Here is a 115343-nt window from a genome sequence, read left to right as displayed (position 1 = left end):
GCGCACAGCTTGTGCTGCTCACTGGGGATCGCTTCTAGACTTTGCAGCAACAAGCGGCTGGCATAAGGCAAGTTAAACAGCACATGGGCGAGCAAAATACCGTTTAAACCATAAATCGAAAACGGCAGAGAAAGCCCAAAACTTTGGAGTATTTTGGCCAACCAACCGCTGTTACCGTAAATCGCAATCAAGCCAAAAATCGCCACCAACACAGGCAAAACCAGCGTCATCGCGAACAGTTTCAGTAGTAAACCACGACCGGGGAAACGGCGCTGACTGAGGGCATGAGCAACCGGAATGGCAAGCCCAACGCTGAGCACGGTTGACCAGAAAGCTTGGTAAAAGCTGAACTGGGTAACATGCCGATAATAAGCATCTTGCCAGATCAGATTCAGATTGAGCGGTGGCGCTTGCCAGAGCAGCGCCGCTAATGCAGCGAGGACAAAGGTCGCGACACCTGCCGCGACCCAAAAGCCTAATTGAGGAGTTCGATTCAACGCTTAACCTTAAAAGCTCAGCGCTTGCTGCCACTCACGAATCCATGGCTTACGCATTTGCGCCACTTCCTGTGCGCTGAAAGAAAGAGATTGTGTCGGTACCGCCAAAGTATCAAACCCTTTGGGCAGTTCAACCGCCGTCACGGGATACATCCAGTTACCCGTTGGGATCACGCTTTGGAACTCATTACTCAGGATAAATTGCAGGAACTTGTCCGCCAGCTCGCCATTTTTAGTGCTTTTGACTTTGGCGGCCACTTCCACTTGCAGGTAATGCCCTTCGCTAAAGTTCGCAGTGGCAAAACGTGCATCATTTTCCGCAATCAAGTGATAGGCCGGCGATGTCGTGTAAGAGAGCACCAGATCCGCCTCTCCACCAAGGAACATGGAGTAAGCTTCTGACCAACCTTTGGTCACGGTAACCGTTTTGCTCGCCAACTGCTTCCACGCCTGTGGCGCTTGATCGCCATAGACAGACTTCATCCACAGCAGTAAACCTTGTCCCGGCGTTGAAGTGCGCGGGTCTTGGTAGATCACTTTCAGATCATCACGCTTTTCCACCAACTCTTTCAAGCTGGCCGGCGGGTTAGCCAGCTTCTCTTTGTTGTACACAAAAGCAAAATAACCATAGTCGTAAGGCACAAACGTGTTGTCACTCCAACCATTGGGCAGAGTCACCTTGTTGGTATCCACACTGTGAGTCGCCAGTAATCCGGTTTGTTTGGCTTCTTCGATAAGGTTGTTATCGAGCCCTAGCACCACATCGGCTTTGCTGTTGCTGCCTTCTAGACGCAGACGATTGAGAATCGACACGCCATCTTCTAACGCGACAAATTGCAGATCGCAGCCACATTGTGCTTCAAACGCTTTTTCAATCGCAGGTGCTGGCCCCCAGTCGGCGGCAAAAGAGTCGTAAGTGTAAACGGTGAGGGTTGGTGCAGCAGACGCTGCAGAGGCAACACATAGGGTTGCTAACGCAACCGCAGTCAGTGGAAATTTCAAGGCTCGCTCTCCTTAATGAGCGGCACAGGCTTGAGGGAGGCAGAGAATCGTCCATTATTCCATTCTGCAAACCTAGCTCAATTCCTACGCCAGCATTATCTGGTTCAGGTTCAACCGCGAACATCGCAGTCATTGCGGGTCCCAAGCAGTGCTTGATCTCAGCGCCATTCGGATGAATGGGTGGCCCCCGTGAGTGGGTTGGATTGTAATGGGAAATCTTGTAATTAGCCAGTAGCGGAAAATCGCCACTGGCCATGTCATTACTCGCCGCGCGCGCGTTGATCATAACCCCAACGCGGCACAAGCGTTTGTTCGATCCCAAGATGATCGAGAATGCGCGCCACCATAAAATCGACCAGATCGTCAATCGATTGTGGCTGATGATAAAAACCCGGCGCAGCAGGCATGATAGTCACGCCCATGTGCGAGAGCTTAAGCATATTTTCTAAGTGCAAAGTGGAGAATGGCGTTTCACGCACCACCAGCAGCAGTTGTCCACGCTCTTTCAGCACCACATCAGCGGCGCGTTCAATCAGATTATCTGACATGCCATGAGCAATCGCGGCTACACTGCCTGCCGAGCATGGACATACCACCATCTGCTTGGGGGCAGCCGAACCGGAAGCCACTGGCGAAAACCAATCTTCTTTTCCACACACCACCAACTTATCACTGGCGCAGCCCAGATGCTCCACCAAAGCCGCTTGTGCCGCTTCAGGGTTGGCGGGCAGTTTCAAGCCGTGCTCAGTCGCCAGTACCACTCGCGCCGCCGAAGAGATCAGTAGGTACACCTGATAGTCTGCCGCTAACAAGCATTGCAATAAGCGCAGCCCGTAAGGCGCTCCGGAAGCGCCAGTCCAAGCCAGTGTAATGGTTCGATTGTTGTTCATGCTCACCTTAAATTATTTCTGTTGCAGTGCCGCGAGCAACTTGCCATGAATGCCTTCAAAGCCACCGTTGCTCATCACCAAAATCTGGTCACCGGCTTGGGCTTCTTTGGCAATCATAGCCACAAATTCATCCATATTGGCGCTCACTTGCGCAGGCTGTTGACACTGTTTCGCGACCTCTTCCACCGACCAAGGAATGTTAGACGGCTGGTAAAGGTAAACCGAATCGGCGCTGTGCAATGAAGCCGCCAAGGTTTCTTTGTGCACGCCCAGCTTCATGGTGGCAGAGCGCGGCTCAAGTACGGCGATGATTTTCTTATCGCCCACCTTGTTACGTAAACCGCCGAGCGTAAGTTCAATCGCCGTCGGGTGATGGGCAAAATCGTCGTACACCGTTACCCCATTGATTTCACCTTTCAGCTCTAAACGGCGCTTGGTGTTGACAAACAGCCCCAGCGCTTCACAAGCCAGCTCCGGCGCAACACCAACATGACGCGCTGCGGCAATCGCCATCAGTGCATTACTGACGTTGTGATCCCCCACCAAACTCCAATTCACTTGGCCTACACGTTCACCTTTGAATAAAACGTGGAACTGTGAACCATCAGCGGTAATTTTTTCTGCTTGCCACTCACCTTGCTCACCACTGAACTCGGTTTCGCTCCAACAACCGCGCTGTAAAACATCGGCTAAAGCGGTATCTTGCTTCGGTGCGAGAATACGACCGTTGCCCGGCACAGTACGTACCAAATGATGAAATTGGCGCTTAATCGCCTCTAAGTTATCGAAAATGTCTGCATGATCGAACTCTAGGTTATTCATCACTAAAGTGCGCGGATGGTAATGCACGAACTTAGAACGCTTATCGAAAAAAGCACTGTCGTATTCGTCAGCTTCGACCACAAAAAACATGCTTTCGCCTAAACGCGCAGAAATACCAAAATTACCCAACACGCCACCGACTAAGAAACCCGGTTGATAACCGCAATGCTCCAGAACCCACGCCACCATGCTTGAAGTGGTGGTTTTGCCATGCGTTCCCGATACCGCAATCACCCAGCGATCATGCAGTAGAAAATCTTGTAGCCACTGCGGGCCTGAGGTGTAGCGCAGGTTGTGGTTAAGCACATATTCCACACAAGGGTTACCACGACTCATTGCGTTGCCAATCACCACCAGATCAGGCTTAGGCTCTAATTGAGCAGGGTCAAAACCTTCAATAATCTCAATGCCTTGCGCCTCTAACATGGTGCTCATTGGCGGGTAAACATTGGCATCGCTGCCCGTCACTTTATGACCCAGTTGACGCGCTAACACCGCAACGCCGCCCATGAAAGTGCCACAAATTCCCAAGATATGAATGTGCATAAAAACCCAGCCTTTTTACTGTGCAATTAGAGTGGCTCCATTATCCCGATCCGCTCGCTAAAAGCGAGTGCGTCCGTTCAGCGTGGTGTAAATTCGAAATTGTCGACAATCAAAGTGAGATCTGTGTCGGTTAGTTCAATACCCGTAAAAAGATCTAAGTTTTACAATCCACACCAGACAAGATGCATAGTGCAATCGATTCCATTAGAGGATCCCATCATCTTGCTCAACTCGTTTGTTGCATTAAAGCAAAGAGAACGCAACAAACTGGCATACCCCCGACAAAATAGTGTTAAGGAATCAACATGCAGAAAATGCGCACCCTCGGTGAATTTATTGTTGAAAAACAACATGACTTCCCCCACGCCAGCGGTGAACTTTCCTCTCTTTTAGCGTCCATTCGTTTGGCTGCCAAAATCGTCAACCGCGAAATCAATAAAGCGGGACTGGCGGATATCATTGGCGCGTCAGGCAATGACAACATTCAGGGTGAAGAGCAGCAAAAACTCGACCTGTATGCCAACGAAAAATTCAAAGCCGCGCTGGAAGCACGCGATCAGGTGTGTGGTGTGGCGAGTGAAGAAGAAGATGAAGCGGTCGCATTCAATAAAGAGCTCAACAAAAATGCCAAATACGTGGTGTTGATGGATCCGTTAGACGGTTCTTCCAATATCGATGTCAACGTATCGGTGGGGACAATTTTCTCGATTTACCGCCGCGTTTCGCCAGTTGGCACACCTCCGACTCAGGAAGATTTTCTGCAACCGGGCAATAAGCAAGTCGCCGCCGGTTATGTAATTTACGGATCGTCCACCATGCTGGTGTACACCACGGGCAATGGTGTGAACGGTTTTACTTACGACCCTTCGCTCGGCACTTTCTATCTCTCGCACGAGAATATGCGCATTCCGGAAAACGGTAAGATTTACTCGATCAACGAAGGTAACTACATCCGCTTCCCGACAGGCGTGAAAAAGTACATCAAATATTGCCAAGAAAATGTGCCGGAAGATGGCCGCCCTTACACCTCACGCTACATTGGTTCACTGGTGGCCGATTTCCATCGCAACCTGCTCAAAGGCGGCATCTACTTGTACCCGAGCACACAGAGCCATCCGAACGGTAAGCTGCGTCTGCTTTATGAGTGCAACCCGATGGCATTTTTGATTGAACAAGCGGGTGGTCTGGCTTCTGATGGCGCATGTCGAATCATGGACATCAAACCCACCGAATTGCATCAACGCGTTCCTTTCTTTGTCGGTTCGAAGAATATGGTGCATAAAGTTCAAGAATTTTTAGAAACTTACCCTGATTAAGCTACTTAGCGCCGCGCAATGCGGCGCTTTTTCTCTTTGTCGGCTTGGGGATCCTTTATTTTGAGAGTAAACTCACCCCTTCGCTGACCGGTGCATTTTGCGCCATCGGCAAACTTGAATAATAATAAATCCCGAATTTGAAGTCCGGCCAACAGAAAAAAGGAAACCGTTAATGAGCTTAAACAATGTGCCAGCGGGCAAATCACTGCCTGATGATATCTATGTAGTGATCGAAATCCCGGCTAATGCTGACCCAATCAAATACGAAGTCGACAAAGAGTCTGGCGCAGTATTCGTAGACCGCTTTATGTCAGCGCCGATGTTCTACCCATGCAACTACGGCTACGTAAACCACACTCTGTCACTCGATGGTGACCCAGTAGACGTTTTGGTTCCAACGCCATATCCACTGATCCCAGGTTCTGTGATCCGCTGCCGTCCAGTTGGCGTGCTGAAGATGACGGACGAATCTGGTGAAGACGCGAAAGTGGTTGCGGTACCGCACACCAAGATCTCTAAAGAATACGATCACATCCAAGACGTGAACGATCTGCCAGCGCTGCTGAAAGCGCAGATCACTCACTTCTTTGAGCGTTACAAAGAGCTGGAATCAGGCAAGTGGGTAAAAGTGGATGGCTGGGAAGATGCCGCTTCTGCTCGCGCTGAAATCCTGAGCTCTTACGAGCGTGCGCAAAACAAATAAGCCCACGTTTTGAGCATAAAAAAGCCAGCTAAGCTGGCTTTTTTCTTTGTAGGTCAGAACTAGACACGCTGGCACCAATCTCCGGAATCGATCAGTGAATGTAAGCGATGGGTTTCTTGATAAATATAGATCCACGCGGTACCAAACGGTGTCTCAATGGTGTCACGCCGATACTCGATGGGAACATCTTCCAAAATATCCAGTTGAGCGAGCGTATGCTCATCCACTAGATAGACTTCACCATGCACCGATTGATGCCCTTCCACCAATCCTGGATACGCGCCTAAATCATACAGGGCATACTCGGGTTTGGTTTCAAATTGACCAAGCAACTGACTCTGCTGTAAGTAAGTATGGTTGCTCTCTCCGTGACGCAAAGTGCCATACACAAAAACAAGGTGCTGCACATCTCTCTCCTTAGTTGAATTCGAACTGATAGAGCAAGTCCACGGCGCTGTCGACACCGGAGACGGCCTCCAGATACAGATCCTGCATCAAGCGATAACGAACGGTAAATTCACCGACTGAGTTAAAAATACCTACGCCATATTTCACTTGCAAGCCGGGCAAAATATAACCGCTTACGGTCACTTGTGAATCATCGCCCGAGCCTGCCGTATCCAATTGTAAATCCTGCACGCCAAAGGCTTGGCCTATCTCGCCCACCAACTTGCCGCTTTGTGCCAAGCTCAAACCAATCAAGGTTGTCGTCATGGCGTTGCCACCCGTTTCACCATCGATGTTCTGTCCACGCAGCAAATACGAAAGCGCATTCGCTTGCGGCATCGCAGGTTCAGAGAAAATCGTCAGCGATGGCTCATCGGATGGTCCACTCACTCGCACCCCAGCGATCACATTATCTTGGGTGTTGTCTGGGTTACGGATCGCCGTGATCGCTAAATAAGGCTGATCCGCAGGACCATTCATCAAGATCTTCCCTTCTTTGATCTGTAGATCTTGCCCAAACGAGCGGTATTGACCATTACGAATGTTCACCTCACCTAAAATGAACGGGCCTTTATCTTTTTGCGCGACATTCAGCCGCCCGACTAAGTTACCTTGTAAACCAAAGGCATTGAGTTGGAAATCGTCGCCAATTTGCACGTTCACATCCGTTTCTACGGTAAACGGTAGCGACTCTTTCTCGCTCAGCGGTTGCAAGTCTGCATTCAGCAATACTTGATCTTTCGAGACACCAATTGCACTCGGCGGCAGCTCTTCCACGACGATCCGCCCCCAAGGTAAAGCGATATTCCCCGTCACACGTGCCAGTTGCGGCTGCATCGCCAGTGTGAGATCCGGTATCACTTTGACTTTCACCATCGGTGGCAGATCCACCATCATAGAGGGAGCATGCACTCGCGCTTTGAGTCGCCAATCCTCCAAGTATTGCCAGTTCGCATCCCCATCCACTTCCAGCAAGCCATCCGTGGTTTGGATATCGGCAGTTAACACTGCCTGATAACCATTAAATTTGAGTGACACCTGCCCTGATTGCACATCGACTGGCGAAATATCACCTTTGACACGGATATCATTGACCAACACTTCCCCTTCCAGTTGAGGATGCAGCATCGGCCCATGGAACTGCACATCGGCATTAATGCTTGATTTCGCCTCACTGTATTCCCCAATGAGTGGCTGCAAGAAATCAAAGTTAAACGTGGTTAGGTTGATTGCCCCAAGCATAGTTTTCTGCTCGGCACGCACATCCGCTATTTTGATATTACCGGTCAGGTCACCGTTATCTGTCGCGTCTAACAACCAACTGGCTTGCAGTTGGTTTTTGGCAAGCTCAGCAGAAAATTGTGCTTTATCCCAACCAAATGTAACGCTTTTTTCTAATTTTTGCGTAATGTGACCTGGGGTCAACACCAGGTTGGCTTTTAACTGTGGTGCCACTTTCGGAGCCCATTTCGCCCACACTTGCCCCTCTAAACCACCTCTGAGTTTCGTTTCCTTCGGTAATACGCTCGCCAGCTGTTTAAAGTCGAATTGTTTGATGGCTAAACGCGCTTTCCCACGCGCACCCAACTCCGCCTCTTCCTCCAAACAGAGTGAAGCCTCTTCTTGTTTCCAACAATGAGCGGCAACCTTAACTCGTTCGGTTTTTTGATCGAACGATAGCGCAGTGGCTTGTTGTAACAGCCATTGTCCTTGTGGAGAGCTTAACCACATACGTTCCAATTCGCCTTGCCAACGCAGTGACGGTTCCAAACGCAGTCGGCCGTTCAAAGCAAGACTGGTCGACGCCAACTCAGAAGCGACATCCAGCGTGACTGAATGCTTTTTCTGTGAGCCTTGGGCTTTCAAATCAACAGAGTCAATCCGCTGATCTTCATACTGAATATTGCGCACTTGCAGCGAGAGATCGCCTTGAGGGTCCGGTAGCGGCGCCACGTTGCCTTGTAAGGTCAAATGCCCAATCGAGACCAAATCTTGCCACTGCACACTATCAGCATCGAGCAAGAGTTTGACTTTCGGCTGCTTAAGATCACCACGCAGCAGCACATCACCAATGATTTTACCTTTGGCATCCGGCAGAGATTTGCTTAAATCCGGCACATCCAATTCGACCGACATACGCCACTGTTTCGTCAGTTGCCCTTTCGCCGTCAGCGAGTTAGGCCCGTGAACCAACGATAATCCTTTACTGATCAGCGCAATATCACCTTGCCCTTTCACATCCGATGCGCTGACTTCCCCAAGCACTTTAAGCGGGTAATCACGTAATATGCCGTTGATCGCTAAACGCGACACATCCACTTGCCAACCACCTTGCTCGGTCAACGATCCGGAGGTATCCAACTCACCGCTGATTTTCCCTTCCGCTTCAGGCCATTGCAGACCGGGTTGGATATTTTTCAGGTTTAAGCGTGCCGCCCAATTAAGCGGATTTTTCCAGTTCGCCACCGCATTACCCGTGACAGAGCCGCCCAGTGATTCCACTTTTAACGATTGCAGAGCAATTTCATCCACATTGCCTTGCCCTTTGAGGACAAGAGCGATATCGGGCAGATCCTTTCCTTGCAACGCGGCTTGTAACGCCAACTGATAACTCTTCAATGACCCCGTCGCACTCAATTGCGGGATCTGAACTCGATAATCGCCTTCACCATGCATTGGCCATTGTGCTTTGACATTTGAAAGTTCGAGGTCAAACGGCAACTCCGTATCCAGCAGATTAAAATGGGCATTGAGTTGCGCTTGCGCCAGTGTATCGAGGCTGGCTTGCAGATTGAGATCCGCCACACTGCCCTGTGCTGCTAGTGCTAACGTTTGTCCTTTGAAATCCTCTAAATGAATTTGGCTACGCAGATCCAACTGCAGTGGATAGTCGTTACTCAGCGTTGCTTCCGCACTCAGTTGAGCATCCAACTCCGGCATGCTTAATTCCAACGCTGAAATCGCCACTTGATGCCCAGAAGCACTGGCTTGCAAACCCAAGTGATTAACGATGATCGGTGTTTCTTGCTGCAAACGAAAATCGCGGATATCAAACCGCTCCAACTCAATTTGCAGTGGGATCAACACTTCAGGCAGAACTAATGGCTCGGAGTTATCCGTGGTTGTTTGGCTTGCTGGTTCTTTAGCCGCTTCGCTCTCTGCTAACGCAAGGCGGAGCGCTTGCCACTCGGTTTGCCCGATACGTAGTCGGCTCCCTTGCCAAGACGCACGAGTACGAAATTGCTGCCACGCCACTTGGTTACCCAGAATATTCAGTTGGATGTTGTCTAGCGCGAGCTTACCGATTCGAATTGGGATTGGCGTGGAAAGCTCACTGAGCGGCTCAGAGTTAGGCTCAATAGGGGGTTCTTCACTTTCAGGCAGAGCAGGCAGATCCAACGTTAAGCCGTTAATCGCCAACTCATTGATGCAGATACTCGGTTCCAGTAAGCAGTTAGGGTTAATCGCTAAACTCAATGTTTGAGTCGCCAACGTCAGGTCAAGCTCGTGATCAGAGTAAGAGACCCCTTGCAGAGTAAAGCGGGGAAACAGCGCGCCTTGAGCTTGTTCGACTTTCAACTGCGGCAGCGCTTGCTGCGCCCCCCACAATACGGCTTGCAAACCGGGGTTGGTAAACAACGCACCCGCCAATGCCAGCACCAAGAGAATCACCAACACCAACAGCAGCATGGAGAACCACTTGGTCCATTTTAGAGCCCGTTTGATCATAGTTCGGGCCCCAAGGTGAAGTGGATTTTAAACGCTTCACCCGGATTGGCATCGAGCCCCCATGCGAAATCCAAACGAATCGGGCCGACAGGAGAAACCCAGCGCACGCCGACCCCCGCACCTTTTTTCCAGTCTGGGTTATCGTTAAACGCATCCCCGACATCCATAAACATCGCCGCCCACCAATTACCGGTTAAGCGGTATTGATATTCGATCGAGCTCGTCGCAATGTATTTCGCTCCCGTTAATGCCCCACTGGCGTCTTTCGGTGAAATCGATTCATAGCCGTAACCACGCAAGTTGTTATCGCCACCAGCGAAGAAACGTAATGAGGGGGAAAGTTGATCAAATTGGTCAGCAAGGTTCGCACCACCATCCACTCGGATTAAGCCACGGTGATTGCGTGCGTATGTCCGCAACCATGATGATCCCGCTTGCACACGTGCAACCCGCGTTGCCGAAATCAGTTTCGGATCACCATATTCAAGAGTGATGGTTTGTTTGTCACCCCAGGTGAGCAAACTGCCAGAGCTGCGAGTCCGCGTGCGGGTGTAAGTCACCCCCGGCAGTAAAAACTGGCTATTATCGTCTTGCAAACCTTGCTCATAGTTTTCTAACAGATAGCGGATAAATATCGTGCGGTGCCATCCACCATCGAGCTGCCAATGCCGCTCTAACGCAAGGTTCGATTCCAAACTCTCGGTATCACGCTTATCGACATGCTTCATGCCATACTGAATGCGGTAATACTCATGCAACACATCATCCAAGGGTATTTTGTAGCCCGCCGTGATGGTTTGTTCTGGTGCCGAAAGGGAAAAGCTACTATCGAAACTGTGGCCTAGACTATTGACCCAAGGTTTTTTCCACTTTAATGAGCCACGTACCCCGACATCCGTCGAATACCCCAAACCGGTCTCCAATTGGTTACGCGCTTGTGGAGCGAGCGAGACTTTCATCGGTAACTCTCGACCTTGATCTAGCTGCGATAAATCGGGTTCCACAAACACCGAAGAGAACCAATCCGTATTGGAAAGATTTTGGTTAAATTCACCGACTTGCGAGACTAAATACGGATCACCTTGCTTGAAAGGGCGCAGCGACATCACTCGATTTTCATCAATTTGACTGCCTTCTACCGTTGTTGCACCAAATTGATAACGAATCCCGCTATCGAAATGCAATTTCACTCGCGCCTGATTCAGTTCAGGGATCACTTCCAGTCGGCTATCTTGAAAGTCACCATTAAAGTAGCCTTTTTGCAGTGCAAGATTGCGGATCCCTGATTTTAAATTGTCATACAAACTATGATTGAGCGACTGGCCCACTTTTAAACCACTGCGTCGGATTAGCCGTTGGAAATCACGATCATTTTCCGCTTCACCGCTGATCACAATATCCACTTCACTAAAACGGGTCACCTCGCCTAAGGTGACCGCCACACTTAAGCGCTGATTATCTTCTGACACCGTAAAATGCAGGCTAGCATGATAATAGCCGAGTGCATTCAGCGCTTCGGTAATGCTTTTTTCTAGCTGGGATTGAAAACGCAAGCTGGTGGAATAATCCTGAGGAGCGATCGACGACAGGTAGGCATCGACGTTATCTTTCTCTGCACCACTTAAGCCTGTGATCTCTAATTTCACATCGGCGTAAGATACGGCTGAAAACAACCAGAGCGAGAGTAAGGCGGGGAGTGATTTTCGTCTCATGCTTGATTTAAACTCGTTATACAACGGTGACATTTTTGCTACAGGGGCATCATAGCGTCAATGCATCGCTGCGTCTGTATGAAAACGGTTAAATCTCCGGTCTGTATCGAAGATAATCAGGACGTTGCTGCTTGCCATATTCAAAGAGACAGCACGTCACCCACTTCAATAAGGAAATATCATGCTCGACAAAAACATTATGGTTACAGCGCACACCGCCCTTCCCGGTCGTGATACCGCGATGAACGTTGAAGATACCCACTTCGTCAATGGCAGTTCACTCTCGGCAGAGCCGCAAGATGGCCAACAACAGATTTTAGTTGGCATGGGGTGTTTTTGGGGAGCAGAACGTCTGTTTTGGCAATTAGATGGCATCATTTCTACCTCGGTCGGCTACGCAGGTGGCTTTACGCCCAATCCAACCTATGAAGAAGTGTGTACAGGACAAACTGGACATACCGAAGTGGTACGAGTGGTATTTGATCCACAACGCCTACCACTGAGTGAACTGCTGCGAGCCTTTTGGGAGCGTCATGACCCAACTCAAGGTATGCGCCAAGGCAATGATCGTGGTACTCAGTATCGCTCTGCGATCTATTACTTCACCGAGCCACAACGAGACATCGCCGAAGCCTCAAAAGCGGAGTACCAAGCCCTGCTTGCAAGCCGTGAACGTGCATCGATTACGACTGAGATTTTGCCGGCAGGCCCGTACTACTTTGCAGAAACCTACCATCAACAATATCTGGCTAAGAATCCTAATGGATATTGTGGGCTTGGTGGTACTGGCGTGTGCTTCCCGCCACACACCACACTCTAAAGAGATCCTGATGAGGGGAATTTCTCTTTCCCCTCATTTGTGTGCTATACCTTTGTTTGCTCAACCTGAGGAAACAAAACCATGAAAAATAAAACACTTATCGCCTTACTCTTGGCATGCTCTCCTACTCTAGCGTTCGCGCACAACCTCACTCTCGGTAGCGCGGTGCCAGCCGTTGGCGTCGACAAGTACGGCGAAATCGTACTACAAGACAAAAATGTCAATTATCAGAAATGGAGCTCAGCCGATCTACTCGGCAAAGTTCGTGTCATTCAAGCCATCGCAGGGCGCAGCAGTTCGAAAGCACTGAACGCTCCGTTAATGACAGCAATTACCGCCTCCAAATTCCCGGCCGACAGCTACCAAACCACCACCATCATCAACCAAGATGATGCGATTTGGGGTACGGGGTCATTCGTAAAATCGTCGGCACAAGACAGCAAGAAAGAGTTTCCTTGGTCTTCCATGGTGCTCGATGAGTTCGGTTTGGTGGCCCAAGCATGGCAACTGCAAGCGGAATCATCCGCCATCATAGTGCAGGATAAACAAGGTAAAGTGCTGTTTGTCAAAGAAGGCGCACTGAGTGATGCTGAAATCCAAACCGTACTCGGCTTGATTCAACAAAACTTGTAACTGACCTACAGAACAAAGATAAGGGGTGAGTAAGGACTAACTTTCTCCCCTTATTTCTCGGCTACCAACTCATTCCAATACCTCTGAATCATCGCTTGCCTGATTTGAGAGTTGTTATATTATAACAACCGTCAATCACCCAAGGTCACGCACTATGTCGGTACACCAGCTACGTCCAACTCGCTTATCCATAGTGGCAATGCTCACTGTGGTGCTGGCGCTTTGGTTCAACGTGGCGGTGATTGACCACCAATTGGATCTGCATCCTGAGCACCACTTACAGCACGACTGTCAGTTGTTTGCTAGTGCCGCTCACGGCCTTAAAACTGCGCAGTGGGTACTTCCCTGTTGGCGCCAACAGGCTCCACAAGTGAGCGTTGAACGCCCCATCCAACGCGCCCAGTTACTGCTCTCCTATTTTGCTCGCTCACCGCCAGCGGCTTAAAACAAACCAAACCGATTGTTTCTTTTGTTTTAATTAGGAGTTATTCATGCATTACCCAACATTCCTCGCGCTGATGGTCGGCGCAACCCTGTCTGGCAACGCATTGGCTGATCATCAGCATCGCCAGCACGAAGCCCATGTTCACGGTCAAGTCGAGCTCAACATCGCCCAAGATGGTCACGATGTACTGATTGAAGTAACAGCGCCGGGAGCCGATGTGGTCGGTTTCGAACACGCACCACAAGATGACGCACAAAAGCAAGCGCTCGAAAATGCCTTAGAGGCACTACACCACCCAGAAAAACTGTTTGTGTTGAACAATAAAGCCCAATGTGAAACTCGCGATGTGCTGATCAAACACAATTTAGGCGGTGAGGAACATGAAGATCATCACTCTCATCAAGAGGGTGAAGCACATGACCACGACACTGCACACAATCATAGCGAACATGACCACGCCGCCCATGATCACCAAGGTCACGATCATGAAGCCGATGAGCATGATGAAGAGCATCAACACGGCACGTTCACTGTACAGTATCAATTCCACTGTGAAGCAATTGACGAGCTAAAACAAATTGATACCCAATGGTTCCAGCATTTCCCAAGCACAGAGAAAATCCAAGTTAATGTGCTAACCGAAAAGCAGCAAAGTGCGCTACAACTGAACGCGAAACAAACCCGCATCAGCTTGTAATAAACAGTGAGGGGTAAGTGACCACTTACCCCTCACAACGTTTGAAGTGCCAAAACATTAAGGAACCATGATGCCTGCTCACCGTTCTGATCCTGCTTCATCCGTCATTGAGTTGAATGAAGTGGTTTTCGGCTGGCCGGGTGCCAGCACTCCCACGTTGGAGATTGCCCATTTACAGGTCGCCAAAGGGGAACACCTGTTTGTCAAAGGCCCAAGTGGCTGTGGCAAATCCACCTTACTGAGTTTATTGACCGGTATTAACCTCGCAACACGAGGCAGCGTTGCTTTGCTCGGTTGCGATATGCGCACCCTAAGTGCCAGCCAGCGTGATCGCTTTCGCGCTGATCACATTGGCTATATTTTTCAGCAATTTAACTTACTGCCTTATCTCTCAGTCTTAGATAACGTGACCTTACCGTGCCATTTTTCCGCGCTGCGCAAACAGCAAGTCAGTGGTTCTTTGCCGCAAAAAGCGCAATCGCTCCTAGAAAGGTTACACCTGTCCAACGCGTTACTGAATAAACCCGTAACCGAGCTGAGCATCGGCCAGCAGCAACGTGTTGCCGCAGCGCGAGCATTAATTGGCGAGCCCAAACTGATCATCGCCGATGAACCCACCTCCGCCCTCGATTTTGATAACCGTGAAGCGTTTATTGCCTTGCTGCGCGAAGAGGCAGAGCGTGTCGGCTCGACTTTAGTTTTCGTTAGCCATGATCCAACACTAGAAAAACTCTTTGAACGCAGTATCCACTTACCGACGCTGAATCGTGCGGGAGGTTGGCAATGAAAGTGATCATCAATCTGGCGTGGAAAAGTTTACTCAATCGTAAAGCCACGGCACTGCTAACGGTGTTGACCGTTTCCATCGCCGTGGTGTTGCTGCTGGGGGTCGAGCGAATCCGCACCCAAGCCAAAGAGAGCTTTGCCAACACCATTTCGGGTACGGATTTGATCGTGGGGGGGCGCTCAGGGCAGGTCAATTTGCTGCTCTACTCGGTATTTCGCATTGGTAACGCCACCAACAATATTGATTGGCTAAGCTATCAAGAGTTTAGCCAACATCGCGCAGTCAAATGGACAATCCCCATCTCCTTGGGCGATTCACACAAAGGGTTTCGCGTTTTAGGTACCAATCACAGCTATTTCGAGCATTATCGTTACGGCAGTAAGCAACCTCTGACATTTTCTCAAGGTCGAGAGTTCAACGGCCTGTTTGAAACCGTGATCGGCTCCGATGTGGCCAAAGCTCTCGGTTATCAGATCGGCAGCAAAGTGGTTATTGCTCACGGCATCAGTGATGTCGGGTTTAGTCGCCACGATAATTTACCGTTTACGGTGGTCGGCATCTTGGCTCCTACAGGCACGCCAGTCGATAAAACCGTGCATGTCTCCTTAGAAGCGATAGAAGCGATTCATGTCGGGTGGGAGTCTGGTGCTAATCTTGGCCACCAGCCAAGTGCTGAGCAGCTCGCCAAGCGCGATTTTACCCCCAAACAAATCACCGCAATGCTGATTGGACTTAAATCAAAAATCCAAACTTTTGCCTTGCAGCGACAGATCAATGACTATCCGGCAGAACCGCTCAGCGCTATTATGCCCGGCGTAGCACTGCATGAGCTGTGGGGCATGATGTCGGTCGCAGAACAAGCCCTGATGGCCGTCTCGGTTTTTGTGGTGGTTGCAGGGCTGCTCGGCATGCTCAGTAGCTTGCTGACCAGTTTGCAAGAACGACGTCGAGAGATGTCCATCTTGCGGGCCATGGGAGCAAGACCACAGCATGTGTTTGCTTTATTGGTAAGTGAAGCCAGCGTGCTAACCTTACTGGGGATTGCGCTGGGAGTGAGCATTCTTTATCTGCTCCTCGCGGTTGCAGCCCCGATGATTGCAAGTCAGTACGGCATTCAAATTGCGCTGACCGGGCTCACGACTTATGAGTGGCAATTGCTCGGCAGTGTACAACTGGCAGGTATAGTGATTGGCTTTATTCCCGCACTGCGCGCTTATCGACAGTCGCTCAGTGATGGAATGACCATTCGCTTATAGAAATACAATGGGTGACAGACTCAAAATGAGATCAGTCACAAGGAAGCATTTAATGAAAATTTTTATGTTGATCGCGAGCCTTATCATGGCTCCGCTGTATTCAACGCCACTGTGGGCAAGTCAAGAAACGGCATCCGCGAGCGAGCAGGATGTACTGCAACTCGATTGGCTGGATTTGATCCCCGAGCAAGAGCGTAACTTGTTTGATCAACAAGGTATGCCGATGCCGGATCATAACGGTGATGAACCTGCCAAGCAGCAACACATTGGCAGCGTGCGAAGCGAACTCAATGGCAGCCGAGTCAAAATTCCTGGCTTTGTGATCCCATTAGAGGGCGATGATAAAAAAGTCACCGAATTTCTATTGGTCCCTTACTTTGGGGCATGTATCCACGTACCGCCGCCACCACCGAACCAGATCATTTACGTGAAGTTTCCAAAAGGCGCGCCCGTTCAAGAGCTGTGGGATGTGATTTATGTGATTGGGGAATTGAAAACCGAATCACTCAATCATGAACTTGCAGAAACCGCGTACACCATTCTAGGCACAGAAATCGCCGAGTACGACGATATGTAAAACAGATCCTCCCTGCGCCCGCGCGGGGAGGTTATACCAAATATTTCGATAAATACGCCAGTACCGAAAAATAGCCGATAAACAAAATAAATAGCGATAGGTACTTGGCCAATTTGCGCTCTTTCCAATACTTCATAGCCACCCCACAAACATTAATAACAACTTTAACAATTTATTATCATTTGTGATAGCACAAAATTGTGCGCTGAGTCCGAGAGTTTCACTGGCTGCTCAGCGGTGAACAGAGTAAATTTTAAAGCAGACTAAAAACCGTAGCAGAGGCCTTTAGGTAGCGCATGGCGGATAATATGACGCCTGTTGTGATCGAGCATGACTCTCAACAGAGCCAAGATAAACGAACCCACTCTCATTATGTCAAAGACAGCGGTAGCCGAATTTTGGTGATCGCGCGTCATCATGGCTTAGATGCTCAACTATTAACTGAAACGCCAGAAAACAGCGCGCTAGAACGTGCTGTGCAGCGCGAACGACAACGTAAAGAGCAGCGCCAGAAAAATCTAGAGCAGATCATCAAGATCGCACACAGCTCATGCCGTAATGAAACCGCAGGCGATCCAGACCAAGACTGGCTGTATCGCTTTTTCGATATGGCGCAGGATATTCACAACAGCTCCATGCAGCGGCTGTGGGCGCAAGTGCTGAAACGTGAAGTGACCAATCCCGGTTTCACTTCGATGAAAGCCCTGAAAGTGCTGCAAGATATGACGCCTAAAGAAGCGCAGATTTTGCAACGCGCCGCGGCGCTCGCGTGCAGTTTTGGTTCAGACACCAGTTTGAAATTGCTGATTGGCTATAAAGCGCAAAATAGTCTGTTTAGTCTTGGCAAACGCATTACCACCCAAGCGATCAATATTGGTAATCACCAACTGCCCTATTCCAGCTTGTTGGTGTTGATTGAGCTTGGCCTGCTTCACGCGACGGAATTGGAGTCTGGCGAAATTGAATCCGAACCCGCTCTGCTGCTCAGCTATCAGGGCAAAAATCTGCATTTGCAGCCAATGAGCAAAGGCGTACGCCTAATCTATTATCGCTTCAGCCCAACGGGCAATGAGCTGTGTCGTCTGCTGGGTAACAAACCCAACATGACGTACTACGATCAACTGGTAGCCTTGCTTACCCAAAAATTCACGATGCAGACCGAAGTGAGCAGCAGCTCGATTCACCACACAGTGTGAGTAGTTTTCACAAAGCAGGATCAAAAAAGCGACCGGATGGTCGCTTTTTGTTTTTTATTTACTTGTATTGACTTGATATCTAAAGAGTTAGCCTTGATGCTGAATGATATTACGCTCTGCTAACGCTTGTAGGCACTGCACCACCAACTCATCCACGCTTTTTTCACCCGCAGGCAAATCAATATCCGGATTGAGCGGAGCTTCGTAAGCGGAGTCAATGCCCGTAAACTGGCGAATTTCTCCGGCACGGGCCTTTTTGTATAAGCCTTTCGGGTCACGCGCTTCGCACACATCCAATGACGTGTTGACGAACACTTCAATAAACTCACCTGCTGGCAACAAATCTCGCACCATCTGGCGCTCAGCGCGATGTGGTGAGATAAATGCCGTCAGCACTATCAGCCCCGCATCCGCCATCAGCTTGGCAAGCTCACCAATGCGGCGAATGTTTTCCCGTCTATCCTGTTCAGAAAAGCCGAGATCGCTACACAAACCGTGGCGTACGTTATCACCATCCAGCAGATAAGTATGATAACCAAGCTCAGCTAAACGGTTTTCAAGCGCCCCTGCCACGGTTGATTTGCCCGCGCCAGATAAACCCGTAAACCAGAGTACCGCTGGGCGCTGCTCTTTCAGCGCCGCACGTTGCTCTTTGTCCACGACATGACGATGCCACACCACATTATGCTCATTGGCATCTTGTTCACGGCTCATGCTCTCTCCTTGCTTTACCATTAGCGCCTCGCTCATGCTTTGCCTAAACGGCTCAAATCAATCGCTTGCCAATGTGGGAAATGTTTACGCACTAGCGCATTCAACTCTAATTCAAAGGCGGAGAATTGCTCGGTTTGACCCGCAATATTTTGCAAACTGTCACGTACTAAGCCTGCGCCAACGGTAACGTTAGTCAGACGGTCAATAATGATGAAACCACCCGTATCCGCACAATCCAGATACTTATCGATCGCCACCGTTTGAGTCAAAGTCCACTCGCACAAACCAATTCCATTAAGCGGCAAACTCTCCGCGTGGTAGGTCGACAAGTTATTGATGTCGTACTGATGGCGCACAGCTTTCACTTGACCCACAGTTTTCTTACCAGCGATTTTGATATCGTAATCACGGCCAACTTTCAGTGGCTGCTCCGTCATCCACACCACATCAGCCAGCAAATGGTTAGTGCTGTCGACTTGTGCGCTTTCAAGCACAATTAAATCGCCACGACTGATGTCGATCTCATCAGCCAGAGTCAAGGTCACCGCCAATCCAGCTTGTGCTTGAGGCAAATCACCATCAAAGGTCACAATACGAGTCACGGTTGAGGTTTTACCCGATGGCAGTGCTTTGATCTTATCGCCCACCTTCACCACACCAGAAGCGATCGTACCCGCGAAACCGCGAAAATCGAGGTTGGGACGATTCACATACTGCACAGGGAAGCGGAACTCACCACCACTTTTGTCACGGTCAATATCGACATTTTCCAGTAGCTCAAGCAGTGATGGGCCTTGATACCAATCCATCAAACGGCTTTTTTCGACCACGTTATCGCCTTCCAATGCCGAAAGCGGGATGATCTGAATATCCGTTTCCCCCTGCAAATGCTTAGAAAACTCAAGGTATTCTGCGCGGATTTGTTCAAAACGATCTTGCGAATAATCGACCAGATCCATTTTGTTTACCGCCACGATAAAATGCTTCAAACCGAGCAGATTGGAGATAAACGAGTGACGACGCGTTTGATCCAGTACGCCTTTACGCGCATCAATCAAGATCACCGCCAGATCACAGGTCGATGCGCCGGTGGCCATATTGCGAGTGTACTGTTCATGCCCCGGAGTATCAGAAATGATGAATTTACGTTTCTGGGTTGAGAAATAACGATACGCGACATCAATCGTGATGCCTTGTTCACGCTCAGCTTGCAAGCCATCCACCAGCAGTGCTAAGTCTGGGCGACTGCCCGTTGTACCGACACGCTGGCTGTCGTTATGTACCGCCGCCAACTGATCTTCATAAATCTGTTTTGAGTCGTGAAGCAAACGACCGATCAAGGTACTTTTACCATCGTCGACCGAGCCACAGGTTAAGAATCTCAGTAAGGATTTGTGTTGATGCTGATTGAGGTAACCTTCAATACCGAGCTCAGCGAGCTGTTCTTTGACTGCATTGTTCATACGCTTTCCTTCGATCCTTAAAAGTAACCTTGACGTTTTTTCAGTTCCATTGATCCCGACTGATCGTGATCGATCGCGCGGCCTTGACGCTCACTGGAGGTCGCCACCAGCATCTCTTCAATAATTTCGGTCAGTGTGTTGGCTTGTGACTCAATTGCCCCAGTCAGTGGGTAACAACCTAAGGTGCGGAAACGCACGCTTTTATGTTCAATCTGTTCGCCTTCACGCAGTTCCATGCGCTCATCATCCACCATGATCAGCATGCCATCACGCTGCACAACCGGGCGTACATCGGCTAAATAGAGCGGAACAATCTCGATATTTTCCAAATAGATGTATTGCCAAATATCCAGCTCAGTCCAGTTAGAAAGAGGGAACACACGAATGCTTTCGCCTTTGTTGATTTGGCCGTTATAGGTACGCCATAGCTCTGGGCGCTGATTTTTCGGGTCCCAAGTATGGTTTTTATCGCGGAAAGAGTAGACACGCTCTTTGGCACGCGATTTCTCTTCATCGCGACGCGCACCACCAAAGGCCGCATCAAAACCATATTTGTTCAACGCCTGCTTCAAGCCTTGGGTTTTCATGATGTCGGTGTGTTTGGAAGAACCATGCACGAACGGGCTAATTCCTGCTGCGATTCCTTCCGGATTTTTATGCACCAACAGCTCAAAGCCGTATTTTTTTGCCGTTGCATCGCGAAATGCGATCATGTCGCGAAACTTCCAGTCGGTATCAACATGCAGCAAAGGAAACGGAATTTTGCCCGGATAGAACGCTTTGCGCGCCAAATGCAACATCACCGATGAATCTTTACCAATCGAGTACATCATCACCGGATTATCAAATTCTGCCGCCACTTCACGAATGATGTGGATACTTTCTGCTTCCAACTGTTTTAAATGGGTTAAACGTTGTTGATCCATTTTTCCTGCTTCCTTTTCGCTTGCCTGACGGCGAGACGCTGCGCCTTGGCAACGCCGTATCTTTTAAATCATGAGTTATGAACAAGAGGATGTGCGTTCACACTTAGGCCGATTGCGCAGCATCAAGCTGCTCAGCTTGATGCCTTTCACCAAACCAGTGCAGTTTGTCCGCCAGCGCCACCACTTCACCGACCACAATCAACGCGGGTGATTGCGCCTGAATCGCCAAACTTGGCAAGGTTTGTAGGGTGCCAATCAGCACCTTCTGGCTGGTTTGTGTACCACGTTCAATGATCGCTACCGGTGTGTTAGCATCGCGGCCATGTTGCTGGAGCTGCTCAGCAATCGCAGCGGCATTGCTTAAGCCCATGTAAATCACTAAGGTTTGTTGCCCACGTGCCAGAGTTGACCAATCCAAATCCTCGGCTTGAGCTTTTAAATGACCCGTCACAAATAAAGCGGATTGAGCGTAATCACGATGAGTCAATGGAATGCCGGCGTACGCGGTTGCACCTGCCGCTGCGGTAATGCCGGGGACGATCTGGAATTTCACGCCTGCTTCAAACAGCACTTCCAGCTCTTCACCACCACGACCAAACATGAAGGGATCGCCGCCTTTAATGCGCACGACTCGATAACCTTGACGGGCAAAGTCCACCAACAACTGGTTAGTTTTTTCTTGCGGCACACTATGGTGACCCGCACGTTTGCCAACGCAGACTAAAATCGTTTCTGTCGGAATCAACGCCATGATGTCATCGGAGACTAAGTAGTCGTACAGCACCACATCAGCTTGCTGTAGGTAGCTGAGGGCTTTTACCGTCAAGAGCTCAGGGTCACCCGGACCTGCGCCCACCAACGCCACTTCACCCGCTTGTAGCTGGCTGCGCGTCGCACGCGAATAATTTGAGCCTTCCACAACGGCTAAGCGAGGGGTTTTACGAAAGGGGGTCACCGCATCCTGCGCCATAATCTTGATCCTAAATTGGTCTGTTACAGGCATTATGAGCAGTTCTATTTATTACCTGAAATTCTATAATTTCATTTTTTATTCCAAAAGCTGATATAAGCGGAGCGAAATGGGCATATCGATATAAGATCAGCAGATTGCTCGACCAACTCTGCGCAAGAGCAGCATGCTAACTGGGAGCAAGGGGGCAATTTGGGATAAAGGTATCGCGCCACATCACAAATTAGTGATGAGTGAAATCGTTGTTTCACAGACTTTTGTTACATTTATCGAGTTGTTTTGTATTTTCCCCTCTAACACTCATTTTGGAGTCTGTGATGACCATGATGATCAAACCTGTTTCTTTAGCGGTTCTCGGTGGCCTGTTAGCCATGGCTGACCCTGCAATGGCTGATACGATCAAACTGCGTATTGTCGAAACCACTGATATTCATACTAATTTGATGGATTATGACTACTACAAAGATAAAGCCTCCGATCAAATTGGCCTGACGCGTGCAGCAACGCTGGTTAAGCAAGCCCGTGCCGAAGTCGATAACAGCGTGTTGGTGGATAACGGTGACTTGATTCAAGGCAGCCCAATGGGCGATTACATGGCGGATAAGGGCATTAAAGCGGGTGAAGTCCATCCGGTTTACAAAGCGATGAATCCACTGGGCTATGATGTGGGCAACATTGGTAACCACGAATTCAACTACGGCCTCGATTTCTTAAAAGAAACCATCAACGATGCCGCATTCCCCTACATCAATGCCAACGTGTTTGATGCCAAAACAGGTCAGCACCTGTTCACACCTTACGTCATTAAAGAGCACAGCCTCAAAGATACCGATGGTCAAATGCATACCATCAAAATCGGTTATATCGGCTTTGTACCACCGCAAATCATGGTGTGGGATAAGAAGAATCTTGAAGGCAAAGTCACCGCAGCCGACATCAAGCAAACCGCCGAAAAATTCATTCCAGAAATGAGAGCACAAGGCGCTGACGTGATTGTAGCCATCCCACACTCAGGGATCAGCACCGATGAATACCAAGCGGGCGCAGAAAACTCGGTTTACTACCTGACTCAAGTGAAAGGCATTGATGCGATTGCGTTTGGTCACTCACACGCCGTATTCCCAAGCAAAGATTTTGCGAACGTACCGGGCGCAGACATCGATAAAGGCACCATCAATGGTGTCACCGCCGTAATGCCGGGGCGCTGGGGTAGCCATGTTGGGGTGATGGATCTAACGTTGGAAAAACAACAAGGCCGCTGGACGGTCACTTCCGGTCAATCTGAAGCTCGCTCTATCTTCGATAAAGCCAATAAGAAAGCGTTAGTCGAAGCCGATGCTGCGATGGTGAAAGCACTACAAGAGGATCACAAAGGCACCCGCGATTTTGTTAACCAACCGATTGGCAAAGCCAACGATGTGATGTACAGCTTCTTGTCATTAGTACAAGACGATCCAACCGTACAAATCGTGAACTTGGCGCAAAAAGATTATGTGGAACGCTTTATTCAAGGCGATCCAAACCTTGATGGTTTGCCAGTGCTCTCCGCTGCTGCGCCTTTCAAAGCTGGTGGTCGTAAAGATGACCCGAACGGCTTTACCGAAGTGGAAGCGGGTGAGCTCACTTTCCGTAACGCAGCCGATCTTTATCTCTACCCGAACACCTTAGTCACCATGAAAGTGAGCGGATATGAGCTAAAAGAGTGGCTAGAGTGTTCAGCAGGCCAATTTAACCAAATTGATGTGACGTCTAGCGCACCGCAATCGCTCATCAACTGGGATGGTTTCCGCACTTATAACTTTGATGTGATCGATGGCGTCAACTACCAAATCGATGTGACTCAACCTGTGCGCTACGACGGCGATTGCAAACTGATCAATCCTAAATCACAGCGTATTGTGAAGCTGACCTATCAAGGTAAGCCGATTAGTGATAAACAGACGTTCTTGATTGCCACCAACAACTACCGCGCTTATAGCAATAAGTTCGCGGGAACTGGTGCTAAGTTTGTTGCGTTTGATTCACCGGATGAAAACCGAACTGTAGTGGCCGATTACATTGCGCGTGTAAGCAAAGAAAAAGGTGAAGTGACACCAAGTGCGGACAACAACTGGTCATTTGCTCCGATTTCCAGTAAAACCAAGCTGGATATCCGCTTTGAAACCTCACCAAGTGATAAGGCAACCCAGTTTATTAAACAAAAAGGCCAATATCCGATGACGCAAGTTGCGACCGATGAGGTCGGTTTTGCGGTGTATCGTATCGACCTACAAAAATAAGCACTGATAACCCAATGTTGAAGCGGCAACCAACACTGCTGCGGCTTCAAGTCCCCAGAGTTATCACGTAAAGTAAACAGCCACCCTGAGTGGCTGTTTCTCTTTTTCTATGAGGCTTTTATGCAAGCGCAGTTTCAGGCTTATCTCAAACAACATGGCTTTTCGGATGCCGAGTGCACACAGCTACAGAGCGTTGCCCAGCCATTAGAGTTACCCACCCGGCATATTTTGGTCGCGCAAGGCGAGCAAACACCGTTTGCGTATTGGGTGTTAGAAGGGCTGTGCCACGCTTGTTATCTCACCGAAGAGGGGAAAAGTTTCAGTAAAGAGTTCTACTGGGAGCAAGATTGGGCGATTGGTTTTGAAAACCTGATCCGCGACCAAGGTTCGCCATTTATGTTAGAGACCTTATCCCCCGTGCAATTAGTGGGAGTACCGATTGAAGTATTGCGCGAATGGCGTGCGAGTCACCATCCTCTTTATCAGCGTTTGCTGGAAACCCAACTGCTGTACAAGGAGCAAAAAGAGCGCTTTATGTTGCTTTATCGGCCTGAGCAGCGCTATCAAGTGATGTGCGCGCAATTTCCGGAATTGATGGAGCGGCTTTGCGATCACCACATCGCCGCTTATTTGGGGATCACGCCGATCAGCCTCAGCCGCATCAAAGCACGGCTGAGAAATCATTCGTGATGATTATTTGAGTAAACGAGCGCGGAACTGACGTCCCTTCATCTTACCGTTGGCGATTTTATTCAGTGCTTTATGGGCAATTTTCTTCTGTACGGCCACATAAGCGCGCATCGGGAACAGGTTGATCTTGCCGATATGCTCCGCAGTCAGTTCGCCATCACTGGTCAGCGCGCCAAGAATATCTCCTGGGCGTACCTTATCTTTCTTACCGCCATCAATCTGGATAGTCACCATGTTAGCGGCGTAAGGACGCGCACCTGCAACAAGCTGTGGCAAGCTAGAAGGCACAATCTCGATATCCATGTACTCATCAATTTGTGCTACGCGATAGCTCTCATTATCGCTAAAGAAGCTAAACGCCAAGCCTTTGCTGCCTGCGCGACCAGTACGACCGATACGGTGTACATGCACTTCAGGATCGCGTGACAAATCGTAGTTAAACACCGCATCGAGGTTATCCACATCCAGACCGCGAGCTGCGACATCGGTCGCGACCAGAATAGAAATACTCTTATTGGCAAACTGCACTAGAGCTTGGTCACGTTCACGCTGTTCCATATCACCATGCAGTTCAATCACGCTAAAGCCGCTTTGATGCAAAGCATCGGCGACATTTTGCACTTCACGCTTGGTATTACAAAACACCACTGAAGAGATCGGTTGATGGTGCAGCAGTAAAGTTTCCAGTGCTTCATCACGCGCAGCGCTGCCATCCACCTTATAAAAATATTGGCGAATACTCGAAGTATCATGCGTTGCCGCGACTTTAATCATCATCGCATTGCGAGTCACACTTTGTGCGATCTGCTCAATGCTGGCTGGGTAAGTGGCACTAAACAGCAAGGTTTGACGCTGGATTGGCGTGGCAGCGATGATCGCTTCCAGTGCTTCTTGGAAGCCCATTTCGAGCATGCGGTCAGCTTCATCCAACACCAGTGTATTGAGCTCACTCAGGTCGATACGATCTTTACTCAGGTGATCCAAAATTCGTCCCGGCGTACCTACCAAAATATGTGCGCCATGCTCAAGGGAACCGATCTGCGGCCCCATCGGCATACCGCCGCACAGAGTCAGCACTTTGATATTGTGAATAGTGCGTCCCAACGTACGAATGTCGGTTGCCACTTGGTCAGCTAACTCACGCGTTGGGCACAACACTAGGGCTTGCACGCGAAAGCGTTTCACATTGAGATTTGATAACACCCCAAGACCAAACGCCGCCGTTTTGCCTGAGCCTGTTTTTCCTTGGCCAATCACATCCTGTCCATTGAGGATTGCGGGAAGAGATTGCGCCTGAATCGGAGTCATAGAAGCAAACCCCATCGTATCAAGGTTAGCGAGTAATTCAGGCTTCAGATTCAAAGCTGCAAAAGAGTTGGCGTTCAAGGGGTGTCCTCAGTGTGACGAAAAAAGAAGCGCTATTATCGTCATTTTGCTCGCGAGCTCCAGTGAATCTTGATTTAAATTTTCCTCTCGGTGCTTAACCTTTGTTAACGCTTGTTTTTGCCTAGCCTGTTACAGTACCGCTATTCATATCCGTATCGATCTTATATTCAAGGAGATAACGATGCTTACCTGGCAATGCATCCCTTTTTGCCAATTAACCACCGAACAGCTGTACGATCTACTTAAACTACGTGTCGATGTTTTTGTGGTGGAACAGACCTGTCCTTACCCGGAGTTGGATAACAAAGATCGCGTCAGCGGTGTGCATCATTTACTCGGCTATCAAGATCAAGAGTTGGTGGCTTGTGCACGCTTACTGCCAATCGGCATCAGTTATCCAAGCGTCAGTATTGGTCGAGTGGCGACGAAGGCTAGCGCACGTGGTAATGGCTTAGGCCATCAGTTACTACAAACCGCACTTGAGCATTGCCAACGCTTATGGCCGCAACAATCGATTGAAATTGGTGCGCAGGAGCATCTGCGTGAGTTTTATGGTCGTTATGGTTTTATGGCCACCTCAGAGACCTATCTGGAAGATGGCATTCCCCACATCGATATGAAAAGAACTTAATCATGAGTCGTGCAACCTTGGCCGTGTGGCTGCTGATCTTGGGTAACTTAGCGGCCTCACTCTCTGATGTGGCGGTTAAAATGCTGCAAGGAGAGGTGGTGCCGTTCCAGTACATCTTTCTGCGCCAATTGTTCGCATTCGCTCTGATTTGGCCACTTTGGCGATGCCAACCCAAAGTCTTACGTCAACTGCATGATCCCAAAATCACTTGGGTACGCGCTCATCTGGTACTTTTCGGGGCCGGTTGCATGGTGGTCGCCATTTCGTATCTGCCTTTAGCCACCGCCAATGCGGTTTTTTACGCCGCACCACTGCTCATGCTGCCGCTTTCCATCTTATTTCTGAAAGAGAAACCCAGCCGCAGCAAGATAGTGGCAACAGTAACCGGGTTTATCGGGGTATTGATTGTATTGCGACCGTCGCAGTTCCATTGGGCCGCTTTATTTGCCCTAGGCACGGCATTTTCACTGGCGCTATTTAATCTACTGGCCCGCACGATCCCAGAACGCCAACCCGTGATCACGACATTAATGTGGACATCGCTTTTTTCATTACCGATTTCGGGGTTATTGGCCACAGCTTATTGGCAACCATTAACCCTAAATCAGTGGTTATGGATTGCCGCCAGCTCAGGGCTGATCTTGCTGTACAACGGATTTGCTGTTGCGGCCTATCAAAAAGCGCCAGCCAGTCAAATCGCACTGGCTGAATATTCCGGGCTGATTTTTGTCGCTGCCTTTGGGGCAATTGGATTTGGTGAGCTTTTAGATACGTTAACTTGGCTTGGCATAGGAATGATTATCCTGCCTTTACTACCGAGTGCACGGTTAATGAGGTGGTGGGGATTACTTACTGCGCCCAAAACCACCATCAGAAAGACGGAAGAACATTACTGATTGGTTATTACGCTCCAGTTGCAAAATGTCCAGTTGACCATTTTCAGCCAATTTGAAACGAATGAGTTGACCCGCTTGGATTTGACTCAAGGGTTTATCCGAACCTTCCACTTTGACCAAGGCATTGATATCGGTGAGTGGCAGCTCGTTATTGCGAAATACCTGAGACAGCGTATCCCCTTGGCGAACAACGTACTCTTGCCAAGCTGAAGATTTGAGTTCTGCTTGAGCTTGAGTGCGTTGTTCGCTCAAGCTTTGCGTATTCATCCCCACCTCAATCCGTTTCGGGGTCGAAGCGGCCTCATTCACCACGTCTTGCTTATCTGGCAGGGGGATCACCATCAAAACCAGTACCGCGGGTGTTAACACCATCAAACCACGACGATGGCGCAGCGGGAGCCGCAACCAAAGCTCGCGAAGTTGTTGGCGATATCGAGGCCAATCCAATTGCTGCCAGTACACTTGTACTTGGGCAAGATAATCAGTTTGCTGCGGCTTCTTGTGGCGGCGGTTCATGTTCAAAGTCCTTTAATTACTTGCCCACAGTATAAAAATTCATGAGGTTAGAGTATAGAGTCGAGTAACTTTAAAGCCAAAGCTTGACACAATCTTGATGTTTTTCGCTGAACTTTCTGCGGCACGTCACACCGAAACCCGTCAATCGATTTAGGGCTAAACGTTTCATCACACGATCTAACCTGTTATTCTGTCGCCTTTATTGAATGACCAAGAGTGACTTTTATGTCTGAAGTGAAATTTGAAACCGTAGAACAAAAAGCAAGCTACGGCATCGGCCTGCAAATGGGTCAGCAACTAGCAGGTAGTGGCCTAGAAGGTCTGAATGTAGCAGCCATTGCTGCTGGCATCGCAACCGCACTGGTTGGCGAACAGCCAGCTATCTCTATCGATGAAATCAACCAAGCACTGCACGCTATTCACATGCGCGCCGAAGAAGCTCGCCAAGAAGCAGCAAAAGCAGCCGCGTCTGAAGGTGAAGCTTTCCTGAAAGACAACGCTCTGCGTTCAGAAGTGACAGTCCTTGACTCTGGTTTGCAATATGAAGTGTTGGTTGAAGGCAATGGCGCTATCCCAACGGCAGACAAATCAGTTCGCGTTCACTACCATGGCCAGTTGGTTGATGGTACCGTTTTCGACAGTTCAGTCTCTCGTGGTCAACCCGCTGAATTTCCAGTGACAGGCGTGATCCGCGGTTGGGTTGAAGCGCTGCAACTTATGCCTGTAGGCTCTAAGTGGAAACTCTACATTCCACAAGACCTTGCATATGGTGAGCGTGGTGCTGGTGCAGCTATTCCACCATTCGCCGCTTTAGTGTTTGAAGTAGAACTGCTGGATATTCTGTAAGCGCAGTCTTCACATTCGCAATATTGTGACAAAGAGCGACCTTAACGGTCGCTCTTTTTTCATTACACTCTATCTTTCTCTTTGAAGTGACGGGTGAAGTGTTCATTGAAAATACCCGTCGCTTTAAGTAGTTTGGATAGACTTTTTGCTTACTGCTTTGTACTGAAACGTTAAACGGTAGGAAATAGTTACGCGCTTTATATGGGGAGTGATCATGCACTATCGCGTTACTGCTATATTAATCTCAACTCTTGCCAGCACGTCTGTACTGGCGTTTCCAAAACTCAACTCATTGGGCTCAGATGATCTTGCTGGATTGGTCGGTCAAACACTTTCACAATCCAAAGCTACGCAAGATTTGCTTACTCAATTTACTAGCCAATTACCACTCACCCCACAGCAAGCGGGCGGCGGCGTAGCAACATTGCTCACACAAGCACAAAACAATCTTACCGCTGATCAAAGCAATGAGTTAAACCAGTTAATTCCCAGCCTCAGTGAATTGAGCGGACTCATTCCTAATCAAAATCTCAGCACCATTTTGCAACGCAAAGAAGTTAACCAAGCCTTTAATGCTTTAGGGCTGGATGCCAGCATGGTCGAACAGTTTGTACCTGTTTTGATGCAATACTTGACGCAGCAAGGTGCTAGTCAAAACCTATTGGAATCGCTAGGCAAACTGTGGCAGTAGTACCACATAGCCTATCGAGATAGAGTGCGAGTAAGAGTAGAACACTCTACAAGCAAATAAGGCAGAAAGCAGAAATAAAAAAGCCGGGCTAGCCCGGCTCTTTTATTGCATGACGAACTGATTACTCAGCAGCAGCTTCAACAGCAGCTTCTGGGCGATCAACAAGCTCAATGTATGCCATTGGAGCTTTATCACCTGCACGGAAACCACACTTCAGAATACGAGTGTAGCCGCCTTGACGTGCAGCGAAACGTGGACCTAGTTCGTTAAACAGTTTTGCTACCACTTCGTTATCACGAGTGCGAGCAAATGCTAGACGACGGTTAGCAACACTGTCAGTCTTAGCTAGTGTAATCAAAGGCTCAACGACGCGACGCAGCTCTTTCGCTTTTGGCAAAGTAGTCTTGATAACTTCATGACGTACTAGAGAGCTAGCCATGTTGCTGAACATCGCTTTGCGATGACTGCTGTTGCGGTTGAGTTGACGACCACTCTTACGATGGCGCATGACCTAATCCTTCTAACTAATATCGATTAATCTTCAGCGATTGACGCTGGTGGCCAGTTTTCTAGACGCATGCCCAGAGACAGACCACGTGATGCAAGCACGTCTTTAATCTCTGTAAGAGACTTCTTACCGAGGTTTGGCGTTTTAAGAAGCTCAACCTCAGTGCGCTGTACCAGATCACCGATGTAGTGAATCGCTTCTGCTTTCAGACAGTTAGCAGAGCGAACTGTTAGTTCAAGATCGTCTACAGGACGCAGTAGGATCGGATCGAATTCTGGCTTCTCTTCCTTCTCCTCAGGTACACGTACATCACGAAGATCTACGAACGCATCCAATTGCTCAGCAAGAATTGTTGCTGCGCGACGGATTGCTTCCTCAGGCTCAAGAGTACCGTTAGTTTCCATATCGATAACAAGCTTGTCCAAGTCAGTACGCTGTTCAACACGAGCTGCTTCAACAGAGTAGGCAATTTTGTCTACTGGGCTGAAAGTCGCGTCAACAAGCAAACGACCAATTGGACGCTCATCTTCTTCAGTATGGATACGGGCAGAAGCTGGAACATAACCACGACCACGTTCTACTTTGATACGCATAGCGATCGCAGCATTGTCAGATGTTAAATGACAAATTACGTGTTCAGGGTTTACGATCTCTACATCACCGTCATGGGTGATGTCACCTGCAACCACAGGGCCCGAGCCTGATTTGTTCAGTGTAATGAACACTTCATCTTTGCCTTCGGCAACGCGAACAGCCAGACCTTTCAGGTTCAAAAGAATCTCAAGGATATCTTCCTGAACACCTTCTTTGGTGCTGTACTCGTGAAGAACGCCTTCAATCTCTACTTCAGTCACAGCACAACCTGGCATTGAAGATAAAAGAATACGGCGAAGTGCATTACCCAGAGTATGGCCGAAACCACGCTCTAACGGCTCAAGAGTTACTTTTGCGTGTGTCGTGCTGATTTGTTCGATATCAACAAGACGTGGCTTAAGAAATTCTGTTACAGAACCCTGCATTGTGTCCTCTCTTTAGTTTAAACCTTACTTAGAGTAAAGCTCGACGATCAATTGTTCGTTGATGTCAGCAGACAGATCAGAACGCTCAGGCAGACGCTTGAATGTACCTTCCATCGTGTTTACATCGACTTCAATCCAAGTTGGTTTTTCGCGTTGTTCAGCAACTTCTAGAGCTGCTTTGATGCGAGATTGCTTTTTCGCTTTCTCACGAATTGCAACAACGTCGTTAGCCGCAACATTGAAAGAAGGAACGTTTACTACTTTACCGTTCACTAGGATAGCTTTGTGGCTAACCAGCTGACGTGCTTCAGCGCGAGTCGCACCAAAACCCATACGGTAAACTACGTTATCCAGACGACCTTCCAGAAGCTGAAGCAGGTTTTCACCTGTGTTGCCTTTCAGGCGAGCAGCTTCTTTGTAGTAGTTACGGAATTGTTTTTCTAAAACGCCATAGATACGACGAACTTTTTGCTTCTCACGAAGCTGAACGCCATATTCAGACAGACGACCGCGACGAGCGCCGTGTACGCCTGGTGCGTTATCAATTTTACACTTGGTATCAATCGCACGAACGCCTGACTTAAGGAACAAGTCAGTACCTTCGCGGCGGCTAAGCTTCAGCTTAGGACCCAAATATCTTGCCATGATCTTTCTCCAATCTTCCTAGAAACGTTAAACGCGACGTTTCTTCGGTGGACGACAACCGTTATGAGGGATTGGTGTAGCATCAACGATGTTCGTGATACGGAAACCAGCTGCATTCAGAGCGCGAACAGTAGATTCACGACCTGGACCAGGACCCTTAACCATAACCTCTAGGTTCTTTAGGCCGTATTCTTTAGCCATTTCAGCACAACGCTCAGCAGCAACCTGTGCAGCGAACGGAGTAGACTTACGAGAACCGCGGAAACCAGAACCACCAGCGGTAGCCCAAGCAAGAGCATTACCTTGACGGTCCGTAATGGTTACGATTGTGTTGTTGAAAGATGCGTGGATATGCGCTACGCCATCAGCAACTTGCTTGCGTACACGCTTACGTGCGCGAGTTGGTTGTTTAGCCATTGTACTCTACCCTTCCCGATTATTTCTTGATCGGCTTACGCGGACCCTTACGGGTGCGAGCGTTGGTTTTAGTACGCTGTCCACGTAGTGGTAGACTGCGACGATGACGAAGACCACGGTAACAACCAAGATCCATTAGGCGCTTGATGTTCATGGAAACTTCACGACGTAGATCACCCTCTACAGTGTACTTAGCTACACCATCACGCAGTTGATCGATCTGCTCTTCAGTTAGTTCACTGATCTTAACACTTTCAGTAATACCCAGGTCAGCTAAGATAGCTTTTGAACGGGTTTTACCGATACCGTAGATCGCCGTTAGAGCGATTACAGCGTGTTTATGATCAGGAATGTTAATGCCTGCTATACGGGCCACTATGCACTCCTAGTACTTTCATCAAAGAATTACCCGCAACAAAGCCCGTCGAGGATACGTTGCGGTATACTACTTCTTTTGCACGCAAAAGGTAGGCCGAGGAATATACTCGACACTACCTTAATTTTCAAGTAAAAAATTTCTGCTAATTAGCCTTGGCGCTGCTTGTGCTTTGGCTCACTGCAAATCACGCGAACGACACCGTTACGCTTGATAACTTTACAGTTACGGCAGATTTTTTTAACGGAAGCACGAACTTTCATTGCTAAACTCCGTAAATCTATCTGAACTGCCTGCCGTATTAACGGCCGTAGCCTTTCAGATTTGCTTTTTTCAACACAGACTCATACTGATGAGACATCAAATGGGTCTGTACCTGTGCCATAAAGTCCATGATCACGACAACTACAATCAGTAGTGATGTGCCGCCAAAGTAGAAACGTACGTTCCACGCGACCATCATGAACTCAGGGATCAGACAGATAAAAGTAATATACAGTGCGCCCGCGAGGGTTAAACGTGTCATTACTTTATCAATGTATTTCGCTGTCTGTTCACCTGGGCGGATACCGGGTACGAATGCACCAGACTTCTTCAAGTTATCTGCTGTTTCACGCGGGTTAAATACCAACGCGGTATAGAAGAAACAGAAGAAGATAATCGCCGCTGCATAAAGCATTACATACAGAGGCTGGCCTGGGCTCAAAGCCAAAGACACATCAGTTAGCCAACCGAATGTGCTGCTTTCACCGTTCTGACCAAACCACTGCGCCAATGTTCCTGGGAACAGGATAATGCTTGACGCAAAAATCGCAGGAATCACACCAGCCATGTTGATTTTCAACGGCAAGTGAGTGCTTTGTGCTGCGAACACTTTACGACCTTGTTGACGCTTCGCGTAATTGACAACGATACGACGTTGACCACGCTCCATGAAAACAACGAAGTAAATCACAGCAAAAGCGAGCACTGCGATTAACAGCAGAAGAAGTACATGCAGTTCACCTTGACGCGCTTGCTCGATTGTTTGACCGATTGCTTTAGGCAATCCAGCAACAATACCTGCGAAAATTAGTATCGAAATACCATTTCCAATTCCACGCTCTGTAATTTGTTCACCTAACCACATTAGGAACATGGTACCGGTTACTAAACTCACGGTTGCAATCAGGGTAAACATGGTTTGGTCGATAACGACCAGATTGTTGACCATGTTTGGTAAGCCTGTTGCTATACCAATTGCTTGGAATGTTGCAAGTACAAGCGTGCCGTAGCGCGTATATTGGCTGATCTTACGACGGCCTGCTTCACCCTCTTTCTTGAGTTCCGCTAACGCTGGATGAACTACAGTCAACAACTGAACAACAATTGATGCCGAAATATACGGCATGATGCCCAGTGCGAATATAGATGCACGCGAAAGAGCACCACCAGAGAACATATTAAACATTTCAATGATGGTGCCTTTTTGCTGTTCGAACAAATCGGCAAGTACAGCAGCGTCAATACCAGGAATCGGCACAAAAGAGCCGGCTCGGAATACTAAAAGTGCACCAATTACGAAGAATAAGCGCGACTTCAGTTCACTTAAGCCGCTCTGAGCACTACGAAAATCTTGTCCTGGTTTTCTAGCCATCTGTACCTCAATCCTCGAGATTATTCCTCGATTTTACCGCCTGCAGCTTCGATTGCAGCTTTAGCGCCTTTAGTCACGCGCAGACCTTTTACAGTCACTGCTTTGTTAATCTCGCCAGAAAGAACGATTTTTGCAAACTCAATGTTTTTAGTAACAAGGTTTGCCGCTTTCAGAGCGTTCAGATCAACTACGTCACCAGTTACTTTCGCCAGTTCAGACAGACGAATTTCAGCAGACACAAAGCTCTTACGAGAAGTGAAACCGAATTTTGGTAGACGCTGTTTCAGAGGCATTTGACCGCCTTCAAAACCTGGACGTACTTTGCCGCCAGAACGTGACTTTTGACCTTTGTGACCACGGCCACCTGTTTTACCAAGGCCTGAACCGACACCACGACCTAAACGCTTAGGAGCATGTTTAGAACCCGCAGCCGGTGATAGAGTATTCAATAGCATTATGATTACTCCTCAACTTTAACCATGTAGTAAACCTTGTTGATCATGCCACGAACACATGGCGTATCTTCAAGTTCTACTGTGTGGTTGATTTTACGAAGGCCTAAACCGCGCAGTGTAGCTTTATGCTTTGGCAGGCGACCAATTGAGCTTTTAGTTTGAGTTACTTTAATAGTTGCCATTGTGTTCTTACTCCGAAATCGCTTCAACAGTTAGACCACGTTTAGCAGCAACCATTTCTGGTGACTTAACGTCTACTAGCGCATCAATCGTTGCACGAACGATGTTGATTGGGTTAGTAGAGCCGTACGCTTTAGATAAAACGTTGTGTACACCAGCAACTTCAAGTACTGCACGCATCGCACCACCTGCGATTACACCAGTACCTTCTGCAGCAGGCTGCATGTAAACTTTAGAGCCCGAATGGCGACCTTTCACTGGGTGGTGAAGAGTACCTTCGTTCAGCGCGATCGTAACCATGCTACGACGTGCTTTTTCCATTGCTTTTTGGATCGCAGCAGGTACTTCACGGGCTTTACCGTAACCGAAACCTACACGACCGTTACCGTCACCAACTACAGTCAGTGCAGTAAAGCTCATGATTCGACCACCTTTAACCGTTTTAGAAACGCGGTTAACTGCGATTAATTTTTCTTGCAAATCATTCGCTTGAACTTGTTGTTCTTTAGCCATCTTCCAACCCTACCTTAGAATTTCAGACCAGCTTCGCGAGCAGAATCTGCTAGCGCTGCTACTCGACCGTGGTATTGGAAACCAGAACGATCAAACGCAACTACAGTTACGCCTTTTTCAAGTGCGCGCTCTGCAACAGCTTTACCCACTGCTTTCGCTGCATCGATGTTACCGGTGTATTTCACTTGCTCACGGATCGCTTTTTCTACAGTAGAAGCGGCGGCGATAACCTCAGAGCCATTAGCTGCAATCACTTGTGCGTACACATGACGAGGAGTACGGTGTACTACTAGGCGAGTTGCACCCAGTTCTGCAATCTTACGACGTGCACGTGTAGCACGACGGATGCGAGATGCTTTCTTATCCATAGTGTTACCTTACTTCTTCTTAGCTTCTTTACTACGCACATTTTCATCTGCGTAACGAATACCTTTGCCTTTGTAAGGCTCAGGCGCGCGGTAAGAACGAATGTCAGCCGCAACTTGACCAACTACTTGCTTGTCGCAACCAGTTAGGACAATTTCAGTTTGGCTTGGACATTCTGCTTTAACACCCGCTGGCAGCTCGTGCTCAACAGGGTGAGAGAAACCCAGAGTCAGGCCTACAGCGTTGCCTTTCATAGCAGCACGGTAACCAACACCCTTCAGTACGAGTTTCTTAGTAAAGCCTTCAGTAACACCAACAACCATATTCTTAACAAGAGCACGTGCAGTACCTGCTTGTGCCCATGCATTGGCTACGCCTTCACGTGGACCAAAAGTCAGTTGGTTGTCTTCTTGTGCGATCACTACACCATTGTGGAAAGAGCGAGTTAATTCGCCTTTAGCACCTTTGATAGTGATCTCTTGGCCGTTCAGTTTCACCTCTACGCCAGCTGGAATAGCGACAGGTGCTTTAGCAACACGAGACATGTTCTACTCCTTAATTATGCTACGTAGCAAATGATTTCACCGCCAAGACCTGCTTTACGAGCAGCGCGGTCTGACATCAGACCCTTGGAAGTGGAAACGACAGCAACGCCTAGACCACCCATTACAGATGGCAGCTCGTCTTTCTTCTTGTAAACACGAAGACCTGGACGAGAAACGCGTTTGATTTGCTCGATTACTGGTTTTGCTTGGAAATACTTAAGAGTGATTTCCAGCTCTGCTTTCACTTCGCCTTCAACAGCGAAATCAGCGATATAACCTTCTGCTTTCAGAAGTGCAGCAATTGCAACTTTCAGCTTTGAAGAAGGCATTTTTACAGCAACTTTGTTTGCTGCCTGACCGTTACGAATGCGGGTCAGCATATCCGAAATCGGATCTTGCATGCTCATAAACTTTACTCCAAATGATTAAGTGGCAATTACCAGCTAGCCTTACGAAGTCCTGGAATCTCGCCTTTCATGCAAGCTTCACGAACTTTAATACGGCTTAGACCGAACTTACGTAGGAAACCGTGTGGGCGACCAGTTTGGTTGCAACGGTTACGCTGACGAGAACGACTTGAATCACGTGGAAGAGATTGCAGTTTAAGAACCGCGTTCCAACGATCTTCTTCAGATGCGTTTACATCGCTGATGATAGCTTTCAGAGTTGCACGCTTTTCAGCGAACTGAGCTACCAGCTTCGCACGTTTTTCTTCACGTGCTTTCATTGATTGTTTAGCCATAACAGTAACCCTTCACCTTACTTACGGAATGGGAAGTTAAAGGCAGCCAGCAGAGCACGGCCTTCCTCATCGGTACCAGCGGTAGTCGTGATAGTGATATCAAGACCGCGTACACGATCGACTTTATCGTAGTCGATTTCCGGAAAGATGATTTGCTCGCGAACGCCCATGCTGTAGTTACCGCGACCGTCAAAAGACTTGCCGTTAACACCGCGGAAGTCACGTACACGTGGTAGAGCGATAGAAATCAAACGCTCCAAGAAATCCCACATGCGCTCGCCACGCAAGGTTACTTTACAACCAATTGGGTAGCCTTCACGAATTTTGAAACCAGCTACAGATTTGCGCGCTTTAGTGATCAGTGGCTTTTGGCCAGAGATGATCGCCATATCAGACGCAGCATTTTCCAGTAGTTTCTTATCGTTGATTGCTTCACCAACGCCCATATTGAGGGTGATTTTCTCAATTCTAGGGACTTGCATGACGCTTGTGTAACTGAACTGTTTGGTCAGCTCAGCGACTACAGACGACTTGTAGTAATCATGCAGTTTCGCCATAGTAGAACTCCAAATTACTTCTAATTAGTTAGAAACGATTTCGTTGTTAGATTTAAAGAAACGAACTTTCTTACCATCTTCGAAACGGAAACCGATGCGGTCTGCTTTACCAGTTGCTGCGTTGAAAATCGCAATGTTAGAAACGTCGATCGCTGCTTCTTGCTCAACGATGCCACCTTGGACACCCATTGCAGGAACAGGTTTCTGATGTTTCTTAACTAGATTGATACCTTCAACGATAACTTTACCAGTTGCCAGAACCTTAGTTACTTTACCTTTCTTGCCTTTGTCTTTCCCAGCAAGAACGATTACTTCGTCATTTTGACGGATTTTAGCTGCCATTGTTGCCGCTCCTTACAGAACTTCTGGAGCCAGTGATACAATCTTCATGAATTTCGCATTACGAAGTTCACGAGTCACTGGACCAAAGATACGTGTACCGATAGGTTGCTCACTGTTGTTGTTCAACAGAACGCAAGCATTACGGTCGAAGCGAATGACAGAACCGTCTGGACGACGTACGCCTTTACGGGTGCGAACTACCACCGCCTTTAATACATCACCTTTTTTTACTTTACCGCGAGGAATTGCTTCCTTAACGGTAACTTTGATGATGTCGCCAACGTGGGCGTAACGACGGTGAGAGCCACCCAGAACCTTAATACACATTACGCTGCGAGCGCCTGAGTTATCAGCTGCATCCAGCATAGTTTGCATTTGGATCATGTTAGTGCTCCGCTAAATATTAAAAAAACTAGACCCATCTCGGGTCGGGCTGCCTCTTTAAAGGGACGCGAATTGTACCACCCTTTTTTTTGATTGGGTAGTCAAAAAACAAGCGGCTCCAAAAATAATTGGAGCCGCCTGATTTGCGAGAAAGAGTGGAGATTAGATCTTCGCTTTTTCTACAATTTTCACCAGAGTCCAAGACTTAGTCTTAGACAGTGGACGACATTCACGAATTTCAACAGTGTCGCCAATGCCACACTCGTTGTTTTCGTCATGTGCGTGTACTTTAGTCGTGCGCTTAACGAATTTACCGTAGATAGGGTGCTTCACCATGCGCTCGATAGCAACAACGATAGACTTGTCCATCTTGTCGCTAACAACACGACCTAGTTGAGTACGAATTTTGTCGCTCATTATGCGCCTGCCTTCTCAGTCAAAACAGTTTTCACACGTGCGATATCACGGCGTACAGCTTTCAGAGTATGAGTCTGCTGCAGTTGACCAGTCGCAGCTTGCATGCGCAAGTTGAACTGTTCTTTCAGCAAATTCAGTAGCTCAGAGTTCAGCTCTTCAACGCTCTTTTCGCGTAGATCTTGTGCTTTCATCACATCACCTGCTTAGTTACAAATGTAGTCTTGAATGGCAGTTTGCGAGCCGCTAGGCGGAACGCTTCACGTGCCAATTCTTCAGGTACACCATCAACTTCGTACATAACCTTACCAGGTTGGATTTGGGCTACCCAGTACTCAACGTTACCTTTACCCTTACCTTGACGAACTTCTAGTGGTTTTTCAGTGATTGGCTTGTCTGGGAACACACGGATCCAGATTTTACCTTGACGCTTGATATGACGCGTCATAGCACGACGTGCTGCTTCGATTTGACGAGCAGTCAGACGACCACGGCCAATAGCTTTAAGACCAAAAGAGCCGAAGCTTACTTCAGTGCCTTTCGCGAGACCACGGTTACGACCAGTCTGAACCTTACGGAACTTAGTACGTTTAGGTTGTAGCATCTGTCGACTCCTTACTTACGGCCTTTACGCGGCTTCTTGTTAGGCTTGTCAGCCTTTGGCTCTGCAGCTTCAGTTGCTGCTGGCATACCGCCTAGGATCTCACCTTTGAAGATCCAGACTTTAACGCCGATTACACCGTAGGTGGTGTGAGCCGAAGAAGTTGCGTAATCAATGTCAGCACGCAGAGTGTGTAGAGGTACACGACCTTCACGGTACCACTCTGAACGAGCGATTTCAGCGCCGCCTAAACGACCGCTTACTTCCACTTTGATACCTTTAGCGCCTAGGCGCATTGCGTTTTGTACTGCGCGCTTCATAGCACGACGGAACATTACGCGACGCTCTAGTTGAGACGCGATGCTATCAGCCACTAGCTGACCATCCAGCTCTGGCTTACGTACTTCAGCGATGTTGATTTGCGCTGGTACGCCAGCAATTTTTGCTACTGCTGCACGCAGTTTTTCAACGTCTTCGCCTTTCTTACCGATAACAACACCTGGACGAGCAGTGTGAATAGTCACACGGATGCTTTTCGCAGGACGTTCGATAACGATGCGTGACAGAGACGCGTTTGCCAATTCCTTAGACAGGTATTGACGTACCTTGAAGTCGCCGTCTAGGTTGTCAGCGAAATCTTTGGTGTTAGCAAACCATGTAGCATTCCAAGGCTTAACGATGCCTAGACGAATACCATTTGGATGTACTTTCTGACCCATTGCTTACTCTCCTAGTCTCTTAGCGATCTGCGACAACCACAGTAATGTGGCTTGAACGCTTCAAGATACGATCCGCACGGCCTTTAGCACGAGGCATAATACGCTTCATGACTGGGCCCTCATCTACGAAGATTTTAGCGACACGTAGATCGTCGATGTCTGCACCTTCGTTGTGCTCTGCGTTCGCGATTGCAGATTCCAGAACTTTCTTAACCAGTTCAGCCGCTTTTTTGTTGCTGAAGGTCAGAAGTTCTAGCGCTTGATCCACAGATTTACCGCGGATTTGGTCTGCAACTAAGCGAGCTTTCTGAGGAGAAATACGAGCAAAGTTATGTTTAGCGATAGCTTCCATTATTTACCCCTTATTTCTTCTTAGCTTTCTTATCCGCAGCGTGACCGCGGTAAGTACGAGTAGGTGCAAATTCGCCCAATTTGTGACCGATCATCTCGTCAGTTACGAAAACTGGAACGTGTTGACGACCATTATGGACAGCGATGGTCAAACCGATCATTGTTGGAATGATCATTGAACGACGGGACCAAGTCTTAATAGGCTTTTTGTCTCCGCTTTCCACCGCTTTCTCTACCTTCTTCAGCAAGTGTAGGTCAATAAATGGACCTTTCTTGAGAGAACGTGGCATGGCTTATCCTCTTAAATAGATTACTTATTACGACGACGTACGATGTACTTGTCAGTGCGTTTGTTACTACGTGTCTTGTAGCCTTTGGTTGGAACGCCCCAAGGAGATACTGGGTGACGACCACCAGAAGTACGGCCTTCACCACCACCGTGTGGGTGATCAACCGGGTTCATTACCACACCGCGAACGGTTGGACGAACACCACGCCAGCGCGCTGCACCAGCTTTACCTAGTTCACGCAGCATGTGCTCAGCGTTGCCTACTTCACCGATAGTTGCACGGCCTTCAGACAGCACTTTACGCATTTCACCAGAACGTAGACGGATAGTTACATAAGCACCGTCACGAGCGACTAGTTGCGCGTACGCACCAGCAGAACGAGCCAGCTGTGCACCTTTTCCTGGAGTCAATTCAACGTTGTGGATAGTTGAACCAACTGGGATGTTGCGCATCGGCATTGCGTTACCCGCTTTAATCGGCGCATCAGGGCCAGATTGGATAACGTCACCAGCACGCAGGCCTTTAGGTGCAATGATGTAACGACGCTCACCGTCTGCGTACAGAACTAGAGCGATGTTTGCGCTACGGTTTGGATCGTATTCTAGACGCTCAACTTTCGCTGGGATACCGTCTTTAGTACGTTTGAAGTCAACCAAACGGTAGTGTTGCTTGTGGCCACCACCGATGTGACGTACTGTGATACGACCGTTGTTGTTACGACCACCGTTCTTAGAGTTTTTCTCTAGAAGAGGGGCGTATGGCTTACCCTTGTGCAGGTCAGCGTTAACAACTTTAACAACGTGACGACGACCAGCCGAAGTCGGCTTACATTTAACAATAGCCATTTTTCAACTACTCCTGTTATTCCGCGCCGCCAACGAAGTCAAGATCTTGACCTTCATTCAAAGTCACGTACGCTTTTTTCACGTCTGAACGACGGCCTTGGCGCAGACCTTGACGCTTGGTCTTACCCTTGATGATCAGGGTATTTACAGACTTAACTTCAACTTCAAATAGCTTTTCTACAGCTGCTTTGATCTCTTTCTTAGTTGCATCTTTTGCTACTTTGAAAACGATAGTGTTCGCTTTCTCAGCAGACATAGTTGCTTTTTCAGAGATGTGCGGAGCACGTAGAACTTTTAGTAGACGCTCTTCACGGATCATGCCAGCATCTCCTCAACTTGCTTAACTGCAGCAGCAGTCATAAGAACCTTGTCAAATGCGATCAGGCTTACTGGGTCGATACCAGTTACGTCACGCACGTCAACTTTGTACAGGTTACGAGCAGCTAAGAACAGATTCTCGTCTACTTCGCCAGTAACGATGAGAACATCGTTCAGCTCAAGTTCTTTTAGCTTAGCTACCAGAGCTTTGGTCTTTGGAGCTTCAACTGAGAAGTTTTCAACAACGATTAGACGCTCTTGACGAACTAGCTCAGACAGAATGCTCTTCATAGCACCACGGTACATTTTTTTGTTTACTTTTTGGCTGTGATCTTGTGGTTTCGCAGCAAAAGTAACACCACCTGTACGCCAGATTGGGCTACGGATTGTACCAGCACGTGCACGGCCAGTACCTTTTTGACGCCATGGCTTAGCGCCACCGCCAGAAACTTCTGAACGTGTCTTTTGAGCACGAGTACCTTGACGAGCACCTGCTGCATAAGCAACAACTACTTGGTGTACAAGAGCTTCGTTGAACTCACGTCCGAAAGTAGTTTCGGAAACAGTTAGTGCGTTAGCACCTTTAACCATCAATTCCATTACTTACTCCTAGACGTTACGCTTTAACAGCTGGTTTGACGATCACGTTACCGCCAGTTGCGCCTGGGACTGCACCTTTAATCAGAAGCAGATTGCGCTCAGCGTCAACACGTACGATCTCTAGGTTTTGAGTCGTTACACGCTCAGCACCCATGTGACCTGCCATTTTTTTGCCTTTGAACACGCGACCTGGAGTTTGACATTGGCCAATTGAACCCGGTGCACGGTGAGACAATGAGTTACCGTGAGTCATATCTTGAGTACGGAAGTTCCAACGCTTAACAGCGCCTTGGAAACCTTTACCCTTAGATGTACCAGTAACGTCTACTTTTTTTACTTCGTTGAACAGTTCAACAGTCAGTTCAGAACCTACTGCAAACTCTTCACCGTTTTCCAAACGGAATTCCCAAAGACCGCGACCAGCTTCTACACCCGCTTTCGCGAAGTGACCAGCTTCTGGCTTAGTAACACGGTTAGCTTTCTTAGAACCAGCAGTTACTTGGATTGCAGCATAGCCGTCAGTTTCAAGAGTTTTCACTTGAGAAACGCGGTTTGCTTCAACTTCAACAACAGTTACTGGGATAGAAACGCCGTCTTCAGTAAATACGCGGGTCATGCCCACTTTACGACCGATTAGACCAATCATTCTTCTAATCTCCCTTAACCTAGGCTAATTTGTACGTCAACGCCCGCAGCAAGGTCTAGACGCATCAGAGCATCAACAGTTTTGTCTGTTGGTTCAACGATGTCGATTAGACGTTTGTGAGTACGGATTTCGTACTGATCACGAGCATCTTTGTTAACGTGTGGAGAGATAAGAACAGTGAAACGCTCTTTACGAGTTGGCAGTGGGATTGGACCACGAACCTGTGCGCCAGTGCGCTTAGCTGTTTCAACGATTTCCGCTGTAGAAGCATCGATCAGTTTGTAATCGAAAGCTTTCAGGCGGATACGGATACGTTGGTTCTGCATGAGACAGAGCTCCAATATTAAAAAATTACACAAACAATATCGCCACTCAAACTCGTCAAGACGAGTGAATGCCGATTGATTTATGTGAAACCGTAGCATCCAAGATTAGGACGCATTGTCAGCTAATAGGTGATTAACCTGAACTATCGCGAGATAGTAGAAAGCTAAATTTTTATTAACTGCGAACATAAGCTGAGTATACATTACCTAACCTATCAATAAGATGGGTCAGCTCCTCGCTGCTCATTGGTTCACAACTGGCTTAACCAGTGCGGGGCATTATACCGATCACAGTTTCAGTTGCAAGGGATGTCTGAAAAATAAACGGAATTAAATCCAATTGCCGCTGTAGCGGGAGAGATGGTAGAAGAAATAGATAAGGTTGGGAGAAGATAAAAATAAACGGGCACTTTCGTGCCCGCTATCAGAGGTATGCACCGTAAGCTTATTAATTAGCCATGCGCTGACGCACTGCTTCAAACAAGCAGATACCACAAGCTACTGAAACGTTGAGGCTGGATACACTCCCGGCCATCGGGATCTTAATCAGTCCATCACACGTTTCGCGGGTTAGGCGACGCATACCATCGCCTTCTGCGCCCATCACGATAGCCAGTGGCCCAGTCAGTTTGCTTTGGTAGATGTCGTGGGTAGCTTCACCGGCGGTACCAACAAACCAGACACCCTTTTCTTGCAACGCACGCATTGTGCGCGCTAAGTTGGTGACGCGCACTAGCGGTACGGTTTCAGCCGCGCCACACGCCACTTTACTTACGGTTGCGGTCATCGGTGCCGATTTATCTTTCGGCACAATGACTGCTGCAACACCTGCTGCATCGGCATTACGCAGGCAAGCGCCTAAGTTGTGTGGGTCAGTGACTCCGTCCAACACCAGCAGCAGTGGCTGTTCATGCTGAGCGAGGATATCGTCAAGATCATTTTCATTGAGTTGACGAGCGGGTTTAACACGGGCAATCAGTCCTTGATGGTTTGCGCCTTCCGCTTTGTCATCCAGCGCTTTACGGCTCATCTCTTGAATTGAAACACCAAGACGCATCAGTTCATTGAGCACAGGTAGCAGGCGATCATCCTGACGACCTTTTAGCACATACGCTTCGACAAAACGCGCGGGATCGCGTTGTAACACCGCGTTCACTGCGTGGATGCCATAAATCAATTCGTTACTCATGTTTTACCTATTTGGTTTTATCTCGTGCTTTACTGGTTTTCTTACGAGCTTGGTCTTTGCGTTTTTTCGGCGCTTTAGTCTTTTTCGGTTTACTCCGACCTTCGCCATCTGGGTAGCGTGTCACTTCTACCTGAGGTTTCGCCTCTGACTTCACTGGCGCTTTGCCACGGCCGCCTTTGGTTGCAGCCTCTTTTTTGCCTTGCGCTTTGGCTCTGGCTTCTTCGGCACGTTTCTTAGCCGTTTTGCCTTGGCCGCGTAGCTTACGACTTGTTTCAACCAATTCAAAGTCAATTTGGCGATCATCAAGGTTTACCGCTAACACTTTTACTTTCACTGCATCACCAAGGCGGTAGATGGCACCAAAGCTTTCACCAACCAGACGCTGTCCGATCGGATCGTAGTGGTAGTAATCGTTGGCCAAAGTCGAAATATGCACCAAGCCATCAATATGCAGCTCAGTCAGGCGAACGAAGAAACCGAAACTGGTCACGTTAGCGACCACACCTTCAAGCTCTTCACCCACATGGTCTTGCATGTACTCACATTTGAGCCAATCAGACACTTCGCGCGTCGCATCATCCGCTCGGCGCTCGGTCATGGAACACTGCTCGCCGTAGAAATCCATATCATCGAAGGAATAGTGGTAACCACCTGTGGGTGTCCAACGGTCTTGGTTACGTCCTTCATGCTTAGCAATCAAGTATTTGATCGCACGATGTAGCAGCAAATCCGGATAACGACGGATTGGCGAAGTAAAGTGCGCGTAACGTTTCAACGCCAAGCCAAAGTGACCCGCGTTATCCGCGTTATACACCGCTTGCTTCATGGAGCGCAGCAGCATGGTTTGGATCAGTTCTTTGTCCGGACGCTCCCCGATTTGTTTCATCAGATTCGCGTAATCGGTCGGTGACGGCTCAAGTCCACCAGAGAGATCCAGCCCTAACTCACCGAGGAAATCACGGAAGCCAGTGAGACGTTCTTCACCTGGTGGCTCATGGACTCGGTACAACGCCGCTTCTTTCGCTTTCTCCACCAAAGAGGCAGAGGCAATGTTGGCGAGGATCATACACTCTTCAATCAGCTTGTGAGCATCGTTACGGATCACCGGTTCAATGCTTTCAATTTTACGCTCAGCATTGAAGATGAATTTGGTTTCGACGGTTTCAAACTCAATCGCGCCACGCTCATCACGCGCACCTTTGAGCACTTGATACATTCTATGCAGCTCTTCAAGATGCGGAACCAGCTCTTTATAGCGCTCACGCAGCTCTTCATCCCCTTCGAGGATTTCGTGCACTTTGGTGTAAGTCAGACGAGCGTGTGAGTTCATCACTGCTTCATAATGCTTGTAGCCAGAAAGTTTACCCGTTTCCGATACCGTCATTTCACACACCATACACAAGCGATCCACTTGTGGGTTGAGTGAACAGAGGCCGTTCGACAGCACTTCAGGCAGCATTGGGACAACTTGCGATGGGAAGTAAACCGAGTTACCGCGATTGATCGCCTCTTTATCCAGAGCCGTATCAGGTCGTACATAATAACTCACATCGGCAATCGCCACCCATAAACGCCAGCCGCCACCTTTTTTCGCTTCACAATACACCGCATCATCGAAGTCGCGGGCATCTTCACCATCAATCGTCACCAATGGCAAAGCGCGCAGATCGACACGACCTTGCTTGGCTTCTTCAGGCACTTCTTCGCCTAGCCCTGCAACTTGCTGTTCAACTTCTGCTGGCCATTCATGAGGAATTTGGTGAGTGCGAATCGCAATTTGTGTTTCCATACCCGGCGCCATATTTTCGCCAAGTACTTCAACCACTTTACCCATCATGCCGCGATTGCGCGTGCCACGATCAGTAATTTCAATCACCACCACATTGCCCATGCGTGCTCCGGCACGCAAGTCATTTGGGATCAAAATGTCATGGTGAATACGTGAGTCATCCGGCACCACGTACGAATAGCCATATTCAAAGAAGAAACGCCCAACAATTTGGCCATTGCGCTCTTCTAAAATGCGTACCAGACGCCCCTCTTTGCGGCCACGTTTATCGGTACCGCTTGGTTGCACTAATACATAATCACCATGGATTAGCGTACGCATCTGATGATGAGGTAACAGGATATCGCCTTCTTTATTGAGGCTTCCTTCTGGACGTACCCAGCCATGGCCATCTTTGTGGCCAATCACATAGCCTTTCACCATTTCTAACTTTTCTGGCAAGGCATAGCATTGGCGGCGTGTGAACACCAGTTGTCCATCTCGTTCCATTGCTCGTAAGCGACGACGCAACCCTTCATATTGCTCTTCACCCTCGAGTTTCAGGGCTTCGAACATATCGTTGCGATTCATGGGAACATTGGCTTGGGTTAAAAATTCGAGAATGTACTCACGACTCGGAATTGGATTGTCATAATTGTCGGCTTCGCGATCAGCGAAAGGATCAAGATGTGTGGTATCAGACATAGGCAGACCTGCTTATCTAGGAAGGTGTTAGTTATATCCTACTGCGTTGTCACTACGAACAACTAATGACAACGCACAGAACCAGTTCATCATTCTAGGTAATGTGACTTGAGTCAACTTTTAAGTTATTATTTGCAACGATTTTGCTGTCCAACCAATCCCATTTGCTACGGGGATTCCACATGTTATTGATGATAAAAAAGAATATTCAGTGGCTTTTTAGTCACTTTATTTTGAATGCCGTTTTATTAAGCTTTTTAGGTCTACCTTATCTGAAATGGATGGAGGTCAGCGCAGGCAACACAACGGCGTATAGTTATCTCTTAACCACTCAATTTGGGTGGTTTGGTCTCTTTGCTTTTGCCATCACGCTCAGTTCACTCGCTCTGGTTTGGCTACCGAGTCGGCTGCTGCATGGTATTGTTTTTCTAGCTTCTTGGGCCATCAGTATTTTGTTGATGGTCGATATTGAAGTGTATCAGCAGTACCGTTTTCATCTAAGTGGCTTTGTGTGGGATCTGCTACTGCATGGCGGACAGCAAGTGATCAGTGTTTCTTGGTACACGTTGGTTATCGCTAGCCTGATCGTACTGGTTATTGGTTTTGCACAGTGGCTTATCATGAAGCTGGCACAACATATCCAAAGTCCGCGCTTAATTGGCGCTGTCTGTAGCCTGTGGCTACTGGCACTGATCAGCAGCCAGATGATTCATGCGTGGAAAGATGCCACATATGACAGCGAAATACCAAGCTACAGCTACTATTGGCCGCTCTATTATCCTTTGACGGCTAAGCGCTTTTTCAATCAACTGGGTGTCGTCGATGCACAAACAGCTCGCAATCAACAAGTGGTTTTTCATGCCCCAACCAGTAGCACTTTAAACTACCCTCTGCGCCCACTGCGCATCGAGCCCCCCGCACAGCGCCCTAACATTTTGGTGATTGGCATTGATGCTTGGCGTTTTGATGATGCCAATCGCGAAGTGACTCCAAACGTTGCAAATTTTGGACAGCAAGCAACGCGCTTTACGCATCACTTGAGTGGTGGAAACTCAACACAAGCGGGGCTGTTTAGTCTGTTTTATGGATTGCCTGCCACTTATTGGGAGAAGTTCCAAACCAGCCAAACTCGCCCATTGCTGATGCAAACTCTCGTGGATTTGAACTATCAGTTCGCCATTTACGGCTCGGCGCCATTGAATAGCCCACCGTTTGACCGAACAATATTCAGTAACATCCCACAGCTACGCACAGTCACACCTGGGAGCAATTCGCCACAGCGTGACGAGCGTATCACTGAAGATTTTCTGACTTTTTTAAATCAGCGCGATCGTAGCCAGCCTTACTTTGGTTTTCTGTTTTACGATTCAGCGCATGCGACAGATTTTCCATCCACGATGACGCCGCCATTTACGCCATACTGGGAGCGAGTAGATCACATAAAACTCAATAACGACTTTAACCCAGAGCCGTATCATAATCGCTATCGCAATGCGCTCTATTACGCAGATTCATTGATCGGTAAAGTGCTCAATGAGCTAAAAGCCCTCAATGAACTGAACAATACGATCGTGATCATCACTTCTGACCATGGTGAGGAGTTTAATGATAATCAGCAAAATTATTGGGGGCATGGCAGCAACTACAGCATGGCGCAAATTCATGTGCCGCTGTATATCTATATTCCAGAGAAGGAAGGGAGTGTTCTTACCCATAAAACTACCCATCTCGATGTGGCACCCATGTTGATGCAAGACGTGTTAGGGGTTCAAAACCCACTTAATGAATTCACGTTAGGGTATCCGCTTTGGCATGCAAGTCCGCAGAGGGAATGGACAATTATCGGCAGTTATTTTAACTATGCTTTGGTGAGTGATAAGGAAATATTGGTCAGCTACCCGAGTGGCCGAGTGGAGGCCTTAAATGCCGATCTAGTACCAGAGAAGGTGCGGCAGATTTCCAGTCAGCAAATTATGCAAGCACTGCAGGAAATGCGTCAGTTTTTACGTTAGCGGTAGCTCTACGTTCTGGTAAATATCGGTTACCAGAACGTTTCTCTTCGTTTGGCTCGCGCGATGATGTTTTCTGGCATGCGGCGTTCCAGCCCCTGTCGAAGCAGGGCAATGCGATTATGCATACGCTGATCGGCGGTTACAGAGTTATATAACCAACGATACGCATCTTCATAATCGAGCGGGCTACCGTAATCACGCAATAACAGTTCAGCCAACTGAATGCGTGCATTCAAGTTGCCCATAGCCGCCGCTTCACGCAGATATGGGATCGCCCGTTCTTTATCTTGTTGAACTAGCGTACCACGCGAGTAGTATCGCCCAAGCTGTTCTAATGCCGCAGGCAAACCTTGATGCGCCGCATTCTCCATATAATAGAGGCCAAGCTCAACATCCTGATCAACGCACACACCCCACGCCAGCATATCGCCATACAGAAACTCATACGAGGGCAGACTGATACGCGTAGCACGCGCGACAATATCTTCCACGATCTGGCAATTATCGGCTTTTACGCGCTCAAGATGCTTATTTTCTTCAATCAGTTTGATTAGCTCAGCTTCCGAATAGATAGGCACTGGCTCTCCTAAATCCACCGCATAAGCAGGATTGTATGAGGAGTGCCATGCAAGCAATAAGGAAGCGGCTACCGTTCGTAGCTTCATACCTGCACTCTTACATAACACCGGCAGCCACGACGTGCCGCATTGCACGTTGACCCGGTTCGCTCTCTATATCGGCATTCCATGCCATCGCTTTAGGCTTGTTTATCGTTTTGCGGCAACTTTTTGCCACAGGCGCACAAAATACCACCAACAGTATGGCAAAAAAAAGCCGACTCAGTGAGTCGGCTTACTGTTTTTTATCTCAAGATCACGCGCTGAATGGGTGAACTTTGATGATCGTTTCGTTGCGGTCAGGGCCAGTAGAAATAATGTCTACCGGAACACCAGTTAGCTCTTCGATACGCTTGATGTAATCCAGTGCAGTCTGTGGCAGTTCAGCCAGAGTTTTTGCACCGAAAGTCGTTTCAGACCAACCAGGCATAGTTTCGAAAATTGGCGTCACGTTTTCAAATGCGTCAGCTGCCATTGGTGAAACTTCAGCAATTGAACCGTCAGGCATTTGGTAACCTGTACAGATCTTGATCTCTTTTAGACCATCAAGAACGTCCAGTTTGGTCAGGCAGAAGCCGGTGACTGAGTTGATTTGGATCGCGCGGCGCATTGCCACAGCATCAAACCAACCACAACGACGCTTACGACCTGTAGTTGCACCAAACTCATGGCCTTTAGTTCCTAAGTGATCGCCCACTTCGTCAAACAGTTCTGTTGGGAATGGACCTGCACCAACACGAGTGCAGTAGGCTTTCGCAATACCAAGGATGTAACCTAGGTGACGAGGACCAAAACCAGAGCCCGCAGCAACACCACCTGCAGTGGTGTTTGAAGACGTTACATATGGGTAAGTACCGTGGTCGATATCTAGTAGTGTACCTTGCGCACCTTCGAACATGATTTTGTCGCCACGCTTACGCGCTGCATCCAGTTCGTTGGTCACGTCAATAACCATAGAAGTCAGGAGTTCTGCATAACCCTTCGCCTGCTCCAGTACCGCTTCGTAGCTTACTGGTTCTACTTTGTAGAAGTGCTCAAGTTGGAAGTTATGGAATGCCATCACTTCTTGCAGTTTCTCAGCAAAAGAAGCCATATCGAATAGGTCGCCAACACGCAGACCACGACGAGCAACTTTATCTTCGTACGCAGGACCAATACCACGACCAGTAGTACCGATTGCTTTCTTGCCACGAGCGGCTTCGCGCGCTTGGTCAAGAGCAACGTGGTATGGCAAGATCAGAGGACAAGCTTCAGAAATGAAAAGACGCTCGCGAACAGGAACACCACGATCTTCAAGACCAGACATTTCTTTAAGCAGTGCTTCTGGTGAAAGTACTACACCGTTACCGATGATACATTTCACGTTATTGCGAAGAATACCGGATGGAATTAAGTGGAGAACGGTTTTTTGACCGTCGATTACTAGTGTGTGACCTGCGTTGTGTCCGCCTTGGTAGCGAACCACGTATTTTGCATCTTCAGTTAAAAGGTCTACGATTTTACCTTTACCTTCGTCACCCCATTGGGTGCCAAGAACGACAACGTTATTACCCATCTTTCCAAGTCTGATTGCTAGTTAAAAAAGGATTCTAGCACCGAATTTGAATCCTTGCAGTCATTTTTTAAGCATGAAAAATTCATATAAAACGGCTTTGAAAATCCATTCAGTTATTAAGAAAAGGTTATTCGTCAGCGTAAATTTTCACACTGAATTGACCATGGCGATCAATCCCCGCGCGATACATGCCAGAACTGTTCATGGCAAAGTGAAGATCGCCCTGCGCATCAATAGCGATTAATCCCCCTTCACCACCTACGCTTTTCAGTTCACCTTGCACTACAGTTTCACAGGCGGTATGGACATCTTCTTTGAGATAACGCATGCGTGCCGCAATATCGCCTGCGACCGCATAACGGATGAAGTACTCGCCCATTCCGGTACATGAAATGGCGACATTGCCATTTTCAGCTAGCGTTCCAGCGCCGATGATTGGCGAGTCGCCCACACGACCAAAACGCTTGTTGGTGATCCCCCCCGTACTGGTCGCCGCCGCTAAATTACCCTGTTGATCCAGCGCCACCGCGCCTACCGTGCCAAATTTCTTATCATCGGGATATTCACTTTGCGGCTCTTGTTCCGCAGATCCAGATAGGTAGGTAGCTTCTGAAAGTGCGAAGCGATCTTGCTGCTTCATATTTTGCAGCTGTTCATAACGGCGCTCAGTAAAGAAATAATCCTGTTCGGTATAAACATGACCTTGCTGGAAGGCAAACTGCTCAGCCCCTTCACCGATCAAAAATACATGCTCACTATGGCGCAGCACATCGCGCGCAAGTTGAATGGGATTTTTGATGTGGCGCACGCCCGCAATCGCGCCCGCTTCACGCGCTGCACCATGCATGACTGAGGCATCCATCTCCACCATTTCATTGTGCGTCAGTACCGATCCTTTGCCAGCATTAAACAGCGGAGAGTCTTCCAATACCGACACCGCAGCAACGACCGCATCCAGAGCATCCATACCTTGTGTTAACAATTGATGTCCGGCTCGCACGGCCTGTTCTAAGGTGTTAAGAATGTCCGCACGCAGTGATTCACTCATCTGCTCGCGAAAAATCGTGCCAGCACCACCATGAATGGCAATCGCAAAAGGCTGTGACATGACTTGTATTCTCCAATAAGGTTAACCGTTTTATTTCGGTTTTTAGAATGGGCGTATAGTGCCAAAGTTCGCAATAAAAAAGCGCTAACCGGATCGCGGTTAGCGCTTTTCAAATCTATCGTACTACGAAAATAACGTACTACTTAGCGAGATGGGCTCACTATTAGTGAGAACCACAACCGCCGCCGCCACAGCAGCCGCCTTCTTTCTTACCGTGACCATGGTGATCGTGATCGTGGCCTTCGCCACCACAACAACCGCCTTCATGATCATGGTCGTGATCGTGGTCATGACCACCACAGCAGCCGCCACCTTGGTGGATATGGCCGTGAGCCATTTCTTCTTCTGTTGCAGCGCGAACAGCAACCACTTCAACGGTGAAAGTCAGTGATTGGCCAGCCAGCATGTGGTTACCATCAACCACAACTTCGTCACCATCCACTTCAGTGATTTCAACTGGGATTGGACCTTGGTCAGTATCCGCTAGGAAACGCATACCTACTTCTAGCTCATCAACGCCTTGGAACACTTCAGCAGGAACACGTTGTACCAGATCTTCGTTGTGCTCACCGTACGCATCTTCCGGTGCGATCGTTACGGTGAATTTATCGCCAGCCACTTTGCCTTCCAGCTCACGCTCAAGACCTGTGATCAGGTTGTTGTGGCCATGCAGGTAATCCAGTGGCGCATCAACAGTAGACTGATCCACTACCACGCCATCTTCGATAGTCAATTGGTAAGCAAGACTTGCTACCGTGTTTTTTTCAATTTTCATAACTGCTCCAGGGAGGTTGTCTCTTCGCCGTCAAATACGAACCAAGAGAGGAATGTTGCCGATATTATGAAGATCATGCGCAGAAACTCAATTACTCTGGCTTAAAAATCCCGATCATCTGTTCATTGGCATGCTGACTCTGCTCAACGGATTTAGGTTTACGCTGTTCATGAAACCCACATTCGACGCACTCTACTAGTTCGATGCTGTTCTCCATCCACCATTGCAATGTATCTGCCGTTTTACACTGAGGACAGGTTGCTCCGGCGATAAAACGTTTTTTCTGTTTCACGAGATTGTACTACTCCTTTTCCCAATACTGCCGCGAGAGCTGATCACTATCCATCTCTCGATTGAAAATCTCTTCAAGTTCAGTGCGTGCTTCTTTGGCGCGCAGTTCGAGTTGTTTATCTTCATTATGTTGCGGTAGCAGTTCTTTGAGCATGGTCTTATCCAGACGATGAAAATGCTCTTCGGCACGCTTCGCTTGATAAGGGTGCATCCCCAATTGGATAAGGGCTTTGCGCCCCAAATCCAGCGCACTTAAAAAAGTTTCTCGGGTGTAGTTTTGTACACCAAGACTCATTAATTGATAAGCCTCTACTCGGCTGCGAGCACGCGCCAGTAGCTTGAGGTTGGGGAAATGGTGTTGGCACAGCTCAACAATTTTGATCACTTGCTCTGGGTCATCGGTACAAATCACCAGAGCTTCGGCTTGCTCTATACCGGCAGCGCGCAGCAACTCAAGGTTACTCGCATCACCATAAAAGACTTTATAACCATACTTGCGCAGCAAGCGCACTTGGCTGGCATCGCTTTCCAAAATGGTCACTTTGATTTTGTTGGCGTACAGCAAGCGGCCGACAATCTGCCCAAAACGACCAAAGCCGACGATGATGACACGCGGCTCTTTGTTTTCTACATCCGGTGTGAGAGGGGCTTCTTCAGTATTGAGTTGGCGGGCAAACCAGTGTTTTTGAGCGCTGAGTAGTAAAGGAGTGGTAACCATAGACAAACTGACAACCACCAACAAAAAGGAGACTTGCGCATGGTTCAACAAGCCTTCTGTGTTGGCGGCAGTAAAGATCACGAAGGCGAATTCCCCCCCTTGGCTTAAAATCGCCGCCATTTTGCTGCGTGCTTTCGCAACGGTGCCGGAAAGCCGAGCCAGCAAATATAAGATCAGCCCTTTGATGATCACCAAGCCCAACACAGCTAGCATAATCTGCAGCGGCTTGACGAGTAACAACCCCACATCCACCGCCATACCGACCGAAATAAAAAACAGCCCGAGCAGCAGTCCTTTAAAGGGATCGATAGCAATTTCCAATTCATGGCGAAACTCGCTTTCTGCGAGGATCACCCCTGCTAAAAAAGTGCCTAGCGCCATCGAAAGACCAACCTTCTGCATCAGCAACGCGATACCCACCACCAGCAGCAAAGCCGCGACAGTAAACAGTTCGCGCACTCCGCTCAGCGCGATATAACGAAACAGTGGGTTCAGTAAAAAATGCCCGCCCAGCAATAAAGCTGCGATCCCGCCCATCATCCACAATGCACTCAGCCAATCGCCACTGCTGTTACCTGCGAGGATCGGCAGCAAAGCCAGCATGGGAATCACCGCTATATCTTGAAACAGCAACACCGCAAATCCAGATTGCCCGGCCTCAGTGCGTGTCAATTCATGCTCTTCGATGACACGCAGGGCAATCGCGGTGGAAGAAAGGGCCAGCCCCATGCCTATCACTAATGCGCTTTGCCAACTCAACCCAAGCAAATGTGCTACGCTGGCCAGCACAGCGGTCGTCACCACTACCTGCGCACCACCCAAACCTAAAATAGGCCCACGCAGATTCCACAATTTTTTCGGGTTCAGCTCTAAACCAATCAAAAACAGCAGCAGCACCACACCAAATTCGGCAAAGTGCATAATCGCTTCCACATCGCGGATTAAGCCCAATCCCCATGGACCAATCGCAACACCTGCGAGCAAATAACCCAATACGGTTCCTAAGCCCGCCCGCTGCGCGATAGGCACAGCAATCACCGCAGCGGCAAGAAACACCACGCTGCTACTGAGAAAATCACTGGTCAGTGGCGTCATAGAGCCCTCCTTGCCAGTGGGCGATCTCTTGTAACCATTGCCGATAGCGCCGCGCATGCTGCTCACGCTCTTCATCACTGATGTTGCGTGACCAATAGAGCACCAAAGGCTCTACCCAATTCATCTGACACAAAGCGGCACTGAGTTCAAACGGCTGCAGGATTTCATTCAGCGGATAACGGTTATAACCGCGTTGATCGTAAGCGGTGTGGTTGCCACCCGTGGTGATCACGCTGCGCCACAGTTTACCTTTCAGCGCACTATTTTTACCGAAAGCAAAACCTTTACTCAGAACGCGATCGATCCACTCTTTCAAGAGCGCAGGGCAGGAATACATATAGAGGGGATGTTGCAACACCAACACATCATGCTCACGCAAGCGTTGCTGCTCAGCGTGCACATCAATAAAGAAATTGGGGTAAGTGGCATAGAGGTCAACAATCGAAACATGCTCTAAATCCGCAATGTGTTCAATCATCACCTGATTGGCAACGGAGTGTTGTGGATCGGGGTGCGCATACACCACCAACACTTTGGCTTTCGTTTGCTCTCGGTTGACCAAGTTGCGCACTCCGCTGATTTGTTACTAATCCGTTACTCAGCATCATAACCCAATTTGTATAATGATCGACATTTATCCTTATTCCTCCTACTATTCCGAGCGAAAATTCAACGAGCGATAAAACGATTTTTATGATTACCTTCTCTGAGATTCAGCTACTGCGCGGCGGCAAACCACTCCTTGAGCAAGCTTCAGCCACCATTCATCCCGGCGACAAAGTGGGTTTAGTGGGTAAAAACGGTTGTGGCAAATCCACCCTGTTTGCCTTACTGAAAGATGAACTGACTATTGATGCAGGCTCCTTCAGCAAACCCGCCTACTGGGAGCTGGCTTGGGTAGCGCAGGAAACACCGGCGCTGGATCGCAGTGCACTGGAATACGTGATCGATGGAGATCGCGAATACCGCGAACTAGAACGCCAACTGATAGAAGCTGAAGCGGCAGACAACGGAACCAAAGTGGCCGAATTGCATGGCAAGATCGAAATGGTCGGTGGTTACAGCATTCGCGCCCGTGCCTCTGAGTTGCTTGACGGCTTAGGCTTTACTCAAGAACAAATGAGCTGGAGCCTGACCCAATTTTCTGGTGGTTGGCGGATGCGTTTAAACCTCGCGCAAGCGCTGATTTGTCGCTCTGACTTACTGCTGCTCGACGAACCGACCAACCACTTGGATTTGGATGCCGTGATGTGGCTGGAGCGTTGGCTGCAAAGCTACCCCGGCACACTGATCCTGATTTCGCATGACCGCGATTTCCTCGACCCGATCGTCAATCGCATTGTGCATATTGAAAATCAAACCCTGAATGAATACACGGGGAACTACTCGTCGTTTGAAACTCAGCGCGCACAAAAAATGCTTCAGCAACAAGCCATCTACCAAAAGCAACAAAAGCAGATGGCGCACATGCAAAGCTACATTGATCGCTTCCGCTATAAAGCTTCAAAAGCTCGCCAAGCACAAAGCCGGATCAAAGCGCTGGAGCGGATGGAAAAAGTGCTGCCTGCACAGTTTGATAACCCATTCAGCTTTGAATTTCGTGAACCCGCGGCACTACCTAACCCGATCCTGATGATGGATCAGGTCGCGGCGGGCTACGGCGATAACTTAATCCTTGAGAAAATCCGCCTCAATTTGGTGCCGGGCAGCCGCATCGGCCTGCTTGGTCGTAACGGTGCGGGTAAATCAACTTTGATCAAACTGCTCTCGGGTGAACTCAAACCGCAAGCGGGTGACTGCACTTACTCGCAAGGGGTGAAAATTGGTTACTTTGCGCAGCATCAGTTGGAAACTCTGCATCCGGAAGAGACGCCGCTGCAACACATGATGCAAATCGCGCCAGACAAAAATGAGCTGGAACTGCGTAACTACTTAGGCAGCTTTGGCTTCCATGGAGAGAAAGCGCTCGAAAAAGTCGCGCCTTTCTCTGGCGGTGAAAAAGCCCGTTTAGTGTTGGCGCTGATTGTGTGGCAAAAGCCTAACTTACTGCTGCTCGACGAACCCACCAACCATCTGGATTTGGATATGCGTCAGGCACTGACGTTTGCGCTACAAAGCTATGAAGGGGCGATGGTGATCGTCAGCCATGATCGCTACTTGCTGCGTGCCACCACCGATGATCTCTATTTAGTGCATGATCACCAAGTCGGCCCGTTTGATGGTGACTTGAATGACTACTACAAATGGCTCACCGATCAACAAAAAGCCGAGCGTAAAGAAACCCAACCGAACAATGCCGTGAATAGCGCGAACAGTGCCGCTGCGAAAAAAGAGCAAAAGCGCCGTGAAGCAGATTTTCGTAAGCTCACTGCGCCAATTCGCAAAAAGTTGACACAGTTAGAAGAGAAACTCGATAAGTTGAACCACGTCATCAGTGAGATGGAAGCACAATTGTCGGACACCTCACTGTACGAAGCACAGAATAAAGCGACACTGACTGAGGTGTTGGCTAAACAAGCCGCCGCCAAATCCGAGCTTGAGCAAGTCGAGCTAGAATGGATGGCCGAGCAGGAAACCTTGGAAGAGATGGAACAGGAGTTCAACGGTTAAATGAATGATGAGCACGTCAAACCAAGATTAACACTGGAAAGACTCTGGCAATTCAGCTTGCAGTATTACAGTGTGCGCGAGGTAAAAGAGGCGTGCTTACGATTACAAAATAGCCATCACGGCAATGTCAATCTGCTGCTGTTACTCAAATGGCTAGATGAACAGCAGCTCACTTTTGCGGAAGCCGACTGGCCAACGGTGCTGGAATGTTTGAGCCATTCGGAAACTCTGCTGCACGATTTTCGTGATTTGCGGCGACGCTTGAAAAGCCATTTGCCAGACACTCTCTATCGCGAAGCACTACAGTTTGAACTGCAACTGGAAAAGCAGCAGCAAGCGGATTTGGTTGATTGTCTCAATCGTTTAACGCTCTATCCCGCACAAGTGCTACCACTCACTCAGCAATACTGTAAAATGCTTGGCGCTGAATACTTAGCCGAGCAATTTTCTGCTCCGCACTGTGAACACGATAACTCAAAATCATGACTCAATTTATTGCTGCCAAGGGGCTTGCTAATCCCCACTTACAAACTCTGCTGCCTCGCTTACTGCGTAAACAGCCGCTGTTTAGTGCCGAATGGCAAACCCTATTCACGCCTGATGGTGATTTTCTCGATCTAGCTTGGAGCGAAGATTGGCGCACACCACACGCGCAGTGTAAGCCGCTGTTTGTGTTGTTCCACGGCTTAGAAGGCAGCTTCAAAAGCCCTTATGCGAACGGCTTGATGCACGCCTTTGCAAGGCAGGGCTGGCTCTCGGTGATGATGCATTTTCGCGGTTGCAGTGGTAAACCCAACCACTTAGCACGCGCTTACCATTCCGGTGAAACGGGTGATGCGCGTTTTGTGCTGGAGTATCTGCGTAAACAATTACCAGAGCGTCCGATCGTTGCCGTCGGTGTTTCACTCGGCGGTAACATGCTCGCGAACTATCTTGCGCAGTATCGTGATGATCCTATCGTCAGTGCCGCCACCTTGATTTCCGCGCCACTCGATTTAGCCGCCTGCTCACAACGTATCGAGCAAGGTTTCTCTAAAGTGTATCGCGCCTATCTACTCTCTTCATTGAAGAAAAATGCCATCGCGAAATACCCACTGCTGGAAAATGCTTTGCCACTGAGCCCGGAGCGGATCCGCGCTATCGCTAAACTCGCCGAGTTTGATGATGTGATCACCGCGCCGCTACACGGTTTTCATGATGCTGCCGATTATTATCAGCAGTGCTCCGGGATTAAACAGCTGACTCAGATCCGCGTCCCGACTCAGATCATCCACGCCAAAGACGATCCGTTTATGACCGAAGCGGTGATCCCAGATTTCCCGCTACCAGCGAACATCGATTACCGTTTGTTTGAGCATGGCGGCCATGTGGGCTTTCTAAGTGGATCATGGCTAAAGCCCCGCTTTTGGCTAGAGCAAACCCTGCCCGAGTATTACTCACATCTGCGTGATGACTTTCTGCATCAATCCTAACGCGCCCCTCCCCTTTTAATGCCGTATCATTGTAAGGGGAAAGACTCAAACGACTTGGAGTGAGCGCTCCAAGTCGAGTTGGGCTCTGTCATAAAATAAAGAGGTATTTATGATCATTCCATGGCAACAAATTGCTCAGGAAACACTCGACAATTTGATCCGTGAATTTGTACTGCGTGAAGGCACAGATTATGGTGATGTGGAAGTGTCGCTGGAGGAAAAAATTGCTCAAGTACGCGCGCAGTTACAATCTGGGCAAGCTGTGATCGTCTATTCAGAATTGCATGAAACCGTGGATATTAAATGCCATCCGTTTTAGCCAAGCAGTGACGGCTTCATTTTCCGTGCTATAGTCATTTCCGGGTGGTGCCTGAGTTAGCACCAAAATCAAGGACTTAAGGACAAGGTTTGTCATGTCAGCCAAACATCCGATTATTGCGGTGACGGGTTCTTCCGGCGCCGGAACTACAACCACCTCTGAAGCCTTTCGCAAGATGTTCAATATGATGAGCATCAAGCCTGCTTGGGTTGAGGGGGACAGTTTTCATCGCTTCACTCGTCCAGAAATGGATGTAGAAATCCGCAAGGCGCGCGAGCAAGGTCGCCATATCAGTTACTTTGGTCCCCAAGCCAACGATTTCCCAACCCTTGAAGAATTCTTCCGCCAATACGGAAAAGTAGGCACCGGCCAAGTGCGCCGCTACTTACACACCTTTGATGAAGCAGTTCCGTATAACCAAATGCCCGGTACGTTTACGCCTTGGCAATCACTGCCCGAAAACTCAGATGTGCTGTTTTATGAAGGCTTACACGGCGGTGTGGTCGATGGTGATGTCAATGTCGCGCAACACGTCGACTTTTTGATTGGTATGGTGCCGATTGTTAACCTTGAGTGGATTCAGAAATACGTACGTGATACACGCGATCGCGGCCATTCACGTGAAGCGGTGATGGATTCCATCGTCCGTTCAATGGACGACTACCTTAAATTCATCACCCCGCAATTTTCGCGCACCCACATCAACTTTCAACGTGTGCCCACAGTCGATACTTCTAACCCACTCAATGCTAAAGGCATTCCAACGCTGGATGAGAGTTTTGTGGTGATCCGTTTTCGTGGCATCAAAAATGTCGATTTCCCCTACTTACTGGCGATGATTGATGGCTCATTCATGTCACGCCACAACACCATCGTGGTGCCTGGGGGCAAGATGAGTTTTGCCATGGATTTGATTGTGCGTCCGCTACTGCAACAACTGATCGAAACCGGAAAAATCGGCTAGATCCGACCAGTGATGAATGCTTACTTTTCATACCGTGATCATGTGCACATTTTTGCGTAGCAAATTGGACTACTGACACGATTAAAATCAAGAAATCGATTTCGAAAAAGGATACTATTCTTAACCGAAACATAAGATAGCTTGCAGCCTTGGGTAACACCTCTTATTCTAGTAAGCCCAATTGAGGCTTCGCTAAAATATGGATAGCGGCAAGCGTACCCTGCAGAGGAAGTGAGATTATTATGGTTCTAGGTAAACCTCAAACCGATCCAACACTAGAGTGGTTTCTTTCACATTGTCACATTCATAAGTACCCATCAAAAAGCACACTGATCCACGCGGGTGAGAAAGCGGAAACGCTGTACTACATCGTAAAAGGTTCAGTTGCGGTACTGATCAAAGATGAAGAAGGTAAAGAGATGATTCTCTCTTACCTGAACCAAGGTGATTTTATCGGTGAGCTTGGCTTGTTTGAAGAAGGCCAAGAGCGTACCGCTTGGGTTCGTGCTAAAACACCTTGTGAAGTGGCTGAAATCTCATTTAAGAAATTCCGTCAATTGATCCAAGTAAACCCAGATATCTTGATGCGCCTTTCAGGTCAAATGGCTCGTCGTCTGCAAGTGACCAGCCAAAAAGTTGGCGACCTTGCGTTCCTAGACGTAACTGGCCGTATCGCACAGACTCTGCTGAACCTTGCACGTCAGCCAGATGCGATGACTCACCCAGATGGTATGCAAATCAAGATCACTCGCCAAGAGATCGGTCAAATTGTTGGCTGTTCTCGTGAAACCGTTGGCCGCATCCTGAAGATGCTGGAAGAGCAGAACCTGATCTCTGCCCACGGTAAAACCATCGTGGTTTACGGCACTCGCTAAGCATTCCCGATAAAAAATAGCCACCCTGCGGTGGCTATTTTTATTTGCATCATACGCTAAATTTAACGGTTCGTGCTTTCAAAAATCTTATCCGCCGAAGCTTCGACAAATCCGGGGTACAGCAATCCATTCGCCATTGGATAACGTTTGGCAAACTCATAAAAGCCACCGGGGATCATCTCCGCGCCTTCGTTAAAACGCACTAACACTTTATCAGCCATGGTCGAAGACTGTTCGAGCAAGACTTCTGGTGAGCCTTTTACTTCCCCACCCGATTCATTGATGCTAAAGCCATGTTGGCGCAGATGGTCATTGACCTGTTTCACTTCATGCAGCGCATTGAGCTGATTCACGCTGACTGTAAAGTGGTTTGCACCATAACCATGCGCCGCAAGCCAAGCGGCATACTCACTCTCTTTCGCCAAAGTAAGATAGTCGGCATGGCTTAAGCTCCATAAGCGACCGCCATACAAAAAAGCCTCACTGGCTAATGCTTGTGGCTGAACTTGTGCCACCAGCTTTTCAACAATCGCTTGCAGCTCAGGTGAACACTCTTCCACTTTCAGCTCACTAATGAAAACCTTAGGCTGCAAAGGATCGGGATGTTCAAAATGCTTAGCAAAGAGTTTTTTACTTTTGAATTCATACTCACCACACGCTTGATAGCCGAGCGCCAAAAACGGCTTCGCCATCGTTTCTAATCCTAGCGGCGCGACATTAAAAGTACGCAGCGCGATGTGATCATTAATCAGTGGCTCATCTTCTTGTAAGAGTTGATGTACTTTCTCTGCCGACGGGCAGAGGCGCTCAATATAATCATTCCAGAGCGATTGGAATAAAGCTGTTGGCGTCATAACGCCTCCTTGTTGATCCTATGAAACGCAAAGGGACTAAGGTTAGACACCGTGTAATTTATCCAGCGCTAACACGATAAAGCTTTCAACCTGTGACGAAAAAAGTGCCTACTTGGCTGCGCAGGCACAAAATAAATTATGATTAGAGTTCAACGCCCGGGCTCAAGGTAGCAGGAAGCAATGTTGTCTCCCCTTCCATTGAGGCCATTGGATAAGCGCAATAGTCGGCGGCATAGAAGGCACTGGGGCGTAAGTTGCCCGATGCTCCAGGGCCACCAAACGGTGCATCACCACTGGCTCCGGTTAATTGGCGGTTACGATTGACGATGCCCGCACGAATATGATCGACAAAGTAATCCCACTCGTCATCGTCAGTCGAGACGAGTCCAGCGGATAAGCCAAAGCGGGTATCATTGGCAAGCTCTACCGCTTGCGCCAAAGTCTGGTAACGCACCACTTGTAGCAAAGGTCCGAAATATTCATCATCCGGCAAGCGCTCAATCGCCGTGACATCAATGATCGCTGGTGTGATAAACGCCGCATGCAAAGCGCGAGCTTCAAGCAGACTTTTACCGCCTAATGCTTGTAGATGGGATTGCGCATTGAGGATCGCTTGTGCCGCAGCTTCGGAAACTAAGGGGCCCATAAAGGGAGCAGGCTCAGCAAAGGGCTGATCAATACGCAGCTTAGCCGTTACCGCAACCAGTTTCTCTAGCAACACATCGCCTTTCGTCCCTAGTGGCACATACAAGCGGCGCGCACAGGTGCAGCGTTGACCACTACTGATAAACGCCGATTGAATAATGGTGTAAACCGTGGCATCCAGATCGCCATAGTGCTCTGAAATCACCATAGGATTATTGCCGCCCATTTCCAGCGCCAGCATTTTGTCCGGCTGACCTGCAAATTGGCGATGCAGCAGATGCCCAGTATTGGCACTCCCCGTAAACAGCAAACCATCAATCCCGCGTGATTGCGCGAGCGCAATCCCCGTCTCTTTTGAGCCTTGAACCAGATTGATGACACCAGCAGGCAAGCCAGCCTGTTGCCATAACTGCATCAAGACTTCGCCAGTCCACGGGGTTTGCTCAGAAGGCTTAAACACCACGGTATTGCCCGCCAGCAGCGCAGGCACTATATGTCCATTCGGTAAATGGCCGGGGAAGTTATACGGCCCAAACACCGCCATCACACCCAACGGTCGATGGCGCAATACCAGCTGATTGCCCGCCGCTTCACGCACCGTTTCACCAGTACGCTCATGATAAGCACGAATCGAAATCGCGATTTTTCCGGCAATTGAAGCCGCTTCCGTGCGCGTTTCCCACAAAGGCTTGCCCGTCTCTTTAGCAATCACTTGCGCAATCTGTTCGCTGTTGGCTTTCACCAATTCCGCAAAGGCCAACACCTTCTGTTCACGCTCGGCAAATGGGCGTTTTTTCCAGTCCACGAACGCTCGGCGAGCCGCGTTTACCGCGGCTTCCACTTGTTCAACACTGGCACTGTAGCCTTGCCATAAAAGCTCATGGCTATAAGGCGTATGTGATTCCAACTTTTCACCGGTTCCCGTCACCCATTCACCGGCTATCCAATGTGTCATGACTATCCCCTACTGCGCCAAAATCCGTAAATAATCCCCAGTGCTCACTTCTAACGCCGCGGCGACTTTGGGGGAGATGATCACCGCGTTATCTTCTTGGCTGTATGCGGCTTTGGCCGCCGTAGCCCGGAAGTTCTCAAACGAGGTATTACACATAATGAAATTCTGCGAGCTCGAATGTTCTGCCACTTCAACAATAGCGCGTACTGAGTGGCGCACCGATTCGATATTGTTCAGCTCGCACTCCACGGTTGGACCCGCATCAAAAATGTCGACGTAATTGCGACAGGTGAAGCCCTCTTTCTCAAGCAATACCAAGGCAGGTCGCGTGTTTTCATGCACCTGACCAATCACCGCTTGCGCTTCTTTGCTCAGCAAGTTGACGTAAATTGGCAACTTGGGCATCAAGTCAGCGATAAAGCCTTTTTTGCCAATCCCAGTCAGATAATCGGCCAAGGTGAAATCAATCGAGAAAAAGTGCTCTTGCAGCCACTTCCAAAATGGTGAATTGCCATCGGCATCGGAAACGCCACGCATCTCAGCGAAAATGGTTTTGGAAAAACGGTGTGAGTGTTCCGCCATCATCAAAAAACGGCATTTAGACATTAAACGACCATTCAAGCCTTGGCGAAATTGAGGGCGCAAAAACAGAGTACAGATTTCGCTACATCCGGTGTAGTTGTTACCAAACGTCAACAACTTCACCACATTGTTGACACCCAATTTAGGTGACGAGTGGACTATGGTGCTGATGTGATAGGAATAAAACGGCACATCCCAACCAATTGAGGCTTCAATACCCGTGGTACCCGCCACTTGTCCGGTTTCGCTATCAACCCCGACCATCAAATAGCCTTCATCGCCGGGCGTGGTGACGTTCGGTTTGCTAAAGCTGTATTCAGAGTGGGTAATACGATTGGTCAGTAGCTCTTGATCTACTGGCAATGATGTGAAGCCATGGCCGGACTCGACAGCGCAGGTATGTAGCGCCTCATAGTCCGCCATGCTAATCGGACGAACAACTAGCATCTTTACTCCCTCCCGATGCGTAATCTCTGCATTTCAAAATAGGGCGAACGCTTTATCCCCGTTCGCCCTAGAACTGCAGTAAGTGATAGCGCAAACCTCCGAGGTTCGCAGTCAGGGCTTGCAGTACAAGCCCATCGCTATCACATCAGTGTGGCGATCGCCTTGTCTAAGCGAGCCATACCTTCTTCGATTTCTTGTTGGCTGATGATAAGAGATGGCGTAAAGCGAACCACGCTCGCCCCGGCCACCAACACCATCAAGCCTTGCTTACCCGCAGCGACCAGAATGTCACGCGCGCGGCCTTGCCATTCATCGTTGAGTGCCGCACCAAGTAACAAACCTTTACCGCGGATCTCTTTGAAAATGTGGTATTTCTCATTGAGCTTGGTGAGCTCAGCGCGCATCCACTGCTCACGCTGTTTCACACCAGCCAGTATTTCTGGTTGCGCGACGAAATCCACCACCGCTTCCGCTACGGCACACGCTAATGGGTTGCCGCCATAAGTCGAACCGTGTACACCGACTTTCATGTGCTCAGCAATTTTCGCGGTAGTTAGCATGGCACCGATTGGGAAACCACCACCGAGAGATTTGGCGGTGGCCAGAATATCTGGCGTCACACCAATCCCTTGGTACGCATAGAAATCACCAGTGCGGCCGTTACCCGTCTGCACTTCATCGAAAATCAGTAGTGCATTGTGTTTGTCACACAACTCGCGCACCGCTTGCACAAATTCAGCACTCGGAGAAACAATGCCACCTTCACCTTGCAGCGGCTCCATCATCACAGCACAAGTGCGATCGGAGATCTGTGCTTGCAGTGCAGCCAGATCGTTATAAGGCAGATGAACAATGTCGCCCGGCTTAGGGCCAAAACCATCGGAATAGGTCGCTTGACCACCCACAGAGACAGTAAAGAAAGTGCGTCCGTGGAAACCTTGGTTAAAGGCAATAATCTCGGATTTCCCAGGACCATACACATCGGCCGCATAACGACGCGCCAGTTTGAGTGCCGCTTCGTTGGCTTCTGCGCCGGAGTTGGCAAAAAAGACCTTTTCGGCAAAACTCACTTGAGTCAGTTTTTTCGCCAAGCGCAACGCCGGCTCATTGGTCATTACGTTACTTAAATGCCATAGCTTATTGGCTTGGGTGGTCAATGCTTGCACCATCACAGGGTGGCAATGCCCCAAACAACTCACCGCAATCCCACCAGCGAAATCAATGTACTCATGACCTTGCTGATCCCAAATCCGTGAACCAAAACCTTTTACCGGAATAAACTCCATCGGGTTGTAACAAGGCACCATCACCTCATCAAACGAACCACGATCCACACTCATTTCCACCGTCATTCCCATTCCCTCTCGATACCGCATGCTCTGAGATAAGCGATTCTTCCACAAAATGGCTCTGTGTTAGATTATGAATTTCCTTAAATCATTTGCAGCATTGTATTTACATTTATTTAACCATTTCAATGGTGGATTATCTCGTATGTACAGGACAATGCCATAAACATCACACCACGAACGACTATTTATGCAGCAAAACAGACTAATTATGAAGTAATTTTTATAAGGAAATTAGAAATGAATGGATGAGTCAGGAAAATCAAGGACTGGCAAAGACAGCACAATTCTCTATGAATAAGAGTGAAAACTTGCCAATCACAGATAAATATTTGATAGAAAGCGAAAAAAGTGATCGAGGTCAGAGCCACTCAAACGACACTTTGCGTGCAAAATGCTTAGCGGCGTAAAAAATTAGCAAGCAATTGGTGACCTTGCTCAGTCTTAATTGACTCAGGGTGAAACTGCACCGCCTCAAGCGCTAAGGTTTTATGTTGGAATCCCATGATTTCATCAATGCTGCCATCATTGAGCTCAGTCCATGCGGTCAACTCAAAGCACTCGGGCAGAGTGTCATTTTTAACTACCAAGGAATGGTAACGCGTCACCGTTAGCGGGTTATTCAATCCGCTAAATAAGCCTTGCCCCGTATGACGAATGGGGGAGGTTTTGCCGTGCATCACTTGCCGAGCGCGCACCACTTGCCCACCAAATGCTTGGGCGATCGCTTGATGCCCTAAGCAAACACCAAGGATCGGCAGTTGTCCTGCAAACGCTTCAATCGCCGCAAGTGAGATCCCCGCTTCATTAGGCGTGCATGGTCCCGGAGAAATCACCAAATGTGTCGGAGCCAGAGCACGGATCCCATCCAGATCGATCTCATCATTGCGCACCACTTTAACCTGCGCCCCTAACTCACAAAAGTATTGGTACAAGTTGTAGGTGAATGAATCGTAGTTATCGATCATCAGTAGCATAAGCATCCTTCTTGGTGACGAGAAATCAGTGGCATTCTACGAATCTCACCCACACTTTCAATCGAAACCTCCTCATCGCCCCCAACAGCCCTGCAGAAATTTCATTGATTACTAAAGAAAAATATGAAATCAATCACACATAAAACCACAAATAGCCACCTACACTTTAAGTCACTTGATGCTGTCGAAATGACGGAACTCACTGATCTGCATTTTCTTTATGGCAACCTGACTAATATCGACTAGCATTAATTTAGACTTAGCTAATATAGATAAAGCTTAAATCCATTAGGGGGCAACCATGAAAAGAACCATAGTGATCGGTGCAGGCTTAGGGGGAATGTCAGTCGTTTACGAGTTACGACAAAAACTCCCAAAAGATCATGAAGTCATATTGATCAATGAACACAACGAGTTTCACTTTATTCCTTCCAACCCTTGGGTTGCCTTAGGGGAAAGAACCAAAGAACAAGTGGTTTTGGATCTCACCCCTTACGCTAAAAAATTCAAAATCCCTTTTAATCCAACAGGGGTTACGCAAATCTTGCCCGATGAAAAGACCCTACTCGCGGGTGATGGTACCCAATATAGTTACGATTATCTGGTCATCTGCACTGGCCCTAAACTGGCCTTTGAAACTGTTCCGGGGGCAGGACCAGAAACGGGTTATACCCAGTCCATTTGTACTGTAGATCACGCCGTAAAAGCCTATGAAGCTTATCAAGCGTTAATCGAAAACCCCGGCCCGGTATTGGTTGGGGCAATGCAAGGCGCGAGCTGTTTTGGTCCTGCGTACGAATATATCCTGACCTTAGAGAGCCAGTTACGTAAACTGAAAATCCGCGACAAAGTTCCGATCACCTTTGTTACGAGCGAACCGTATGTCGGCCATATGGGGCTAGGTGGCGTCGGCGACTCGAAAGCACTGATGGAACATGAGTTCCGCGACCGTGGTATCAAATGGATTTGCAACGCTCGAACCACGAGTTTCGATCCCGATACCGCACACTTTGAAGAGCTGAACCGTAAAGGCGAAGTGGACTTTGAACACCATCTGCCGTTCAAAATGGCGATGTTCTTACCGCCTTTCAAAGGTTCTCCCGCGATTGCGGCGGTGCCGAAACTGTGTAACCCAAAAGGTTTTGTCTTCACTGATGAGTTCCAATGTAATCCGACCTATCGCGATATTTTTGCCGCTGGGGTTTGCGTTGCCATTCCTCCGTTAGAAGAAACCCCAGTCCCTGTCGGAGCGCCCAAAACCGGCTTTATGATTGAATCCATGACCACCAGTATTGTGGAGAATATCCTCAGTCTGGAAAGAGGCGAGCCGATGTCCACTCGTCCAACCTTGAATGCGGTGTGTCTTGCCGACATGGGTGACAAAGGGGCTGCTTTTGTGGCGCTACCACAAAACCCACCACGCAATACCAACTGGACCTCGATGGGGCAATGGGTACACATCGCGAAAATCGCCTTTGAAAAGTACTTCATTTATAAGGTCAAACACGGCACCAGTGAACCAATTTACGAAAAATACATCATGGGTGCGGTAGGAATTCATCGAACAAAATAGCAATGAGTTGTCCTCAACTTGAGGCGGCATTTCGCCGCCTCCTTTTTTGTCCGTTTTTTGTTCACTTTTTCCATTTCGCCTCTATTCAATTTTTTCTCGTCAGTTATAATTCGCCGACTTTTTAGACCCCGCTCACGTTCTCTGTTGCCTGCATCTGCAACATCGAATCGGCGGGCGAATAAACACAATTAGGTAGCACACAGAGCAATGACAGTTCAGACTTTTACGCCAAATCAAACCACGACTCTGGAAACGGCGAAAAAAACCATCGCAGAGCAAAGCCAAGGCAGCCAAACGACTGGCAATAAAATTGGTTTTGTTTCCTTAGGTTGCCCCAAAAATTTAGTGGATTCAGAACGCATTCTGACCCAACTGCGCACCGAAGGTTATGAAATCGTCAACAGCTACCACGATTCTGATGTGGTGATCGTCAACACCTGTGGTTTTATCGACAGTGCGGTACAAGAGTCTTTGGATACCATTGGCGAAGCGCTGAAAGAAAACGGCAAAGTGATTGTGACGGGCTGCCTCGGTGCGCGTGAAGATGAAATTCGCCAAGTGCACCCGAATGTGCTCGGCATTACAGGCCCACACGCTTACCAAAACGTGTTGGAGCACGTACACCAATACGCACCAAAACCAGCCCATAACCCGTTTACCAGCTTAGTGCCAGATCACGGTGTAAAACTGACACCAAAGCATTACGCCTACCTCAAAATTTCTGAAGGCTGCAACCATCGCTGTACTTTCTGCATCATTCCATCGATGCGTGGTGACTTAGTCAGCCGCCCAGTGGGTGAAATTATTGGTGAAGCGGAACGCCTGAAAAACGCTGGCGTGAAAGAGCTGCTCGTGATCAGCCAAGACACCAGTGCTTACGGTGTGGATACCAAACACAGCTTAGGTTTCGCCAACGGTTCTCCGGTGCGCCATAACATCAAAGCACTGAGTGAAGAGCTGGGCAAGATGGGCATTTGGATTCGTCTGCACTACGTTTACCCTTACCCACATGTGGATGAAATCATCCCATTGATGGCTGAAGGAAAAGTGTTGCCTTACTTGGATATTCCATTCCAACACGCCAGCCCACGCGTACTAAAAATGATGAAACGTCCGGGGCAAGCCGAACGTACTTTAGAGCGCATCAAAAAGTGGCGTGAGATCTGTCCAGAACTCGTGATCCGCTCCACCTTTATCGTAGGCTTCCCGGGCGAAACTGAAGAAGATTTCCAAATCCTGCTCGATTGGCTGAAAGAAGCACAACTCGATCGCGTGGGCTGCTTTAAGTATTCGCCCGTTGAAGGCGCAGCAGCAAACGAGATTGAAGACCAGATCCCAGAAGACGTGAAACAAGACCGTTTCGAACGTTTTATGCTGGTGCAGCAAGAGATCAGTGCCGCCAAACTGCAAAAACGCATCGGCAGCACCATGCAAGTGCTGATTGATGAAGTCGATGAAGAAGGCGCGATTGGCCGTACTTACGCCGATGCACCGGAGATCGATGGTTTAGTTTACCTCAACGGTGAAACCAACCTGAAACCGGGTGAACTGGTTAACGTTGTGATTGAACACGCCGATGAATATGACCTGTGGGGCAGCGTACTGCACGAAGCGCAGTAAGTTCACGCCATCAACTTAAGAAACTAAAAAGGCTAGCGCACGCTAGCCTTTTGTTTATCAAAAATGCCACTTTCTAGCGACGGCGGCGCCAAACACCAAGCCCCAATAGGCCAAGCAGTGCGCCTAAACCTAATGAACCACCGTAGATGTTAAGCTCCAGTACCGCAGGATCATGATCAGAGGCGCGGAATTGATCCTTGTATTTCGGCAGGTTGCCTTTGAACTCATCGTTGTAGTCAAACAAGGTCGATTCTGCACCGTTAATATGCCAATCGGTCGCATCCACGACTTTGTGTTTAAGGCTTGGACTGACTAACAGATGATCCAGCGCGCCGACTTCATCATTAAATGAGTAGCTCCAACTGTCTGGATGTTTGATGGCAACTGCGTTGAGATAGCCGTAGCTGTGTTTAATCTCTGCGCCTGCATCTCCAAACTGCTCCACACCGGCAATGTAGGTATTGCGTGCTGCACGAATGGTTTTGCCGTATTTCTCTGGTGTGTAGTCCGTCAGCACCAGCATAGGATCTTCCATGCCGTACGAGTTCATATCACCGAGAATCACTTTATGCCCATCGATTTTCGCCAGCGCATCACCCAACGCTACCGCGGCGGCGACGCGGAAGTTTTCACACGCACCTTGGTAATCCAAATCTTGTCCTGCTTGTCCGCCTTGTTCAACGGGCGCGGCATCTTCCCAACACGCTGATCCTTTGGACTTGAGGTGATTAACCGCGACGGTGATTTTCTCGTTGCCACCTTTGATTTTAAAGGTTGGGGCAAGCGTATCACGCTGATAGTTTTTGCCATCTTCAATCACTTTACCATTGGTATCTACCACCTCTGGTGCTTGCTGGCTTGGCATTGGGATGACACGATTTTGCGCCAACTTCACCACTTTATCGCGGTAGATAACACCTGTGGTGATCACATCGGTACCCAGTGAATCGGCAGCATCGGTTTTGCCATCGCCATTCGAATCAATCGCCACAAAGCGGTAATGTTTTTTCTTATCCGCGATTTGGCTATTGATCTGATTAACCAATTGCGCAATCGCCGAACCTTCACCAAAGCCGTTGTTCTCAATTTCCATTAAACCCACGATATCGGCATCCAAACGGACAATCGCATTCACAATCTTGGCTTGCTGCACTTCAAATTCAGCCAGATTGTTGGCGCCACGGTTATCACCATGTTGATTCGCATCGCCACCAAACGGCGAGTTGAAGTAGTTGAGTACGTTGAAAGTGGCAATGCGCAGATCGCCTTCATCCATATCCGGCTTAGCTTGACGCGGTGCGTTATGCACCAGATTTTCTGCCGAGATGGTGTTGGTCACAATCAGGCGATATTCGTTATAGCTGTAGCTCACAACCCCTTCGAGTCCTGAAACCGTATCATCAATTCGGATATAGTCTTCGGTTGAACCATCTTGATCGACATCAGTACGACCAAATGTCGGGTAATACGGAATTTGCCCATCAGGTGCTTTGGCATCGGATTCCACAAACAAGCGGCGCTGCGCGTTATCCAACTTCTGCTGCGAAGCTTGCTCTGAACCGGCTGGATGCTGCTGGTTTGGCTGCATGTTGATGCGGCCTTGTGCCAGCACCATGTTGTTACGGCGCGAATCATAGTCATAACCAAAGGTGCGAGTCACACGCATATCCAGCTCAGGCGTCGTTTTTACCAACATACCTTCGTAACGCTCTAGCGTCTGAGCAAAGTGTTCATCCGAAGGCAGGATCTCGATGGCTTGTGCTTGTGGGGCAGCTTGCTGGCCTTGTTTCACCCACTGATTGTTTTCCGCTTTGAGCTGCGTCAGGTTGTAATATTCCTGCACTTTGCCCTTCACGCACACCACATCGCCCGGAGCTAAGTCAGAACTGCTTTGGTTGGTAAACACAAACAGCCCTTCTGAGGTGTTCGGGTTGTAGTCATCTTCCAGCGCTTGCAGATAAAAGCCTTTAGTCAGTCCTGTCGTTACTGCACTCACCACACCTTTTACAAAGAAATCCTCATTGGTGATGTAGGGATAACCTTGGATATAGGGAGAAGTGCTGCCTTCACCTTGGATTTCTTGGATGGTGGTAAAGCTTGGTTCTCCACCATCAACCGTACAATTGAATGCGGTAGGTGGTGTGCTGGTATCAAGCGCGCCCAGACCATCAATATTGTCTTTGCCTTGGGTAGCCCAATCGGAAGCTTGGTAAGTGGCGCTTGGGGTGAGTGTAGTTCTGGCGAGCGTATTGTCTTTCGCGAAATCTGCACCGCCCATACTGCCGACCACGTCATGCACCGAACCATGGCTATTGAGCAGCGCAATCGGATCATTGCCATTAAAGTTGACTACCGTATTGTTGGTGATATCAGCGGTCGCAAGAATCGCACTGTTGGCGCTACCGTGGGCAATCACCAGCACATCGCGTGCCGCAATCACTTGCCCATCGAGCGGTAAAGTTTTATCCCACGTGCCGCTGCCGTTGGTCGACATCGCCAGTTGATAGCCATTTAGGCTCACGGCTTGATCGGACGTGTTGGCAATTTCAATTGCTTTATTGAAGCTGCTGCCTTCAACGTATTGAGAAATCAATAGGTCAGCGTAAGTTGGCGCAACTAAGCCAAAGCTAATAGCCAGAGCTAAAGTCGAGCGGGTTAAATTCGGGGTTGATCTCATTTCCATGATGCACCTTATCCTCCCTGCTTAGTGTTAATTGGTAAACAGGGTGTGTTGAGTCACTGTTTAGTATTAAAGCAAAACCACTTTGCGCGATGAGTGTTGCTGTTTTTCATGCAACACGGAAACATTCAGCATTCATATCGAGACATCTATCTCATCAATAGAGCAAATACTTGAATCAATCGCAAAGTTTCAACAAGCAGAGTAAATGGGCTTTACAACCATCAGATTTCAATAGGATTAAAATTTCACTTCACTTGGTGAAGCAAAATTCACAGCGAGCAAAAGGAATTAGTGAGCGAGTGGTAAAGAGAGGTAACGGTCAAACACGGTTTGTGCATGTCCCGTTTTTTGAGCATTGAGAAAGTACTGGTTCAAGCCGTTGATCAAAGGCGAAGCATTCGGCAAGCTGCGCCGAATCTGCACATGATACTGCTTATTTTTACCCAGCGAATGATGGATGATTTGGCGCTGCAGCACATAAACTCCTAGCTGAATACCACCATAAATCGGTTCAATTTCGCTAATAAACCAATCACAGCGTTCTTTTTGTAACATGTTCAGCGCTTGTTGAACTGAATTTAAGTACAACGAAGGTGCTCTTGATAAGGCAAATCGCTCATAGTTAAATCCGTTTACCCCACACAAGACCCCACTGTCTTTTGACGACTGTAAATCCTTTGTTTGCTCGGGCAAGGTGAAATACCCAAGTTGTATGGTGTAAAGCGGCACAGAAAAATAGCTATAAACTTCTCGTTCTGCTCGATGGCTTGCATCCCAAGTTAGGTCACAGCGGCCACTATCGTGGGCCAGCTCATGCTGGATACGCGCCCATGGCATAAAGTTTATTTGATAATCAATATGCTGAGCTTGTAACGCTTCCAACACCAACGTGGTGGCAGAGCCAGTTAATGATGCCACTTTCTCTTGATCTGATTCGCCTTGCCAATAGGTAAAAGGTGGCCAGACATTCATGTCACCCACGCAAATCCGCAGCGGCTCAGCCCAAGCATTCTGAGCAATACCAATCAAAAGCCATAACCAAAGTTGTCTCATCCACCAAACTCGTCACAGTTGCAATGCTGTAAAGTGTAGCCTTCAATCCTTCAAAACGGGGAAATCAGCCAAGTGCTTATCCCATAAAAATAAAGCTAGGAAACCTAGCTCTATTTTTATTCGGATTATAGTGCTGCCCACAACGCTTAAGGGCGAGCCACAAAACCAACGGCTGTATACACTTTTTTCAGGGTTTGCAGTGCTTTTTCCGAGGCTTTTTCTGCACCATCACGCATTACGCTGTTCAGGTATTCACGATCATTACGAATACGATGGTATTCCGCCTGAACAGGCTCAAGCATAGCGACAATCGCCTCACCCACATCTTTCTTGAATGGGCCGTACATTTCTACGCCTGCGTACTGAGCTTCGATTTCGGCGAAAGTTTTACCTGTCGCTGCAGAATAGAGTCCCATCAGGTTCGCGATGCCCGCTTTGTTTTCAACATCGTAAGCGATACGCGGTGGGGTTTCCGCATCGGTCTGCGCTTTATTGATCTTCTTGATAATCGACTTCGGATCTTCCAACAAGGTGATCACGTTTTTGCGGTTATCGTCTGATTTGGACATTTTCTTAGTCGCATCTTGCAGACTCATTACCCGCGCATTCACAGTTGGGATGTAAGGCTCAGGAATGGTAAAAATCGGTTGCTCTGGGCTGTAGATATTGTTGAAACGGGTCGCGATATCGCGTGCCAGTTCCAGATGTTGTTTCTGATCGCTGCCCACTGGCACTTGGTGCGCGCCATACAGCAGAATATCCGCCGCCATCAGCACCGGATAACCAAACAAACCCGCATTCACATCGTTAGCATAGCGTGCAGATTTATCTTTAAACTGAGTCATGCGGCTCAGCTCACCCATTTGGGTGTAGCAGTTCAAAACCCAACCGAGTTGAGCATGCTCAGGTACGTGTGACTGAACAAATAGCGTGCTCTTTTTCGGGTCAACGCCAACCGCGAGACAGATAGCCAAAGCATCCAATGTCGCTTCATGCAGTGCTTTCGGATCTTGACGAACCGTAATCGCATGCAAATCCACCACACAGTACTGGCAGTCATAATCGTCTTGCATCTGTTGCCATTGACGTAGAGCACCCAAGTAGTTACCGATACTTAGTTCACCTGACGGTTGAACACCACTCAATACAATGGGTTTGCTCATGGGTTTGATTTCCTTGAATGAAATTGAAATTACACAAAACAAAGTGACAAAAACCGCGCACGGAATCGGCGCGGTTCAAGCAGTGTACTCATTAACGAGTATTTTACTAGTATGAACGGCAACTTTTACGCCGAAACGAGCACCACTTCAAGCAGAGTACCAATGTCATCAGAAACGAAGTCTGGCTCTGCATTGGCAATCGGTTCACCGTGGTTGTAGCCATAGGTTAAACCGAAGGAATAACACCCAGCATTTTTTGCCGCCAGAATGTCGTTTTTCGAATCTCCGACCATCAACATTTGCTCAGCGTTCAACTGATGTTTCTCTAATAACCAATTCAGCGCCATCGGATCCGGCTTTTTATTCGGGAAGGTATCGCCGCCAATCACATCACTGAAAAAGTGCGCGATGCCGTGTTGCTTTAGAACATCTGGCACAAATTTAGAAGGCTTATTGGTCACGAGCGCCAGAATAAAGCCCGCTTGGTGCAGCTCTAAAAGCGTGGTTTTAACATTAGGGTACAGGTGGCTTAGTTTGTGCCCTGTTTGTTCATAAAACTCATCAAACAGGTGGCGCGCTTGTGCACGCAATTCTTCACTTAATTCAGGATTGATCGTTAAGCTCTGGCTGAGTGCGCGCGCAATCAACACATCGGCACCGTTGCCGACATAATCACGCACTTGCGCTTCACTTACCGCAGGGTAACCCACCGCACGTGCGGCTTGATCCGCCGCTACCGCTAAATCTGGTACGCTGTCGAGCAGCGTACCATCCAAATCAAAAGCAATTAATTTTATGGATTTCAAAACACGATCCTAAATCAGATTAAATTTTGGCTTTCGCCAGTTCAGCACGCATCTGCTCAATCACCGCTTGGTAATCAGGCTGACCAAAAATCGCCGAGCCTGCCACAAACATATCGGCACCCGCTTCCGCAATTTCTCGGATATTCTCCACTTTCACGCCACCATCAATTTCCAAACGAATTTGACGCCCGCTTTGCTTGATACGTTCACGCACCGCGCGCAGTTTATCTAAAGTATGTGGAATGAAAGATTGTCCGCCAAAGCCTGGGTTCACCGACATCAGCAAAATCAAATCGACTTTATCCATGATGTAATCGAGATGGTGCAGAGGTGTCGCAGGGTTCAGTACCACGCCCGCCTGACAGCCGCACTCTTTGATCAGTTGTAAAGTACGGTCCACGTGCTCTGAGGCTTCAACGTGGAAAGTGATCATGGAAGCGCCAGCTTTGGCAAAGTCCGGAATGATGCGATCCACCGGCTTCACCATTAAATGCACATCAATCGGTGCCGTAATGCCGTAATCGCGCAGGGCTTTACAAATCGGCGCGCCAAACGTCAGGTTCGGTACGTAATGGTTGTCCATCACATCGAAATGCACCACATCCGCACCAGCGGCCAGTACCTTGGCAACGTCTTCACCTAAACGAGCAAAATCTGCGGAGAGAATGGATGGAGCAATGAGAAAATCTTTCATACCGACCTCATGTGAAATGGAATGCGAGCTGAACACAATGTGGCCGCCATTCTACCTAAGCTCGAGATGAGATCCTAGCGTACAACTTACAGCTAAGCGGTGAAATCTGCCGCTTAGCCCACAAGATTACGCTTGCGATGAAAGATGAGGAGTGAAGAGTGCTAATAGCTCATCCACTTTATTACGCCCAGCACCATTACGACTGATGGTACGGTTAGCTTTGACCACATTGAGCTGCGCGCCGCGATACAAACGGCGAGTATGGGTAGTATCGTGATTGGAAATCAGCACCGAAATTCCACGCTCTTTGGCGGTTTTCTCGGCGATATCGGCTAACGCCGCTTGATCGTCTAAGGTAAAACCGTTGCCGGCATAAGAGGTAAAATTGGCCGTAGTCGACAGCGGTGCGTAAGGTGGATCGCAATAAATCACGCTATCGCTTTGCGCGCGAGCGAAGGTTTCACCATACGACGCGCAAATAAAGGTGGCACGCTGCGCTTTTTCAGCAAAAAACTCGAGTTCTTGCTCTGGGAAATAGGGTTTTTTGTAAGAACCAAAGGGGACATTGAAACCGCCTTTTTTGTTGTAACGGCACAGGCCATTAAAACCAAAACGGTTCATATACAAGAAAGCCAAGGAGCGAAACATCACATCATCGCTTTGGTTAAACTGCTTACGAATGTCGAGATAGGCTTCTTTGCGGTTATTTTCCGGCACAAACCAACGTTTAGATTCTGTGATATAAACCTGTGGCTGTACTTTCAGCAAATTGTAGAAATTGATCAGATCCGGATTGATGTCCGCCAGCAGATAACGCTCGAAATCGGTGTTAAGAAAAACCGAACCAGCGCCAACAAAAGGCTCCACGAGCTCACACGCCTCAGGTAGATGACGTTGAATGTCTTCTACTAGGCTATATTTACCCCCAGCCCATTTCAGAAAGGCACGCTGCTTTTTCATCTACTGCTCTAATCTTTCGCCACAAAATAAGGCTGCGGAATGTAACATATTTTTCAGTGAAGCTCAGGTTTATTTCTTACGCTCAATTTCCCGCTGTACTTGGCTAAGCGATTTTGCCCAAGGGCCAAGTGCTTGTAACGGTGCAGAGAGTTTTTCTGAAGCATCACGCGCCATTTGGATGGTCGGATAATTGCCCATGGTGACAATAAACCACTCAACCTCATTGCGTTGGGTTGGGTAGATATACACTTTATTTTGCAGCTTATGTTCATCAAGAAAGGCTTGAACATCCTGCATCGAATTCATGGCCGCTAACTGCAAAGTGTAACTGCGCGGTGACATGGCTTTTAGCTCATCACGCGCAAAAGAAAAACTCACCGGTTTAGACTGCGATGCTTGAGCAGGAGCGGTTTCTAACGTCTTGGTTTTCAACTCAGTCACCGCTTGCGTTGACTCAACGACGTTATTGATCGCTGACGTATCGGTGGCCTCTGCTTTGCCTTGCAGCAACGCGTCCACGACATCGGAATTGATCACTACGCGCTTACCATCATCCTCAATACCAACACTAGCGGTCGTATCGACCACATCTGGTGGTAAAGCGGCCGTATCATCATCCGCCCCACTTCCTTGACCATGAGTTGCTGAACCAGACTCACCATTGGCAGCATTGCCCTCTTGAGTAAGATCACCCGCACTGGCATTTGAATTGAGCGTTGGAATCGCCGTTTGCTCACCGGTAGCGTTTTCTGTGGTCTGCATCTCTTCCGGAACCGGTTTAGAGAGTAACCACCAGTAGCCACCACCAAGTAGCAACAGTAGTAGCAACACAACCAGAGCAATATTAAACGGTGAACCGATGATCGAGCGGATCACCACCCGTTTTTCATTTTTCGTTTCCGCCAACGCCATAATTTCCCCCGGTAATGGATTCACTTTTTTATAAGCATTACGCACTTTACGCTCAAGTTGTGGATCAACATAGCGCATGACTCGATTTTCGAATAAACGATCCGCTTCATCTTCGGAGAGCATCTCAATTTCTAAATCGACCGGCTTATGTTCTTGCCCATAACTTAGACGCGTCAGCAAAGCATCCAGACCATTGTCTTGAGCAAACAACACCACATTGACGTTCCAACGCGGGTTGCTTTGTGCTTCTAACACCAACATCCACAACTCAGACACCAATGATTCGGATAACAGATGCGCATCATCGACCACAATCGCGATATCACAGCTTTGCTCCTCAAACAGGCGAGTAAAACTCTCAGCTAATGAATCTTTCGGGTTATATAATGGCTCAGAAAAAAGCTGTGACAAGATAGTGACACGGCGTTGCTCATCATTTTGATTCGGATGACACATGAGTAACGACTGGTTTTTATCTTGTGCCCAACCCTCTAAAAAGTGCTGTGCTAGCCAAGATTTACCCGCGCCTTGGCGACCACAAACATTCACCAAGTTAGAACCAAAGCGGGTCAGCAATTGCAACCGCTCCAGTAATTCAGTTTGAGACTCTAAATCCAGTTCATGTGCCAAACTCATCGGGCCATCCTATGACAATTGTCAAAATTCAAAATGATTCGCAAAAACCTAGTTTATACCGTGCGGCAGAACTCAATGGCTTGGGCAATGATCGCTTCTGGTACACCTTTCACCACTTCAGAAGTACCGATGCTAGTCGGTAACACTAAACGCAGTTCACCCGCCAAGACTTTTTTGTCACGCATCATGTGTTGCATGAAATCGGCAAAGGTCATGTCGTCCGGCGTGCAGATAGGCAGTTGTGCTTTTTTCAGTATAGCCACGATGCGCTCAAACTGAGCCTGATCGATAAAGCCTTGTAATTGAGCAGTTTTCGCCGCCATTACCGTACCCGCAGATACGGCTTCACCGTGCAACCAATTGCCATAGCCCATGTGCGCTTCAATCGCATGCCCAAAGGTATGACCGAGATTGAGCAGCGCTCGGATCCCAGATTCCTTCTCATCTTGCGCCACCACATCAGCCTTGATCTGGCAACAACGTGCAATCGCGTAAGTCAACGCTTGCTCGTCCAACGCATACAACGCATCCATATGCTCTTCTAACCAGTAGAAAAACGCTTGGTCGTAGATGATGCCGTACTTGATCACTTCCGCCATGCCAGCGGCAAACTCACGCTTAGGCAAAGTGGCTAAGCAGTGGGTATCAATCACGACCGCTTTAGGTTGATAGAAAGCACCAATCATATTCTTGCCAAGAGGATGATTGACAGCGGTCTTCCCTCCAACCGATGAATCAACTTGTGATAACAAAGTGGTCGGCATTTGGATGAAATCAACACCACGTTGATAGCAAGCGGCAGCAAAACCGACTAGGTCACCAATCACACCACCACCGAGGGCTATGACTACCACATCACGGCTGTAATTGTGCTCAAGCAAAAAACTCAGCACCGTGTTAAAGGTTTCTAGGGTTTTGTATTGCTCGCCATCGGGCAGTTCCAGCAGCGCGTGCTGACAGCCTAACTGATCGAGTAAAGAGAGGATAGAAGCAGCATACAGAGGGGCAACCGTTTGATTGGTAATGACCACAACTTTCTGTTTTGCTGAGAGAGGAAGAAGGGCCGGATTGGTAAACAATCCGGCACCGATTGAGATTGGGTAGCTACGTTCACCGAGGTTGACCGTAATCCGCTCCATGGTTTTGCACTCCAATTCGAAGAAACATTACATTATGTGTTCTTCTAGCATTTTTACGATCTGATTGGCTACCACTTTTGCACTTTGATCGTCGGTACGTACCGTGATATCAGCAATCTCTTCATACAGAGGATTACGATCTTCTGCCAATTGCTCTAACACATCGCGTGGGCAATCGGTTTGCAGTAGTGGGCGCTTTTTATCGCGATTGGTACGTGCCAATTGTTTTTCGATAGTAGTTTCAAGGTATACAACGATACCGCGAGCAGACAGTCGGTTGCGGTTCTCTTTACTAATTACTGAGCCACCACCCGTCGCCAGTACGATACCCTGTTGCTCGGTTAGATCATTAATAACGGCCTCTTCGCGCTTGCGGAAGCCTTCTTCACCTTCAACATCAAACACCCATGCGATATCCGCTCCGGTACGTTCTTCGATAACCGTATCAGAGTCGATAAACTCCATGTGCAGTTGTTGAGCTAGGTGTCTACCAATTGTGCTTTTGCCAGCGCCCATAGGGCCAACAAGGAAAATATTGCGTTTCTCAGCCATGTTCAGCAGTAATTTACAACGTTAATTCAATGACATCGCCACAAGAGTTGTTGGACATCAGCCAACCATAGGAATGCTTGTGGCACCTATTCCTCACCGATATTTCGTGATAAGACCCGAAATTATCTAGATATGGTGCCACTATTGCAACTTTAATTTTTGTTCGCTTGTTACACACACGCTAAGTTATTGAATGACCACTTTCGGCGTGACGAAAATCAACAGCTCACTTTTGCCCATTTGCTCGTACGTTCGTCTAAATAGCGCACCTAAAACTGGCAGGTCTCCAAGCAGCGGCACCTTATCCACTGAATTATTGATGCTGTGCTGGAAAATGCCACCTAATACGACTGTTTCTCCATTATTCACTAACACTTGTGTGCCAATACGCTGAGTATCGATCGATACCGCTTCACCCGTACCGGTTTTCACCGTTTCACCGCGGCGGTCTTGAGTCACACTCAAATCCAGCACCAAGCGGTTATCCGGCGTAATTTGCGGGGTAACTTTCAAGCTCAATACCGCTTTTTTAAACGATACGGTAGACGCTCCACTCGATGATGACTCAAGGTATGGGATTTCCGTACCCTGCTCGATGTACGCTGGTTGTTTATTAGTGGTAATCAAACGAGGGCTAGAAATGATTTCTGCTTTCGACTCGTTTTGGAGTGCTGAGAGCTCTAAATCCAATAAGGTATCGGAACCAAGCTTAGCCACTTGGAAAGCGATAGAGGAAGCGTTCGCTGATGCTGACGCCAAGTTCACATTTAAGAACTGATCGACCGGAAATTCGTCGTCAGCCAAAAGTCCTTGTTGCCATAAGTTGCTTTCAATACTTCCACCAACGGAATGGCTACCGTTGGTTGACATCACCCCCCAACGCACACCAAGCTCATCCAAGTTACCCTCTTTGACAGTAACTATACGTGCTTCGATTTGCACTTGCTTGACCGGAATATCCAGCGATTCGATGATCTCGCGGATCACGGCAATATTATCGGGTAACTCTCGGATCAGTAGCGAGTTAGTACGCTCATCAATGCTGATCGATCCCCGCTCAGAGAGCATATTGACGTTGCCTTCTCCGCCAATCATGGCGGCGATATCTGAAGCTTTAGCAAAATTGATTTTGATGATTTCTGATTTTAAATCACCCAGTTCTTCCGCTAAACGCGCTTTCTCTAAAGCCTGCTTTTCTCGTAGATCCAACTCGTCTTTGGGTGCAATGAGAATAACGTTACCATCAACACGCTTATCCAAGCCCTTAACTTGCAAGATAATGTCGAGAACTTGCTGCCAAGGCACCCCATCCAAGCGTAACGTCAGGTTACCGACCACCGAGTCCGATACCACTAAGTTGAAGCCGTTATAATCGGCAATTAGCTGCAGTACGTTACGCACAGGAATATCTTGGAAGTTAATTGAAATCAGCTTGCCTTCTTTCTCTAGAATACTTTTCGGCTGTGGTTTTTCATCTGCTTTAAGCTTACTGATCACCACCTCCAAGTATTTTCCTTTCAAGCTGTAGTCATGTTTAAACTCACCATCAATGGTCGCAATCAACTGAGTGCTAGGTTCTTTGCGGAACACTTCTATACTTTGAACAGGAGTGGAAAAGTCCTTTACATCCAATAAGTAAAGCTTGTCATCTGCCACATCCGTTTTTAGCAGCTCAATACTCAGCCCTTCTTGGACTTTTTGAACATCCACGACAACAGAGGGGGAAGCTAACTCCACAATCAGCACTGCGGCTTTGTCTTTATTGACCCGAAAATCAATATTTTGCAGTTGATTGGTAGAAGCCGACTCCGCGCTATGCGCTACGGAAGCAGCACAAAGCACCAAACCAACCCATAAGGTCAGCCAAGCCTGTGCGACATAAGTTTTCAATCCATTTCTCATCGTTATATCTCTATACTTCAACCTATTATTTTAAAGCCAGCTTGACGTTACGCTGATTCCAACACCCTAAGCCATCAGGCAAAGTTTCATTAATTAACAAATAGTTATCGTCAACACGGGTTACTTTTCCGTTATTGTTACCTAGATATTGCCCTGCTTTTACTTTCACCACATTACCCGTTGGTGTCTGAACCAGCGCAGAGATGGAGCCACCGCTACTCATCACACCTTTTAAGCGCAATTGACTGAGTGGGTAACGTTCCAGAGGACCATTTTTAGCCCGAGGCATAGGCTGCCAGCAGTCAGCTTTAACAACAGGCTGACTTTGCACCAAGGCTTCTCGGGGCAACACAAACGGCTCGCGCGCTTTACGCTCTTGGTAAGTCGTCACTTGAAATTCCAAAATCGGCTTGAGTTTGCTGACATCCTTACGCGCATCCCGCTCGACTTGTGCGACAAACCCCACCAAATCATCTTGGTTGGCTTTGCATCCCACCAACAGCGACATCACCATCAGTGGTAGCCAGAATCGGTTATTTTTCATCTTCCACCTCCTGCTTAAACTGATAGGTGTAAGCTTTTACCCGAAAATGCAGCGTGCTACTTTCTTGGCTGACCCGCTGCCAATCGATGTCATCGAAGTTGATAATGCGCGGTAACTTCGCGATTGCCTCAGAGAAATCTCCGATATCGTGGTAATTCCCGGTCAGTTCAATATTGAGTGGAAGGCGATACAAAAACTCTTGAGCTTGACGCTCCCCCCAATCAATCCGAGTAAATGTCAGTGAATTATCCAGACCAAGTTGGTTTACTGATGCCAGCATACTGGCTAGCTCTTTTTGCACAGGCAGTTGGCGTAGTAAAAAATCGTAGCGCTCGTTCAATTCATCCAATTGAGCTTGGATCTGCGGCAAAGCAGCCACTTTGTTTGCTTTGATGCGTAACGTGGCTTTGACGGTTTCTTCCTCCTGCTTGAGTGCTGCGATCTCATCTTGTTTGGGCATCAGATAAAACCAGTATCCTGCGCCTTGCACCAATAGCATCAGCAGCAAGATCACCAGCAATTGGGGTAACACCGGCCATTCTGCCATTTCGTCCAGTTCTAACTCTTGAAAACTAGCCATTGTTCGCCCCACCTTGTGTCGAGTCTGACCTCAAGAACTGAAAGGAAACCTTGAAGCTCTGAAATTGCTTACCAAAGCGTTTGTTACCCGAGACAATTTCATGCATCTCTACGTCACTGAGCTTGGGGGATTTTTCTAAGTTGTCGAGCATGGTCGCTAAGCGAGCTGTAGAGTCACTGATCCCCGTTATCTCGATTTCATGCCCATTCATTTTGATCTTATCGACGTACACGCCTTCAGGGATCAGCATTGGCATCTGATTCATGAAGTCCGTGGTTTTATTGCGTTTTTGCTGTAGCTGCTCAACAACATTCAAGCGAGTCAACAATGCCTTGTGTTCCTCTTCCGTCACCTTGAGTTTGGCGATTTGCTGATCCAACGAAAAGATGTGTTGTTTCAAATAACCAATCCGTTCCTGTTGTTGCGCGACCTGACCACTTAAATATTCTCCAGCACCAAACTGCATCAGTACCGCCAACAACACGCCCAAAACCACAAGCCCCAGAAAGCGCCGTTTATGCGCTTCGCGCCGCTCATCTCGCCATGGCAATAAGTTAACGTTATGCAGCATGTTCACTCTCCAACCATGCTAAACCACGCAAAGCGAGTCCTGCAGCAGTGCTAAAACGTTGGCCATCAACGACTTGGCGTTTACGTTTTGAGACCTGCATTTTGAACAACGCAAAAGGATTCAACACTTCACAAGGCAAAGATAAACGCTGGGACAACGCTTCTGGCAATCCTTCCATCGCCGCACCACCGCCTGATAGCCACAAACCATTGAGGCTTTGTGCTCCATGCACCGACGTAAACAGTTGGATTTGACGCGCCACTTTATCCACCAATTCATTGATAAAACGCTGCGATGAGTCCTGCAATTGGGGAGGATTGAGCATGGATATGTTGGCAGATTCTAAATCGACCAATCGAGTTCCTAGTGGCACATCTTTGTAAAAAGGCATTTTGTCTGGAAAATCCAGGCACAAAGAGCTTTGTGTGTGTCCAATATCAATTAGCATCCAGTCAGCACGGCGATACGCGCGGCTAGCCAACTGCCACAAATGAAGCAAACTGTGTACTTGCACATCCATTAAGATCGGCTCAAAACCTGCTTTCCTACTGGCTTGCAAGCGGCTTTCAACCACTTCTTTCTTGGTGGCATAGACTTGAAACGTCGTCGTACTACTGCGTGCAAGATTTTTTTCCGCCACTTTGACGAAATCAAGGCTAAGATCTTCAACGGGAAATGGAGATTGATGAGAAAAAGCCTGATAAATAGCGAACTCCTGCTCTCGCAGCTCAAGATCGCTATCTATTTGTAATACTTTGCTAATTACCGCGTTATCCGGGATTGCAATCGCGACTTTCTGACTAAATAGAGGCAACCCCTTTTTTAGTTCTTTGAGTTTCTTTACAATTTTCTGATAATCGAGCGTGTGATTATCGGTGAAAATATCAGCGGTAACGAGCAACTCCTCATACCCCATAAGCGCATAGGTGTCGCCCATAGGTTTGAGCACCACGGCTTTAATGCTGTGGTGGCCGATATCAATACCCGTAACTAATGATTTACCCATGAGGCTAAGCTCCAGTAAAGAGTTTCAGCTCGACATGCCTATTTCTCAGTAAATAAGCAGATGATATTTTGCGAGCTAAGGTTTTAGCCTAGAGTACAAGGGTTTGCATTAGTGCAGCCTCAACTAAACAGGGATTCTCCGGTGAAGTTCATAAAGCGTTTATTAGTATTTTCATTGATTTGCATTATTCTTGGAGTCACAACAATCTTTGGTTTCTATTTTTATGTGAAATCAGAATTGCCAGATGTCGCCACTCTACGTGACGTCCAGTTACAAACTCCGATGCAAGTCTTCAGTCAAGATGGCAAGCTCATCGCCCAATTTGGGGAGAAGCGCCGTATTCCTCTCAAACTGGAAGAGATGCCCAAAGAGTTAATTGAAGCGGTAATTGCTACCGAGGATTCTCGCTTCTATGAGCACTACGGATTTGATCCGATTGGTATCACTCGTGCGGCATTTGCCGTAGTCGCATCAGGAAGTGCTTCTCAAGGTGCGAGTACCATTACTCAGCAGCTAGCGCGTAACTTTTTCCTCTCTAACGAGAAGAAAGTGATGCGGAAAATTAAAGAAATTTTCATTGCGATCCATATTGAAGAGCTGCTCAGCAAACAAGAAATCCTAGAACTTTACCTCAACAAAATTTACCTCGGTTACCGTTCTTATGGCGTGGGCGCAGCCGCTCAAGCCTATTTTGGTAAGGAAGTCAAAGATCTCACTTTAGGTGAAATTGCTCTGATTGCAGGTCTGCCGAAAGCGCCTTCCACCATGAACCCTATTTATTCGGTAGAACGTGCAACGAACCGTCGCAACGTGGTGTTACTGCGTATGCGCGATGAGAAATACATCACCCAAGCCGAATACGACGCTGCACGTGCTGAACCTGTCATCTCAAAATACCATGGTGCCGAAATTGAGCTGAACGCCCCTTATGTAGCAGAAATTGCTCGTGCTTGGATGGTCGAGCGTTATGGCGAAGAAGCCGCTTATACCTCAGGTATGAATGTCTATACCACGGTTGAATCCAAGTTACAGAAAGCCGCTAACCAAGCTGCGGTGAATAACCTACTGGCTTACGATGAACGCCACGGTTATCGCGGTGCAGAGAAAGAGCTGTGGAAAGCAAATCAGCCAGCGTGGGGCAGCTCACAACTCACGAATTACTTAAGTAATGAACCCACTTACGGCGACATGTTCCCAGCTGTCGTGCTTGCAGTTCACGATAAATCTGCACAAGTTTGGGTAAAAAGCTATGGCGAACAAACCCTAGCTTGGGAAGATATTAACTGGGCGCGCCGCTTTATTAATGACGACCGCCAAGGACCTCTGCCGAAAAGTGCCACTGAATTCTTAGCCGCTGGGCAACAAATTTGGGTTCGTCCACGCACGGGAGATACCCCCTTAAATGGCTGGAAGCTCAGTCAGGTTCCCAATGCCAACACAGCGTTTATCGCAATGAATCCGGATAATGGTGCAATATTAGCGCTGGTCGGTGGTTTTAACTTCGTGCACAACAAGTTTAACCGTGCCACCCAATCGGTTCGTCAGGTGGGTTCAAGTATCAAGCCGTTTATCTATTCCGCCGCCCTCAATAAAGGGATGACGTTAGCAACACTGATCAACGATGCGCCGATCAACCAGTGGGATGAAAGCCAAGGCACTGCGTGGCGACCAAAGAACTCGCCACCAACGTATACCGGCCCAACACGCCTGAGAATTGGCTTAGCCCAATCCAAAAACGTAATGGCGGTACGTGTTCTCCGCGAAGTTGGCTTGGATGAAACTCGCGAATACTTAACTCGCTTTGGCTTTGACTTAGAGCAGCTCCCCCGCTCTGAAACTATTGCGCTAGGTGCCGGTAGTTTAACGCCAGTCAAAGTCGCACAAGGGTTTTCAGTGTTTGCCAATAATGGTTACTACGTTGAACCGTTCTACATTAGTCGCGTTGAAGATCCATTTGGTAAAATCGAATTTAGTGCTACGCCGAAAGTGGTTTGCCATAGCCAATGCACTTCTGAACTGAACGAATTTGCTGAACAAGATGCAGCAAGCCCGTATGCACCGAAAGTCATTTCCGAACAAAACGCGTTTTTAGTTCGAGAAATGCTGTACAGCAACATATGGGGCGGTGGCGAATGGGGGCTGGTACTGGCTGGAATGGTACAGGCTGGCGCGCACAAGCACTTAAACGTCGTGATATCGGCGGTAAAACCGGTACCACCAACGATTCTAAAGATGCGTGGTACAACGGCTATGGCCCGGGTATCGTCGGCGTAACATGGGTCGGTTTTGATGATCACAGCCGTAACTTAGGTAAAACAGCGCCCAATCCAAATATCGAAGATGATGTTTCTGGTGCGGAGTCGGGTGGTAAAACCGCACTCCCAGCTTGGGTTGAGTTTATGTCACTCGCCTTAGACGGCGTTCCGGTGCAAGAGAAAGTCGTGCCAGACAATATTGTGCGTGTCCGAATCGATCGTGATTCAGGTCTCCTCACCAACAAATTAGATTCGAGTTCTATGTTCGAATATTTCGAAGCGGGGACTGAACCTACAGAATACGTCAGTGAGCATGTGAATGAATCGATTTATTCATCCAGCTCAGGTGAAGAGCTGTTCTAGTTTCACGTAAACCAATAAAAAAAAGAGGCTGATATACATACTATGCAGCCTCTTTTTTTGTCTTCTATTTCGCTCAATGAGCTTGTTGCAAACGCTGTTTGATCACCGAAGCTAATTGCTCGAAGCGTTGACGCAAAGGCGATCCGGGACGATAGACCAACACCAAGCGACGTGATGGAATGGGATTCACCGCACGCAAATAGCACACTCCATCTTTTTTCTTGTCTTCAGGCAATGCTAGCTGCGGCAGTAACGTAATACCGGCTCCCGCCGCCACCATATTACGCAAAGTTTCCAAACTGGTGGCTTTAAAGCGTTCATCATCTTTCGCTCCCGCAGCAAAGCAAAAACCTAACGCTTGATCGCGCAGGCAATGCCCATCTCCTAAAGCTAATACGGTCTTACCTTTCAGCTCCAGCATATCCACTTCATCACGCTCAGCCCAAGCATGATCGCAAGGTACTGCGATGCTCATCACTTCATCATACAGCTCTATTTCTTTAAACGGCGCGGTCTCTTCCACCGAAGCGAGCACCAAGCAATCGAGTTTGCCATCTTCAAGTTGACGCACTAATTGGCTGGTCTGCGCTTCATGCAGATAAAGCTCCAACTCAGGAAAACGTTCTTTCAGTGTTGGGATAATCCGAGGCAGCAAATAAGGTCCTAACGTTGGAATAAAACCGATATGTAAAGGCCCAGTCATGGCTCCGGTTTGCTGGTTGGCCATATCTTTGAATGTTTTCACCTCAGAAAGAATTTTCTTTGCTTGATCAACCAGTTGTAGTCCAGCTTCGGTAAACAGAACTCGGCGGCTACTGCGTTCAAGTAAGGTTGTTCCTATCTCATCTTCCAACTTGCGGATCTGGCCACTGAGTGTTGGCTGGCTGACAAAGCACGCCTCTGCCGCTTTACGAAAATGCTTGTGATCGGCTAACGCGACCAAGTATTCAAAATCACGAATGTTCATGGTTCACCTAGATAGAATGCATCTATCAAAACCATAGCATTAAACGATTAGAGCTATCAAAGAATTTCTTTAACAATAGCCAGCAACAAGAGAGCACATCTCATTGAATCTAAATTACCTATTACGAATGAGGCATAAAAATGTTTACATCTAAAGAAGGTCACACCATTCCACAAGTTACTTTCCCAACTCGCCAAGGTGACGCTTGGGTGAATGTCACTACCGATGAACTGTTCAAAGGCAAAACCGTTATCGTATTTAGCTTGCCGGGTGCATTTACTCCAACCTGTTCATCCACTCACCTACCGCGCTACAACGAGCTGTTCCCAGTATTTAAGGAGCATGGTGTCGACAGCATTCTGTGCGTATCGGTCAACGATACTTTCGTGATGAATGCTTGGAAAGATGACCAAAACGCCGACAACATCACCTTCATTCCTGATGGTAATGGTGAATTTACCGATGGTATGGGCATGTTGGTGGATAAAAATGACCTTGGCTTTGGTAAACGCTCATGGCGCTACAGCATGCTGGTTAAAGACGGTGTGGTAGAAAAAATGTTTATCGAACCGAATGAGCCGGGCGACCCGTTCAAAGTATCGGACGCCGATACCATGCTCAAATACATTGCCCCTCAATACAAGGTGCAAGAATCAGTGACTATTTTTACTAAGCCTGGCTGTCCTTATTGTGCCAAGGCGAAACAAGCACTGATTGATGCCGGTCTACAGTATGAAGAGCTAATTTTAGGTAAAGACGCCACCACAGTGAGTCTACGAGCTGTTTCAGGCCGTACTACGGTGCCGCAAGTGTTTATCGGTGGTAAACACATTGGTGGCAGCGACGACTTAGAAGTCTACCTAAATCAATAAGTTTCTGGGCTCCCACATGGGAGCCTAAAACTGCCCTTTCAGACTGAGAACAAACCGATTGAGGATCCTTAATGAAACAGATTCACGTTGATGTCGCCGTAATCGGCGGTGGTACTGCTGGCCTTGGCGCTTATCGTGCAGCGAAAGCTTACACTCAGAGTGTCGTCATGATTGAAGGCGGCCCTTACGGCACCACCTGTGCGCGTGTGGGTTGTATGCCCTCCAAACTATTGATCGCCGCGGCAGAAAGCGTACACCAAATTGAAAAAGCTCCGGGCTTTGGTGTTTACCCACAAGGTGAAATTGTGATTAATGGTCGTGAAGTGATGGATCGCGTCAAACGCGAGCGTGATCGCTTTGTCGGTTTTGTACTGGAAGGGGTGGATTCAATTCCTGAACAAGACAAAATTACGGGCTACGCGAAGTTTATCGATAACCATACGCTGCAAGTGGATGATCACACGCGTATTCATGCCAAACGTATCGTGATTGCGACGGGTTCTCGCCCTGCTTATCCAGCAGTATGGAATGAGCTCGGCGATCGCCTTGTGGTCAACGATGACGTCTTTGAGTGGGATGACCTACCACAAGCGGTCGCTGTGTTTGGTCCGGGTGTGATCGGTTTAGAGCTTGGCCAATCCCTGCATCGTTTAGGGGTGAAAGTGAAAGTGTTTGGCTTAGGCGGTCAAGTGGGACCACTCACTGATCCTGACGTCATGGCTTACGCGAATCGTGCTTTCCAACAAGAGTTTTATCTTGATGCAGACGTCAAAGTCGAAAGCATGAAACGTATTGATGGTAATAAAGTGGAAATCCAATTTATCAACCAGCAAGGTGAACTAGAAAACTTCATCGTGGATTATGTGCTTGCAGCGACAGGTCGTCGTCCAAACGTTGATAAGCTAGCACTGGAAAATACCGATGTTGCACTGGATGAACGTGGTGTACCCAAAGCGGATCACTACACATTGCAAACCTCGGTACCTTCGATTTTTATCGCAGGCGATGCCAGCAACCAAATCCCGCTGCTGCATGAAGCCGCTGACCAAGGTCGTATTGCGGGTGATAACGCTGGCCGCTTCCCAGATATTCGCGCTGGTTTGCGCCGTTCAGCAATTTCTGCTGTGTTTTCTGACCCACAAATTGCCATGGTTGGAGAAACCTATAAGCAGCTGACCCAGCGTCTGGGTAACTGTGGCTGCTTTGCCGTAGGTGAAGTGTCGTTTGAAAACCAAGGCCGTTCTCGGGTGATGTTACGCAACAAAGGTTTACTGCATGTGTATGGTGAACAAGGAACAGGCCGTTTCCTTGGTGCTGAAATGATGGGACCGAATGTCGAGCATTTAGCACACTTACTGGCTTGGGCGCACCAAAACCAAATGACTATTTCGCAAATGCTCGATATGCCTTTCTACCATCCGGTGATTGAGGAAGGGGTACGCACTGCTCTGCGTGACCTGAATGCGAAACTGCATCTTGGTCCAGAAATGATAAAACACTGTTTGGATTGTGGCCCCGGCTGTTAATTTACCATAGTCCAAAGCCCTTCCCGCTTTAAGTTGCAGCTTTAAGTGGGATAGGCATAAGCGAATGTTCTAACCCTAGTGAGCATAAAAGACCAAGCCTGACTTCAACGTCAGGCTTTTCTGTTGGGTTCAATCCACAGCGCTTACCACAAAACCCGTTGAGAGGAATGAATGCATCGTGCTTTTGGTGCGTTATACTCCCCTATGCCCTAGCGGCTTGGCATAGCCAACAAATTAGGAATGAGCTCGGTTAACTTAAGGTGGCATTTATGGCTTGTCGGGATTGTAGCGAACATTGGTTTTGGCAAAAAATCGGCCGCTGCCAGCGCTGTATGGATCAACTCACGGTATTGTCAGTTGTCGTCTGGATCGTTTGGTTCTGGGGTTTTAAGGACGATCCTACCAGTATTGAATCGATCACCCTGATCTTCGCCGGCTTTGCCTTTAACGGCTTACTGTTTCTGCATTTATGGATGAAGTACGTGATCTTGCCTTGGCGTAAACGACAAGGAAAAGAGGATTAGAACCCGAATTAAACTTTCTGCTACGCAGAAAAGAAAAAAGCCCTAAACCTAGTACAGATTTAGGGCCTTCTTAGAGTCTTCTAAGAAAAAGCAGTGGTACAGTAATAGACAGAGCTCTAAGCAAAAGGTTCATAAAAAAATGATCTTTTTTACGATCTTTTTTCTCCGAGATGATTCCTCTTATTACTCAAACAGTTGCACCACTGTTTTTTTCCATTTATCTCATAGGATCGACCAGCTCGCTGAAATGTTAAGACTTCACGCGCGCTTGAGCTTGCTGAAGAGCATGCGCCACTTGTTTGGGTGATACGCCACCGAGTGCGCAGCGTTTCTCTAAACAAGACTCAATGGTCAGGATCGGATACACATCTTGCTCGATCAACGATGAAAACTGTTGTAGTTCAGCCAGAGAAAGTTCCTCCAAAGCCACACCTTTACCGATTGCCGCGACAACAGCCACACCGACAATATGGTGCGCCTCGCGAAATGGAATCCCTTTCGCAACGAGGTAATCCGCCAATTCAGTCGCGTTCGAGTATCCTTGCTTAGCCGCTTCTAACGTACGCGCCGCATTGACTTTAATGCCATCAAAGCAAAGTCCCGCCATTTGCAAGCAATCAAACCAAGTGTCGAGCGCATCAAACAGCCCTTCTTTGTCTTCTTGCATATCTTTGTTGTACGCGAGAGGCAGAGCTTTGACTGTCATCATCATCCCAGCCAATGCACCGTAGACACGGCCCGTTTTACCGCGGATCAACTCCAGCGCATCGGGGTTTTTCTTTTGTGGCATCAGTGAAGAACCAGATGTCACTGTATCAGCTAATTCAATAAAGCCCGCTTCCCCTGTGGTGTAGAAGATCATATCTTCCGCCAAACGCGACAAATGCAGCATAGAGATCGATGCGACTGACATCAGCTCCATCACATGATCGCGATCGGAGACTGCATCCAGCGAGTTACGTGTCGCGCGAGTAAAACCAAGATCCGCCGCTAACACCTCACGATCAATCGCGTAAGCGGTTCCTGCTAATGCACCAGACCCGAGCGGTGATGTGTTTAAACGCGCTAGAGCATCGGTCAAGCGGGACTCATCACGCTCAAACATCTCCAAATAAGCCAAACACCAATGGGCAAAAGTCACCGGTTGCGCACGTTGCAAATGGGTGTAGCCCGGTAAAACTGTCGCCTGATGCTCAACCGCCACCGCCACCAACTGTTGTTGCAGCGTTTTAAGAGCAAGAAGCAGATGAACGCCCTGATCACGACACCAAAGCTTAAGATCGGTCGCGACCTGATCATTACGCGAACGCCCTGTGTGCAGTTTTTTACCGAGATCTCCGACTTGCTCAATCAGCTTCTGTTCCACCCAAGAGTGAATATCTTCCGCATCAGAAGCTAGGATTTGCTCCGGATCTTGCTGAACCGATTTCAGCAGGTGATTTAACGCCTGCTCTAACTGTTGTTGCTCCTGCACGCTCAAGACATTAACGGAGACCAAGGCTTTTGACCAAGCGATTGATCCAACAATATCTTGCTCAGCCAATCGATAATCAAAACGTAAGGAATCGTTGAATGCTTTGAACCGACTGTCTGCCGCTTGGGTAAATCTTCCGCCCCATAATGCCATGCTTAATCTCCTGCTTTCCTCTCACCGCAACCGCCGTCCGAGGATGTGATAACTGAAAATGTACCCAAACTAATTGGAGTTGTAGATAGGCGGCAAGTGAGTGAATCCCCATGAGCATAGATAAACTATGTGATTGGGGGGAATGAACGTAGCCAACACCGCTGCAACTTCAATTAGGAAGGGGATAAGGATCGCAGTGCGATCCTTATTATATAAACCGATGACTGCGCTGATTACTGCTTGTTTTGGCTCAGAGCGCGGATGCGGCTCGACAGCGAGTAAAGACGGATGAAGCCGCCTGCGTGGCTGTGGTCATACACTTCATCGGCACCAAAGGTCGCGAAATCTTCTGAGTAGAGGCTATTGGCTGAACGTTTTTGCGTTGCCACGGCTTGGCCTTTATACAGCTTGATCACCACTTCACCGTTGACATCTTTCGCCAGCTCATCGGCTGCCGCAAATACCGCCTGACGCAGTGGCGTGAACCAACGACCATCATAAACAAGGTGTGACGCTTTAATACCCAGCTCTTCACGGAATTCGAATGAGGTTTTATCCAGCACCAGTTGCTCAACCGCGCGCAGCGCTTCCATGATGATGGTGCCTCCCGGAGTTTCGTAACAGCCGCGAGATTTCATACCCACCAGACGGTTTTCCACGATGTCGATACGACCCACACCATGCTTCGCACCTTTTTGGTTGAGGTACAGCAGCGCGTTGTAAGGGGTCATGGTTTCACCATCAACGGCGACCACTTCGCCATGCGCAACTTGCAGCGTGACATATTCCGCTTCGTTAGGCGCTTGCTCAGGATCGACTGTCCACACCCAGCAATCTTCGTTTGGCGCATTCCATGTGCTTTCCAAAACGCCACCTTCGGTAGAAACGTGCCATGCGTTAGCATCACGCGAGTAGATCTTGGTCAATGATGCTGCACAAGGAATGTTGCGCTCGGCAAGGTAATCCAGACACGCTTCACGGCTACGCAGATTCCACTCACGCCAAGGCGCAATCACGTGCAGATCTGGTGCCAATGCCGCAAAGGCACCCTCGAAACGCACTTGGTCGTTACCTTTACCGGTACAACCGTGCGCCAGTGCATCCGCTCCCACTTTACGCGCGATCTCAACTTGCGCTTTAGCAATCACCGGACGCGCCATGGAAGTACCAAGCAGGTATTTACCTTCATAGTAAGCGCCGGTTTTCAGCGTTGGGTAGATGTACTCTTTAACAAACTCTTCTTTCAGGTCAACGATGTAACATTCCGAGGCACCCGATGAGAGCGCTTTGGCTTCAACGCCTTTCAGCTCTTCGTCACCTTGACCTACGTCAGCCACAAACGCCACCACTTCACAGTCATAATTTTCTTTTAACCATGGAATGATCACCGACGTGTCCAGACCGCCAGAATATGCCACAACTACTTTTTTAACTTGTACTTTACTCATTGATGTATCTCCATATTCCTGGCTCTGCGCTTGGCGGTCAGTGCTCAGGTTTAATCAAATTAGTGACTTAAAATCTTAAGGTAGAAAACGGGTGCCGATGCTTTCACCGCCAAATAACTTGGCGAGCTTCTCTGGGTAACGCCAGGTCGCCACTTCAATCGGACGTCCTAAATCTTGCGCCGCTTCCAAGGCTGCTTTCACTTTGACGATCATGCCGTCGGTAATCACTTTGCCGGCAATCAGTGCATCCGCTTGTTTGGCATCTAAGGTGGCGATGAGGTGGCCTTTGCCATCCAGTACACCGCTGACATCCGAGAGCAGTACCAATTCCGCATCCAGAGCACCCGCCACAGCAACCGCCGCTTGGTCAGCGTTGACGTTCATCATCTGCCCCTGCGCAGTTAGGCCTATCGAGCTAATGATGGGCATCGCACCGGTTGCCAAAATCGCTTGCAGCAAAGTGGAATCGCCCGGCGTTGCTTTGCCGACTGCGCCCAGTTCAGGATCTAACTCCTCGACATGGCACAAACCGCCATCCGCCAGTGACAAACCCACAGCATTGATGCCATCTTTGATCGCTTGTCCTTGCAGCATCTTGTTCGCTGTACCTGCGAGAGCTCCAGCAATGATCGGAATTTGATCATACGGAGTGACGCGCAAACCGTCTTTCTTGACCGATTTGAGTTGCAGCTTCGCCATCAACTCATCAACCAAGTAACCACCGCCATGCACGATCACAATGCGTCGTTGGGCTTGGTTCTGATATTGGGCAATCGCACTAAACAGTTTGCTAAGTGTCTCTGCGCAATCGAGCGCCGCACCACCTAACTTAATCACTAAAGGACTGAGCTTGAGATCTGACATGTTGAACCCTTACACCAACGCGGTTAATTCATCGAAACCGTAGTGAATATTTAAACACTGCATCGCTTGACTCGATGCGCCTTTCAATAAATTGTCGATAGCAGACACCACTATGATGTGACGTCCTTGTACCTTCCAGCCGAGGTCACAAAATGGGGTAAACTCGACATCTTGAATCCGTGGTAAACCATTGCTGAAACGCACCAACGGCTTATCTTGATATGCCTTGCTAAAGGCTTCTGCGACTTGCTGCTCGGTGACACCATCCGCCAGTTTCATGGTGATGGTGGCCAGAATGCCGCGCTTAAAGTTGCCAAGATGCGGGGTGAAGATCACTTCACAGCCTAGGTGAGTCGCAATTTCTGGTTGATGGCGATGGTTAAACACACCGTAAGGCTGCAAGCTCACTTCGCAAAAACTGTTGGTCATGGTGGCTTTACGCCCCGCACCAGAGACACCACTCACCGCGTTAATCACTGGCCATTGGGTCGTGTCGATTAACCCTTCCACCAACAGAGGCTTAATCGCCAGTTGCGATGCCGTTGGATAGCAACCCGCAACAGCAATCATAGGACTGCTTTTGATCGCTTCCGCATTCCACTCAGCAAGGCCGTACACCGCTTTTTCTAACCATTCAGAATGCTGATGAGCAAAGCCATAAAAGGTTGGATAAAACGCTTCGCTCTGCACCCGAAATGCACCAGACAGATCAAAGACCTGACAGCCTTGAGCGAGAAATTGCGGCGCGAGGTCATGACTCACTTCGTGCGCGGTAGCCAGAAAAACTACATCACACTCAGCCGCAACAGCATCTACATCGGTCAAGGCTTGCACTGGCATATCAATCAGCCCAGCCACTCGACCATGCAACTGCGCCAGCGATTTGCCCGCATCCACACTGTTGGCGGAAACGTATAAACCTGATAGCGTGAGTTGTGGGTGTTTGTGCACCATAAGAGCCAGTTCTGCTCCGGTGTAACCGCTTGCGCCGATGATGGTGGTTTTTAACATCAAAAACATCCGTATTAAGTGGTGAAAGAGAGCGAACAACGCTGACTATTCATCTTTCAAAATTGCGATTAATTGGTTTTTTATTCACTTAAAGTGATTTAATATGTGTTTTACCGTTTCGCCGACACTCTGTCAATAGCAGGAGCAAAGATAAAATGCCGTTACCCAGTTTCCTTGAGGTCTATGAAGGCCTGATTTCAACCTCTTCAATCAGTTCTACCGATGCGCGCTGGGATGAAGGTAATGAGCAGGTGATCGCAAAATTAGCCGATTGGTTAAGTGCACTTGGCTTTGCCATTCAGATTGAGCAAGTAGCGCCCAACAAACAGAATTTGATTGCCAAATTAGGCAATGGTGAAGGCGGACTGCTGTTGGCAGGACACAGTGATACCGTGCCTTTTGATCAAGGCCGCTGGAATTACAACCCGCATGCACTCACGCAAGCCAATAATCGCTTCTATGGATTAGGGACCGCAGATATGAAAGGTTTCTTCGCCTTTATTTATGAAGCGGTGAAAAAAGTCGATTGGAGCAAGCAAACCAAGCCGTTGTATGTACTCGCAACGTGCGATGAAGAAACTACCATGCTTGGCGCGCGCCATTTTACGGAAAATGCACCATTTAAACCGGATTACTGCATCATCGGTGAACCAACCAGCTTAGTGCCGATCCGTGCACACAAAGGCCATGTGGCGAATGCTATTCGCGTGACCGGTAAATCCGGCCATTCATCCAATCCAGCGCTGGGCGTCAATGCGATTGAGATCATGCACGAAGTGCTGTTTGCTCTCATGCAGCTGCGCGATCGCTTAATTAAAGAATATCACCATCCGGGATTTGAAATTCCGACGCCGACGCTGAACCTTGGTCACATTCATGGTGGCGATAGCCCGAACCGAATTTGTGGTTGCTGCGAACTGCATTATGATGTTCGCCCTCTGCCCGGCATTAGCTTGGATGGCTTAGATAACCTAATGCGTGACGCTCTACGTGAAGTACAGCAAAAGTGGCCGGGGCGCATTGAATTAATCCCACTGCATGACCCGATCCCCGGTTATGAGTGCGCGCATGACCATCCGTTTATTCACGGCATTAGCGAAATCTGCGAGCAAGAAGCGCAAACCGTGAATTACTGCACCGAGGCCCCTTTCTTGCAGCAAGTTTGCCCGACCTTAGTGCTTGGCCCAGGTTCAATCGATCAAGCTCATCAACCGGATGAGTTTTTGGCGTTTGAATTTATTGACCCAACGGTACGCGTGCTATCACGAGCCATGCAGAAATATTGTTTCTAAATTGATCGCCCTGAGTTCAACCTCAGGGCTTTTTTGTAAGAAATTTTCAATAATTTGGTGTTTTTAGTTAAACAATCTCTGCACCAACGCGGATGACAATAAATGGAATCTTAGTCTTAACCGCAAGCCCACTGGACAAAATGGTCAAGATTGTGTAATTAACTGGACTCACACTGGATGTAATTTTTTTTCAAGGCAGGATGACAATGAACGAAAAATACGCTGCGCTCAAAAGTAACGTAAGCATGTTAGGACGACTACTCGGCCAGACGATTCAAGCCGCCGATGGTGACGTTATTTTAGAGAAAGTGGAAACCATCCGAAAACTTTCCAAATCCGCCAGAACCGGCAACCAAGCAGACCGCGAGCTGCTGATCGAAGAGATCAAAAATCTTCCTAACCACCAACTGACTCCCGTGGCTCGCGCCTTTAACCAATTCCTGAACCTGACCAATATTGCCGAGCAGTATCACACCATCTCTCGCCACTGTGAGAGCCATGTGAATGAGCTGGATGCGATCGGTAGCTTGTTTGCCAAACTCGCGCAAAACTCGGTCAGTAAATTCGACACCGCACAAGCCATTCGTGATCTGAACATTGAGTTGGTATTAACCGCTCACCCGACAGAGATCACTCGTCGCACCATGATCAACAAGTTGGTCAAAATTAATGAATGTTTGTCCAAACTCGAACTGAGTGAACTCTCTTCAAAAGAGCGCCATAAAACGGAACGTCGCCTTGAGCAGTTGATCGCACAAAGCTGGCACTCGGATGTGATCCGTCAGCAGCGTCCAACGCCACTGGATGAAGCCAAATGGGGCTTTGCGGTAGTGGAAAATTCGCTGTGGAATGCCGTGCCAGAGTTTCTGCGCGAGTTGGATGAACAGGTGAAATCTCACTTGGGTGAAGGTTTACCAATTGATGCACGCCCTGTGCACTTCTCATCATGGATGGGCGGTGACCGCGATGGTAACCCATTTGTTACCCACACCATCACTCGCGAAGTGCTATTGCTGTCACGCTGGAAAGCGGCAGACCTTTATCTGACCGACATCAATGAGCTGGTCAGCGAACTTTCGATGACCAAGTGTAATGAGGCAGTACGCGCTTTAGCGGGTGAGGAGCACGAACCGTATCGCGCGATCCTCAAGCAGCTGCGCGGTTTGCTACAAGAGACGATTGATATTCTTGAAGCGAAACTGAATGGTCAAAAACTGGCAGTGAAAGCTCCGCTGCAAAATGTCGCTCAGCTGTGGGAACCACTATACGCGTGTTACCAATCACTGCATGAGTGTGGCATGGGCGTGATTGCGGATGGTTCTCTACTTGATACTCTGCGTCGCATCAAAGCGTTTGGCGTGCATCTAGTTCGTCTCGATATTCGTCAAGAAAGTTCACGCCATGCAGAAGTGATTTCGGAACTGACCCGTCATCTCGGCATCGGTGATTACAATCAGTGGAGCGAACAAGACAAGATCGCTTTCCTGACCACTGAACTGAATTCTAAACGTCCGCTGCTACCGCGCGACTGGCAACCGTCTGCACAAGTCAAAGAAGTGCTGGATACCTGTAAGATCATTGCAGCGCAATCCAAAGATGCATTTGGTGCGTATGTGATTTCGATGGCACGTACTGCATCGGATGTCCTCGCAGTTCACCTGCTACTGCAAGAAGCGGGATGTCCTTATCGTATGGATGTCTGCCCGCTGTTTGAAACCTTAGATGACTTGAACAACGCCGAATCGGTGATCCGTCAGTTGATGAGTATCGATCTGTATCGCGGCTTTATTCAGAACCACCAAATGGTGATGATTGGTTACTCAGACTCAGCGAAAGATGCCGGCGTCATGGCGGCAGGTTGGGCACAGTACCGCGCAATGGATGCCTTAGTCAAAGTCAGTGAAGAAGCGGGTATTGAGCTGACACTATTCCATGGCCGTGGCGGCACGATTGGCCGTGGCGGTGCTCCTGCGCATGCGGCACTGCTGTCTCAGCCACCAAAGAGCTTAAAGGGCGGCCTGCGTGTAACAGAACAAGGCGAAATGATCCGCTTTAAACTGGGTCTGCCAGAAGTGGCGGTGAACAGCTTCAACATGTACGCCAGTGCCATTTTGGAAGCCAACCTACTGCCACCACCAGAGCCAAAACAAGAATGGCGCGATCTGATGGATGTGCTGTCGGAAGTGTCTTGTGAGGCCTATCGCCATGTGGTGCGTGGTGAGCCTGATTTTGTCCCTTACTTCCGCCAAGCCACACCTGAATTGGAATTGGGCAAACTGCCACTCGGTTCGCGTCCATCGAAACGTAATCCAAACGGTGGTGTTGAAAGCTTGCGTGCGATCCCATGGATTTTCTCATGGAGCCAAAACCGCTTGGTATTACCCGCTTGGCTGGGTGCCGGTGAAGCGATTCAATTCTCGATTGATAAAGGCCACCAAGCACTACTTGAAGAGATGTGCCGTGAATGGCCATTCTTCTCAACTCGCCTTGGCATGCTGGAGATGGTGTACACCAAGTGCAGCGCGGAAATTGCGCGTTACTACGATGAACGATTAGTCGAGCCTGCTTTGCGTCCACTCGGTGAAAAACTGCGGGCGCAACTGCAAAAAGACATCAAAACGGTGCTCAATGTGGAAAACAACGAGAACCTGATGCAAAGCGATCCTTGGGGACAAGAATCGATTCGTCTGCGCAATATTTACGTGGAACCACTCAATATGCTGCAAGCCGAACTGCTGTATCGCACTCGCCAATCGGAGCACTTAGCACCAGAGCTTGAAGAAGCCTTGATGGTGACTATCGCGGGAATTGCGGCGGGAATGCGCAATACTGGTTAACAAATCGCAAAATATCAGTATAAAAAACCAAAAGGCTGCAACTTTGTGGCCTTTTGTTTTACATTTTCGTATTATTGAGAATAATGTCAGTTTTTTATTTATCAGACGCATTTGTATTCCACTTTATGCTTATTATTTAGATATACTACGTCCCCTCTGTGATAAGTACTGCAAACCAATTTCACAGTCAAAGTATGCAAAGACATACACCAATCTAGGTGATAACCGGCTTTATAAGGTGACATAAGCAGCCAGAACGTTGAGCTGCGGGTATTTAAACGAACTGATATGAGTGCCACAAGAAGCACAACAGACGTTTAGATAGAAGTTTATGTTGACTTAATTTTTGGATTGAAGACATGTCATTACCACACGTTATCCTTACTGTTCTTAGCACACGCGATGCAACCGGGTACGATATAACTAAAGAATTTTCTGCCAGCATTGGCTACTTCTGGAAAGCCAGTCATCAGCAGGTATATCGTGAACTCAATAAAATGGGGGAACAGGGTTTAGTAACTTGTGTTCTGGAACCACAGGAAGGTAAACCAGATCGCAAGGTTTATTCTATTACCCAAGCTGGTCGCAGCGCTTTAGGTGAGTGGTTTGATCAACCAACCGCACACCCAACCGTGCGTGACGAGTTCAGCGCTAAATTGATGGCTTGCTCAGTACAATCGGCAGAACCTTACCGTCTGCAATTGGCTGAACTGGTTGAAGAGTCGCGCAAACTGGTCGCTCATTATCAGGAAATCGAAGCCGCTTACTACGCGAACCCTTCCGTGTTAGATAAGCAGCAACGTTTAGAGCGTTTAACGCTACGTCGTAATTTACTGGTTCGCCAAGCATGGATTCAATGGGCGGACGAAGTGTTGGCAGAATTAAACGCGATGGCATAAGCCCACGCTACCTGCCTATGTGAAAAAGGATGATGTCACCATCATCCTTTTTTATTTGGGGCCATAACGCGGATATGGCGTTAAATGCCATCACCACCAATAAAGGTCTGTGACCGACCATTAAATTGCTGATCCATATCCAAAGATGGCTTATCCGATTGTGGTCGACCAACCACACGAGCCGGCACCCCCGCAACGGTGGTATGTGGCGGTACCGCTTGCAGTACCACGGAGCCAGAGCCAATTTTCGCGCCCTCTCCCACCTCGATATTACCTAAAATTTTCGCTCCCGCACCAATCATCACCCCTTCACGAATTTTCGGGTGCCGATCGCCGCACTCTTTACCTGTACCGCCAAGCGTGACGTCCTGCAAAATCGAGACATCATCTTCGACTACGGCGGTTTCACCAATCACAATGCCCGTCGCGTGATCGAGCATGATGCCGCGACCAATACGCGCGGCTGGATGAATATCCACCTGACAAGCGACCGAAATCTGATTTTGGAAATAAGTGGCAAGAGCCTTACGCCCTTGTTGCCACAGCCAGTTGGCGACCCGATAGCCTTGCAGTGCATGATAACCTTTCAGGTATAGCAGCGGCATAGAGTACATCGATACTGCCGGATCTCGATTCACGGTCGCGCAGATATCACATGCAGCCGCTTCCGTAATCTTGGGATCAGCCGCAAACGCTTCTTCGATCACTTCGCGCACCGCCATAGCCGGCATGGAAGCCGTGTTCAAACGGTTGGCGAGAATGTAGCTCAGCGCCGATCTTAAACTGTCGTGTTTAATAATGGTGGCGTGATAAAAACTGGCGAGCATCGGCTCCTGCTCGGATTGCTCGCGAGCTTCAGCGACAATGGTTTGCCAGACCTTGGTGTGTGCGCACTGTTTCATGACTTACTCTGTCCTAATCAAGATAGGGTAACCGGTACCCTATCGATTCAATTCCATCTCTTGCGCTGCGGATTAACGCTCCATCTTCTTATCTCGCGCCAGCAGATCCTGAGCCGCGAGTCGCGCATCTTTTCCTTGATACAATACTTGGTAAATTTGTTCAACTATCGGCATCTCAACGCCCATGCGTTTTGCCAGCATCCACACCTCTTTGGTGTTGCGATACCCTTCGACCACTTGGCCAATATCAGTTTGCGCGGTATCCACGTCTTTTCCTTGACCAAGCGCCAAACCAAAACGGCGGTTACGCGATTGGTTGTCAGTACAAGTCAGCACTAAATCACCCAATCCGGCCATGCCCATAAAGGTTTCCGGTTGCGCGCCTAAAGCGGCACCTAGACGCGTCATTTCAGCCAAGCCACGAGTGATAAGGGCTGTACGTGCATTCGCGCCAAAGCCAATGCCATCTGACATACCCGCACCAATCGCAATTACGTTTTTTACCGCGCCGCCAAGCTGCATGCCGATAAAGTCACTGTTGGCGTACACCCGGAAAGTTTTACTGCAATGGATTTTTTCTTGCAGGTCACGTACAAACTGCGCATCCGGTGACGCCACCGAAATCGCGGTTGGCATCCCCATCGCCAGTTCTTTAGCAAAGGTCGGCCCAGACAGTACCGCGAGTGGATAGCTATCCCCCAACACATCATGAGCAACATCTTGGAGTAGACGCCCTGTTTCAGGTTCCAAGCCTTTGGTTGCCCAACAAATACGGCTATCAGCGCGCAGATGCGGTTGTAAACTTTTCAACACGATGCCAAACACATGGCTCGGCACCACTACCAACAAGTCACGGCTAGCTTGTACGGCTTTTTGTAGGTCAGTTTCGATAATCAGAGTGTCAGGAAAAGCAATTCCCGGCAAAAACTCATGGTTAGCACGATCAGCTTCCAGACGTGCCATATGCTCAGCTTCATGTCCCCATAGGACAATATTGGCGCCATTGCGCGCCAAAGAGATCGCCAATGAAGTGCCGTAAGATCCCGCACCAATCACGGTCATTTCAACAGGTTTTCCGTAGCCGTTTTGGTTCTGTGTTTCGCTCATTGTTCCGCCTATCGATAACGAAGTTGTGCTCTATTCTATACCCAAACATAGGCTATTGCAGTCTGCACCCGATTCGCGACACATCTGTTAGATAAAGACTGCAAAAACCAATACTCGAATGATAAACAAAAAATGCACATCGCGGTGGCGCTGTGCATTTTGCTGTAGTGAAAACTCAATCGCGCGAATTATGCGTTCGCTGTTGTGCCTTCTTGAGCTTGCTGTTGTAGGTAGTTCATGAACAGCGCGTCAAAGTTGACTGGAGCCAAGTTCAGTTGTGGGAAAGTACCTTTCACCACTAGGCTTGAAATGGTTTCACGTGCGTATGGGAACAGGATGTTAGGGCAGAAAGCACCCAAGCAATGTGCCAATTGGCCGGCTTCCATCTGCTCTGCACTGAAGATACCCGCTTGTTGTACTTCACACAGGAATGCGGTTTCTTCTGCGTTTTTCACGGTTACGGTCAGACGCAAAACCACTTCGTAAACACCTTCACCCAGTTCACGGCTTTGCGTGTCGAGATCCAGTTTCACATCTGGATTCCATTCTTTTTGGAACATCACTGGTGAGTTTGGTGCTTCAAAAGAGACATCTTTCAGGTAGATACGTTGGATAGCAAACTGTTGTTGCGAGGCTTGTGCTGCTTCAGCCATGGTTTCATCCTTAATTCAGATAATTGGGTTCAAAGGTCAATATGTCCTGAGACTAACTGAGAGTGTGTGGGATCACTAGGTGGGCTAGCCATTACGTGGGTGACTTCACAACTCTTACCGTCAAGCGCTGACATTTTCGCCAGCACTGACGAAGTGCTCTAAGGATTTAGCGTTTGCCGCGTACCAAAGGCAGGTTAGCTTCATTCCAAGCAATCAGGCCATTTTTCAGAAGGCTCACCTTCTCAAATCCGGCTTTGGTCAGTAGATCAGCACTTTCACGTGCAGTTTGACCCGTTTTGCATACCACGATAATGGGGCTCGATTTGTGGCTTTCAAGTCCGGCCAAGTTTCCAGCCTTAATGTCTGACGGCAAAATGTGAATTGCGTCGGTAATGTGCCCCTGTTTGAATTCATCTTTACTACGAATATCAACCACGATGCCGTTTTCACGGTTGATCAGATGGGTCGCTTGGGTGGCGGTCACTTCTTGGTAAGCCGCGGTGGCCGATTTATAAATGCTGGCAATTAGCGCCACCAAAATACCGATCCAAGCCAGTGAAAGGATCATATTGTGCTGGAAAAACTCAATGTACTCTTGCATATCCTGTGCTCTTGCAATGGGGATTCAAATCAGACAAGGAGTATAACGAGGTTGGCTGCATGACGCGAGCGCTTACCTCGTTAAAACCGGGTCTGCAAAGGGTGAATATGTTGCAAACTGAGAAACCGATCAGGCTCGTGGAAATGGGAACGCGGTGACCTTATCAATATGGTCTTCACCCAACGCCAACATAATCAGACGATCGATACCCAACGCCACACCGGCGCATTCAGGCAAACCGGCTTCCAACGCTGCGATCAAATGGTAATCGATCGGTTGCTCTGCTAACCCCATTTCTAAACGCTTAGCGTTATCGGCTTTAAAGCGGGCCAACTGCTCTGTAGGATTGTCCAATTCATGGAAGCCATTCGCCAGCTCAATCCCTTTAAAATAAACTTCAAAGCGATCGGCTACGCGCGGATCGGTCGGATTAATTTTAGCCAACGCCGCTTGCGAAGCGGGGAAATCATACACAAATGCAGGTGTAACTTGGCCGATTTTCGGCTCAATACCAATGCTAAACAGCAGTTGCAATAAGGTGTCACGATCCTCTTCTGGCTCGGCAATATCACTTAACCCTAGCGTTTCAGCGACTTGTTTTAACTCACGCATCTGGCTTTCAAGTGGGCAAACGCCAAGCACATTCAAAAACGCTGCTTGGTAAGTCATTCGCTCGGCACTGCCACAGCGCAGCACCAATTGCAGCAAGGCGTCCATTTCATCCATTAAAGCATGGTGATCAAAGCCAATCCGATACCATTCCAACATAGTGAATTCTGGATTGTGGTAACGACCATTTTCCTCATTACGAAACGCCTTGCCGAGTTGATAAATACAACCGCTGCCCGCCGCTAATAAACGCTTCATATGAAATTCAGGGCTGGTCATTAGGTGCAGCGAACTGCCCTGTGCATAGCCTGGCCCCACAAATTCGGTTTGAAAAGTATGCAAATGAATGTCCGTTACCGTCGCGTGACTCATGGCTGGGGTTTCCACTTCCAATACATCACGTTCGGCAAAGAACTCTCGGATCTGGCGCAGTAAGGTAGCGCGTTGTTTTAATTGGCTTATTGATGCGGTTGGCATCCAGTCAGCAGTCATCATGATATCGCTCAGCAAATCAACAGAGATAACGAATTGTACTCGTTCAGAATAAAAAGCCAAACCCAATTGTGACACCAGTCACATATAGGGCAAATAGTATGCCTAAGTTTGCAATACCACAGCAAAAACCCAACAGAATCAATTTTTCCTTCTTCAAGCTCTTTTACACTACGGCTACCACTTAATGGGTGGGAAGGATGGCAGGAAAACCATGGTGACATGCGTTTGACCGCATCTGACGATTCCAGGAACCGGGTCTCAACCCAGTCCACACATAAAAATAATCACACTGGAGGATAACTGTGCAAATTATCACCACAGATATCGCAGTCATCGGCGCTGGCGGCGCTGGTCTTCGTACTGCTATTGCAGCGGCAGAAGCAAACCCTCATTTAGAAGTTGCTCTGATTTCTAAAGTTTATCCAATGCGTTCTCATACCGTCGCAGCCGAGGGTGGCTCCGCAGCAGTTATCAAGGATGAAGATAGTCTAGATAACCACTTCAACGATACCGTTGGCGGTGGTGACTGGCTATGTGAACAGGATGTTGTTGAATACTTTGTTGCCAATGCAACCCGCGAAATGATCCAGATGGAGCAATGGGGTTGTCCTTGGAGCCGTAAAGAAAATGGTGAAGTCAACGTTCGTCGCTTTGGCGGTATGAAAGTTGAGCGCACATGGTTCGCTGCCGACAAAACCGGCTTCCACATGCTGCATACCCTGTTCCAAACTTCTATCAAGTACCCACAAATCAAGCGTTTGGATGAGTACTTTGTGGTGGATTTGCTGGTTGATGAAGGTGAAATCCAAGGTTTGATCGCCATTCATATGTCGGAAGGCGAGCTGGTCACCATCAAAGCTAAGTCGGTTGTTCTAGCCACTGGCGGTGCAGGCCGCGTTTACCACTGCAACACCAACGGCGGCATCGTGACCGGTGATGGTATGGCGATGGCTTTCCGTCATGGCGTTCCTCTGCGTGATATGGAATTCGTTCAGTACCACCCAACAGGCCTACCAGGCACTGGTATTCTGATGACCGAAGGTTGTCGTGGTGAAGGCGGTATTATCGTCAACAAGAATGGCTACCGTTACCTGCAAGACTACGGCATGGGCCCTGAAACTCCAGTTGGCCAACCGAAGAACAAATATATGGAACTGGGTCCACGTGACAAAGTTTCCCAAGCTTTCTGGCATGAGCAGCAAAAAGGCAACACCATCAAACACCCACTGGGCGATGTGGTGCACCTAGACCTTCGTCATTTGGGCGAAGAATACCTGCAAGAGCGTCTGCCATTTATCTGTGAACTGGCGAAAGCGTACGTGAACGTTGACCCAGCGAAAGAGCCGATTCCAATTCGTCCAACCGTGCACTACACCATGGGTGGTATCGAAACCAATGGCGAATGTGAAACCCGCATTAAAGGTCTGTTCGCTGTGGGTGAATGTGCGTCTGTTGGTCTGCATGGTGCGAACCGTTTAGGTTCTAACTCGCTAGCGGAATTCGTAGTCTTTGGCCGCGTTGCCGGTGAAAAAGCCGTTGAGCGCGCCGCTGAGTTTAAAGGCTGGAATGAAACAGCAATCGCAGCACAAGTCAAAGCGGTTGAAGATCGTATCGCAGCCCTGATGCAGCAAGAAGGCGATGAAAACTGGGCAACCATCCGTACTGAAATGGGTCACACCATGGAAGCGGGTTGTGGTATCTACCGTCAGGAAGATCTGATGCAAGACACCATCAACAAACTGGCCGAGTTGAAAGAGCGTTACAAGCGCATCAGCATCAAAGACAAAGGCAAAGTGTTCAACACTGACCTGCTGTACGCGATTGAAGTCGGTTATGGTCTGGATGTGGCAGAAGCCATGGTTCACTCCGCTATCCTGCGTAAAGAATCTCGTGGTGCACACCAACGTCTTGATGAAGGTTGCACAGAGCGTGATGACGTCGATTTCCTCAAGCACTCTTTGGCGTTCTTCCAAGAAGGTCAATCACCAAAGATCGATTACAGCCCAGTGAAAATCACTAAGTCGCAGCCAAAAGCGCGTCTATACGGTGAAGCAGCAGAAAAAGCTGCGGCAGCTGAAGCGGCCGGAAAAAGCGTAGAGGAGCAAAAATAATGTCAGCACAACGTATTCAAAAAGTGGACATTCTGCGCTACGACCCAGCTAAAGATGCAGAACCACACATGCAACGCTTCGAAGTGCCGTTTGATGAAACCATGTCGGTACTGGATGCGATTGGTTATGTGAAAGATAACTTGGATAAAGATCTTTCTTACCGCTGGTCATGCCGTATGGCGATCTGTGGATCGTGCGGCATCATGGTCAACGGCGTGCCAAAGTTGGCGTGTAAGAGCTTCTTACGTGATTACCCAGAAGGCGTAAAAATTGAACCTCTGGCTAACTTCCCGATTGAGAAAGACCTGATCGTGGATATGACGCCGTTCATCGAACGTCTGGAAGCCATCAAGCCATACATCATCGGTAACGATCGTAAGCCAGAAGACGGCGCTAACCTACAAACTCCAGAGCAAATGGCGAAGTACAAACAGTTCGCTGGTTGTATCAACTGTGGTTTGTGTTACGCGGCCTGCCCGCAGTTCGGCTTGAACCCAGAGTTCATCGGTCCCGCTGCGCTAACTCTGGCGCATCGCTACAACCTCGACAGCCGTGATAACGGTAAAGCCGAGCGTATGAAGCTGATCAACGGTGAAAACGGCGCTTGGGGCTGTACTTTCGTGGGTTACTGCTCCGAAGTGTGTCCAAAACACGTTGACCCAGCAGCAGCCGTGAACCAAGGCAAAGTGGAGTCATCATTAGACTTCGTGATCGCGATGTTGAACCCAGACGGTTCACCGAAGAAAGTGGAGGCTTAAGGATGAGTAACCGTAAACCTTATGTTCGTGAAATGAAACGTACTTGGTGGAAGGATCATCCTTTCTACCGCTTCTACATGGTGCGTGAAGCGACGGTTCTACCATTGATCCTGTTTACCTTGTTCCTAACCATTGGTTTAGGTTCTCTGGTGAAAGGCCCTGAAGCATGGCAAACCTGGTTGGATTTTATGGCCAACCCACTCATCGTTGCGATCAACATCGTGGCACTGGCCGGTAGCTTGTTCCATGCACAAACTTTCTTCAGCATGATGCCACAAGTCGTGCCTATTCGTTTAGGCGGCAAACTGGTTGATAAAAAAATCATCGTGCTAGCACAGTGGGCGGCCGTGGCCTTTATCTCACTGATTGTTCTTATTGTGGTGTGAGGAGCTTATTGTGATTAATACCAACCCAAAACGTTCAGACGAACCCGTATGGTGGAGCCTGTTTGGTGCTGGTGGCACTTGGTTTGCCATGATCACCCCGATTACCGTTCTGGTACTGGGCATTCTTGCACCACTCGGTGTGATTGATGCCGAAGCACTGAGCTATGAGCGCGTGTCTAGCTTTGCAACCAGCATCATTGGCGCATTGTTCATCATCGGCACTTTAGCTCTACCAATGTGGCATGCTATGCACCGCGTTCATCACGGTATGCATGACCTGAAATTCCACACCGGTGTGGCAGGAAAAATCGCTTGCTACGGCTTTGCGACTATCATTTCAGCACTGGCTGTCGTGTTTATCTTCATGATCTAATATGTGAAGTATCAAAAAAGCTGGCTTACAGGCCAGCTTTTTTATTGGTGTGTTCAAGCAACAAGAGCAAAACACGCATAAAAAAACCAACCGCAAGGTTGGTTTTTTCTTGTTACCGAGGTGATTACTTCACACGGCCAACGTATTCTGCAGAGCGAGTGTCCACTTTGATCACTTCGCCGATCTGTACGAATAGAGGTACACGAACGACTGCACCAGTAGACAGAGTTGCTGGTTTACCGCCAGTACCTTGAGTGTCACCTTTTACGCCTGGATCAGTTTCTGTCACTTCTAGCTCAACGAAGTTTGGTGGAGTTACCGCGATTGGGTTACCATTCCACAGCGTCAGCATACAAGTGTTGTTTTCTACCAACCATTTCGCATTCTCGCCAACCGCTTTTGCATCTGCAGCAAGCTGTTCGAATGTGCTGTTGTTCATGAAGTGGTAGAATTCGCCATCGTTGTACAGGTAATCCAGATCGATATCGATAACATCTGCAACTTCTGCGGTGTCACCTGACTTAAAGGTTTTTTCCAGAACTTTACCAGTAAGCAGCTTACGGATTCTCACGCGGTTGAATGCCTGACCTTTACCTGGTTTTACATACTCGTTTTCGAGAATGACACAAGGCTCGTTATCAAGCATAATTTTGAGACCGCCTTTAAATTCATTCGTGCTAACAGTAGCCATTTTTTCCTCTTACTATCTTCGAGTTAAAATCAATGCCGCACATCATAACCCGAAAAGTCATTTCTGTTGAGCAAAACTGGTTGCAACAGCTGGCAAACGCGATCTCCGATCCTCTGCAATTGTTGCAGCAACTTGAGATCGATCCTTCGCCATGGCAAGACGGATTTGAAGCGCGCAAACTGTTTGCGCAGCGGGTGCCGCAAAGTTTTGTCGATCGCATGCAAAAAGGCAATCCTTACGATCCACTTTTACGCCAAGTTTTGCCCTTAAATGCAGAATTTGAAGTACATCCTGGCTATTCCAATGATCCTCTGGATGAGCAAAACAACGCTATTCCAGGCTTGCTGCACAAGTACCAAAATCGTTGCTTGCTGATCGTGAAAGGCGGTTGCGCCATCAACTGCCGCTACTGTTTCCGTCGTCATTTCCCTTATGAAGATAACAAAGGCAGTAAAGCAATTTGGCAGCAAAGCCTCGATTACATTGCGCAAAATCCACAGCTCAACGAAGTGATTTTCTCCGGCGGTGATCCTTTAATGGCCAAGGATCATGAACTCGCATGGCTGATGGAACGTATCACAGCAATTCCGCACATCAAACGACTGCGAATTCACTCACGATTACCCGTGGTGATCCCCGCGCGCATCACCGATGAATTGGTTGAACTGTTCGCTCAAACTCGTTTGCAAGTACTGCTAGTGACACACATCAACCACGCCAATGAAATCAATCTGGAGCTCAAACAGCAAATGGCACGCTTACGCGCAGTGAACGTGACTTTACTTAACCAAGGTGTGCTGCTCAAAGGGGTCAATGACACGGTTGACGCACAAGTGGCGCTCAGCGAAACCTTGTTTGATGCAGGCATTCTGCCTTATTACTTGCATGTGTTGGATAAAGTGCAAGGCGCGGCGCATTTTTACGTGAGTGATGAGGAAGCAAGGCAGATTATGGCCGGCTTGATTGAGCGGGTTTCCGGCTATCTGGTGCCAAAATTAACCCGAGAAATCGGTGGTAGACCCAGCAAGACACCGCTTGATCTGCATCTTGAGTAAAGAAAAAAGCGTTGCCTAGGCAACGCTTTCTGCATCATTACTTCGCAAAGTTAATGATTGGGAAACACTTAAAGAAACCGTTGTCCGCACAGTTGATCAAACCAATCTGTACGCCTTCAATTTTTGCAGTTTTGTTGAATAGACCAAACTGAACAGTAGAAGTGTTCGAGAAGTTAGCCGCACCTAGGTCAACCAAGGTGTTACCTTCTGAATAGTTCACAAAACTCAAGTTAGCGCCTTTAACGTCGTTAGTCAGGTTAACCAGACCCAAGTTCGCACCGTAAGTATTACCGGTGTTCCAGTTCAAAAGACCCAGTGATGCACCGGTCATCTCTTGGTTGACTTTGCTTGCACCGAACAATAAGCCAAAGTTCACACCTGTGGTTTTGTCGGTTTCAGACAGGCCAAGAATCGAAAAATCGACCCCTTTGACTTCATTCACTTTACCGTGCAGTGCGGACAAACGCACACCCGCAACTTGGTTAGCATCTGGCGTGTTGAAGTTGTCGATAGAAGAGAACATAACTGGGGTTGAAGCCAGTGCGGCCGGAGCAGCCATTGCTGCAGTAAGCGCCATCAAAGCAAACGGCTTATTCATAAAAATAACCTCCAATCAGGATGGACAAGGGGGAAAACTGAGCAACATTATCCATATCTTGCATAAGGTAATGTGAATATTGTGTCAGTTTTCCGCACAGTTTATAGGCATTCACTTCGCTATACTTACCAATACTCACGCTGCTTTGCGATAAAAACGGCATAAAAAAACCGGAGCTTGGGCTCCGGTTTTTTCGGCTAAGGGGGATTATTACATCATGCCGCCCATGCCACCCATGCCCATGTCTGGCATTGCTGGTGCATCTTTCTTCGGCAGTTCAGTGATCATCGCTTCAGTGGTGATCATTAGACCCGCAACAGAAGCTGCGAATTGCAGAGCAGAACGGGTTACTTTGGTTGGATCCAGAATACCCATTTCGATCATGTCGCCGTAAACGCCAGTTGCCGCGTTGTAACCGTAGTTACCTTCGCCTGCACGTACGTTGTTCGCAACCACTGACTCTTCGTCACCCGCGTTTTTCACGATTTGACGCAGTGGCGCTTCCATTGCACGTAGTGCCACACGGATACCTACGTTTTGCTCTTCGTTGTCGCCTTCTAGAGAAGATAGCTTAGATGCAGCACGGATCAGGGCTACGCCACCACCGGCTACCACGCCTTCTTCTACCGCAGCGCGAGTCGCGTGCAGCGCGTCTTCTACGCGATCTTTCTTCTCTTTCATTTCAACTTCAGTCGCAGCGCCCACTTTGATAACCGCAACGCCGCCAGCCAGTTTTGCTACGCGCTCTTGCAGTTTCTCTTTGTCGTAGTCAGAAGTGGCTTCTTCGATTTGTTGACGGATCTGCGCAACACGACCTTGGATCGCAGCTTGATCGCCAGCACCATCAATGATGGTTGAGTTTTCTTTGGTGATAGAAACGCGTTTCGCTTGACCTAGGTCTTCCAGAGTCGCTTTTTCCAGCTCCAGACCGATCTCTTCAGAGATCACAACACCGCCAGTCAGAATCGCGATATCTTGCAGCATCGCTTTACGACGATCACCAAAGCCAGGTGCTTTGACTGCCGCTACTTTCACGATACCACGCATGTTGTTCACAACCAGAGTCGCCAGCGCTTCGCCTTCCACATCTTCAGCCACGATCAGCAGTGGACGAGAGGCTTTTGCCACGCCTTCCAGTACTGGCAGCAGTTCACGGATGTTAGAAATTTTCTTATCCACCAGCAGGATGAATGGGTTATCCAGTTCTACGCTGCCTGATTCTTGGTTGTTGATGAAGTACGGTGACAGGTAGCCACGGTCAAACTGCATACCCTCTACCACATCCAGCTCGTCTTGCAGCGCTTGGCCTTCTTCAACGGTGATCACGCCATCGCGACCCACTTTTTCCATCGCTTCAGCAATGATGTTGCCCACGCTAGAGTCTGAGTTAGCGGAGATAGTACCTACTTGCGCAATCGCTTTAGTATCGGCACAAGTCACTGACAGTGCTTTCAACTCTTCTACCGCAGCGATAACCGCTTTATCGATACCGCGCTTCAGATCCATTGGGTTCATGCCTGCCGCTACCGCTTTTAGGCCTTCATTCACAATCGCTTGAGCCAGTACGGTGGCTGTGGTTGTACCGTCGCCCGCCGCATCGTTGGCTTGAGAAGCGACTTCTTTCACCATTTGTGCGCCCATGTTCTGGAATTTGTCTTCCAGTTCAATTTCACGCGCCACAGATACACCATCTTTAGTAATGGTTGGTGCACCGAAAGATTTGTCGAGAACCACGTTACGGCCTTTAGGGCCTAAGGTTACTTTTACCGCATCGGCTAGAATGTTTACGCCTTCTAGCATTTTTACACGAGCGTCATTACCAAAACGTACGTCTTTAGCAGCCATTTTTCATTTCCTTTCTAAATTCAGTTATTGATTTCGTTGGGATTCAGAATCAATTATTCAACGATTGCCAAAATGTCATGTTCAGCCAAGATCAGCACTTCTTTGCCATCGATCTTTTCTGTTTTTGTGCCGTAGCTTTCTGCGAAGATCACGGTGTCGCCTACTTTGACGTCCAAAGGTTGAACAGAACCGTTCTCTAGAATGCGGCCTTTACCAACAGCCAACACTTTACCGCGCGTTGATTTTTCCGCCGCAGAACCAGTTAGAACAATTCCACCAGCAGATTTTGATTCAACTTCTTGGCGTTCAACGATCACTCGGTCATGTAATGGACGAATATTCATCGGTCGTCTCTCCTGATTTAATTTTCCGTATGGTTGATAAAACGCTGATCATCAGCATGTGTCACTTATGTGGGGTAAGTTGTGCCATATCCCAAGGGGGCAAGCGTAAAAAAACGTGATTAAATTAACATTTTCAAACACCAACCCCTCCTCTTTCCTTGGTAAGTGAGCGGTGG

General features: G+C 48.4%; 119 protein-coding genes and 1 pseudogene (1 of these 120 only partly in view). 37 read left to right on the top strand and 83 right to left on the bottom strand.

Going from position 1 to position 115343, the window contains the following annotated elements:
* From thiP to mpl, 4 genes are all read right to left on the bottom strand, one after another.
* Positions 1–497, bottom strand: the 5' end (the start) of a protein-coding gene (gene thiP / locus EPB59_RS00860; protein WP_154171342.1) for a thiamine/thiamine pyrophosphate ABC transporter permease ThiP. It extends 1096 nt beyond the left edge of the window; 497 of the gene's 1593 nt are visible here — the first part of the coding sequence; the start codon lies at positions 495–497; its stop codon lies off the left edge, out of view.
* 9 nt (positions 498–506) lie between these two features.
* On the bottom strand, positions 507–1499 hold the full coding sequence (gene thiB / locus EPB59_RS00855; protein WP_154171341.1) for a thiamine ABC transporter substrate binding subunit: 993 nt from the start codon (positions 1497–1499) through the stop codon (positions 507–509).
* Between the two features lie 260 nt (positions 1500–1759).
* Entirely contained in the window at positions 1760–2389 is a 630-nt protein-coding gene (locus EPB59_RS00850; RefSeq protein ID WP_195707025.1) for a flavin prenyltransferase UbiX, read from the bottom strand.
* Between the two features lie 12 nt (positions 2390–2401).
* The gene (gene mpl / locus EPB59_RS00845) at positions 2402–3757 is read right to left on the bottom strand and encodes a UDP-N-acetylmuramate:L-alanyl-gamma-D-glutamyl-meso-diaminopimelate ligase (protein WP_154171339.1); all 1356 of its coding nucleotides are present in this window, start codon (positions 3755–3757) and stop codon (positions 2402–2404) included.
* A 305-nt stretch (positions 3758–4062) separates the two neighbouring features.
* Between mpl and fbp the strand changes: the two genes are divergently transcribed.
* On the top strand, positions 4063–5073 hold the full coding sequence (gene fbp / locus EPB59_RS00840) for a class 1 fructose-bisphosphatase (protein ID WP_055051231.1): 1011 nt from the start codon (positions 4063–4065) through the stop codon (positions 5071–5073).
* 172 nt (positions 5074–5245) lie between these two features.
* Positions 5246–5776 carry an inorganic diphosphatase gene (gene ppa, locus EPB59_RS00835; protein WP_000056163.1) on the top strand — a complete coding sequence of 177 codons (531 nt, stop codon included), beginning with the start codon at positions 5246–5248 and terminating at the stop codon, positions 5774–5776.
* Between the two features lie 59 nt (positions 5777–5835).
* On the opposite strand, the gene EPB59_RS00830 is transcribed toward ppa, so the two are convergent.
* The 3 genes from EPB59_RS00830 to tamA are packed head-to-tail and all read right to left on the bottom strand — an operon-like array spanning position 5836 to position 11664.
* The gene (locus tag EPB59_RS00830) at positions 5836–6183 is read right to left on the bottom strand and encodes a gamma-glutamylcyclotransferase family protein (protein WP_001164260.1); all 348 of its coding nucleotides are present in this window, start codon (positions 6181–6183) and stop codon (positions 5836–5838) included.
* A gap of 10 nt (positions 6184–6193) precedes the next feature.
* Positions 6194–9952: an autotransporter assembly complex protein TamB gene (gene tamB / locus EPB59_RS00825; protein WP_154171338.1), complete on the bottom strand. Its 3759-nt coding sequence runs from the start codon at positions 9950–9952 to the stop codon at positions 6194–6196.
* The gene (gene tamA / locus EPB59_RS00820; protein WP_195707024.1) at positions 9949–11664 is read right to left on the bottom strand and encodes an autotransporter assembly complex protein TamA; all 1716 of its coding nucleotides are present in this window, start codon (positions 11662–11664) and stop codon (positions 9949–9951) included. The genes tamB and tamA overlap by 4 nt, the downstream gene beginning before the upstream one ends.
* A gap of 181 nt (positions 11665–11845) precedes the next feature.
* Here tamA and msrA point away from each other — a divergent pair, with 181 nt between their 5' ends.
* The 8 genes from msrA to EPB59_RS00780 all read left to right on the top strand — a co-directional run bounded on the left by msrA (position 11846) and on the right by EPB59_RS00780 (position 18075).
* Positions 11846–12484: a peptide-methionine (S)-S-oxide reductase MsrA gene (gene msrA / locus EPB59_RS00815; protein ID WP_154171336.1), complete on the top strand. Its 639-nt coding sequence runs from the start codon at positions 11846–11848 to the stop codon at positions 12482–12484.
* 81 nt (positions 12485–12565) lie between these two features.
* Positions 12566–13117 (top strand): YtfJ family protein, encoded by a 552-nt coding sequence (locus EPB59_RS00810; RefSeq protein WP_154171335.1) that lies wholly within the window; start codon positions 12566–12568, stop codon positions 13115–13117.
* 154 nt (positions 13118–13271) lie between these two features.
* Complete coding sequence (locus EPB59_RS00805) at positions 13272–13562, top strand: DUF2607 domain-containing protein (RefSeq protein WP_154171334.1); 291 nt, start codon at positions 13272–13274, stop codon at positions 13560–13562.
* A gap of 46 nt (positions 13563–13608) precedes the next feature.
* Positions 13609–14259 carry a zinc uptake protein ZrgA gene (zrgA, locus tag EPB59_RS00800; RefSeq protein ID WP_154171333.1) on the top strand — a complete coding sequence of 217 codons (651 nt, stop codon included), beginning with the start codon at positions 13609–13611 and terminating at the stop codon, positions 14257–14259.
* 70 nt (positions 14260–14329) lie between these two features.
* Entirely contained in the window at positions 14330–15046 is a 717-nt protein-coding gene (locus tag EPB59_RS00795; RefSeq protein WP_154171332.1) for an ABC transporter ATP-binding protein, read from the top strand.
* On the top strand, positions 15043–16302 hold the full coding sequence (locus EPB59_RS00790) for an ABC transporter permease (protein ID WP_154171331.1): 1260 nt from the start codon (positions 15043–15045) through the stop codon (positions 16300–16302). The genes EPB59_RS00795 and EPB59_RS00790 overlap by 4 nt, the downstream gene beginning before the upstream one ends.
* 52 nt (positions 16303–16354) lie before the next feature.
* Positions 16355–16879 carry a DUF3299 domain-containing protein gene (locus tag EPB59_RS00785; RefSeq protein ID WP_154171330.1) on the top strand — a complete coding sequence of 175 codons (525 nt, stop codon included), beginning with the start codon at positions 16355–16357 and terminating at the stop codon, positions 16877–16879.
* Positions 16880–17175: 296 nt separating this feature from the next.
* Positions 17176–18075: a TIGR03899 family protein gene (locus EPB59_RS00780; protein WP_154171329.1), complete on the top strand. Its 900-nt coding sequence runs from the start codon at positions 17176–17178 to the stop codon at positions 18073–18075.
* An 87-nt stretch (positions 18076–18162) separates the two neighbouring features.
* On the opposite strand, the gene cysC is transcribed toward EPB59_RS00780, so the two are convergent.
* From cysC to cobA, 4 genes are all read right to left on the bottom strand, one after another.
* Positions 18163–18789, bottom strand: coding sequence for an adenylyl-sulfate kinase (gene cysC / locus EPB59_RS00775; protein WP_431355102.1), 627 nt, complete (start codon positions 18787–18789; stop codon positions 18163–18165).
* A gap of 32 nt (positions 18790–18821) precedes the next feature.
* Positions 18822–20252, bottom strand: a complete 1431-nt coding sequence (cysN, locus tag EPB59_RS00770; RefSeq protein WP_154171327.1) for a sulfate adenylyltransferase subunit CysN — start codon at positions 20250–20252, stop codon at positions 18822–18824.
* Positions 20253–20269: 17 nt separating this feature from the next.
* Positions 20270–21178, bottom strand: coding sequence for a sulfate adenylyltransferase subunit CysD (cysD, locus tag EPB59_RS00765; protein WP_154171326.1), 909 nt, complete (start codon positions 21176–21178; stop codon positions 20270–20272).
* A 103-nt stretch (positions 21179–21281) separates the two neighbouring features.
* The gene (cobA, locus tag EPB59_RS00760; protein WP_195707023.1) at positions 21282–22148 is read right to left on the bottom strand and encodes a uroporphyrinogen-III C-methyltransferase; all 867 of its coding nucleotides are present in this window, start codon (positions 22146–22148) and stop codon (positions 21282–21284) included.
* A 371-nt stretch (positions 22149–22519) separates the two neighbouring features.
* Between cobA and cpdB the strand changes: the two genes are divergently transcribed.
* Together cpdB and EPB59_RS00750 are read left to right on the top strand one after the other, a co-directional pair.
* Positions 22520–24427, top strand: a complete 1908-nt coding sequence (gene cpdB / locus EPB59_RS00755) for a 2',3'-cyclic-nucleotide 2'-phosphodiesterase (RefSeq protein ID WP_241666233.1) — start codon at positions 22520–22522, stop codon at positions 24425–24427.
* A gap of 120 nt (positions 24428–24547) precedes the next feature.
* The gene (locus EPB59_RS00750; RefSeq protein WP_154171323.1) at positions 24548–25117 is read left to right on the top strand and encodes a Crp/Fnr family transcriptional regulator; all 570 of its coding nucleotides are present in this window, start codon (positions 24548–24550) and stop codon (positions 25115–25117) included.
* 3 nt (positions 25118–25120) lie between these two features.
* On the opposite strand, the gene dbpA is transcribed toward EPB59_RS00750, so the two are convergent.
* Positions 25121–26503, bottom strand: coding sequence for an ATP-dependent RNA helicase DbpA (gene dbpA / locus EPB59_RS00745; protein WP_154171322.1), 1383 nt, complete (start codon positions 26501–26503; stop codon positions 25121–25123).
* A 181-nt stretch (positions 26504–26684) separates the two neighbouring features.
* On the opposite strand from dbpA, the gene EPB59_RS00740 reads away from it, so the two are divergent.
* Positions 26685–27134: a GNAT family N-acetyltransferase gene (locus EPB59_RS00740; protein WP_154171321.1), complete on the top strand. Its 450-nt coding sequence runs from the start codon at positions 26685–26687 to the stop codon at positions 27132–27134.
* Positions 27135–27136: 2 nt separating this feature from the next.
* Positions 27137–28030 (top strand): DMT family transporter, encoded by an 894-nt coding sequence (locus EPB59_RS00735; protein WP_154171320.1) that lies wholly within the window; start codon positions 27137–27139, stop codon positions 28028–28030.
* On the opposite strand, the gene EPB59_RS00730 is transcribed toward EPB59_RS00735, so the two are convergent.
* On the bottom strand, positions 27980–28546 hold the full coding sequence (locus EPB59_RS00730; RefSeq protein ID WP_195707022.1) for a LysM-like peptidoglycan-binding domain-containing protein: 567 nt from the start codon (positions 28544–28546) through the stop codon (positions 27980–27982). The two genes, EPB59_RS00735 and EPB59_RS00730, sit on opposite strands and share 51 nt — an antisense overlap.
* 225 nt (positions 28547–28771) lie before the next feature.
* Between EPB59_RS00730 and EPB59_RS00725 the strand changes: the two genes are divergently transcribed.
* Together EPB59_RS00725 and EPB59_RS00720 are read left to right on the top strand one after the other, a co-directional pair.
* Positions 28772–29392 carry an FKBP-type peptidyl-prolyl cis-trans isomerase gene (locus EPB59_RS00725; RefSeq protein WP_000005599.1) on the top strand — a complete coding sequence of 207 codons (621 nt, stop codon included), beginning with the start codon at positions 28772–28774 and terminating at the stop codon, positions 29390–29392.
* A 214-nt stretch (positions 29393–29606) separates the two neighbouring features.
* A complete protein-coding gene (locus EPB59_RS00720) occupies positions 29607–30083 on the top strand; it encodes a DUF2780 domain-containing protein (RefSeq protein ID WP_195707021.1) in 477 nt (158 codons plus the stop codon).
* A gap of 121 nt (positions 30084–30204) precedes the next feature.
* Here the strand turns inward: EPB59_RS00720 and rplQ are convergent, their stop codons facing one another.
* The 30 genes from rplQ to rnr all read right to left on the bottom strand — a co-directional run bounded on the left by rplQ (position 30205) and on the right by rnr (position 47540).
* On the bottom strand, positions 30205–30591 hold the full coding sequence (gene rplQ / locus EPB59_RS00715; RefSeq protein ID WP_001216360.1) for a 50S ribosomal protein L17: 387 nt from the start codon (positions 30589–30591) through the stop codon (positions 30205–30207).
* A 26-nt stretch (positions 30592–30617) separates the two neighbouring features.
* Entirely contained in the window at positions 30618–31610 is a 993-nt protein-coding gene (locus tag EPB59_RS00710; RefSeq protein WP_001162087.1) for a DNA-directed RNA polymerase subunit alpha, read from the bottom strand.
* 24 nt (positions 31611–31634) lie between these two features.
* Positions 31635–32255 (bottom strand): 30S ribosomal protein S4, encoded by a 621-nt coding sequence (rpsD, locus tag EPB59_RS00705; protein WP_000135214.1) that lies wholly within the window; start codon positions 32253–32255, stop codon positions 31635–31637.
* Positions 32256–32282: 27 nt separating this feature from the next.
* Entirely contained in the window at positions 32283–32672 is a 390-nt protein-coding gene (gene rpsK / locus EPB59_RS00700; RefSeq protein WP_001118870.1) for a 30S ribosomal protein S11, read from the bottom strand.
* Positions 32673–32691: 19 nt separating this feature from the next.
* A complete protein-coding gene (rpsM, locus tag EPB59_RS00695; protein ID WP_154171317.1) occupies positions 32692–33048 on the bottom strand; it encodes a 30S ribosomal protein S13 in 357 nt (118 codons plus the stop codon).
* 149 nt (positions 33049–33197) lie between these two features.
* Positions 33198–33311, bottom strand: a complete 114-nt coding sequence (gene rpmJ / locus EPB59_RS00690; protein WP_000868186.1) for a 50S ribosomal protein L36 — start codon at positions 33309–33311, stop codon at positions 33198–33200.
* Positions 33312–33349: 38 nt separating this feature from the next.
* On the bottom strand, positions 33350–34684 hold the full coding sequence (secY, locus tag EPB59_RS00685; RefSeq protein WP_000101597.1) for a preprotein translocase subunit SecY: 1335 nt from the start codon (positions 34682–34684) through the stop codon (positions 33350–33352).
* A gap of 20 nt (positions 34685–34704) precedes the next feature.
* On the bottom strand, positions 34705–35139 hold the full coding sequence (rplO, locus tag EPB59_RS00680) for a 50S ribosomal protein L15 (protein ID WP_000926114.1): 435 nt from the start codon (positions 35137–35139) through the stop codon (positions 34705–34707).
* A gap of 5 nt (positions 35140–35144) precedes the next feature.
* Positions 35145–35321, bottom strand: a complete 177-nt coding sequence (gene rpmD / locus EPB59_RS00675) for a 50S ribosomal protein L30 (protein WP_000201159.1) — start codon at positions 35319–35321, stop codon at positions 35145–35147.
* A 7-nt stretch (positions 35322–35328) separates the two neighbouring features.
* The gene (gene rpsE, locus EPB59_RS00670) at positions 35329–35832 is read right to left on the bottom strand and encodes a 30S ribosomal protein S5 (RefSeq protein ID WP_001040926.1); all 504 of its coding nucleotides are present in this window, start codon (positions 35830–35832) and stop codon (positions 35329–35331) included.
* 14 nt (positions 35833–35846) lie between these two features.
* Positions 35847–36200, bottom strand: coding sequence for a 50S ribosomal protein L18 (gene rplR / locus EPB59_RS00665; protein WP_000358092.1), 354 nt, complete (start codon positions 36198–36200; stop codon positions 35847–35849).
* Between the two features lie 9 nt (positions 36201–36209).
* Positions 36210–36743 carry a 50S ribosomal protein L6 gene (gene rplF, locus EPB59_RS00660; protein WP_055051249.1) on the bottom strand — a complete coding sequence of 178 codons (534 nt, stop codon included), beginning with the start codon at positions 36741–36743 and terminating at the stop codon, positions 36210–36212.
* A 14-nt stretch (positions 36744–36757) separates the two neighbouring features.
* On the bottom strand, positions 36758–37150 hold the full coding sequence (gene rpsH / locus EPB59_RS00655; protein WP_000062614.1) for a 30S ribosomal protein S8: 393 nt from the start codon (positions 37148–37150) through the stop codon (positions 36758–36760).
* 29 nt (positions 37151–37179) lie between these two features.
* Complete coding sequence (gene rpsN / locus EPB59_RS00650) at positions 37180–37485, bottom strand: 30S ribosomal protein S14 (protein WP_001118926.1); 306 nt, start codon at positions 37483–37485, stop codon at positions 37180–37182.
* A gap of 17 nt (positions 37486–37502) precedes the next feature.
* A complete protein-coding gene (gene rplE / locus EPB59_RS00645; protein ID WP_001096208.1) occupies positions 37503–38042 on the bottom strand; it encodes a 50S ribosomal protein L5 in 540 nt (179 codons plus the stop codon).
* Positions 38043–38066: 24 nt separating this feature from the next.
* On the bottom strand, positions 38067–38384 hold the full coding sequence (rplX, locus tag EPB59_RS00640) for a 50S ribosomal protein L24 (RefSeq protein WP_000729176.1): 318 nt from the start codon (positions 38382–38384) through the stop codon (positions 38067–38069).
* A gap of 12 nt (positions 38385–38396) precedes the next feature.
* Positions 38397–38768, bottom strand: a complete 372-nt coding sequence (gene rplN, locus EPB59_RS00635) for a 50S ribosomal protein L14 (protein ID WP_000615540.1) — start codon at positions 38766–38768, stop codon at positions 38397–38399.
* A gap of 162 nt (positions 38769–38930) precedes the next feature.
* On the bottom strand, positions 38931–39185 hold the full coding sequence (gene rpsQ, locus EPB59_RS00630; protein ID WP_001280802.1) for a 30S ribosomal protein S17: 255 nt from the start codon (positions 39183–39185) through the stop codon (positions 38931–38933).
* Positions 39185–39376: a 50S ribosomal protein L29 gene (gene rpmC, locus EPB59_RS00625; RefSeq protein ID WP_000647192.1), complete on the bottom strand. Its 192-nt coding sequence runs from the start codon at positions 39374–39376 to the stop codon at positions 39185–39187. The genes rpsQ and rpmC overlap by 1 nt, the downstream gene beginning before the upstream one ends.
* On the bottom strand, positions 39376–39786 hold the full coding sequence (rplP, locus tag EPB59_RS00620; protein ID WP_000941216.1) for a 50S ribosomal protein L16: 411 nt from the start codon (positions 39784–39786) through the stop codon (positions 39376–39378). The genes rpmC and rplP overlap by 1 nt, the downstream gene beginning before the upstream one ends.
* 11 nt (positions 39787–39797) lie before the next feature.
* Positions 39798–40502, bottom strand: coding sequence for a 30S ribosomal protein S3 (gene rpsC / locus EPB59_RS00615; protein ID WP_000529941.1), 705 nt, complete (start codon positions 40500–40502; stop codon positions 39798–39800).
* A 19-nt stretch (positions 40503–40521) separates the two neighbouring features.
* On the bottom strand, positions 40522–40854 hold the full coding sequence (gene rplV / locus EPB59_RS00610; protein ID WP_000387269.1) for a 50S ribosomal protein L22: 333 nt from the start codon (positions 40852–40854) through the stop codon (positions 40522–40524).
* Positions 40855–40864: 10 nt separating this feature from the next.
* A complete protein-coding gene (gene rpsS, locus EPB59_RS00605; RefSeq protein WP_001138114.1) occupies positions 40865–41143 on the bottom strand; it encodes a 30S ribosomal protein S19 in 279 nt (92 codons plus the stop codon).
* A 20-nt stretch (positions 41144–41163) separates the two neighbouring features.
* On the bottom strand, positions 41164–41988 hold the full coding sequence (gene rplB / locus EPB59_RS00600) for a 50S ribosomal protein L2 (RefSeq protein ID WP_001018909.1): 825 nt from the start codon (positions 41986–41988) through the stop codon (positions 41164–41166).
* Between the two features lie 16 nt (positions 41989–42004).
* Positions 42005–42307: a 50S ribosomal protein L23 gene (rplW, locus tag EPB59_RS00595; RefSeq protein WP_000617540.1), complete on the bottom strand. Its 303-nt coding sequence runs from the start codon at positions 42305–42307 to the stop codon at positions 42005–42007.
* On the bottom strand, positions 42304–42906 hold the full coding sequence (gene rplD, locus EPB59_RS00590; RefSeq protein WP_000422344.1) for a 50S ribosomal protein L4: 603 nt from the start codon (positions 42904–42906) through the stop codon (positions 42304–42306). The genes rplW and rplD overlap by 4 nt, the downstream gene beginning before the upstream one ends.
* A 16-nt stretch (positions 42907–42922) precedes the next feature.
* Positions 42923–43552, bottom strand: coding sequence for a 50S ribosomal protein L3 (gene rplC, locus EPB59_RS00585; RefSeq protein WP_000579660.1), 630 nt, complete (start codon positions 43550–43552; stop codon positions 42923–42925).
* Positions 43553–43566: 14 nt separating this feature from the next.
* Positions 43567–43878: a 30S ribosomal protein S10 gene (gene rpsJ / locus EPB59_RS00580; protein WP_001181007.1), complete on the bottom strand. Its 312-nt coding sequence runs from the start codon at positions 43876–43878 to the stop codon at positions 43567–43569.
* Between the two features lie 448 nt (positions 43879–44326).
* Positions 44327–45067 (bottom strand): 23S rRNA (guanosine(2251)-2'-O)-methyltransferase RlmB, encoded by a 741-nt coding sequence (gene rlmB / locus EPB59_RS00575; protein ID WP_000064144.1) that lies wholly within the window; start codon positions 45065–45067, stop codon positions 44327–44329.
* A 7-nt stretch (positions 45068–45074) separates the two neighbouring features.
* Positions 45075–47540, bottom strand: coding sequence for a ribonuclease R (gene rnr, locus EPB59_RS00570; RefSeq protein WP_154171315.1), 2466 nt, complete (start codon positions 47538–47540; stop codon positions 45075–45077).
* Between the two features lie 182 nt (positions 47541–47722).
* Between rnr and EPB59_RS00565 the strand changes: the two genes are divergently transcribed.
* The gene (locus EPB59_RS00565; RefSeq protein WP_195707020.1) at positions 47723–49552 is read left to right on the top strand and encodes a DUF3413 domain-containing protein; all 1830 of its coding nucleotides are present in this window, start codon (positions 47723–47725) and stop codon (positions 49550–49552) included.
* A gap of 29 nt (positions 49553–49581) precedes the next feature.
* On the opposite strand, the gene motX is transcribed toward EPB59_RS00565, so the two are convergent.
* The 7 genes from motX to kefG all read right to left on the bottom strand — a co-directional run bounded on the left by motX (position 49582) and on the right by kefG (position 56282).
* Positions 49582–50217 carry a flagellar protein MotX gene (gene motX, locus EPB59_RS00560; RefSeq protein WP_055051253.1) on the bottom strand — a complete coding sequence of 212 codons (636 nt, stop codon included), beginning with the start codon at positions 50215–50217 and terminating at the stop codon, positions 49582–49584.
* 208 nt (positions 50218–50425) lie between these two features.
* Complete coding sequence (locus EPB59_RS00555) at positions 50426–51724, bottom strand: adenylosuccinate synthase (protein ID WP_000527937.1); 1299 nt, start codon at positions 51722–51724, stop codon at positions 50426–50428.
* 127 nt (positions 51725–51851) lie between these two features.
* On the bottom strand, positions 51852–52832 hold the full coding sequence (locus EPB59_RS00550) for an isoaspartyl peptidase/L-asparaginase family protein (protein ID WP_154171313.1): 981 nt from the start codon (positions 52830–52832) through the stop codon (positions 51852–51854).
* Between the two features lie 163 nt (positions 52833–52995).
* Positions 52996–53607, bottom strand: a complete 612-nt coding sequence (gene slyD / locus EPB59_RS00545) for a peptidylprolyl isomerase (protein ID WP_055051257.1) — start codon at positions 53605–53607, stop codon at positions 52996–52998.
* A 91-nt stretch (positions 53608–53698) separates the two neighbouring features.
* Complete coding sequence (locus EPB59_RS00540; protein ID WP_055051258.1) at positions 53699–53899, bottom strand: YheV family putative zinc ribbon protein; 201 nt, start codon at positions 53897–53899, stop codon at positions 53699–53701.
* A 9-nt stretch (positions 53900–53908) separates the two neighbouring features.
* Positions 53909–55711: a glutathione-regulated potassium-efflux system protein KefB gene (kefB, locus tag EPB59_RS00535; protein ID WP_154171312.1), complete on the bottom strand. Its 1803-nt coding sequence runs from the start codon at positions 55709–55711 to the stop codon at positions 53909–53911.
* On the bottom strand, positions 55692–56282 hold the full coding sequence (kefG, locus tag EPB59_RS00530) for a glutathione-regulated potassium-efflux system ancillary protein KefG (RefSeq protein WP_154171311.1): 591 nt from the start codon (positions 56280–56282) through the stop codon (positions 55692–55694). The genes kefB and kefG overlap by 20 nt, the downstream gene beginning before the upstream one ends.
* Before the next feature lie 122 nt (positions 56283–56404).
* On the opposite strand from kefG, the gene EPB59_RS00525 reads away from it, so the two are divergent.
* From EPB59_RS00525 to crp, 6 genes are all read left to right on the top strand, one after another.
* On the top strand, positions 56405–58321 hold the full coding sequence (locus EPB59_RS00525) for an ABC transporter ATP-binding protein (protein WP_154171310.1): 1917 nt from the start codon (positions 56405–56407) through the stop codon (positions 58319–58321).
* Entirely contained in the window at positions 58322–58807 is a 486-nt protein-coding gene (locus EPB59_RS00520) for a TIGR02444 family protein (protein ID WP_055051262.1), read from the top strand. It abuts the gene before it with no gap.
* Complete coding sequence (locus EPB59_RS00515) at positions 58804–59793, top strand: hydrolase (protein WP_154171309.1); 990 nt, start codon at positions 58804–58806, stop codon at positions 59791–59793. The genes EPB59_RS00520 and EPB59_RS00515 overlap by 4 nt, the downstream gene beginning before the upstream one ends.
* A gap of 109 nt (positions 59794–59902) precedes the next feature.
* Positions 59903–60112: a YheU family protein gene (locus EPB59_RS00510; protein ID WP_148548240.1), complete on the top strand. Its 210-nt coding sequence runs from the start codon at positions 59903–59905 to the stop codon at positions 60110–60112.
* A gap of 94 nt (positions 60113–60206) precedes the next feature.
* Positions 60207–61076 carry a phosphoribulokinase gene (locus EPB59_RS00505; RefSeq protein WP_001274669.1) on the top strand — a complete coding sequence of 290 codons (870 nt, stop codon included), beginning with the start codon at positions 60207–60209 and terminating at the stop codon, positions 61074–61076.
* 242 nt (positions 61077–61318) lie between these two features.
* Entirely contained in the window at positions 61319–61951 is a 633-nt protein-coding gene (crp, locus tag EPB59_RS00500; protein ID WP_000242749.1) for a cAMP-activated global transcriptional regulator CRP, read from the top strand.
* 62 nt (positions 61952–62013) lie between these two features.
* On the opposite strand, the gene EPB59_RS00495 is transcribed toward crp, so the two are convergent.
* The 5 genes from EPB59_RS00495 to EPB59_RS00475 form a co-directional block, all read right to left on the bottom strand.
* Positions 62014–62805 carry a DUF1338 domain-containing protein gene (locus EPB59_RS00495; protein WP_154171308.1) on the bottom strand — a complete coding sequence of 264 codons (792 nt, stop codon included), beginning with the start codon at positions 62803–62805 and terminating at the stop codon, positions 62014–62016.
* Between the two features lie 142 nt (positions 62806–62947).
* Positions 62948–64405: a succinylglutamate-semialdehyde dehydrogenase gene (gene astD / locus EPB59_RS00490; RefSeq protein WP_154171307.1), complete on the bottom strand. Its 1458-nt coding sequence runs from the start codon at positions 64403–64405 to the stop codon at positions 62948–62950.
* A 9-nt stretch (positions 64406–64414) separates the two neighbouring features.
* Complete coding sequence (gene astA, locus EPB59_RS00485) at positions 64415–65434, bottom strand: arginine N-succinyltransferase (protein ID WP_113597296.1); 1020 nt, start codon at positions 65432–65434, stop codon at positions 64415–64417.
* A 140-nt stretch (positions 65435–65574) separates the two neighbouring features.
* Positions 65575–66786 (bottom strand): aspartate aminotransferase family protein, encoded by a 1212-nt coding sequence (locus tag EPB59_RS00480; protein WP_055051266.1) that lies wholly within the window; start codon positions 66784–66786, stop codon positions 65575–65577.
* Between the two features lie 395 nt (positions 66787–67181).
* Entirely contained in the window at positions 67182–67760 is a 579-nt protein-coding gene (locus tag EPB59_RS00475) for an aminodeoxychorismate/anthranilate synthase component II (protein WP_113597294.1), read from the bottom strand.
* Between the two features lie 301 nt (positions 67761–68061).
* Here EPB59_RS00475 and EPB59_RS00470 point away from each other — a divergent pair, with 301 nt between their 5' ends.
* Entirely contained in the window at positions 68062–69333 is a 1272-nt protein-coding gene (locus EPB59_RS00470; protein ID WP_154171306.1) for an NAD(P)/FAD-dependent oxidoreductase, read from the top strand.
* Between the two features lie 207 nt (positions 69334–69540).
* On the top strand, positions 69541–70953 hold the full coding sequence (rimO, locus tag EPB59_RS00465; protein ID WP_000218151.1) for a 30S ribosomal protein S12 methylthiotransferase RimO: 1413 nt from the start codon (positions 69541–69543) through the stop codon (positions 70951–70953).
* A gap of 73 nt (positions 70954–71026) precedes the next feature.
* Here the strand turns inward: rimO and xds are convergent, their stop codons facing one another.
* The 14 genes from xds to pilM form a co-directional block, all read right to left on the bottom strand.
* Complete coding sequence (xds, locus tag EPB59_RS00460) at positions 71027–73636, bottom strand: GlyGly-anchored extracellular endonuclease Xds (protein ID WP_154171305.1); 2610 nt, start codon at positions 73634–73636, stop codon at positions 71027–71029.
* 288 nt (positions 73637–73924) lie between these two features.
* Positions 73925–74689, bottom strand: a complete 765-nt coding sequence (locus EPB59_RS00455) for a substrate-binding periplasmic protein (RefSeq protein ID WP_055064347.1) — start codon at positions 74687–74689, stop codon at positions 73925–73927.
* A gap of 146 nt (positions 74690–74835) precedes the next feature.
* The gene (gene trpS / locus EPB59_RS00450; protein WP_154171304.1) at positions 74836–75852 is read right to left on the bottom strand and encodes a tryptophan--tRNA ligase; all 1017 of its coding nucleotides are present in this window, start codon (positions 75850–75852) and stop codon (positions 74836–74838) included.
* Between the two features lie 125 nt (positions 75853–75977).
* Entirely contained in the window at positions 75978–76658 is a 681-nt protein-coding gene (locus tag EPB59_RS00445) for a phosphoglycolate phosphatase (RefSeq protein ID WP_154171303.1), read from the bottom strand.
* 19 nt (positions 76659–76677) lie between these two features.
* Positions 76678–77352: a ribulose-phosphate 3-epimerase gene (gene rpe / locus EPB59_RS00440; RefSeq protein ID WP_000651339.1), complete on the bottom strand. Its 675-nt coding sequence runs from the start codon at positions 77350–77352 to the stop codon at positions 76678–76680.
* Between the two features lie 126 nt (positions 77353–77478).
* On the bottom strand, positions 77479–78312 hold the full coding sequence (locus tag EPB59_RS00435) for a Dam family site-specific DNA-(adenine-N6)-methyltransferase (protein WP_154171301.1): 834 nt from the start codon (positions 78310–78312) through the stop codon (positions 77479–77481).
* 69 nt (positions 78313–78381) lie between these two features.
* Positions 78382–79860: an AAA family ATPase gene (locus EPB59_RS00430; RefSeq protein ID WP_055051281.1), complete on the bottom strand. Its 1479-nt coding sequence runs from the start codon at positions 79858–79860 to the stop codon at positions 78382–78384.
* A 53-nt stretch (positions 79861–79913) separates the two neighbouring features.
* Entirely contained in the window at positions 79914–80999 is a 1086-nt protein-coding gene (gene aroB / locus EPB59_RS00425) for a 3-dehydroquinate synthase (RefSeq protein ID WP_195707019.1), read from the bottom strand.
* Positions 81000–81026: 27 nt separating this feature from the next.
* Positions 81027–81551 carry a shikimate kinase AroK gene (gene aroK, locus EPB59_RS00420; protein ID WP_000818614.1) on the bottom strand — a complete coding sequence of 175 codons (525 nt, stop codon included), beginning with the start codon at positions 81549–81551 and terminating at the stop codon, positions 81027–81029.
* 186 nt (positions 81552–81737) lie between these two features.
* A complete protein-coding gene (locus tag EPB59_RS00415; RefSeq protein WP_055033430.1) occupies positions 81738–83453 on the bottom strand; it encodes a type IV pilus secretin PilQ in 1716 nt (571 codons plus the stop codon).
* A 25-nt stretch (positions 83454–83478) separates the two neighbouring features.
* Complete coding sequence (locus EPB59_RS00410) at positions 83479–83997, bottom strand: pilus assembly protein PilP (protein WP_000794742.1); 519 nt, start codon at positions 83995–83997, stop codon at positions 83479–83481.
* Positions 83987–84577 (bottom strand): type 4a pilus biogenesis protein PilO, encoded by a 591-nt coding sequence (locus EPB59_RS00405; protein WP_000135851.1) that lies wholly within the window; start codon positions 84575–84577, stop codon positions 83987–83989. Before EPB59_RS00405 ends, EPB59_RS00410 begins: the two co-directional genes overlap by 11 nt.
* Positions 84570–85148, bottom strand: a complete 579-nt coding sequence (locus EPB59_RS00400) for a PilN domain-containing protein (RefSeq protein ID WP_055029206.1) — start codon at positions 85146–85148, stop codon at positions 84570–84572. Before EPB59_RS00400 ends, EPB59_RS00405 begins: the two co-directional genes overlap by 8 nt.
* Positions 85138–86154, bottom strand: coding sequence for a type IV pilus assembly protein PilM (gene pilM / locus EPB59_RS00395; protein ID WP_055029205.1), 1017 nt, complete (start codon positions 86152–86154; stop codon positions 85138–85140). The genes EPB59_RS00400 and pilM overlap by 11 nt, the downstream gene beginning before the upstream one ends.
* Before the next feature lie 141 nt (positions 86155–86295).
* Between pilM and EPB59_RS00390 the strand changes: the two are divergent.
* Positions 86296–88772 (top strand): annotated as a pseudogene (locus EPB59_RS00390) (penicillin-binding protein 1A).
* Between the two features lie 73 nt (positions 88773–88845).
* Here the strand turns inward: EPB59_RS00390 and oxyR are convergent.
* The gene (gene oxyR / locus EPB59_RS00385; RefSeq protein ID WP_055029203.1) at positions 88846–89739 is read right to left on the bottom strand and encodes a DNA-binding transcriptional regulator OxyR; all 894 of its coding nucleotides are present in this window, start codon (positions 89737–89739) and stop codon (positions 88846–88848) included.
* A gap of 140 nt (positions 89740–89879) precedes the next feature.
* On the opposite strand from oxyR, the gene EPB59_RS00380 reads away from it, so the two are divergent.
* From EPB59_RS00380 to EPB59_RS00370, 3 genes are all read left to right on the top strand, one after another.
* Positions 89880–90611, top strand: a complete 732-nt coding sequence (locus tag EPB59_RS00380) for a glutathione peroxidase (protein WP_055029202.1) — start codon at positions 89880–89882, stop codon at positions 90609–90611.
* Between the two features lie 71 nt (positions 90612–90682).
* The gene (locus tag EPB59_RS00375; RefSeq protein WP_154171299.1) at positions 90683–92137 is read left to right on the top strand and encodes a dihydrolipoyl dehydrogenase; all 1455 of its coding nucleotides are present in this window, start codon (positions 90683–90685) and stop codon (positions 92135–92137) included.
* A gap of 269 nt (positions 92138–92406) precedes the next feature.
* Positions 92407–92661 carry a DUF3624 domain-containing protein gene (locus EPB59_RS00370; RefSeq protein WP_057551184.1) on the top strand — a complete coding sequence of 85 codons (255 nt, stop codon included), beginning with the start codon at positions 92407–92409 and terminating at the stop codon, positions 92659–92661.
* 250 nt (positions 92662–92911) lie between these two features.
* On the opposite strand, the gene argH is transcribed toward EPB59_RS00370, so the two are convergent.
* From argH to argC, 4 genes are all read right to left on the bottom strand, one after another.
* On the bottom strand, positions 92912–94288 hold the full coding sequence (gene argH / locus EPB59_RS00365) for an argininosuccinate lyase (protein WP_154171298.1): 1377 nt from the start codon (positions 94286–94288) through the stop codon (positions 92912–92914).
* A 233-nt stretch (positions 94289–94521) separates the two neighbouring features.
* Complete coding sequence (locus EPB59_RS00360; protein ID WP_061051694.1) at positions 94522–95736, bottom strand: argininosuccinate synthase; 1215 nt, start codon at positions 95734–95736, stop codon at positions 94522–94524.
* A gap of 75 nt (positions 95737–95811) precedes the next feature.
* The gene (gene argB / locus EPB59_RS00355; RefSeq protein WP_001281570.1) at positions 95812–96600 is read right to left on the bottom strand and encodes an acetylglutamate kinase; all 789 of its coding nucleotides are present in this window, start codon (positions 96598–96600) and stop codon (positions 95812–95814) included.
* Between the two features lie 9 nt (positions 96601–96609).
* Complete coding sequence (gene argC / locus EPB59_RS00350) at positions 96610–97611, bottom strand: N-acetyl-gamma-glutamyl-phosphate reductase (RefSeq protein WP_142726811.1); 1002 nt, start codon at positions 97609–97611, stop codon at positions 96610–96612.
* Between the two features lie 155 nt (positions 97612–97766).
* On the opposite strand from argC, the gene argE reads away from it, so the two are divergent.
* The 3 genes from argE (at position 97767) to EPB59_RS00335 (ending at position 102639) form a co-directional block, all read left to right on the top strand.
* A complete protein-coding gene (gene argE / locus EPB59_RS00345) occupies positions 97767–98903 on the top strand; it encodes an acetylornithine deacetylase (RefSeq protein WP_095469637.1) in 1137 nt (378 codons plus the stop codon).
* 206 nt (positions 98904–99109) lie between these two features.
* Entirely contained in the window at positions 99110–101740 is a 2631-nt protein-coding gene (ppc, locus tag EPB59_RS00340) for a phosphoenolpyruvate carboxylase (protein WP_154171297.1), read from the top strand.
* 359 nt (positions 101741–102099) lie between these two features.
* Positions 102100–102639, top strand: a complete 540-nt coding sequence (locus EPB59_RS00335) for a PadR family transcriptional regulator (protein WP_000056567.1) — start codon at positions 102100–102102, stop codon at positions 102637–102639.
* An 80-nt stretch (positions 102640–102719) separates the two neighbouring features.
* On the opposite strand, the gene cysE is transcribed toward EPB59_RS00335, so the two are convergent.
* The 5 genes from cysE to epmA form a co-directional block, all read right to left on the bottom strand.
* Positions 102720–103541, bottom strand: a complete 822-nt coding sequence (gene cysE / locus EPB59_RS00330; RefSeq protein ID WP_055027432.1) for a serine O-acetyltransferase — start codon at positions 103539–103541, stop codon at positions 102720–102722.
* Between the two features lie 72 nt (positions 103542–103613).
* Positions 103614–104648 carry an NAD(P)H-dependent glycerol-3-phosphate dehydrogenase gene (gene gpsA, locus EPB59_RS00325; RefSeq protein ID WP_000005331.1) on the bottom strand — a complete coding sequence of 345 codons (1035 nt, stop codon included), beginning with the start codon at positions 104646–104648 and terminating at the stop codon, positions 103614–103616.
* A gap of 188 nt (positions 104649–104836) precedes the next feature.
* Entirely contained in the window at positions 104837–105301 is a 465-nt protein-coding gene (gene secB / locus EPB59_RS00320) for a protein-export chaperone SecB (protein ID WP_055051291.1), read from the bottom strand.
* A 166-nt stretch (positions 105302–105467) separates the two neighbouring features.
* Entirely contained in the window at positions 105468–105902 is a 435-nt protein-coding gene (locus EPB59_RS00315) for a rhodanese-like domain-containing protein (protein WP_055051292.1), read from the bottom strand.
* A 129-nt stretch (positions 105903–106031) separates the two neighbouring features.
* Positions 106032–107003: an elongation factor P--(R)-beta-lysine ligase gene (epmA, locus tag EPB59_RS00310; RefSeq protein ID WP_431355115.1), complete on the bottom strand. Its 972-nt coding sequence runs from the start codon at positions 107001–107003 to the stop codon at positions 106032–106034.
* Between the two features lie 305 nt (positions 107004–107308).
* Between epmA and frdA the strand changes: the two genes are divergently transcribed.
* Genes frdA through frdD form a run of 4 tightly spaced genes read left to right on the top strand, consistent with a single transcriptional unit; the run spans position 107309 to position 110634 of the window.
* Positions 107309–109117, top strand: a complete 1809-nt coding sequence (frdA, locus tag EPB59_RS00305) for a fumarate reductase (quinol) flavoprotein subunit (protein ID WP_154171296.1) — start codon at positions 107309–107311, stop codon at positions 109115–109117.
* Complete coding sequence (locus EPB59_RS00300; protein ID WP_154171295.1) at positions 109117–109875, top strand: succinate dehydrogenase/fumarate reductase iron-sulfur subunit; 759 nt, start codon at positions 109117–109119, stop codon at positions 109873–109875. Before frdA ends, EPB59_RS00300 begins: the two co-directional genes overlap by 1 nt.
* Positions 109876–109877: 2 nt before the next feature.
* Positions 109878–110261, top strand: coding sequence for a fumarate reductase subunit FrdC (gene frdC, locus EPB59_RS00295; RefSeq protein WP_154171294.1), 384 nt, complete (start codon positions 109878–109880; stop codon positions 110259–110261).
* A 10-nt stretch (positions 110262–110271) separates the two neighbouring features.
* Positions 110272–110634, top strand: coding sequence for a fumarate reductase subunit FrdD (frdD, locus tag EPB59_RS00290; RefSeq protein ID WP_000611152.1), 363 nt, complete (start codon positions 110272–110274; stop codon positions 110632–110634).
* 124 nt (positions 110635–110758) lie between these two features.
* Here the strand turns inward: frdD and efp are convergent, their stop codons facing one another.
* A complete protein-coding gene (gene efp, locus EPB59_RS00285) occupies positions 110759–111325 on the bottom strand; it encodes an elongation factor P (RefSeq protein ID WP_000246892.1) in 567 nt (188 codons plus the stop codon).
* Positions 111326–111357: 32 nt separating this feature from the next.
* Between efp and epmB the strand changes: the two genes are divergently transcribed.
* On the top strand, positions 111358–112380 hold the full coding sequence (epmB, locus tag EPB59_RS00280; protein WP_154171292.1) for an EF-P beta-lysylation protein EpmB: 1023 nt from the start codon (positions 111358–111360) through the stop codon (positions 112378–112380).
* A gap of 37 nt (positions 112381–112417) precedes the next feature.
* Here epmB and EPB59_RS00275 read toward each other — a convergent pair whose 3' ends face one another.
* The 3 genes from EPB59_RS00275 to EPB59_RS00265 all read right to left on the bottom strand — a co-directional run bounded on the left by EPB59_RS00275 (position 112418) and on the right by EPB59_RS00265 (position 115167).
* Positions 112418–112978, bottom strand: coding sequence for a VC2662 family protein (locus tag EPB59_RS00275; RefSeq protein ID WP_195707018.1), 561 nt, complete (start codon positions 112976–112978; stop codon positions 112418–112420).
* Positions 112979–113188: 210 nt separating this feature from the next.
* On the bottom strand, positions 113189–114823 hold the full coding sequence (gene groL, locus EPB59_RS00270; RefSeq protein WP_000729139.1) for a chaperonin GroEL: 1635 nt from the start codon (positions 114821–114823) through the stop codon (positions 113189–113191).
* A 53-nt stretch (positions 114824–114876) separates the two neighbouring features.
* Positions 114877–115167, bottom strand: a complete 291-nt coding sequence (locus EPB59_RS00265; RefSeq protein ID WP_001026274.1) for a co-chaperone GroES — start codon at positions 115165–115167, stop codon at positions 114877–114879.
* Positions 115168–115343: the final 176 nt, after the last annotated feature.

Source organism: Vibrio metoecus (genome assembly GCF_009665255.1).
Lineage (GTDB): Bacteria > Pseudomonadota > Gammaproteobacteria > Enterobacterales > Vibrionaceae > Vibrio > Vibrio metoecus_B.
The sequence above is the reverse complement of the archived record's forward strand: the minus strand, read 5'-3'. Positions and strand labels throughout refer to the sequence as shown.

Bases quoted from the DNA above. Each gene is read 5' to 3' on its own strand.
- rplV (WP_000387269.1), bottom strand. From the start codon at position 40,854: ATGGAAGCTATCGCTAAACATAACTTTGCTCGTATTTCTCCTCAGAAA.
- EPB59_RS00565 (WP_195707020.1), top strand. From the start codon at position 47,723: ATGTTATTGATGATAAAAAAGAATATTCAGTGGCTTTTTAGTCACTTT.
- rplD (WP_000422344.1), bottom strand. From the start codon at position 42,906: ATGGAATTGATGGTTAAAGGTGCTAACGCACTAACTGTTTCCGAAACT.
- cpdB (WP_241666233.1), top strand. From the start codon at position 22,520: ATGGCTGACCCTGCAATGGCTGATACGATCAAACTGCGTATTGTCGAA.
- EPB59_RS00795 (WP_154171332.1), top strand. From the start codon at position 14,330: ATGCCTGCTCACCGTTCTGATCCTGCTTCATCCGTCATTGAGTTGAAT.
- EPB59_RS00360 (WP_061051694.1), bottom strand. From the start codon at position 95,736: ATGAGTAAAGTACAAGTTAAAAAAGTAGTTGTGGCATATTCTGGCGGT.
- fbp (WP_055051231.1), top strand. From the start codon at position 4,063: ATGCAGAAAATGCGCACCCTCGGTGAATTTATTGTTGAAAAACAACAT.
- argH (WP_154171298.1), bottom strand. From the start codon at position 94,288: ATGGCATTATGGGGCGGAAGATTTACCCAAGCGGCAGACAGTCGGTTC.
- rplB (WP_001018909.1), bottom strand. From the start codon at position 41,988: ATGGCTATTGTTAAATGTAAGCCGACTTCGGCTGGTCGTCGTCACGTT.
- crp (WP_000242749.1), top strand. From the start codon at position 61,319: ATGGTTCTAGGTAAACCTCAAACCGATCCAACACTAGAGTGGTTTCTT.
- EPB59_RS00805 (WP_154171334.1), top strand. From the start codon at position 13,272: ATGTCGGTACACCAGCTACGTCCAACTCGCTTATCCATAGTGGCAATG.
- EPB59_RS00750 (WP_154171323.1), top strand. From the start codon at position 24,548: ATGCAAGCGCAGTTTCAGGCTTATCTCAAACAACATGGCTTTTCGGAT.
- EPB59_RS00710 (WP_001162087.1), bottom strand. From the start codon at position 31,610: ATGCAGGGTTCTGTAACAGAATTTCTTAAGCCACGTCTTGTTGATATC.
- EPB59_RS00495 (WP_154171308.1), bottom strand. From the start codon at position 62,805: ATGACGCCAACAGCTTTATTCCAATCGCTCTGGAATGATTATATTGAG.
- EPB59_RS00265 (WP_001026274.1), bottom strand. From the start codon at position 115,167: ATGAATATTCGTCCATTACATGACCGAGTGATCGTTGAACGCCAAGAA.
- argC (WP_142726811.1), bottom strand. From the start codon at position 97,611: ATGTTAAAAACCACCATCATCGGCGCAAGCGGTTACACCGGAGCAGAA.
- rpmC (WP_000647192.1), bottom strand. From the start codon at position 39,376: ATGAAAGCACAAGATCTACGCGAAAAGAGCGTTGAAGAGCTGAACTCT.
- cobA (WP_195707023.1), bottom strand. From the start codon at position 22,148: ATGGCGCAGGATGCGGTGACCCCCTTTCGTAAAACCCCTCGCTTAGCC.
- motX (WP_055051253.1), bottom strand. From the start codon at position 50,217: ATGAAGCTACGAACGGTAGCCGCTTCCTTATTGCTTGCATGGCACTCC.
- EPB59_RS00505 (WP_001274669.1), top strand. From the start codon at position 60,207: ATGTCAGCCAAACATCCGATTATTGCGGTGACGGGTTCTTCCGGCGCC.
- rpe (WP_000651339.1), bottom strand. From the start codon at position 77,352: ATGAAAGATTTTCTCATTGCTCCATCCATTCTCTCCGCAGATTTTGCT.
- EPB59_RS00370 (WP_057551184.1), top strand. From the start codon at position 92,407: ATGGCTTGTCGGGATTGTAGCGAACATTGGTTTTGGCAAAAAATCGGC.
- rpsK (WP_001118870.1), bottom strand. From the start codon at position 32,672: ATGGCTAAACAACCAACTCGCGCACGTAAGCGTGTACGCAAGCAAGTT.
- rpsH (WP_000062614.1), bottom strand. From the start codon at position 37,150: ATGAGCATGCAAGATCCGATTTCGGATATGCTGACCCGCATTCGTAAC.
- EPB59_RS00300 (WP_154171295.1), top strand. From the start codon at position 109,117: ATGTCAGCACAACGTATTCAAAAAGTGGACATTCTGCGCTACGACCCA.
- EPB59_RS00405 (WP_000135851.1), bottom strand. From the start codon at position 84,577: ATGGCTAGTTTTCAAGAGTTAGAACTGGACGAAATGGCAGAATGGCCG.
- groL (WP_000729139.1), bottom strand. From the start codon at position 114,823: ATGGCTGCTAAAGACGTACGTTTTGGTAATGACGCTCGTGTAAAAATG.
- cysN (WP_154171327.1), bottom strand. From the start codon at position 20,252: ATGAACAATGCAGTCAAAGAACAGCTCGCTGAGCTCGGTATTGAAGGT.
- EPB59_RS00730 (WP_195707022.1), bottom strand. From the start codon at position 28,546: ATGAACCGCCGCCACAAGAAGCCGCAGCAAACTGATTATCTTGCCCAA.
- EPB59_RS00430 (WP_055051281.1), bottom strand. From the start codon at position 79,860: ATGAGTTTGGCACATGAACTGGATTTAGAGTCTCAAACTGAATTACTG.
- argB (WP_001281570.1), bottom strand. From the start codon at position 96,600: ATGTCAGATCTCAAGCTCAGTCCTTTAGTGATTAAGTTAGGTGGTGCG.
- EPB59_RS00525 (WP_154171310.1), top strand. From the start codon at position 56,405: ATGATTACCTTCTCTGAGATTCAGCTACTGCGCGGCGGCAAACCACTC.
- frdC (WP_154171294.1), top strand. From the start codon at position 109,878: ATGAGTAACCGTAAACCTTATGTTCGTGAAATGAAACGTACTTGGTGG.
- cysE (WP_055027432.1), bottom strand. From the start codon at position 103,541: ATGAAACAGTGCGCACACACCAAGGTCTGGCAAACCATTGTCGCTGAA.
- EPB59_RS00810 (WP_154171335.1), top strand. From the start codon at position 12,566: ATGAAAAATAAAACACTTATCGCCTTACTCTTGGCATGCTCTCCTACT.
- rpsN (WP_001118926.1), bottom strand. From the start codon at position 37,485: ATGGCTAAACAATCAATGAAAGCACGTGAAGAAAAACGTGCGAAGCTG.
- rplP (WP_000941216.1), bottom strand. From the start codon at position 39,786: ATGCTACAACCTAAACGTACTAAGTTCCGTAAGGTTCAGACTGGTCGT.
- rplR (WP_000358092.1), bottom strand. From the start codon at position 36,200: ATGGATAAGAAAGCATCTCGCATCCGTCGTGCTACACGTGCACGTCGT.
- EPB59_RS00415 (WP_055033430.1), bottom strand. From the start codon at position 83,453: ATGAGAAATGGATTGAAAACTTATGTCGCACAGGCTTGGCTGACCTTA.
- aroB (WP_195707019.1), bottom strand. From the start codon at position 80,999: ATGGAGCGGATTACGGTCAACCTCGGTGAACGTAGCTACCCAATCTCA.
- secB (WP_055051291.1), bottom strand. From the start codon at position 105,301: ATGGCTGAAGCAGCACAAGCCTCGCAACAACAGTTTGCTATCCAACGT.
- rpsE (WP_001040926.1), bottom strand. From the start codon at position 35,832: ATGGCTAAAGAACAACAAGTTCAAGCGAATGATTTGCAAGAAAAATTA.
- EPB59_RS00850 (WP_195707025.1), bottom strand. From the start codon at position 2,389: ATGAACAACAATCGAACCATTACACTGGCTTGGACTGGCGCTTCCGGA.
- pilM (WP_055029205.1), bottom strand. From the start codon at position 86,154: ATGGGTAAATCATTAGTTACGGGTATTGATATCGGCCACCACAGCATT.
- EPB59_RS00550 (WP_154171313.1), bottom strand. From the start codon at position 52,832: ATGTCACAGCCTTTTGCGATTGCCATTCATGGTGGTGCTGGCACGATT.
- epmA (WP_431355115.1), bottom strand. From the start codon at position 107,003: ATGACTGCTGACTGGATGCCAACCGCATCAATAAGCCAATTAAAACAA.
- EPB59_RS00725 (WP_000005599.1), top strand. From the start codon at position 28,772: ATGTCTGAAGTGAAATTTGAAACCGTAGAACAAAAAGCAAGCTACGGC.
- rpsJ (WP_001181007.1), bottom strand. From the start codon at position 43,878: ATGCAGAACCAACGTATCCGTATCCGCCTGAAAGCTTTCGATTACAAA.
- EPB59_RS00555 (WP_000527937.1), bottom strand. From the start codon at position 51,724: ATGGGTAATAACGTTGTCGTTCTTGGCACCCAATGGGGTGACGAAGGT.
- EPB59_RS00400 (WP_055029206.1), bottom strand. From the start codon at position 85,148: ATGCTGCATAACGTTAACTTATTGCCATGGCGAGATGAGCGGCGCGAA.
- rpsC (WP_000529941.1), bottom strand. From the start codon at position 40,502: ATGGGTCAGAAAGTACATCCAAATGGTATTCGTCTAGGCATCGTTAAG.
- EPB59_RS00480 (WP_055051266.1), bottom strand. From the start codon at position 66,786: ATGACGGTGGAAATGAGTGTGGATCGTGGTTCGTTTGATGAGGTGATG.
- aroK (WP_000818614.1), bottom strand. From the start codon at position 81,551: ATGGCTGAGAAACGCAATATTTTCCTTGTTGGCCCTATGGGCGCTGGC.
- tamA (WP_195707024.1), bottom strand. From the start codon at position 11,664: ATGAGACGAAAATCACTCCCCGCCTTACTCTCGCTCTGGTTGTTTTCA.
- astA (WP_113597296.1), bottom strand. From the start codon at position 65,434: ATGCTAGTTGTTCGTCCGATTAGCATGGCGGACTATGAGGCGCTACAT.
- EPB59_RS00785 (WP_154171330.1), top strand. From the start codon at position 16,355: ATGAAAATTTTTATGTTGATCGCGAGCCTTATCATGGCTCCGCTGTAT.
- EPB59_RS00515 (WP_154171309.1), top strand. From the start codon at position 58,804: ATGACTCAATTTATTGCTGCCAAGGGGCTTGCTAATCCCCACTTACAA.
- EPB59_RS00435 (WP_154171301.1), bottom strand. From the start codon at position 78,312: ATGAAAAAGCAGCGTGCCTTTCTGAAATGGGCTGGGGGTAAATATAGC.
- EPB59_RS00470 (WP_154171306.1), top strand. From the start codon at position 68,062: ATGAAAAGAACCATAGTGATCGGTGCAGGCTTAGGGGGAATGTCAGTC.
- rplE (WP_001096208.1), bottom strand. From the start codon at position 38,042: ATGGCGAAACTGCATGATTACTACAAGTCGTCTGTAGTCGCTGAGCTG.
- oxyR (WP_055029203.1), bottom strand. From the start codon at position 89,739: ATGAACATTCGTGATTTTGAATACTTGGTCGCGTTAGCCGATCACAAG.
- ppc (WP_154171297.1), top strand. From the start codon at position 99,110: ATGAACGAAAAATACGCTGCGCTCAAAAGTAACGTAAGCATGTTAGGA.
- argE (WP_095469637.1), top strand. From the start codon at position 97,767: ATGCCGTTACCCAGTTTCCTTGAGGTCTATGAAGGCCTGATTTCAACC.
- astD (WP_154171307.1), bottom strand. From the start codon at position 64,405: ATGACACATTGGATAGCCGGTGAATGGGTGACGGGAACCGGTGAAAAG.
- EPB59_RS00335 (WP_000056567.1), top strand. From the start codon at position 102,100: ATGTCATTACCACACGTTATCCTTACTGTTCTTAGCACACGCGATGCA.
- EPB59_RS00275 (WP_195707018.1), bottom strand. From the start codon at position 112,978: ATGAATAAGCCGTTTGCTTTGATGGCGCTTACTGCAGCAATGGCTGCT.
- EPB59_RS00740 (WP_154171321.1), top strand. From the start codon at position 26,685: ATGCTTACCTGGCAATGCATCCCTTTTTGCCAATTAACCACCGAACAG.
- rplN (WP_000615540.1), bottom strand. From the start codon at position 38,768: ATGATCCAAATGCAAACTATGCTGGATGCAGCTGATAACTCAGGCGCT.
- slyD (WP_055051257.1), bottom strand. From the start codon at position 53,607: ATGAAAATTGAAAAAAACACGGTAGCAAGTCTTGCTTACCAATTGACT.
- mpl (WP_154171339.1), bottom strand. From the start codon at position 3,757: ATGCACATTCATATCTTGGGAATTTGTGGCACTTTCATGGGCGGCGTT.
- rlmB (WP_000064144.1), bottom strand. From the start codon at position 45,067: ATGAGTAACGAATTGATTTATGGCATCCACGCAGTGAACGCGGTGTTA.
- rplW (WP_000617540.1), bottom strand. From the start codon at position 42,307: ATGATCCGTGAAGAGCGTCTACTAAAAGTTCTACGTGCTCCGCACATC.
- EPB59_RS00380 (WP_055029202.1), top strand. From the start codon at position 89,880: ATGTTTACATCTAAAGAAGGTCACACCATTCCACAAGTTACTTTCCCA.
- tamB (WP_154171338.1), bottom strand. From the start codon at position 9,952: ATGATCAAACGGGCTCTAAAATGGACCAAGTGGTTCTCCATGCTGCTG.
- efp (WP_000246892.1), bottom strand. From the start codon at position 111,325: ATGGCTACTGTTAGCACGAATGAATTTAAAGGCGGTCTCAAAATTATG.
- ppa (WP_000056163.1), top strand. From the start codon at position 5,246: ATGAGCTTAAACAATGTGCCAGCGGGCAAATCACTGCCTGATGATATC.
- rplF (WP_055051249.1), bottom strand. From the start codon at position 36,743: ATGTCTCGTGTTGCTAAAGCACCTGTCGCTATTCCAGCTGGCGTAGAG.
- rplC (WP_000579660.1), bottom strand. From the start codon at position 43,552: ATGATTGGTCTAATCGGTCGTAAAGTGGGCATGACCCGCGTATTTACT.
- rpmD (WP_000201159.1), bottom strand. From the start codon at position 35,321: ATGGCAACTATTAAAGTAACTCAAACTAAAAGCTCAATTGGTCGCCTG.
- rpsD (WP_000135214.1), bottom strand. From the start codon at position 32,255: ATGGCAAGATATTTGGGTCCTAAGCTGAAGCTTAGCCGCCGCGAAGGT.
- EPB59_RS00780 (WP_154171329.1), top strand. From the start codon at position 17,176: ATGGCGGATAATATGACGCCTGTTGTGATCGAGCATGACTCTCAACAG.
- msrA (WP_154171336.1), top strand. From the start codon at position 11,846: ATGCTCGACAAAAACATTATGGTTACAGCGCACACCGCCCTTCCCGGT.
- secY (WP_000101597.1), bottom strand. From the start codon at position 34,684: ATGGCTAGAAAACCAGGACAAGATTTTCGTAGTGCTCAGAGCGGCTTA.
- EPB59_RS00720 (WP_195707021.1), top strand. From the start codon at position 29,607: ATGCACTATCGCGTTACTGCTATATTAATCTCAACTCTTGCCAGCACG.
- zrgA (WP_154171333.1), top strand. From the start codon at position 13,609: ATGCATTACCCAACATTCCTCGCGCTGATGGTCGGCGCAACCCTGTCT.
- EPB59_RS00475 (WP_113597294.1), bottom strand. From the start codon at position 67,760: ATGCTACTGATGATCGATAACTACGATTCATTCACCTACAACTTGTAC.
- xds (WP_154171305.1), bottom strand. From the start codon at position 73,636: ATGGAAATGAGATCAACCCCGAATTTAACCCGCTCGACTTTAGCTCTG.
- EPB59_RS00735 (WP_154171320.1), top strand. From the start codon at position 27,137: ATGAGTCGTGCAACCTTGGCCGTGTGGCTGCTGATCTTGGGTAACTTA.
- rpsS (WP_001138114.1), bottom strand. From the start codon at position 41,143: ATGCCACGTTCTCTCAAGAAAGGTCCATTTATTGACCTACACTTGCTG.
- gpsA (WP_000005331.1), bottom strand. From the start codon at position 104,648: ATGAGCGAAACACAGAACCAAAACGGCTACGGAAAACCTGTTGAAATG.
- EPB59_RS00790 (WP_154171331.1), top strand. From the start codon at position 15,043: ATGAAAGTGATCATCAATCTGGCGTGGAAAAGTTTACTCAATCGTAAA.
- EPB59_RS00375 (WP_154171299.1), top strand. From the start codon at position 90,683: ATGAAACAGATTCACGTTGATGTCGCCGTAATCGGCGGTGGTACTGCT.
- rpmJ (WP_000868186.1), bottom strand. From the start codon at position 33,311: ATGAAAGTTCGTGCTTCCGTTAAAAAAATCTGCCGTAACTGTAAAGTT.
- cysD (WP_154171326.1), bottom strand. From the start codon at position 21,178: ATGGATCAACAACGTTTAACCCATTTAAAACAGTTGGAAGCAGAAAGT.
- trpS (WP_154171304.1), bottom strand. From the start codon at position 75,852: ATGAGCAAACCCATTGTATTGAGTGGTGTTCAACCGTCAGGTGAACTA.
- EPB59_RS00455 (WP_055064347.1), bottom strand. From the start codon at position 74,689: ATGAGACAACTTTGGTTATGGCTTTTGATTGGTATTGCTCAGAATGCT.
- EPB59_RS00410 (WP_000794742.1), bottom strand. From the start codon at position 83,997: ATGAAAAATAACCGATTCTGGCTACCACTGATGGTGATGTCGCTGTTG.
- cysC (WP_431355102.1), bottom strand. From the start codon at position 18,789: ATGAGCCGTGAACAAGATGCCAATGAGCATAATGTGGTGTGGCATCGT.
- rnr (WP_154171315.1), bottom strand. From the start codon at position 47,540: ATGTCTGATACCACACATCTTGATCCTTTCGCTGATCGCGAAGCCGAC.
- rplX (WP_000729176.1), bottom strand. From the start codon at position 38,384: ATGGCAGCTAAAATCCGTCAAAATGACGAAGTAATCGTTCTTGCTGGG.
- kefB (WP_154171312.1), bottom strand. From the start codon at position 55,711: ATGACGCCACTGACCAGTGATTTTCTCAGTAGCAGCGTGGTGTTTCTT.
- rplQ (WP_001216360.1), bottom strand. From the start codon at position 30,591: ATGCGCCATCGTAAGAGTGGTCGTCAACTCAACCGCAACAGCAGTCAT.
- rimO (WP_000218151.1), top strand. From the start codon at position 69,541: ATGACAGTTCAGACTTTTACGCCAAATCAAACCACGACTCTGGAAACG.
- EPB59_RS00315 (WP_055051292.1), bottom strand. From the start codon at position 105,902: ATGCAAGAGTACATTGAGTTTTTCCAGCACAATATGATCCTTTCACTG.
- EPB59_RS00510 (WP_148548240.1), top strand. From the start codon at position 59,903: ATGATCATTCCATGGCAACAAATTGCTCAGGAAACACTCGACAATTTG.
- rpsQ (WP_001280802.1), bottom strand. From the start codon at position 39,185: ATGAGCGACAAAATTCGTACTCAACTAGGTCGTGTTGTTAGCGACAAG.
- epmB (WP_154171292.1), top strand. From the start codon at position 111,358: ATGCCGCACATCATAACCCGAAAAGTCATTTCTGTTGAGCAAAACTGG.
- EPB59_RS00520 (WP_055051262.1), top strand. From the start codon at position 58,322: ATGAATGATGAGCACGTCAAACCAAGATTAACACTGGAAAGACTCTGG.
- rplO (WP_000926114.1), bottom strand. From the start codon at position 35,139: ATGCTATTGAATACTCTATCACCGGCTGCGGGTTCTAAACATGCTCCT.